Origin of the sequence: Paraburkholderia acidicola (assembly GCF_002362315.1) — a bacterium.
GTDB classification, from domain to species: domain Bacteria; phylum Pseudomonadota; class Gammaproteobacteria; order Burkholderiales; family Burkholderiaceae; genus Paraburkholderia; species Paraburkholderia acidicola.
In genome coordinates, this window is the sequence record NZ_MTZV01000006.1 from 56,896 (window position 1) to 172,238 (window position 115,343).

A 115,343-nucleotide genomic window follows, 5' to 3' on the forward strand; every position below is an offset into this window, starting at 1 on the left:
ACCGAGTTCGCGCGCAATCATCTTGTTGGTCCAGCCGCGGTGAACGAGCCGCATGATGTCCTGCTGCCGCGGCGAGAGGTTCTCCAGCAGATGCTGTTGATGCGGCTGCAAGCCCTGCACCGTCGGCGCGGTTATCGCTTCGGTGAGCGAGGCCACCGGCATGTCGCCGGCCGCGACGGCGGCGGATGCCGTGGCAGAGGCGGTCGTGGTTTCGCGTGTGCCGAGCAGACTCAGCGCTTCCATCGGCACGTAGGCGCCGCCGGACAGCACGAGTTCGATGGCTTTGAGCATGACGCTGGCGGGCTGGCGTTTCGGCACGAAACCGAGCGCACCGGCGGCGAGCACGGCGCGCATTTCGTCGGGCGATTCTTCCGCCGACAGCACGACCACCGGCAGCGCCGGGTTCGCCTTCAGCAGGACCGCTAGCGACGGTGCGCCGCCCATGCCGGGCATGTTGAGATCGACGATGGCAAGGTCATGGTCCGCATCGGGCCGGGCGGCCGCGGCGAGCGTTTCCCAGCTGTCGGCTTCGTCGAACTGGGCATCCGGGTCGAGGCCGCGCAACAGCCCTTTGACACCCTGGCGGATGAGTTCATGGTCGTCGGCCACTAGAAACTTCATGATGTCTCCGCGAGTCGGCCTTGCCGCTTTGTTGTGCCACTGTTGTTGTGCCGTTGCTGCCCGCTGCCCGCTTTGCGACCGGTGGCCTTGCGGCTCGACCGATGCGCATCGATGGCGGCGCGCCCTGGTTGACGCGTCGTCATGGTCCGAGTCGCGTGCGATTGCGCACGGTCCCGGGTGTTGCTACCCCGCGTCCTCGTCATGCTGTGCCCGCGGGGGCATTGCCGGCTACTGCTTTCAGTCTCTGTTTTTTTCATCCGCTGTTTCACTCACTACTTTGCTGTGCACCGAATGACCGTATGACCGGACAACCGGCTCCGGAAGCCGGCCACCCCCCCGGTTGGCCGGCTTCCGGCCTGGCGGCGCGGATGCTCTCAGGTGTCCTGCATGGTGCCTTGCGAGCCCCATGCGGACGGCGGTTCCCCGGTATTGTTGGCGTTCCCCGTTCCAACTGCAACACTTGTTTCTTGTGAAGTGGTCCCCCCGTGCGGCCCGGTCCGATGTCCTTGCCGTTCGAGCTGCGGGACAGTTCACCGCCCTCGCGGCAGGTCCCGGCATCCCGGTAACTGCTTTGCGCCGGGATTCGTTAGGTAGACGGGGCGACTACGCAAATTTTGAAGTGGACTACGAAGTTCGGTGTTTTACGGCGGGTTACATGTGCCAAAAGCAGGCGATTGCCTGCTGGAGGGGGCTAGAAACGCGACCGGCTACGCCACCGCGAACAGCGTGACGTTCATCAGCACCTTGAACGCGAAGCCGAGTAGCATCGCCGCGCCGACTCCGCCGCACCACAGGGCGACGAACCAGACCCAGCCGGGCACGCGTCGCGCGAGAACCGGCGCCGCCAGCCTAGTGATAATGCGTGTCGCCATGGCGCACCTTGCCGCGAAAGACCCAGTAGCCGAGCATCGTGTAGCCGAGAATCACCGGCAGGATCACGGCCGCGCCGATCAGTGTGAACACCTGGCTCGAGCGCGGCGCGGCGGCTTCCCATACGGTCATGCTCGACGGAATCGCGTACGGCCACAGCGAAAAAAGCAGCCCTGCATAACCGAGCAGCACGAGCCCGATCGCGGCGACGAACGGCGTGATGTGATGCCGGCCGCGTACCGCGCGATGCATGACGAATGCGCATCCGGCGACGAGGAATGGCACCGGCAGCAGTCGATGCAGCAGGCCCGAGTCGAACCAGCGCGTGGCGATCAGTGGATCCTGCAACGGCGTCCACAGACTGACGAGCGCGATGAAGCCGAGCAGCACGAGCGTCAGCGGCCACACGATGCGATGCAGCCGGCGCTGCAGATCGCCTTCGGTCTTCGCGACGAGCCAGCAGCAACCGAGCAGCGCATAGGTGGCGACGAGGCCGAGGCCGGTCAGCAGACTGAACGGCGTGAGCCAGCCGAACGCATCGCCGGCAAAACTGCCGTCGGCAACCGGGATGCCTTGCAGGAACGCGCCGAGTGCGATGCCCTGAAAGAACGCGGCACCGGTCGAGCCACCGATAAACGCCAGGTCCCACAGATGCCGCGTGCGCTTCGCCTTCGCGCGGATCTCGAACGACACGCCGCGAAAGATCAGACACGCGAGCATGAACACGAGCGGCAGATACAGCGCGGACAACACCGTCGAATAGACGATCGGGAACACGGCAAAGAGCCCCGCACCGCCGAGCACGAGCCAGGTTTCGTTGCCGTCCCAGACCGGCGCAACGGTGTTCATCATCAGGTCGCGTTCGCGTTCGTCGGGGAAGAACGGAAACACGATGCCGATGCCCAGATCGAAGCCGTCGAGCACGACATACATGAAAAGGCCGAGTGCGATGATCGCGGCCCAGACTACGGTGACATCCATGGCAATCTCCAGAAACGGTCGGTGTCAGGCTGCGTCGATCAGTTAATCGGCAGCTGACAGCGGGCGGTGCGTAATGTGTGTGAGATGCGTGCTATCGGTGGGGGCGTCGTGCGGCGTGGCGCCGGGCAGCGCAGGGCCCGCGCGCATCAGCTTCAGCATGTAGTAGATGCCGGTGCCGAACACGAGGAAGTAGACGACCACGAACGCCATCAGCGAAATGCCGACCTGCTGCGCGGTGAGCGGCGAGACCGCCTGCACGGTGCGCATCACGCCGTACACGACCCACGGCTGACGACCGACCTCGGTAGTGACCCAGCCGGCCAGCAGCGTGATGAAACCGGTCGGCCCCATCGCGACAGTCAGCTTGTGAAACCACCGCGCTTCGAACAGCCGGCCGCGTCGGCGTAGTACCCACGCGATGACGGCAAGCGCGATCATCAGCATCCCGAGGCCGACCATGATGCGAAAACTCCAGAACACGACCGTCGAATTGGGCCGGTCCTGCGGCGGAAATTCCTTCAGGCCACGAATCTCGCCATCCCAGCTATGCGTGAGGATCAGGCTGCCCAGATGCGGAATCGACACCGCGTAGCGCGTCGTCTCCGCCTGCATGTCGGGGATGCCGAACAGGTTCAGCGCGGTGCCGCCTTTCTCGGTGTCCCACAGTCCTTCGATCGCGGCGATCTTCGCTGGCTGATACTTGCGTGTGTTCAGGCCGTGCTGATCGCCGACCACGGCCTGCAGCGGGGCGAGGATCAACAGCATCCACAGTGCCATCGAAAACATCTTCTTTACTGCTGCGTCGCGCCGTCCCTTCAGCAGATGCCACGCGCCGACCGCGGCCACCACCAGCGCCGCGACGATGAACGCGGCGATCGCCATATGCGCGAGCCGGTACGGGAACGATGGGTTGAAGATGATCTTGAACCAGTCGACCGGTACGACGTGGTTGTCGACGATCTCGAAACCTTGCGGCGTTTGCATCCAGCTGTTCGACGCGAGAATCCAGAAGGTCGAGATCAGCGTGCCGATTGCGACCATCAACGTCGCGCCGAAGTGCGCGCGCGGACTCACGCGCTGCCAGCCGAACAGCATGATGCCGAGGAAGCCTGCTTCGAGAAAGAACGCGGTCATGACTTCGTACATCAGCAGCGGACCGGTGACCGGTCCCGCGAATGCGGAGAAGCCCGACCAGTTGGTGCCGAACTCATAGCTCATCACGACGCCGGAGACGACACCCATACCGAAGGCGACTGCGAAGATCTTCGACCAGAACAGACAAAGATCTTTGTAGTACGCCTTGCCGGTGCGCAGCCAGCGCCATTCGAGGACGGCGATGAAACTGGCGAGACCGATACTGAGCGCCGGAAAAACGATGTGGAAGGAGACGGTGAACGCGAACTGGATGCGCGCCAGATCGAAGGCCGAGATTGCGGTGTTCATATGCGTGAGACCGGAAACTGACTACGCGCGTCGACCGCTGTCGATGCGCACTGCGTACTGCAGATGTTGCAAGGGTAGGGGATGGAGGGCGTTTGTGCTGCGGTGCGCTGTGTGGCGAAAAGACGCAGAGGGTGGTTTGGTTGCGTGGGTGTTGTGAGCGTAAATACTTGATCAGTATTGGGATTTTTGCTGCCTATCGTGGCTTCGTGAAAGCCCGTTACGCGCTGTGGCTGCGCACGAAGTGCGGCAATACACCGCGCTGCAGCAGAGGTTTCGGAAGGGGGCGCGACGGCCCGGGAGTTGGCCGTCGTAGAGGACGACGCGAGTGCGTCGTCAGGACGTGTGAAACGGGACGGTGGAGTTGATGCTGGCTAGGCCGGGTCCGACCACAAGCGCCCGCCGGTCGCCCAGTTTTCCCGCTTCACATCGGTGAGGATGATGTCGACGCTGTTCGGCTCGACGCCTAAGGATTCGCAGGTGGCTTTCGTGATCGCTTCTACAAACCGACGTTTTTGCTCGATGCTGCGTCCTTCGAAAAGCTCGATGTGAAACGTGGGCATAACGACTCCTTTTAAAAAATGTGCGCGACTTCAATCGCGAAATGACGGATCGAGCCGGTCGAGTTTGCGCAGTAGCGCGGGCCATTCGAGTGCGCCTTCAATCGCTCCGCCGTCGAACAGTTGTTCCGCGGTGCGCGCCGCAACCGCTTCCGACGGCAACACGAGGTCCGCGCGTTCGGGGTCGCGCGCCTGCGCGAGCAACTGGATTTCGCAGGCCTTCACGAGCGTTGCCATCAGCACGTATGCTTCCGCGACTGTGCGTCCGACAGTCAGCGTGCCGTGATTGCGCAGCAGCATTGCGGGCTTGTCCGCAAGATGCCCGACAAGCCGCTCGCCTTCAGCCGGTGTGAACGCGACGCTTTCGTAATCGTGGTACGCGAGCTGCCCGTGAAAGCGCAGCGCGTGTTGCGACGCAGGCAGCAAGCCGGCGCGCTGGATCGATACGGCAATGCCTGCAGAGTTATGCAGATGCATCACGCAGAAAGCATCGGCACGCGCCGCATGAACGGCGGCATGCAAGGCGAAGCCGGTAACGTTCACCGTATGCTCGCTCGTGCCGACGATATGGCCGGCTATATCGATCTTCACGAGATTCGACGCGCACACTTCATCGAATGAAAAGCCGAACGGGTTGATCAGAAAGTGGCCGGGTTCGCCCGGCACGTTCGCGGAGATGTGCGTGTAGATCAGATCGTCCCAGCCGTTGAGTGCGACCAGACGATACGCGGCGGCGAGATCGGTGCGGGTCCGGTGTTCGGCGTCGGTCATCGGACCGGTCGCGGCGACGCGGCCGGTCGGCGTATGGGTGAACGACATAGCTGTCTCCTCGTGGGGCGTCGGGGTGCGGCGATACGCTGGGTGCGGTGCTTATCCGGTCACGCGTGCCTGCGTGGCCCGCGGTTCGTCGTGGGACTGCGGGTTCGTCGCAGGCGCGCGCTGTGACCCACCGCGCAGCAGCCACTGCATGCTCCACGTCGCGAGAACGAACGGCGCGGTCATGGCGGGCCAGCCCCAACGGATCGCAAACAGCTGCACGAGCACTGCTATCGCAACACCGCCGAGCATCGTTGCCATGCCGCTATCGACAAGCGCAAGCGCAGTCAGCGCGCCGTTACATCCTAGCAGGCCGGCGTCGAACGACGATAGTGGCGCGCCGCACAGCAGTTGCACGACGCTCGCAAGCGTCGCTCCGCCAAGCGCGACGAGTGCGGCGCGCCGCGACGCGGCTGCGATGCCGGCGCATACGAGCAATCCCGGTAGCGCACCCGACGCGAACGCGATCTGTGCGAGACCGCTGAACGCGCCAAACACGCCACGCACGGCATCGGCTGGAGTCAGCATGGCGAAGTTCGTGGCCGTGTGCGTTGCCGTGGGTATCGTTGGTATGGTTGGCATCGTTGGTATAGCCACGATGTGATGGAACGGCAACCAGCTCCACGTGACGATCAGACATGGGCTCGAATAACAACCTAGCCCTCGCGTGCGCAGCCAGCGCGACCATGGTCCGCCGAGCGCCGCCGCTACCGTTGCCGCGAGGATCGCGGTGGCGGTGGCCGTCGCCGGATCGGCGATGAACGAGAACGCGGCCAGTGCAGCGAGGGCGCCATTGAAACCGTGCAGTCCGGCACGCGTCGCTGCGTCATCACGACCAACGAGTATCGCGACGACGTTCGCCGTCACTGCGCCCATCGCCGCAGCGCACGCGAGCCGCGGTTCGCAGATGAGCAATGCCGCAAGCACACCGGCGCCGGTCCGGGCGTTCGGCTGCAGAACGATCTGGCCGATGCTGCGCAACAGCGTGCGCAGCGCAGCGGCTTGCGGGTCGTGGGCGGCGTGCATGAAGCGAATGGCGCGGCAGGGTCTGGGCGAATCGCGAGGATAGGGTACGGGGGCGCATTAAGGCATCCTGGTGCGCTGATAGTGGCTATTTGGGCGAATGACGGAGGGGAGCCGGGTGGACAACCGGGGCGTACCGTCGCGCCTGATCACGGAATCCACGAACAACGACCCGGCACACCTGACGTTCGCGCTCAGGACACGACCGATGTTTCCTGCAAGTGCCGCCACGTCACGCACCCCGACTCGTCGCAGGCCAACACAGCAGTCGATCGCCTCACCGTGCAACTGCCGCTTTCATCGATCTGCGTCTCACGGTAGCCGACGACCGCACCCTCGCGCCACGCAGCAATGTCGTGCAATTCATCGATCTCGATACGCAGTCCGGGCCGTTTGCCATGCCCCTGCGAAAACAACCCATCCACGGCTGTGCGGTCGAGCTGTAAACCTTGCAGCGTGACCATCGAAAAGCATCGCGAGAAACGATTCAGCAGCGTGGCAAGCCGGTCTGGTTCGGCGCGGCCCGATAGCCATTGCTCGATGTCGATATGTGCGTCGACGATTTCCTGGAAGAACGGGTTCGGTGGATTCATGGCGTGAGAGCGCGATTAACGGGAAGCGAGTTGATTGGCGGTGGAACGGTGTCTTGCGAGCCGCAAGACGAGTGGCAAGGGCAATAACGTCAGCAACGCTGCAAACAGAAAGCACTGACGATACGGCGTGAGCGCGGCACCGGTTACCCCGTGCGAGAGCAGGAAGTTCAGCGCGCTACCGAGCACCGCGACGCCGAGGCAGAAGCTCAACTGCCGGTTGATGTTCCACAGTGCGCTCGCATCGCCCATCCGGTCAGCGGGCACGTCGAGAAACGCGGCGCTCTGCGATGTGCTCGTACACAGGCTGGCGCCGAATCCCATCGCGATGAACGCAAGCACCCGGCCGATGTCCTGCGCGACGAACGGTGTAGCGAGCAACGCGATGCCCGCGCAGTTGGCGAGGATTCCGCAGACGAACAGTGGCCTCGCACCCCAGATCGGAAAACAGCGTCGCGTCGTGGTGATCGCAACGAACGACGCAACGGCCCACGGCACCATCAGTGCGCCAGTCTGCGTCGCGCTCTGACCGAGTACGTCCTGCAGGTAGAGCGTGGCAATGAGGTTCACGCCCGCGAAAACGCCCGGCACGCATAGATAGATCACGATGCCGATGCGCAGCAGCGGTCGTGCGAGCAGCGTTAGATCGAGCAGCGGCGCATTCGAGCGATGCGCGTGCCGCACATAGACGAGACCCGCGACGAACGCGACCGCGAGCGGCACGACGGCCCAGCCAGCCATGCCGCGCTGACCGGAGAAAGTCAGGCCGAGTAGAAGCGCGACGAGTGCAGTCACGCTGATGACGAGGCCGCGCAGGTCGAGCGCCGGCGACCGGTCGGATGCGATGTCCACGGGAAGCCACGCAAGCGCGAGTCCGCAGGCGAGGGCGGCGAGCGGCAGCATCGCGAAGAAGATCCAGCGCCACGACGTGTGATCGACAATCACGCCGCCGAGCGCAGGCGACAGCGCGGGCACGAGCAGTGCCACCATCATCACGACCGACGTCAGGTGCGCGCGCGCTTCCGACGGATAGGCGCGATAGGTCATCGCCTGTCCTACGGGGATCAGCAACCCGCCACCCAAGCCCTGGATGAACCGCCAGATCAATAGCGCGCCGATTGATGGCGCGCTTGCCGCGCCCGCGCTGCCCAGCGCGAAGATCAGCAGCGACGCGACCAGTACCCGCCGCTCGCCGAAACGGCGCGCGAGCCAGATACCGAGCGGAATCACGACCGTCAACCCCAGCATGTACATGTTGCCCACCCACGCCAGTTGCGCGACCGACGCGTGCAGTTCGCGCTGGAGCGCCGGATACGCGGTGTTGATCACGAACATGTTGGCGAGATCGATGGCGAAACCGATCAGGTAGACGACGGCAATTTTCGAACGAGGGGACATGAACGCAGGAAACCGGATTGGACGGCGTAGTGTAAAGTCCGCGATTCGTCCTGGTAAGGCGATCAATCTGGCTTGAGTGGTCAAAAAAAAATATTGACAATAGAGGGCGTCATGGTGAGCTTGAACCGGTTCGACGTATTCCGCGTGGTCGCGGAGACGGGCTCATTTACAGTCGCTGCGACCATGCTGAATCAGGCGCGGGCGGCCGTCAGTTTCAACATCAAGCAACTCGAGGCCGAACTCGGCGTCACCCTGCTGACGCGGACGACGCGCCGCGTCGAATTGACCGACGCGGGCGAGCGTTTCTACAAGCGCTGCCTGCGTGTGCTCGCGGAAGCCGAAGGCGCCATCGAGGAAGCCCGCGGCGAGCACGGCGGCATGCAAGGCAGCTTGCGCGTGACATCGACGGTCGAATACGGGCTGATGGTCATCGCGCCGGCGTTGCACGAATTCATGCAGGTGCATCCGGGGCTGCAGGTCCGTCTGGAGACGCATACGGCGCAGGTCGATCTCGCGCGCGAGCGGTTTGATGTGGCGATCCGGCTCGGGCGGCTCGAGCAGTTCGAGGATTCGCCGTATCGGGGCGTGTGTCTCGACACCTATGAAGTCAGGCCGGTGATGTCGCCAGCGCTGCTCGCTGGAACCGGCATGACACGCATCGAGTCACCTGACGCGCTGGCGGGTCTCGCGAGACTCGGCCATAGCCGGCTCGAGCGGATTGGCGCGTGGACACTTGAGGACCGCGACGGCCGGCAGCATGTATTCCGTCCGCTTGCGAAACCGCGCATCGTGGCCGATAACGCGTCGGTGTTGCGGGCACTGGCGCTGCGGGGAAGCGGTGTCGCACTCCTGCCGGAATGGCTGGTGCGCGACGACCTTGCCAGTGGTGCGCTGATCGATGCACTCCCGGACTACCGGTTTCCGAAGCAGGCGGTCTACGCGCTGTATCTTCCGACGCGGCATGTGCCGCAGAAGATCCGGACGTGGGTGGATTTTATGAAGGGTTATGTTCGGGGATTGTCGCAGGCAGAAAAAGGCTAGCGCTGAGGGTGATGCGATTCGGCCGGCGCGGTTGCCTACGACTAATCGGGCCATCAGAACATCCGATGTTCGTCGAGCGGCAGACGGTCGTGCTCGATGCGTGCGTTCATCTCTGCGATGAAACCTGCATGCTCTGCTGCCGACAAACGCGCCTCGGCTTCATGAACCTCCGATCGCAGCCCCCGTTCGCTTGCACGCGAGACGTTGACGTCCAGTTCTTTCGCGCGGTCAAGCAGATCGGACGGCAACGATACCTTCGTGAGCTTGCGTATGACTTTTTGTGCCGGTTGCGACGGGGACAATTTGCCTGCCTGACGCGCTTGTTCAAAAGCCATGTTCAACTCCTATGTGCACAATATTGCGCGTAGGGTCGCACATCCGGGCCGCGACTGGTGGCGAGCTTACGATACCGGGTGAAGTCTAGATGCTTGGGGGCGGTGCCGGTTCGACCAGGCACTCCGTACGTCGCCGGGCGACCGCGCTACCATGACCCTCTCGCAGAAAACGGCGCGCCCTGACGATATCGACTCGGGCGCACGCCGCCCTACCAAACGAGGCACAGCCATGCGTACAGTGTGTTGGGCATCCGAAGAAGACGACGACGGCATCGAGCATCTGACGTTCGATGCGCGCCCTGAGGGATTTTTCATCGAAAGCACGGTGATCGGGCAGCGCGAGGGCAAAGCCTACGGCCTTTACTACACCGTCCAATGCGATCCGCAATGGCGGGTGACGTACGCGTTTCTGAAAGTCGCAGGCGGTGGCGAACTCGAACTGCACGGCGACGGCGCGGGCCACTGGCGCAACGGACACGGTCTCACGCTAACCGCGCTCGATGGCTGCATCGATATCGACATCACTGTCACACCATTCACCAACACGCTGCCGATTCGCCGCCTGCAACTCGCAGCCGGCGAGCGCCGGACTATAGCCGTGGCCTATATCGCCGCGCCGGAGCTACAGGTGACACGCGTGGACCAGGCGTACACGTGTATCGACCGGGATCGCGAGTATCGCTACGAGGGTTTGCTGAGTGGTTTCACGACCCACCTGAAGGTCGACGACGACGGTCTCGTCGTCGACTATCCGATGATGGTCAGGCGCCTGCCGCCTGTGCGTTGATCGCGTTGCTGCTACCAGGTGTTGCGCTGCGAACGGTTTCGACAACGCTAACCGCGCCATCCTGCTGCACATGTTGCGCAACGAAACTGTCGATGTCCGCGGCGATCAGCAGCGGATCGCGCAGCACAACCCAGTGGCTCGCATCGATTTCAGTACGTACGTAGGGCCCAAGCCAGCGCTCGAGTCCGAGCGAAAGCGGCGGTCCGACATAGCGGTCGCGCATCGGCACGATGAACTGCACCGGCGCATGCGCATGCCGTGCGCGCGGATGCAGCAGACGATCGATGAAATTCGCGCGATACAGGTTGATGCCGTTGAGCGCGTTGCGCAATTGCGCGGGGTCGCGCTCGGGGCGCACGCGCTCCGTGACGCGCAGCCACAGCGGCCAGCTACGCGCGCCACCCAGGCGCCACACCAGCTCCGGAATGAGCGGCAGGTGAAAGAAGAAGATGTACCAGGACTTCAGAATCTGCTTGAGCCGGCTGCCTGACCCCGCCTGTGCGGCCTTCTGGTCGCGATCGCCGCGCAGGCCCAACGCCGCGTGGTCGAGGCAGGGTCCCGAGATCGACGTGTAGGACGCAATACGTCCCTGGAACCCCGGGTCCGTGACCGCTTCCCAGCACTGAATCGAGCCCCAGTCGTGACCGACAAGATGGAATGGCCGCGTGCCGCAGGTCGCCGCGGTGACGGCGGCGAGATCGGCGGCAAGGCGCTCGAGCCGGTAGCCCGAGCGTGCGGCAGGCGCCTCCGATGCGCCGGCGCCGCGCACGTCGTAAGAGATCACGCGATAGCGCGTATCGAGTTGCGCGCGCACCGGCTCCCACACCGTGGCCGAATCCGGATAGCCGTGCACGAGCACGATCGGTGTCGCATCGCGCGGGCCGCTGACATAGACGGCGAGCCGCACATCGCCCGCATCGACGACGAGCGTGTCGCGAATCATGCTGCGGCTCGCACGCCGCGGCGCGACGCTTTCAACGCGGGTTTCCCTGCGTTGGAAGCCTCGACTGCAGCGACCAGTCCATCGATACGCGACAACTGCGCGCGATTATCGTGATCCCACGGATGGAAACCCGGCTTGAAAAAGCGCAACCATTCGAGTGCGATACGCGGAAACACGCCATGACGCGGACCGTACAGGAACTTGACGACTTCCCACATGCCGCGCAGATGGCCACCGCGCTTGCGGTCGGCGATCATCAACCGGATGTGGTAATCGAACACGATCAGCCAGAACACCGCGGTGGTGACGAGCATCGTGCCGGTACGCAACAGATAGCGCCACGGGCCTGGTTTGACGACGGTATTCCAGACGTCGTAGGAAACAGACTTGTGCTCGGTTTCTTCGAGCGCGTGCCACGTCCACATCTGCGCATAACCCTCGACCGCCCCAGCGATACGTGAGTCATCTTCGAGCAGCAATCCCGCGAGCATCGCGGTGTAGTGTTCGAGCGCGACGGTCATCGCGAGCTGGAACGACGGCGGCAGTATCTTTCGATTGAAATTGAGGAACGCTGCGAGCTTCCGGTCGAGCTTGTGCGCAGGTAACCCCGCCGCTTGCAGCAGGTCGTTGTATTCGATGTGCTCGCGCGTATGCATCGCTTCCTGACCGATGAAGCCGAGTACCTGCTTTTTCAGCACAGGGTCGGTGATCTGGTCGCGGTAGTAGCGCACGCTGTCCATAAAGTAGCGCTCGCCGGCGGGAAACAGCAGTGACAGCGCGTTGAAGTAGTGCGTCACGTGCGAACCGAGTGCGTGCCAGTCGGAGGCCCGTTCGGGCGGCAGGGCGAACCGCAGGTCGCGGCGAATCGGTATCATCGTTGTGCTCCTTGTGACTCTTTGTCGGTAGCGTTCTCTTGCTTCGATATGCGGCGCTATTACGCGCGCCGGCTCGTCGCCGCTGCGTCGCGTGCGAGGGCGCGTTTGTGCGCAATGCGCGCCATGCGGCGGGTCTGCATCACGACCAGCACCTGGTATGCGGAGGGCAGGATCCGCGCAAGCCAGTCGCCGGCCTTTGCATCGCGACCGATCAACACGCGGCGCTTGTTCTTGCGCACGCCATCGAGGATCACGCGGGCCGCTTCGTCAGCGGTCGTGATGAAAAACTTTTCGAAATCGTCCTTGCCCTGCTGCTCGCTCTCGATCATGAAACCGATCATGTTCTTCGAGATGCGGCCCGACTGGGCGATCCCGGTCTGGATGCCGCCCGGATGCACCGAGGTCGCGGACACACCGCAGTTCATCAGATCGAGTTCCTGACGCAGCGATTCGGTGAAGCCGCGCACCGCAAATTTGGTCGCGTTGTAGCCGCTCATGCCGGGCTGCGCGAAGATGCCGAACAGGCTCGACGTATTGACGATGTGCCCCTCGCCCGACGCTTTCAGATGCGGCAGGAACGCTTTCGTGCCATGCACGACGCCCCAGAAATTGACGCCGACGATCCACTCGAGATCGCTGTATTCCATGCCTTCAATCGTGCTCGACAGCGCAACGCCTGCATTGTTGAACACGAGGTTCACGCGGTGGTGTTGCGCAACCGTTTCGGTGGCCCAGTCGAACATCGCGGTGCGATCGGAGACGTCGAGCGCGCGCGTCGTGATGCGCAGCGGCGAGCCGACTACCTGCGGCGCGGCGGCCTGGGCAAGTTGCGCCGTTTCCGCGAGGCTCGTTGCGTTGCGATCTGCCAGCGAGAGGTGGCAACCTTCGCGGGCGAGTGCGATCGCAAGTGAGCGGCCCATGCCTGAGCCAGCACCGGTAATCGCGGCCACTCTGTCGGTGAAATTCTTCATGCGCTTTTCTCCTGTGTCTCTCGATGCTTTATCGTTTTCGATGCGGTTGCGTTGCGTTTCGATGTCCGGGGTGTTCAGGTCGCTTCCGCGGAGGCGGTCGTACCCGTTACACCGCTGCGCGCCTGAGCCGGGGCAAGCTTGGCATCCTGTGCCGCGATCGGCGCATACGCGTAGTAGTCGCCCATGCTGAAGCTGCTCGTCGCCTGACGGAAGCGCCACGTAAATCCCGGCCACAGCGTCGTATTCTTGCCGCTGCGCGGATCGAGGTACCAGCTCGTGCAGCCACCGGTCGACCAGATCGCACGATCGAGCTGCTTCTGGATCTTCTCGTTGTACGCGTGCTCGACTTGCGGGCGCACTTCGACGGCAGTCGCACGTTCGGTGCGCATCGTCTTCAGCGCGCCAAGGATGTATTCGACCTGCGACTCGATCATGTACACCATCGAGTTGTGACCGAGGCCAGTGTTCGGACCAACGATCATGAAGAAGTTCGGATAGCCGGGCAGGGTGCTGCCGAGATACGCATGCACGCCATCGCGCCACGTATCGACGATGTCGACACCGTCGCGACCGAGCACGACGCCGCGCGGGAACGGATCGGAGATCTGGAAGCCCGTGCCGTAGATCACGCAGTCCACCGGGTGACGTACGCCGTCATCGGTGACAACCGCATCGGACTCGATGCGCGTAATGCCGGTCGTCACCACCGACACGTTGGGACGCGAGAGCGCCGGGAAGTAGTCGTTCGAAATCAACACACGTTTGCAGCCGATCGTGTAGTTCGGCGTGAGCGTCGCGCGCAGTTTCGGATCAGGCACCTGGCGACGCAGATGCCGCTCGGCGACCTTCTGCACGGTCTTCATCAGCGACGGATGAATCGCAAAACCCAGCACACGCGATTCGAGCATCCAGTAGAGGCCCGTGCGCATGATCTTTTGCGTGAACGGCAGATGCTTGAAGAGCCATTGCTCGACCGGTTTGATCGCGCGATCGGCCTTCGGCATGATCCACGGCGGCGTGCGTTGGAACAGTTCGAGTTTCGCCACGCTCGGTGCGATCTGCGGCACGAACTGGATCGCGCTGGCACCGGTGCCGATCACGGCGACGCGCTTGCCTTCCAGCGAATACGTATGGTCCCAGTGCTGCGAGTGGAACGACTTGCCCGTGAAGTTCTCGATACCCGGAATGTTCGGCATCGCGGCACGCGACAGACCGCCCATACCCGACACCAGCACGCGTGCCGACCACTGCTGGCCGTTCGCGAAGCGCAACTGCCAGCGGTGGCTCACCTCGTCGTAGATCGCGCTGACGAGTTCGTGCCCGAAGCGCAGATGGCGCTGTACACCGAAGCGCGTCGTGCATTCTTCCAGGTACGAGCGGATTTCCGGCTGGCGCGCGAACATCCGCGTCCAGCGCGGGTTCGGAGCAAACGAGAACGAGTAGACGTGTGACTGCACGTCACAGGCGCAGCCCGGATAGTGGTTGTCGCGCCAGGTACCGCCGACCGAATCGGCCTTCTCCGCGATCATGAAATCGGTCTGGCCGCTCTGACGCAGCCGGATCGCCATCCCGAGACCGGCGAAGCCGGAACCGATGATCGCAACGTCGGTATCGATGGACGCCGCGGCGTCCGGAGGCATCGTGCGCGCATTCATCCGGTCTGTCTCCTTTTTTATCCGCTCATAACTGTTACATTGATTGATGTAACGATAGAGATGAAGCCCGGATGACGCAAGTCCCTGTTTAGACGGGGGACTCTATGGAGAGCGGAGAAAGCGGCGCCAGCCGGCGCTGCCGCGCCCGCAAGGGCGGTGCGGCAAGGCCGGCATGAAAAAACGGAGGAAAGTACGGGGGTGTCCTACTGGGCAGCAAGCCGGGCGGCGGCGCTGCTGTTTTGCCAGACATTGTCCTTAACGGCGATTTTCTGCGGAATCAGCCGGGCGCCGTAGAACGCGTCGGCGACATGCTGCTGTGCCTGCGCGACGTCGTCGGTGATCGCCGTCGCGCCGTATGGCACCCGGCGGACCCATTTCTCTACCAGCGCCGCATCGAGCCCGACCTTCGGTGCAATCAGCGCGGCCGTTTCCGCGGGATGCTGGTTGACCCACAGGCCGCTTGCACGCAGTTGCACGAGTACCTCGCTGACCACCTCCGGATGCTGTTGCGCGAAGTCGCGGGTGGCTTCGTAGAAGTTGTAGGTGAGGCCCGCGGGCGGGAGCGCCGTGTAGTCGGCGAGCGTGCGTGCCTTCAGTGCCTGCTGCGCGGCTGCGTAGTACGGGTCCCAGATCGCCCACGCATCGACGTCGCCCTTTTCGAAGGCGGCGCGCGCGTCGGCGGGCGGCAGATAGACCGGACGGATATCGTTGTAGCCGAGACCAGCCTTGCGCAATAGCTCGAGCAGCAGGTAGTTGGCGCTCGAGCCTTTCTGCAGGGCGACACGCTTGCCCTTCAGATCGGCCAGCGTGTGCAGCGGCGAATCGGCCTTGACGATCAACGCTTCGCTGAGCTTGCTGCCCGGTTCGGCACCGACGTAGACGAAGCCGACACCGCCCGCCTGCGCGAATACCGGTGGCGGTGCACCGGTGTAGCCAAAGTCGATGCTGTTGGCGTTGAGCGCTTCGAGCAGTTGCGGGCCTGCGGGGAATTCGAACCACTTGACGCTGTAGCCGAGCGGCTTGAGCTTCGTTTCGAGCGTGCCTTGCGCTTTCAGCACGGCAAGCAGGCCGGCTTTCTGATAACCGACGCGCAACACGCGATCGCCGCTTGCGTGGCTCGTGTCCTGTGCGAACGCCGCACCGGTTGCGCCAAACGATAGCGCGACCACCACTGCGGTTGTCGCGGCGACGAGCATGAGTCGGCGCCGGTTTCTCGCCGGGTGAGATTTCATCGGAAGCTCCAGGGGTGAATGCGCAGCAGCCACGCGCTGGAGGGTGGCCGTGCGTGATTGTGCGGTTGCGAGGTGCGGGAGATCGTCGCACGCACGCGCGCCGGCGCAAACCAAGCAATGCAGATTTGGATATGACGCGCGGCATGGCGCCGCGCGTTGGGCGCGCTACTTCTTGCGGCCTTTGGGCGGATCCGCCGGCTTGACCTGCGATGCGGAGTCGCCGTCGTGCACGTGGCCCAGCTTCTCCATGATTCCGGCGACGCGGTCGCCAAGATAGTCGCCGGAGGCTTCTTCGAGCGCGCGATTCATCTCGCTTTCGACGAGCACCATACTGAGCGGACGGATGCGCCAGATAGCGTCGACGAGTGCGGGGACATCGGCGGGAGGAGGCAATGCGCCAGCCTCGTAGTGGTCCAGCCGGCGGACCACCAGATCGACCAGCGCCTTGGCGATCGCGTTGAAGTGGGGGCGCGACACGCGCAGTGCATCGAGCAGGTCGGGAGTCGGTACGCCTTCGCGCGCCATCGTCGCACCGGCGGCGAGCGTCGACGGGCTGCGCGCAACGAACGACAGGCCCTCGCGCTCCAGCAACCCCAGTTCGATCGCTTTGCCGAGCATCGTCGGTGATGCCTTGCCGCCGAATAGCTGCATGAGTTCGAGCAGCGAGTATTTCTTCGGCCGTTCTTGTGACCAGCTACTGCCGATCGCCGTTTCGAGCCCGAGGATCGAGCGTAGATCGTGGCCTTCGTCGATGGCCTTGATCAGGTCCTGGATGTTCGCGAGCGTGTAGCCGCGTGCGAGCAGATGGTTGATCAGCTTCAACCGGGACACGTGCGTATCGTCGTACACGCCGACCCGGCCGCGTTTTTCGGGTGGCGATAGCAGGCCGCGATCCTGATAGGCGCGCACGTTGCGCACGGTGGTATCGGTCACGCGCGCGAGTTCGTCGACGGTGTATTCGTTGCGCGGCGCGGCTGGCATCGCTGCGGCGGGAGAGGGCGTCTTGGGCATGCCGCGATTTTAACGCGCCGGGCCGCGAACTGGGCGCATCCAATAAATAGGCCGGCGGATCGGGCTGCGGCCGCGTAGGGTCAGGTGGCTCACGGACGGTGATCGTCGGGCATGACGTCGCTGCCTTTGCCGAGCGGGCGCTGCATCAGCGTGGTGTCGAGCCAGCGGCCGTGCTTGAAGCCGGCACCCTTGATCGTGCCGATCAGTTCGAAGCCGAGACTCGCGTGCAGCGACAGGGAACCGCCGCGGCCGCCGTCCGCGATGACCGCGATCATCTGTCTCCAGGGGCCGGTCTCGCAGCGCTCGATCAGCGCCTTCAACAGCACGCGGCCGAGGCCGCGACCGCGAAAGGCGTCGTCGATGTAGATCGAGTCTTCGATGGTATGGCGGTAGGCCGCGCGCGGACGGTAGGGCGTTGCGTAGCAGTAGCCCGCGACCGTGCCGTCGATCTCCGCCACCATGTACGGCAAGTCGCGTTCCCGCACGGCGGCGAGGCGCGTACGCAGATCGTCGACGGAAGGGGGCGTTTCCTCGAATGACGCAACGCCTGTCAACACGTGATGGGCGTAGATGGCCTGGATGGCGGGCAGGTCGGATTCGGTGGCGTCGCGCAGGTGGGTTGTGTCGGTTGAGAGTGTCAGCATGGGGTGTCGGGTAGAGCGGTCGGTCGCGCGCATCGAGGCGGTGCAGTGCGCCCGGTGCGATCAGTTTGATAGCGGGGGTTTGGGTTCGGGATTCACTATGCCAGCGTGGGCCACTGAATTGAAGCAGGTCAAAAATGACACGTAGCGAAAACGGTGGCGTTGCGCGTGTTGTCGGGCAACAGCATCACAGACTGTCGCCCGCATCGTGCACCGCCTGCGCGATCGCTTCCGCGACGGCCTGGACGCGCGGCGAGCGCCGCACGTCGGGATGAACGGCGAGCCAGATCTCGCGTTCCACATCGCACGCGGGTTGGGTATCGAGAACGGTCAACGCGTCGTCGCCGTTCGCGATAAAGCCCGGTAGCAAGGCCACGCCGGCACCGGCGCGGCACGCCCGGTAGATCGACGTGAGGTCGTTCGCGATCAGCGCGAACGGGCGGGCTCCCGCGAACTGTACGAGCCACTGCTGCTGGGGCGCATCCGTGAGCGTTTCGTTGTAGCCGATGAATTCCCATTCGCTGGGTGGCCGGCCAAGCCAGTCCGCGGTAGCACGCAGTGAGAACCGCATCGTGCCGAGCCGGCGCGCGGCGAGCCCGGGTTCCGGTGGGCGGCCGAGCCGCACCGCGAGATCTGCTTCGCGGCGAAACAGGTTCGCAGCCCGCGCTTCGCCGACGATATCGAGCTGGATGCCCGGCCATGCACGCCGCCACGCCGCGAGTCGGGGCACCAGAAAGTGGCTACCGAACCCGGGTGGCACCGACAACCGCACCGTGCCCTGCAGCGACACCGCACCGCGCGATGCGCGTTCGAACGCATGCGCTTCTTCCTCGATGCGTACCGCGTGATCGACCAGCAACTGGCCTTCGGTCGTCAATGGCCAGCCGCGCGGCAGCCGGTCGAACAGACGTACGCCGAGCATCTGCTCCATCGCATCGATACGGCGCGCGACCGTCGAATGCTGGACGCCCAGCGTGCGCGCGGCGCCGGAGAGACTACCGCCGCGTGCCGCCGCCAGAAAATAGCGGATGTCGTCCCATTGCAGGCCCGGTACGGGTTTCGAGCTATCTGTCGAATTTTGCACAGTAGTTGACGATTTATCTGGAATTCCAATCGATTATGCACGAAGCCTATGATCGCCCATCATCAATTCATGGAGTGCGGCGATGGGACAGCGTGACGCGTATCAGATTGGTTTCGAAGCCTACGGCGACGCGGGGGTGTTGCGGATGTTTTCGAATCCGGTGCCGGCGCCGGCGGCCGGCGAAGTGCAGATCCGGCAGACGGCCGTGGGCGTGAATTTCGTCGATATCTACTTTCGCTCCGGTCGGTATCGTCTGCCGCAGTTGCCGGCCGCGCCCGGTGTCGAGGCGGCGGGCGTTGTGGAAGCGGTGGGGCCGGGTGTCGACGGCATCCAGATCGGCCAGCGCGTCGTGTATGGCGGCATGCCGCCCGGCAGCTATACGAATCTGCGCAACCTGCCGGCCGATCGTGTGCTGCCGGTGCCCGACGGCATCTCCGATGAAACGGCCGCCGCCGCGCTTTTGCGTGGTGTAACCAGCTGGATGCTGCTGCAGCGCGTACGCGAACTGAAGCCTGGCGACACGCTGCTCGTCCACGCAGCGGCGGGCGGCCTCGGACTCATTCTCGTGCAGTGGGCGAAATCGCTCGGTGCGCGCGTGATCGGGACGGTTGGGTCGCGCGAGAAAGCGGCGCTGGCGCTTGCGCACGGGCTTGATCAGGCGGTGCTGTATCGCGATGAGGATTTCGTCGAAGCAGCCCGTGCGTTTGGGGGCGGGGCGGGCGTCGACTACGCGGTGGATGGCATCGGTGGCGATACGCTGCGGCGTACGCTGGGCGCAGTGAAGCCGTTCGGAATGGTGGCGAGCGTCGGGCAGGTTGCCGGAGAAGCCGCGCCTGTTTCGCTCGACGAACTCGGACCCGCACGTTCAATTGCCCTCGCGCGGCCGAGCGTGCTCGGCCTCATGCGTGACACGGTGCAGTACCAGCGTGCAGCACGCGAAACACTGGATCGCGTGGCACGCGGTCTGCATGTCGAGATCGGCGAGCGCCTACCGCTCGAACGCGCGGCGGATGCGCACCGGCGAATGGAAACCGGTGCGACGACGGGCTCGGTGATCCTGATTCCCTGATTCCGTAGAGCCGTGCTTGTGCCTCAGGGGTGCGAGTAAATCGACTGGGTCGACAGCCGGGGCGTAATACGCCGGCGATGCTTCTTGATCTTGTGCTTCGGCCGCTTCGTCGTGCGCGCGTCAGTCTGCCGGCGCGGCTGCGCCTGGGGCTGCATGGCTGGCGTCGTCGGTTGGGGCGCGGCGGCGGGCTGCAACGTGGCCTGTCCTTCGCCGAAGCGGTAGGTCTGCGAGGTTTGCGCATGTGCCGCGAGCGGCAGCACCGGCAACGCAAGCGCGGCGAGCGCAAGGTAGTGTGAAAACTTCATGAGGGCTCCTGTTCGGCAAGGGCGTCAGGATACCGCAGGGCTGCGAGTTCATCGCTGCGTCCGGCACCTTGGGCGAATCGGGCGGATCGTGCAGATCGGCCTCGCAACCGTAGCTTCAGGTCTGCACAGGTTCCCGCCGCGCAAACCGCCTGGCCCCCGCCACGCAGGCGACGACAGCAACCGTGACCGCGATCATCGCGGGCGGCACAGGTTCGTGCAGCAGCCCCGCGGCCAGCACGAGACCGAAGAACGGTTGCAGCAACTGCAGCTGCCCCACCGCCGCGATACCGCCGAGCGCGAGCCCCCGGTACCAGAACACGAAGCCGATCAGCATGCTGAACAGCGACACATACGCGAGACCCCACAGGGCCGCATGGCTGACGCCGTCGAACGAAGCGGGTCGCAGCCACCACGCGAGCGGCAGCATCGCCGGCAGCGACAGGACGAGCGCCCACGAGATCACCTGCCAGCCGCCCAGATGCCGCGATAACCGCGCGCCTTCCGCGTAGCCGAGCCCACACGCGACGATCGCCGCGAGCATCAACGTGTCGCCAGCCAGCGACGCCGTCACTCCGTTGCGCACCGCAAACCCCACGACCGCCGTGCTGCCGAGCGCCGAGAAAATCCAGAAGGCCGGCTGCGGCCGCTCGCCGCCGCGCAGCACGCCGAAGATCGCGGTGGCGAGCGGTAGCAGTCCGACGAACACGATCGCATGCGCCGACGTGACATGACGCAGCGCGAGCGCGGTCAGCAGCGGAAAACCGACGACGACACCGAGCGCGACGATCACTAGCGGCACGATGTCGCTGCGCGCCGGCCGCTTTTGGCGAAACACGACCAGCAGGGCGAGGGCGAGCACACCGGCGATCGCGGCGCGCGCGAGCGTCAGAAACAGTGGGTCCAACCCCTGTACCGCCACACGCGTGGCCGGCAGCGAGCCACTGAAAATCACCACGCCAATCATGCCGCTGAGCCAACCGTCCGTCGTCTTGTCCATCGAAGCATCCCTGTGAAGCGCAAGCAGCGAGTATCCGCCGGAGCGGCCGAAAGGGTAAGCTACAGGTCAGTACAATTTGTGCAAACTGTACTTATAAAGGAGCAGTACAGATGAGCCGATCAGCCCAAGACACCGGGGCTACCTCGGGCACACGCGTCGACACGGTCATGGACGCATTGCGCGAGCGGATCGCCAACCGTTCGCTGATGCCGGGCGCGCGCGTGCCGTCGCTGCGGGCCATGACAGGTAGCCTCGACGTGTCGAAATCGACGGTGGTCGAAGCGTACGACCGGCTGGTAGCCGAAGGTGTGCTGGTGGCGCGCCGCGGGTCGGGCTTCTTCGTGTCGGGCCATGCGCCGCCGCTCGCGCTCGCCGATCTCGGGCCGCGTCTGGACCGCGACGTCGATCCGTTGTGGCTCACGCGACAGTCGCTCGAGGCCGATCCGCGCGCGCTGAAGCCGGGCTGCGGCTGGCTGCCCGCCTCGTGGCTGCCCGAGGACGGTGTGCGTCGCGCGTTGCGTGCCATCGCGCGCGACCCGACCGCGCAACTCGCCGACTATGCAACGCCCGCCGGCTTGCCGGCGTTGCGTCAGCAGCTCGCATGGCGGCTCGGGCAGCACGGCACGACGGTGCCGCCCGAGCAGATCGTGCTGACGGACTGCGGCACCCAGGCGCTCGATCTCGTGTGTCGTTTCCTGCTCGAACCCGGCGACACGGTGTTGATCGATGACCCGTGCTACTTCAATTTCCAGGCGCTGCTGCGCGCGCATCGTGTGCGGGTGATCGGGGTGCCATACACACCGGTCGGCCCCGACCTCGCCGCGTTCGAGCAGGCGCTCGTCGCGCACCGGCCACGGCTCTACGTGACCAACGCCGCGCTCCACAATCCGACCGGTGCGACGCTGGCGCCGGCGGTGGCGCACCGCCTGCTGAAGCTCGCCTACGAACACGATCTGCTGATCGTCGAGGACGAAATTTTTGCGGATCTCGAGGATGAGCCGGCACCGCGCCTCGCGGCGTTCGACGGGCTGGCGCGTGTGGTATCGATTGGCAGTTTTTCGAAGACGCTGTCCGCCGCCGTGCGCTGCGGTTACATCGCGGCCCGCAGCGAATGGATCGAACCGCTGATCGATCTGAAGCTCGCCACATCGTTTGGCAACGGCCAGCTCGCGACCGGCGTCGTGCATCGGTTGCTGGTGGATGGGACGTACCGGCGGCACCTCGAAAGTCTGCGCGTGCATCTTGCCGATGCGATGGGTGAGACGGTGCGGCGTCTCACATCGGCGGGCCTCACGCTATGGACCCGGCCGCGCGCCGGCATCTTCGTCTGGGCCAGTCTGCCGGATGGGTTCGATGCCGCCGATATCGCGCGTCACGCTCTCGCGGAGAACATCGTGTTCGCGCCGGGCAATGTGTTCAGTGTGTCGCAGGGTGCGGCAAGCTTTCTGCGTTTCAACGTGTCGCAATGCAACCGGCCGAAAGTCTACGAAGCGTTGCAGCGCGCGATGGACCATGCAGCGGCGCGTACCGCAACCGCCTGAACGAACCTTGGGGATCGACCGCGCGATGCGTTGCCCCATCGCACGCCCCACGCTTCACCGCTGGCGCAACGGTTTCTCTTCGATCAACCACGTCAGCACGAACGCAATGATCGCCACACAGGCGGCGGAGAAATACACCGTATGCAGTGCCCCTGCGAACGCCTGCAGATAGTCGTCGCGCAATGCTGTGGGCAACTGCTGGATCGCTGCCGGGGTGAGCGAGTGGGGGATTTCGGCACCTGCGGGCATGAGCTGCCGAAGCCGCACGGCGACGCCGTTCGAGAACACCGCGCCAAACGCGGCGACACCGATCGAGCCGCCGATCGCACGGAACAGCGTCGCGCCCGACGTCGCGATACCGACGTGCTTATGCTCCACGGCGCTTTGCACCGCGAGTATCAGCACCTGCATCACCATGCCGAGACCGCTGCCGAGCAGTGCCGTGTACACAAACATCAGATAGAGCGGTGTTTCGACGGTCAGGGTGGCGAGCAGGACCATCGCGATGCTCATGAGCAGCGTGCCGATAATCGGAAACATGCGGTACTTACCGATCCGGCTGATCAGACGGCCGATGAGTGTTGACGACACCAGCAAACCGCCCATCATCGGCAGCATCTGCATGCCGGCCTGGCTCGGCGTCGAGCCCTTGACGACCTGCAGATAGAGCGGCAGGAACGTCACCGACCCGACCAGCGACACGCCGACGATAAAACTGACGAGGCTCGACAGCAGAAACGTCCGCAGACGGAAAAGCTGCAGGGGCATGATCGGTTCCGCCGCGTTCCGCTCTGCGTAGATGAAACCACCGATCGAAAGTAGCCCGATCGCAAGCGTGCCCCAGAGCTGCGGCGACGACCACGGCAGGATCGCGCCGCCCTGGCTCGTGAAGAGAATGACGCCGGTGAGCGCGACCGTGAGAAACGCGGCGCCCATGTAGTCGATGGTGTGCCGGATCCGTGTCGCCTGTGACTTAAGCACCGCACCGATTACTGCGAGGGCCACGATGCCGAGCGGCAGATTGATATAGAAAATCCAGCGCCAGGACAGATGTTCGACGAGAAAGCCGCCGAGCAGCGGGCCGGTGATCGTCGCAAAGCCGAATACGCCGGCAAAGAGCCCCTGATAACGGCCGCGCGCGGCCGGCGGAACGACATCCGCGATGGCGGCCAGTGTCACGACGAGCAGCCCACCGCCGCCGAGGCCCTGCAGCGCGCGCAGCAAGATCAGCTGCATCATGTTCTGCGCGACGCCGCACAGCGCGGAGCCGACGAGAAACACGCCGATCGCGGCCTGCAACACGATCTTGCGGCCGAACAGATCGCCGAACTTGCCGTAGAGCGGCACCACGATCGTCGACGTGAGGAGATAGGCGGTCACGACCCACGACAGGTTGGCCAGTCCGCCGAGATCGCCGACGATGGTGGGCAGCGCGGTCGAGACGATGGTCTGGTCGAGTGCGCCCAGCAGCGTGACGAGCAGCAGCGCCGAGAGCAGCAGGCGCAGCGGCGGATGGGCGGGCGCGCTGGCAACGGGCGCGGAGACAGGCGTGTCGAGGCTCATGGGGATCGGAATACCGTGCAAGCGGTCTTGAAATTAATTAACGTCGCGATTAATATATTCGACAATTTCTCACTCGTCAAATCGAAACATCGACATGGCCACAGCCCGATCCGCCGCCAGCACGCTGAAACCAAAAGGGCGCACACCGCGCGTTCCCGTCGCGCCGGCGCGACGGCCCGGTCGCCCGACGGGCAGCGCGCGCGGGCCGGAACAGCGGGCCCGGTTAATCGACGTGGCGCTCGAGCTGTTCGCGAGGCGGGGCATCCTCGATACGACGCTCGGGGAGATTGCCCGCGAGGCCGGATTCACGCCGGCGATGGTCCATTACTACTTCAAGACCCGCGAACAGTTGATCGACGTGCTGATCGACGAGCGCTTCGTGCCGTTGCGCGTCGAAATCGGCAGTCCGTTCGAGGCGCATCCGGACGATCCGGTCGCGGGCATCACGCAACTGGCGCGTCGGCTCGTCGATGTATCGAGCCGGTATCCGTGGTTTCCGGCGTTGTGGATTCGCGAAGTGATCACCGAGGGCGGGCTGCTGCGGCAACGCATGTTCGAGCGTTTCGGCGATGCGCATCAGAGGGCGTCGGTGGCGGCGATTGCCAGGTGGCAGAAGGCGGGCCGGCTGAATCCGGAGATCGAGCCGTCGCTGGTGTTTCTCACGGTGCTCGGGCTGACGATCCTGCCGCTGGCGACATCGAAGATGTGGCGCAACGATCCGGTGCGCAAGTCGTTGACCGCGGACGACATCGCGCGGCACGCCGTCGCGTTGCTGACGCACGGCGCCGGACCGCTCGGCGCATAGCGCTAGCTTTTCGTGTCGGCGAACAGCCGCTCGGTCAGAAAATCGACGAATACGCGCAGCTTTGGCGAGAGCTGTTTGCTCGACGGCCACAGCACCGAGAATTGTCCTTCGTGCTGGAAATAATCTTCGAGCACGAACCGCAGCGTGCCGTTGCGGATATCGTCGCGCACCAGAAAGTCGGGCATGTAACCGATGCCGAGTCCCAGCACCGTGGCGCCGCGCAACGCTTCCATGTTGTTGCAGGTGAGCGCGACGTGGCAGTTCGCCATGAAATTCGCGGGCTGGTCGCGGATGCTCCAGTCGTGCAGCTTGCCAGTAGTCGGAAAGCGGAAGCGCAGACACGCGTGTTGCGTGAGATCGGCGGGCACAGCGGGCTCGCCGTTTCGCAAGAGGTAGTCCGGCGTCGCGCACAGCACGAAGCGAAACGGTCCGATCCGGCGCGCGCTCAACTGCGAATCGGCGAGATCGCCGCTGCGGATCGCCGCATCGAAACCGCCTTCAATCACGTCGACGATACGATCGTTGAAGTCCAGTTCGAGATCGATCTCTGGATAGCGCGCGATGAACTCCGGCACGACTGGCAGCAGAAACCGGTAACCGATGGTCGGCAGCGTCACGCGCAGGCGGCCGCGCGGGGCGGCGTTGGCCTGCATCATCATCGCTTCGGCGTCGCCCAGCGCGTCGAGAATGCGCCGGCAGTGCTCATAGAAGCGCTCTCCGTCCTCGGTCAGGCTCACGCGCCGGGTGCTCCGCTGCAGCAGCCGCACACCCAGATGCGCCTCGAGCCGTGCGACGCTCTTGCCGACCGCCGACGCCGACAAACCGAGCTGGCGCGACGCACCGATAAAGCTCAGCGCTTCGGCGGTGTGGACGAACGCGACGATCCCAGTGAGATTTTCCATCGCTGATTCCGGAATTAATGTCCGGAGTGATTGTACATGGGCATTATTTATCCAGATGGTGTCCGTAATTAGACTGGGCGGCATTCAAACCGCCTTCTCTACGGAACCGTCATGTCCCACTCTTCGCTTCAGCCTGCGGCCGCGCGTTCGCTCGTGCTCCTCGGCGTATGTTGTGCGGCCGTCGTGCTGCCGCTCAGCTTTTCGGCGGGCGCGATCGCGACGCCTGCGATCGGCCGCGCGCTCGGCGGCGGCCCCGTCGCGCTCAACTGGATTACCAATGCGTTCATGCTCGCGTTCGGCAGTTGCCTGATGGCGGCCGGCGCGCTTGCCGACCAGTTCGGGCGGCGGCGCGTGTTTCTTGGCGGCATCGCGGGGTTCGCGCTGCTGTCGCTGCTGCTCGCGTGTGCGCCGGGCATCGTCTGGCTCGATGTGCTGCGCGGCGCTCAGGGTATTGCGGCGGCTGCGGCGCTGGCGGGCGGCTCGGCGGCGCTCGCGCAGGAGTTCGAAGGCCACGAGCAGGCACGTGCGTTCAGTCTGCTCGGCACGACCTTCGGGGTCGGCCTGGCATTCGGACCGGTCCTCGCGGGCGGGTTGATCGAGGCGTTCGGCTGGCGTGCGGTGTTTGCCTCGACGGCGGTGCTCGGCACGGCCGCGCTGCTGCTCGCGGCGCCGCGGATGCGCGAGACGCGCAGCCCGTCGGCAGGGCGTATGGACTGGCCTGGCGTCGCAAGCTTTACCGCGATGCTGTGCCTTTTCACGGTGGCGATTCTCGAAGCGCCGTCGATCGGTTGGAGCCATCCGGCGATCTGCGTGCTGTTCGTCGCGGCGGCGTTTGCGCTGACCACGTTCATCGCGATCGAACGGCGTTCCGCGCATCCGATGCTCGACCTGTCGCTGTTCCGCTACCGGCGTTTCATCGGTGTGCAGATGCTGCCGATTGCCACCTGCTACTGCTTCGTCGTGCTGCTGGTGTTGCTGCCGATCCGCTTCGTCGGTATCGACGGCTACACGCCGTTCGCCGCGGGCCTGATGATGCTCGCGCTGTGCGGCCCGATGCTGTTCGTACCGATGCTGGCCGTGCGCTGCACACGGTACGCGTCGCCGGGCGTGGTGTCGGCGATCGGTCTGCTGATCTCGGCGGCGGCGCTGGTGTGGCTCGGTAGCGTGTCCGCTCACGCGGCGCCGTTCGCGATCCTGCTGCCGATGGTCGTCATCGGCATCGGCGCCGGGCTGCCATGGGGGCTGATGGACGGTCTGTCAGTGAGCGTTGTGCCGAAAGAGCGCGCCGGGATGGCAACCGGCATTTTCAGCACGACGCGGGTAGCGGGCGAAGGGCTCGCGCTCGCGATGGTTAGCGCAGCACTCGCCGCGATCGTCGCGTTCCGCTTGAGAGCCGCGCTGCCGGTATCGCTGGAAGCAGCTAACGGCAGCGGCGGCGGTCTTGCAGCAGCAGCGCAACGGCTCGCCACCGGCGATCTCGCCGGCGCGGCCGCTGGTTTGCCGGGTATCCCGCTGATGCTGCTGCGCGAGCACTATGTCGCAGCGTTCCAGTGGCTGACCGACGGTCTCGCGATGATCACCGTCCTCGCCGCACTGGCCACGCTGGTCTACCTGCGCAGTAGCGACCGGCCGGAGCCGCGCATCGCCGCGAACGCGCTATCGGACGAATACTGAAGCGGTGGTGGCCATAACAACCTCGGTACATCGCCTGCCTGTCCGGGCATGCCGGAGCGATTCACTCACCGCGCATTGAATTGATCGGCAATGTCAGCTATTTCCGGGACAGACATCGCGGAATCGGCCATATCTAATGTCCCCGGTGTCGCATGACTCGCCAGGACGCGTGACGTATGGCTCGTGACACGGTCCAGCCTGGCGGTGAGCGAAGCGCACGCAAAACGGCCGTCCTGCCCGCGTGGCGGGGCGAACAAAGCGCGGCGCCTCGTTGCCTTTTATCCGGGTGTCGATACGCCACCTACCCAGACGCCGCGCGCAAACGCGCGCTAGCGGGGTGTTACCAAACCGTGCGCTTTGTGCGCCAGCAAGGAGAAGAAATGCAAATCGGCACGTTCCTGACCATGCCCGCGCCGGAGCCGCGTCCGTCCGCCGAGATCCTCGCGCGCGGCATCGAGGTGGCGGTCACCGCCGAAGAGCTGGGGTTCAGCCATGTATGGCTTGCCGAGCATCACTTCACGAACTACGCGTACTCGTCGCGACCGCTGATGCTGCTCGCGCATATCGCCGCGCGCACGAAGCGCATCCGGCTCGGCACCGCGATCGTGCCGCTGCCGCTGCATCATCCGCTCGTCGTGGCGGAAGAACTGGCGATGCTCGACGTGCTGAGCGGCGGGCGAGCCGAAGCGGGTTTCGGCAAGGGCTACCAGCAATACCAGTATCAACGTTTCGGGCTCGTCAAAGGCGCGCGGCCGAGCCGCGACGACGAAGCGCTCGAGGTCCTGCAGCGCGCGTTACACGATCCGATCGTCGAGTTCGACGGCGCCGAATTCCAGATTCCGCGTACGCGGCTCTATCCGCGCCCGGTGCAGGAGCGCATGCCGTTCTGGGTTGTCGTCAATTCGACCCGGCGCGAACAGATCGAACAGGCGATCGCGCGGGGCATGAATTTCTTCACGGGCGGGCTCGAACCGATCTCGACGCTGATCAATATCCGCGAGCGCTATCCGGATCTCGCACCGCAACTCGATAGCGTGCGTATCGGCACGCAGCGGCCGGTCTATGTTGCCGAGAGCGAAGCCGACGCACGCGATGCGATTGCGCACGTGCGCTGGAACGGTCGCGCGACGCTGCGGTTGCGGCGCCAGCTGGGCGAAGTGATCGATGGCGAGGTGTGCGCCGATCCGTTTCCGGATGAGCCCACAGACGAGGCACTACGCGACGACTTCGTGGTGATCGGTACCCCCGAGCAATGCGTGCGGCAACTGCAGCGCATCCGCGACGGTATCGGTTGCGATTACTTCAGCGCGAGCTTCTGGTTCGGCGCGCTGCCGCAGGAGCGGGTACTCGCGTCGATGCGGCGTTTTGCCGAGCAGGTGTTGCCGGCGTTCGAGCAGACACGCGTGAGCGCGCCAGAAGTCGAAGCGTGATGGCAAGGCGGGGCGACGGCTGTCGGTTCACAACGTCGCCCCCCGTTGCTCCCATCACCCGTAGTAAAGAATCAAATTTCCATTTGAAATTGACCGGGCAGTCGATTTCCCGATAGCATGGCGCATGTCTACAAAAGTGCGTCGTCGTCCCGATTCAGGCCAGCCGTCCGCCGGTGAGCGTGCGAGCGAGAGATTACTGGAAGCTGCCGGCGAAGTTTTCGCCGAGAAAGGTTACGACCGGGCAACGGCCAAGGAAATCTGCGAGCGCGCCGGCATGAATGCGGCATCGGTCAATTACCATTTCGACGGTATCGAGTCGCTTTACACGGCGACGCTGGCGCATGCGCACCGGCAAATCGTCACCATCGAAGTCCTGCAGGAGATCGCCTCGAGCGATGCCAGCGCGCGGCACAAACTGCGCGCCTATATCGCGCCGATTGTGCGGCGCCTCGCCAGTCCTGCCGCCGCGTCGTGGGAAATGCGGCTCCTGAGCCGCGAGGTGCTCGCGCCATCGCCCGCGAAAGCGACCTTCATTCAGACCGAATTGCTGCCGAAGAAGAAGCTTTTCGGCGACATCATTGCGGAGTTGATCGGGGTGAAACCGGACGACCCCGTGGTGGGGCGGGCGATCCTGACAGTTGTGGCGCCGTGCCTGATTCTCGCCATTTCCGACCGCGCGACGCTTTCATTGATGATGCCAGGCATCGCTGATTCGGACGCCGACGTCGAACTCCTTATCGACCATCTCGAACGCTTTATCCACGCGGGTCTCGCGGCCGTCGCGCAACACGTCCAGGCAGAGGCGGGCGCGAGGCCCACGCGTCTCGCGAGCGGGACGGTACCTCGAACCCGGAAAAAACCTTAATCACAGGCCGCAGGATGCGGAGCTGGGCGACGTCGCCGGATAGCCGGTGACGGTTGCCGCGCTCGCACGCCTGTACCGGGGTCACCCGGCGCATAAATAAATTTCAAATTTGAATTTGACAAAAAATTACCGGGAGCGCAGCATCTGGCGATCGTAATCAACGGCTCTCCAGATGGCTACAGATCACACCGAAGCAGGCGGGCAGGCCGCCAACCCAGCCGCGCCGAACGAGTCCGGCGCACCGGGCAACGGCACATCGCCGGGGCGCAAACCGGGCGGCAAACGACTTTTCATCGTTATCGTCATCGCGTGCATTCTGGTCGTTGTCGGCGGCTGGTATTACTTCAGCACCCGCAATACCGAAACGACCGATGACGCCCAGGTCGACGGCAACGCCGTGACTGTAGCGCCCAAGGTGGCGGGCTACGTCGTCACGCTGGCGATTCGCGACAACCAGCGCGTCAAGGCCGGCGATCTGCTGATCAAGATCGACCCGCGCGACTACCTTGCCGCGCGCGACCAGGCGCAAGCCTCGCTCGAAGTGGCCCGCGCGCAACTCGAAAATGCCCAGGCCAACCTGACGGTCACGCGAGTCAGCGCACCGGCCAAACTGGTCCAGGCCAAAGCCCAGGTCGCGCAGGCCTCGGCGAACCAGGTGCTCGCAGCCGCCGACGACCGCCGGCAAACTACCCTCGATGCCCGCGCCACGACCCAGGCGGCACGTGACCAGGCCAGCGCGCAGTTGCGCTCCGCCGCAGCGACGCTGACCAACAATCAGGCGCAGGTCGATATCGCGAAGCTCGTGCCCGAGACGGTTGCGCAGTCGCAGGCCCAGGTCGACCAGGCCAGTGCGCAGGTGCGACAGGCGCAGGCGCAACTCGAAGCGGCTCAACTGAATCTCTCGTACACGGAAATCCGCGCGCCGCAGGACGGCTGGGTGACGCTGCGCAACGTGCAGCTCGGCAGTTATGTACAGGCAGGGCAATCGCTGTTCTCGCTCGTTTCACCCGATGTCTGGATCACCGCGAACTTCAAGGAGAACCAGCTCAGCCGGATGCGCGTCGGCCAGAAGGTGTCGATCCGCGTCGATGCGTACGGGCAACTCCGGCTGAAAGGGCATATCGACAGCATCCAGCAGGGCACTGGTTCGCGTTTTAGCGCCTTTCCGGCCGAGAACGCGACCGGCAATTTCGTGAAGATCGTTCAGCGCATTCCGGTGAAGATCGTCATCGATAGCGGTCTCGATGCGAATCTGCCGTTGCCGCTCGGTGCGTCGGTCGATCCCGAAGTGGATCTGCAATGAGCAGCGCCGGGGCCGTAGCTGTGCCGCAGTCGCGTGATGGAGCCAACCCCTGGCTCATCGCCATCGTCGTGACGCTCGCGGCCTTCATGGAAGTGCTCGATACGACCATCGTCAACGTGGCGCTGCCGCATATCGCGGGGACGATGTCGGCGAGTACCGACGAGAGCACATGGACGCTCACGTCGTATCTGGTGTCCAACGGCATCGTGCTGACAATCTCGGGCTACCTGACGCGGCTGCTCGGCCGCAAGCGCTACTTCCTGATCTGCATCGCGATGTTCACGGTCTGCTCGTTTCTGTGCGGTATCTCGACGAGCCTGCCGCAGATCATCATCTTCCGGCTGTTGCAGGGTTTTTTCGGCGGTGGTCTGCAACCGAACCAGCAGTCGATCATCCTCGATACATTCCCGCCAGCCAAGCGCGCCCAGGCCTTCGGCGTGACCGCACTCGCGACGGTCGTGGCACCGGTCATCGGGCCGGCGCTGGGCGGCTGGATCACCGACAACTACAGCTGGCGCTGGATTTTCCTCATCAACATTCCGGTCGGCATCATCACGTTCTTCTGCGTGATGGCGCTCGTGCGCGATCCGCCGTCGATGCGCGACGAACGCCGCAAAGCCGATCTCGACTACGTCGGCCTTGGCCTGATCATTCTCGGTCTCGGCGCGCTGCAGATTTTCCTCGATCGCGGCGAAACCGATGACTGGTTCAGCTCGCCGCTGATCTGCGTAATGGCCGCGTTTGCCGTCACCGGTATCGTCGGTGCGGTCTTCTGGTTGCTGTACACCAAAAAGCCGATCGTCGATCTGCGCGTGCTGGCCGATCGCAACTTCGCGGTCGGCAGTCTGATGATCTTTGCGATGGCGGTGATTCTCTATTCGAGTGCCGTGCTGTTGCCGCAACTCTCGCAGCAACTGCTCGGCTATACCGCGACGCTGGCCGGCCTGATCCTGGTGCCGGGTGCGGTCGCGCTGATCGGATTGATCATTCTCGTCAGCAAGATTCTGCCGCTGGTGCAGACGCGTTACGTGATTGCATTCGGGTTTGCGTTGCTGGGCTGCGCGTTCTTCTATTCGCACCAGCTCACGCCCGATCTCGACTTCCGGACACTCGTCCTCATGCGCGTGTTCCAGACGAGTGGGCTGGCGTTCCTATTCGTGCCGATTTCGACGATCACGTATCTGACGCTGCCACGCCGGCTGAACGGCGATGCCGCGGCGCTCTTTACGATGTTCCGCAATATCGCGGGCTCGATCGGCATTTCGCTGTCGACGGCGCTGATCACGACGCGCAGTCAGGTGCGGATGGCCTATCTGGGCGAACACCAGACACCGTATTCGCAGCCCTATATCGACACCGTCGCGAGTACAGCGCGCACGCTCCAGGCATCGGGCGTGCCGCGCGACCTTGCCCAGCAGGGCGCCGTTGGCCACCTGTACCAGCAGTTGATCGCCCAGGCCCAGTTGCTTTCGTACACGGATGTGTTCGCGATCTGCGCTGTCCTCGCGTTCCTCGCGATTCCCTTTACCTTCCTGTTCTCGAAATCGAAAGCGGGCGGCAGTCCCGCTGGCGAAGGAGGCCACCTATGACCACCGCGAAATTTCTACTGCCTCTCGCCGCGAGTGCGGTTTTGCTTGGCGCCTGCACAGTGGGCCCGGATTTCAAGGCACCGGAGGCGAACACACCGGCCACCTGGCACGATGCGCTCGCTACGCAGTCGGCTCTGTCGGGCGAGACGCGTGTGACCGCAGAAGCGGACCCCGACCCGCAATGGTGGCGCAGCTTCAACGATGCAACGCTGACGTCGCTGATCGACCGGGCGACACGCGGCAATCTCGATGTGCAGATCGCCGTGGTCCGGATTGCCGAAGCGCGCGCGAGCGAACGCTCGGCGGCAGCAGCGGGCCTGCCGACGCTCAGCGCCAGTGCGTCGTACACCCATGAGGATGTCGGCCAGGGGCTCGCCAGTACGGGCTCCACGGCGCCGCCGGGCGGCAATCCGGGCCTGGCCGGACTGATCGACTCGCTGACCAAACCGGTCAACATCTATCAGGGCTCGCTCGATGCTTCCTGGGAACTCGATCTGTTCGGCCGGGTGCGGCGCTCGGTCGAGGCAGCGAATGCGTCCACGGTGGCTGCGATCGGCAATCGCGACGATGCGCTCGTCACGTTGCAGGCCGAAGTGGCGCAGACCTACGCGCAACTACGTGCTGCCCAGGCGAGCCGCGATACCGCTCAGGCCGATCTCGTCGCCGAACAGCAAATTCTCGAACTGACCCGCGAGCGTGCTGCGAAAGGGCTGGTCACCGATCTCGATGTGGAAAGCGCGACCTCGGCGGTCGGTACGCTCGAAGCGTCGCTGGCGCAATACGACCAGCAGATCGCCGCGAGCCTGAACGGGCTCGCCGTGCTGCTCGGCGAGGCGCCCGGCGCACTCGACGCCGAGCTTGCAACCGCCACGCCGATCCCGCCACCGCCTCCGCAGGTGCCGGTTGGCTTGCCGTCGAGCCTCGCGCGTCGCCGTCCGGATATCCGGGTCGCGGAAGCGCAGTTGCATCGGCAGACTGCCCAGGTGGGTGTGGCGGTGGCGCAGTTCTATCCGGACATTTCGCTGACCGGCCAGGTGGGGCAGGAAAGCACGAAGCCCGGCGATCTGACGAAGTGGGCGAACAATTTCTACTCGTTCGGTCCGTCTATCTCGCTGCCGATCTTCCAGGGCGGCCAGCTTCGGGCCAACCTCAAACTGGCGAAAGCCGACCAGGCGGAAGCGGCGCTGAGCTACCGGAAGACCGTCCTTGAAGCGCTGCAAGACGTCGACAACGCGTTGTCGGCGTATCGCGCGGAATTGCGCCGTCATCAGGCGCTCGAGAAAACCGTGTCCGCCGAGACGAAGGCGCTTGCGCTCGCGACAAACCAGTACAAGAGCGGCGTGTCGACGTTTATCGATGTGCTGACCGCCGAGAACACGCTCGCGCAGCAACGTCAGCAATTCATCCAGAGCACGCTGACGCTGACCACGGATGTCGTCACGCTCTACAAGGCGCTCGGCGGCGGATGGCAGCAGCAGGAAGACGTGAAGTCCTGACGCGCTTCCCGCACACGGCGATGTAGATCGAGGCCCGCTGTGACGATGACGACGACGGTGATGACGATACGCCTGCGAACCAAACGATCCACGCGCGGAGAAGCGACGCGGCGACGGATCGTCGAGGCTGCCATCGATCTGTTCGGCGAATACGGTTACGAGCGGACGTCGACTCGCGATATCGCCGCGCGGGCGGGCGTCAACACGCCGGCGCTCCAGTATTACTTCGAGAACAAGGAAGGGGTCTATCGCGCGTCGGCGGAGCAGATCGCCGCCTGCGCATGGGCGCGGCTCGCGCCCGTCGTGGATCAGGCGACGCGCCTGCTCGACGGCAACGCGCGCGTCGATGCGCTGATCGATGTGTTTATCCGTCTGCACGAAACGCTCGGCGATTGCCTCTTCAGGGTGCCGAACGCGAGCCGCCGGCTGTTCTTTGCGGACGCACCGCTCGGCCATGATCCGGCGGTCGCGCCAGAAATCGTGCGCCTGCACATCTGCGATCCGCTTCATGCGGTGACGGCGAAATTGATCGCCAGGATTACCGGCACGGCCACTGACGATCCTGTGACGACGATCCGCGCCCTCAGCCTGTACGGGCAGGTCGTGATGTTTCATCTCAAGCCGTGTGCGGTGCTGGCCCTGCTCGGATGGCCTGCGTTCGACATGGAAAAACGCCAGCTGATCGTCTCGGCGATACGTGGCCAGACGCGGGCGTTGCTGAAAGCGTGGTCCGCTACGGCGCCGGCAACGGGCTCGCGGCGTGCTCGGCCTCGCAAGTAACACCTCTCGCCTCATGGCGCCCAGCCAGCGGCGCTTCAAACCCTTTCGCCTCGCCCGAACGCGCTGCCGCCAGCTTCGGTGGCCGCAGCGCAATCCGCTTTTGTTATCGCTCCATCCGATACCCGGATTGTTACCGTATCGAACGGCCCGTATATTGGCCGGCATACGAACCATTCCAATGCAGGAGACACCATGAACCAGATCGATCTGGAGCGCCGCGTCGTCGTTATCACCGGTGGCGCGCGCGGTATCGGCTACGCGGTCGCACAGCGCGCCTTGCGCTCGGGAGCGGCGGTTTCGCTATGGGACGTCGACGCCGACCGGCTCGCGAAGAGTGAACGGGAGTTGGCGGAACTCGGCGACGTATCGTCGGTAGCAGTCGAGTTGACCGACGAGCAGTCGGTCGCCGATGCGACGAGCAAAACCGTTGCGCGGCATCACGCGATCGATGTGCTGATCAATTGCGCGGGCATCACCGGCGGCAACGGCAAGACCTGGGAACTCGCACCGGACATCTGGCGCCGCGTGATCGACGTCAACCTGATCGGCCCGTACCTGACCTGCCGCGCGGTGGTTCCGCAGATGCTCAAGCAGGGCTACGGGCGCATCGTCAACATTGCGTCGGTGGCGGGCAAGGAGGGCAATCCGAACGCCTCGCACTACAGTGCGTCGAAGGCCGGCCTGATCGGCCTGACGAAATCGCTTGGCAAGGAACTCGCCACCAGCAACATTCTCGTTAATGCCGTGACACCGGCCGCCGCGAAAACCGAAATCTTCGATTCGATGGCGCAGGAACACATCGACTACATGCTGTCGAAAATCCCCATGAACCGTTTTCTGCTTCCCGACGAGGCCGCGTCGCTGATCCTGTGGTTATCTTCTGAAGACTGCGCGTTCAGTACCGGCGCCGTGTTCGATCTGTCGGGCGGTCGCGCGACGTATTGAGCGCTGGACGTATGCGGCAAGGTACTTCGCACCGGCTCGCGGCCGGTCGGCTTCAGGAGACTCGATGAACGCGCAACCGGTTGCTTCACACGCTTCGCTGGAAGCGGCTGTTAACACCGTCATGCGGCGCCTGCTGCCGTTTCTGCTGCTGATGTATGTACTGGCGTTTCTCGACCGCGCAAACATCGGCTTCGCGCAGAAAGCGCTCCAGCACGATACCGGCTTGTCGGATGCGGCATTCGCGTTCGGTGCGGGCGTGTTCTTCGTCGGTTATGCGCTGTTCGAGGTGCCGAGCAACCTGCTATTGCATCGCGTGGGCGCACGGATCTGGATGTGCCGGATCATGGTCACGTGGGGCATCGTCTCTGCGGCGATGGCGTTTGCGCAGAGCCCCGCGATGTTCTACTGGCTGCGCTTTCTGCTCGGTGTTGCCGAGGCCGGTTTCTTCCCCGGCATCATCTATTACCTGACGCACTGGTTTCCGCAGTCCGCGCGTGGCCGGGCGGTCGGGGTGTTCTATTTCGGCGCGCCGCTCGCGTTTATCTTCGGTAGTCCGTTGTCGGGGTTGTTGCTCGATCTGCATGGCGCGCTCGGTCTTGCCGGCTGGCAATGGCTGTTTCTGATCGAGGGCGGACTGGCGTCGGCGGTTGGCGTGTGGGCGTTCTGGTATCTCGACAATCGTCCCGATGAAGCACGTTGGCTCGACGCTATGCAACGCGACACGCTGCGCGCCGCACTCGCCGACGACGCGAACCAGGCCGCGGCACATGGTCCGCAGAGCGTGCTTGCTGCGTTGTTCGACCGGCGTGTGCTGACGTTGTCGGCAATCTATCTGCTGATACAGATCAGTGTGTATGGCGTGATCTTCTATCTGCCGCAGCAGGTTGCAGCGCTGCTTGGCACGAAAATCGGCCTGCGCGTCGGGCTGGTCGCCGCGTTGCCGTGGCTATGTGCGGTGGCAGTGACCTGGTGGGTGCCGCGGTGTGCGGACCAGGCGGGTAGCCATCGCAGTTGGGCGGTCGTGCTGCTGATCGTGGCCGGGTTGGGCATCGGTGCGTCGGGGCTGGCACACAGTCCGGTGCTCGGGTTGCTTGCGCTGTGCTGCGCGGCCAGCGGATTCATCGCCGCGCAACCGCTGTTCTGGACCTTGCCCACGCGCTACCTGACCGGCGCGGCTGCCGCGGGCGGCATCGCATTGATCAACTCGCTCGGTGGACTCGGTGGGTTTATCGCGCCGACGCTGCGCACCGTCGCCGAACGTGCCTGGCAATCGACTTCGGCGGGGCTGGTCGTGCTTGGTGGTGCGAGCCTGCTGGCTGCGTTGCTGATCGGCGTGTTTGCACACGATCGTCGCGCGGGGCCGCAAGTCGCGCTTTCACACCGGGCACAGCGCGCCCGCTAGCAGACACGTATTGAACAGGGCGCCGCCGTGCAGTGGCGACAGCCTCAAGCAACATAACGAAGTTCAGGAGCTCATCGACATGGCCATGCCTACCATCCGGCACGTGCGTGCCTTCATCGTTCGCGGCGGCGGCGCCGACTATCACGATCAGCCCGGCGGTCACTGGATCGACGACCACATTGCTACGCCGATGGCGCGTTACCCCGAGTACCGGCAGAGCCGTCAGTCGTTCGGTATCAACGTGCTCGGCACGCTCGTCGTCGAGATCGAGGCAAGCGATGGCACGGTCGGCTTCGCCGTGACGACGGGCGGCGAGATCGGCGCGTTCATCGTCGAGAAGCACCTGGCGCGGTTTCTCGAAGGCCAGCTCGTCACCGACATCGAAAAGATGTGGGATCAGATGTACTTCGCGACGCTCTACTACGGACGCAAGGGCGTCGTGCTGAATACGATTTCCGGTGTCGATCTCGCACTATGGGATCTGCTCGCGAAGGTTCGCAAAGAGCCGGTGTTCCAGTTGCTCGGCGGCCCGGTGCGCGACGAGCTGACGTTCTACGCAACCGGCGCACGGCCGGATCTTGCGAAAGAGATGGGTTTTATCGGCGGCAAGCTGCCGTTGCAGCATGGCCCTGCGGAAGGCGAAGAAGGCTTCCGGAAAAACATCGAGAAGCTCGCGGACATGCGCAGTCGTGTCGGCGACGACTTCTGGCTGATGTACGACTGCTGGATGAGCCTCGACGTGCGTTACGCGACGCGTCTCGCACAGTCCACGCACGAGTACGGTCTGAAGTGGATCGAAGAATGCCTGCCGCCCGACGATTACTGGGGCTACGCCGAACTGCGCCGCAACGTGCCGCGCGGCATGCTGGTGTCGACCGGTGAGCATGAGGCAACGCGCTGGGGCTTCCGGATGCTGCTCGAAATGGAATGCTGCGATTTCATCCAGCCCGATGTGGGCTGGTGCGGCGGTATCACCGAGCTGATCCGTATCTCTGCGTTGGCCGATGCGCACAACGTGATGGTGATACCGCATGGCTCGTCGGTGTACAGCTATCACTTCGTCGTGACGCGGCATAACTCGCCGTTCGCCGAGTTTCTGATGATGGCGCCGAAGGCCGACGAAGTCGTGCCGATGTTCACACCGTTGTTGCTCGACGAACCGGTGCCGGTGAACGGGCGGATGAAAGTGCCCGAAACGCCGGGCTTCGGCGTGCGGCTCAACCCGGACTGCGCGTTAGTCAGGCCGTATCAGCACTGACTGCACAGCCAACGGCAATCAACGATCAGGAGAATCCCCGTGCTGCTCAAGGACAAGACGGTCATCGTGACAGGCGGTTCGCGCGGCATCGGTCGCGCGATTGCCGTGGCGTGCGCAGCCGAAGGCGCGGACGTCGCGATCAACTACTGGGGCGACAACGACGCATCGTACGGCCGCCGTTCCGCGATTACCGACGTGATCGGCGAGATCGAGCGGCTCGGCCGCCGTGCCATCGCGGTGGAAGGCAACGTCGCCGCGCCGCAGACCGGCGTGGATCTGGTGCGCCAGACCGTCGAAGCATTCGGCAAGGTCGATGTGCTCGCGAGCAATGCGGGCATCTGCCCGTTCCACGCGTTTCTCGACATGCCGCCGTCGGTACTCGAGCGCACGGTCGGTGTGAATCTGAACGGTGCGTTCTACGTGACCCAAGCGGCCGCGCGGCAGATGAAGGAGCAGGGCCACGGCGGCGCGATTGTCGCGACCAGTTCGATCAGCGCGCTGGTGGGCGGCGGTATGCAGACGCATTACACGCCGACCAAGGCGGGCGTTCATTCGTTGATGCAGTCGTGCGCAATCGCACTGGGGCCGTACGGCATTCGCTGCAACTCGGTGATGCCAGGCACGATTGCCACCGACCTCAACGCCGAAGACCTCGCCGATGAAACCAAGAAAGCGTACTTCGAGAAACGCATTCCACTGGGTCGCCTGGGCGCGCCCGAAGATGTCGCCGATTGCGTCGTGTTCCTCGCCTCGGACAAGGCGCGCTATGTGACGGGTGCGGCGTTGCTCGTCGATGGCGGTTTGTTCGTCAACCTGCAGTGACCACGTTGATGAATCGCTCAATGAGCCGGCGTATGCACAAGCGGTGCGCCGTGCTCGGTATCGAACGGCTGCGAAAAACGCCGCAGCAACCCGACGAAATGTTCGGCCGGTTCCGCGAGCGGTTCGCCCTTGCGCGTGAGGATGCCGAAGCCGGGCAGGCTCTTGCCGATTTCGATCGGCAGCGCGACGAGGAGTTTGCCGCGCACATGGTCGCGCACGACCGATTCCGGCAGCATCGCGATCGCATCGAAATTTTCGAGCAATTGCAGCGTCGCGAAGATCGACGCGCACTCGGTGAGATTGACCGGCGTGGCGAGCCCGGCACGCGCGAGTTCTTCTTCGAACAGCACGCGCGCGGGGCTGGTGATCGGTTGCGCGACCCACGGCCAGTCCATCAGCTCGTGCAGCGCGACGTTGCTGCGAGCAATGAGCGGATGCCGTACGCGTACCACCAGCACAAGCGTTTCGCGTGCCAGCGGCTCGAAGCTGAAATCGTTGTGTTGCAGCGGCGAAGTAAGGCGGCCGAGCGCGAGGTCGACCTCGCGGCGATGCAGCAACTGCACGACCTGGTCGCTGGTTTCGCCGAGTATCCGCACGTTGAGCAGCGGCCGTTCTGTTTTCAGCGAGGCGACGGCCATCGCGAGCAGATCGGGCGCCGCGCCCATGATCGCGCCGACCGTCAGCTGGCCGTGACCGCCGCGGCGCTTGACGTCGAGGTCTTCGGCAAAACGCGTGAGTTCCGCGAGCGCGCGCCGCGCATACGCGAGCGTGACGACGCCGAGCGGCGTGGGCTGCATGCCGCGGGCGTTGCGTTCGAACAGCAGGAAGCCGAATGCTTCTTCGATGTCGCCGAGCATGCGGCTCGCACTCGGTTGCGCGACATTGATGGTGTCGGCGGCTTGATGGACGTTGCGGGTGTCGTCGAGCGCGACCAGCAGCGCAAGGTGCTTGAACTTGAGGCGATTGACGAGAGCGACCGTGGCGGCTTGTCGGTTCATGGGACCTGTGCGATTCGGTTTCTGGATCGCCCAATCCCAACAACGGATTGAGACGCTATCGACCGCGGAATTATAGTCGCTCCAGACGCTTCGTCTATAAGGCGCAGGAGCATGAACGGAGACAGGTTCGCATGGAGACGATCGCTTTCCGGATGGCGCTCAACCCCGGCATGCGCGAAGAGTACGCACGACGGCATCGCGAGATCTGGCCCGAACTGGTCGATGCGCTGCACGAAGCGGGTGTGCACGATTACCGCATCTTCCTCGATGAAGCCAGCGGCGCGTTGTTTGCGGTCCTGACGCGCACCGATCACCACACGATGGACGCGTTGCCCGATCTGCCCGTGATGCGCAAATGGTGGGACATGATGGCCGACATCATGCAGACCGCACACGATCGCACGCCGTTCCAGCAACCGCTCGTGCCGGTATTCGAGCTTCCCGCGCGGCAACCGCTAACCCGCTGAACCGACACCAAAGGAGCGCGCTTCATGCAAGTGGTCGATCCGCATATTCATCTGTGGGACCTGCGTACGCACCGTTACCCGTGGCTCGAGAAGCCCGGCGTGTCGTTCGTCGGCGATGCGCGCGAGTTGCAGCACGACTATCTGCTCGATCATCTGCTGGCGGAGGCGCAGGACATCGAGGTGCTGAAGGTCGTACACGTCGAGGCGAATCACGATCCCGCCGATCCGGTCGAAGAGACGCGCTGGCTGCAGCAGACCGCCGATGCCGACGGTTCGCGCGGCATGCCGAACGCCATCGTCGCGGGGATCGACCTCGCGGCGCCCGACGCACCGGCGGTGCTCGAAGCGCACGCGTCGTTCGCGAATACGCGTGGCGTGCGGCAGATTCTCAACGTGCATCGCGAGAAGCTGTTCGACTACGTGGGCCGGCATTTCATGCGCGAACCGTTGTGGCAGGAGCGTTTTGCACTGCTGCGCCGGTATGACTTGTCGTTTGATCTGCAGGTGTATCCGTCGCAGATGGATGAAGCCGCGGCGCTGGCCCGCGCGCATCCGGACACGCAGTTCGTCCTCAATCATGCGGGCATGTTCGTCGATCGCGACAGCGTGGCGGGGTATCGCGCGTGGCGCGACGGGCTGCGCATGCTGGCCGCGTGCCCGAACGTCGCGGTGAAGATCAGCGGGCTTGCGATGTTCGATCACTACTGGACCGTCGAGAGCCTGCGACCTTACGTGCTCGAAACGCTCGATGCCTTTGGTGTCGAGCGAGCGATGTTTGCATCGAATTTTCCCGTCGACCGGTTGTTTGGCTCGTATCCCGCGCTGTGGCATGCGTATGCCGCGATCGTCGCGGGAGCGAGTGAGACGGAGCGCGCGGCCTTGTTCAGGCATAACGCCGAACGGATTTACCGCATCTGAAGCAGTAGCAAGAAAACTCACAAGAGAAGTGCGATGTATCAGCGTCGCTCTAAGAAGGAGACAAGTCTGTGCAGGAACCGACCACCGCCGTCCCGCGGCTGGAATTAACTCACGCGAGCAAGTCGTTCGGCCGCGTGCGTGCGCTCGCGGACGGCGAACTCGTGCTGCGCAGCGGCGAAGTACATGCGCTGCTCGGCGAGAACGGTGCGGGCAAATCGACGCTCGTGAAAATCCTTGCCGGTGTGCATCGCGCGGACACGGGGGAGTTGCGTATCGACGGGCAGTTGCGCGAATTCGCAAGCCCCGCGCAGGCGCGCGATGCAGGCATCGCCGTGATCTATCAGGAACCGACGTTGTTCTTCGATCTGTCGATTGCCGAAAACATCTATATGGGCCGGCAGCCGGTAGATCGGCTCGGCCGGATTCGCTACGACACGATGCATCGCGAGGTCGATGCGCTGCTCGTGTCGCTCGGCGTCGATCTGCATGCGGACCGGCTGGTGCGCGGTCTGTCGATTGCCGACCAGCAGGTGATCGAGATCGCCAAGGCGCTGTCGCTGAACGCGAACGTGCTGATCATGGACGAGCCGACTGCCGCGCTGTCGCTGCCCGAAGTGGAGCGGTTGTTTGCGATCGTGCGCAAGCTGCGCGAGCGCGATGTCGCGATTCTGTTCATCACGCACCGGCTCGACGAGGTGTTCACGCTCACGCAACACGTGACGATCATGCGCGACGGTGCAAAGGTGTTCGACGCGCCGACCGCCGATCTTGACACGGCCGCGATCGTCGCGAAGATGGTCGGGCGCGATCTCGAGACGTTTTATCCGAAAGCCGACGTCGTACCTGGCGATGTGCGTCTGGCCGTGCGCGGGCTCACGCGAATCGGTGTGTTCAAGGACGTGTCGTTCGACGTGCGCGCGGGCGAAATCGTTGCGCTCGCAGGTCTGGTCGGTGCGGGGCGCAGCGAGGTTGCGCGTGCGATCTTCGGTATCGATCCGCTCGATGCGGGCGATATCCGTATCGCAGGCAAACGGCTCGCGCCGGGACGTCCGGCTGCCGCGGTGCAGGCAGGTCTTGCGCTGGTACCCGAAGACCGCAGGCAGCAGGGTCTCGCGCTCGAACTGAGCATTGCACGCAACGCATCGATGACGGTGCTCGGCAGGCTCGTGCGATTCGGCCTGATCTCCGCGCGAAGCGAAACGGAGCTGGCGACCCGCTGGGGCAAACGCCTGCAACTCAAAGCCGACGATCCTGCCGCCCCGGTCGGCACGCTGTCGGGCGGCAACCAGCAGAAGGTCGTGCTCGGCAAGTGGCTCGCGACGCATCCGCAGGTGCTGATCATCGACGAACCGACGCGCGGCATTGATGTTGGCGCGAAAGCGGAAGTGTATGGCGCGCTCGCCGAACTGGTGCGCGAGGGTATGGCCGTGCTGATGATATCGAGCGAGCTGCCCGAAGTGCTCGGCATGGCCGACCGCATCCTCGTGATGCATGAAGGGCGCATCAGTGCAGAGATCGCACGGGTGGACGCGAGCGAAGAGCGGATCATGAGCGCGGCGCTTGGGCAGTCCGGGGTTCATCTGGGACACGCGGCATGATGCGCGAATCGACCACTCGCCCCGTGGATCTGCGTGCCGATAACCCGGTGCGCGTCCGGCCGCGCGGTGGTTTCGTCGCTGCACTTGCGCAGAGCCGCGAAACGACGCTCTTCGTCGTGCTGATCCTGCTGGTGGCGGGCACCGCGCTCGCACGTCCACAGTTCTTGAATCTGCAGAACCTGCGCGATGTTCTGCTGAACGTGTCGATCATCAGTCTGCTCACCGCCGGCATGACGGTGGTGATCCTGATGCGGCACATCGATCTGTCGGTGGGTTCGACGGTCGGCGTGAGCGCTTATGCAGTGGGTAGCCTGTACGTCGCGTTTCCACATATGCCGGTTGTCGTCGCGCTCGGCGCAGGGCTTGCGATCGGTTTGCTCGCGGGAGCGATCAACGCTGTGCTGGTGGCGATTGGCCGGGTGCCGTCGCTGGTCGCGACGCTGTCGACGCTCTACATCTTTCGCGGCGCCGACTACGCATGGGTACACGGCGGACAGATCAACGCGACGAGTCTGCCCGAAGCATTCTCGCGTCTCGCGACCGGCCGGCTACTCGGCATCCCGACGCTCGCATTGATTGCGGCCGTCGTGCTGGCCGGACTCTCCGTGTACCTGAAGCAGTTTCGCGGCGGCCGCGAACACTACGCGATCGGCTCGAACCCCGAAGCGGCACGGCTGGCAGGTGTCGCCGTCGAGCGTCGCGTGATGACCGGCTTTCTGATCTCCGGTGCGATCGCGGGCTTCGCGGGCGCGCTGTGGCTCGCACGCTTCGGCACCGTCGATGCGAGCACCGCAAAGGGTATCGAACTGCAGGTCGTAGCAGCAGCGGTGGTGGGCAGCGTCGCGATTACCGGCGGCGTCGGCACGATACTCGGCGCGACGCTCGGCGCACTGGTGCTCGGCGTGATCAGCATTGCGCTCGTGGTGCTGCACGTCTCGCCATTCTGGGAGCAGGCGATCGAAGGGGCGTTGATCGTCGTCGCGATCGCCGCCGATACGCTGCTGGCCCGCTCGGTGGCAAAACGCATGATGAGAAAACGCGATCATGGCTAAACCCGATTCCGCATTGAGTACGCGCAAACCGACGGTCCCGTTGCGTTGGGAAACGTTGCTGGTAGTGCTGTTCGTTTTGTCGCTGGTGCTCGGGCGCGTGTTGTCGCCGGAGTTTCTGAGCGGCGCGAATCTCGGCAACGTGCTGGCCGATCTGACTGAAGTCGCACTGATGGCGCTGCCGATGACACTCATCATCGTCGCCGCCGACATCGACCTGTCGGTTGCGTCGGTACTCGGTGCATCGAGCGCGCTGATGGGCGTGCTCTGGCACATGGGCCTGCCGATGCCGCTTGTGATCGCGCTAGTACTGGTGGCGGGCGCGCTTGCAGGTCTGTTGAACGGGCTCGTGATCGTCAAGCTGAACCTGCCGTCGCTTGCGGTGACGATCGGCACGCTCGCGTTGTTTCGCGGGCTTGCCTATGTGCTGCTCGGCGATCAGGCCGTCGCTGACTTTCCGCCGGGCTATACCGCGTTCGGCATGAATGCACTTGGCGCAACGTTTATTCCACTGCCGTTCGTGATCGTGATCGTTTGCGCGGTGGTGTTTACCGTGCTGCTGCAGGCCACCGCGTTTGGTCGCAGTCTCTTCGCGATCGGCGCGAATCCGACGGCCGCGGCGTTCTCCGGTATCGATGTCGCGAAAGCGCGGCTGCGCCTCTTCGTGCTGTCGGGCACGGTCAGCGCGCTGGCTGGCATCGTTTATACGCTGCGTTTTACGAGTGCGCGTGGCGACAACGGCGAGGGCTTCGAACTGTCCGTGATTGCGGCGGTGCTGTTCGGCGGCGTGAGCATCTTCGGCGGACGTGGATCGATGGTCGGTGTGCTGCTGTCGCTGCTGATCGTCGGTGTGTTGCGCAATGCGCTGACGCTCGTCGATGTATCGAGCGAAGTGCTGACGATCGTGACCGGTGCGTTGCTGCTCGCGTCGGTGCTGATTCCGAATCTGGCAGCACGCTGGCGGGCGCGGCGTGACCGACGGTTTATCGCGGGGGCGACTTGATGGGCAACGACGCTGGCAGGGCGCCGAATAGTACGACATAGAGCACGACATGAAGCACGACACGCAGCACGGCAGGTAACGACATCACAACTTCGGACCCACGTCCGATTATCAGGAAGAGGAGACACTCATGTTGAAACCATTGCGTCATATAGGCACGGCGGCGGCCAGCGCGGCGCTCTGTGCGCTGCTGCTCGGCCTGAGCACAACGGCCGTGGCGGCCGGCATCAAGGACGGCCTGAAAATCGCGTTCCTGCCCAAGCAGATCAACAACCCCTACGAGGTGATCGCCGACGACGGCGGCCTCGCCGCGATCAAGGAGTTCAAGGGCGAAGGCAAGGTAGTGGGGCCATCGGATGCAGGCGCGTCGTCGCAGGTGCAGTACATCAACACGCTGATCACGCAGCGGCAGAACGCGATCGTGATCGCCGCAAACGATGAAAACGCGGTCGTGCCGTACCTGAAGAAAGCGATGTCGCAAGGCATCAAGGTCGTCACGTTCGATTCCGATACCGCAGCCGACGGCCGTCAGATCTTCGTCAACCAGGCAAACGCGGAAGGCATTGGCCGCGGCCAGATCCAGCTCGTCTCGAAGCTGATGGGCGGCGAGGGCGAGTTCGCGATCCTGTCGGCGACGCCGAACGCGACGAACCAGAACACGTGGATCAAGTGGATGCAGGAGGAGCTGAAGAAGCCCGAGTACGCGAAGATCAAGCTCGTGAAGATCGCGTACGGCAACGACGACGACCAGAAGTCGTTTGTCGAGACCCAAGGTTTGTTGCAGGCGTATCCGAACCTGAAGGCGATCGTTTCGCCGACGACGGTCGGCATCGCGGCGGCGGCCCGCTATATCTCGACGTCGTCGAGCAAGGGCAAGGTCGCCGTGACCGGGCTCGGCACGCCGAACCAGATGCGCGCGTTCGTCAAGAACGGCACCGTGCAGGCGTTCCAGTTGTGGGACCCGGGTCAACTCGGTTATCTGGCAGCCTACGCCGCGGCGGGTCTCGCGTCGGGCACGATCACGGGCAAGGAAGGGGAATCGTTCGATGCGGGCAAGCTCGGCAAGCGGACCATCGGCCCGAAGGGTGAGGTGATCCTCGGACCGCCCACCACCTTCGACGCAACCAATATCGACAACTTCAACTTCTAGCCGCACGCACAGCTGCCGCGTATGAAAGCGCCCCACGGGGCGCTTTTCTTTTGGCCGCCGCGCCGCGCATTGCAAGCCGCCAGAAAGCTGACACAGGATCGACATCGCGCGCTTTCACACTGAACCGCGCACCGGCAAGTTTTTCCATCCGCTCGACCGTTTTGCGAAGTCTTCCAGGTAATAAGCCGCTCGCTGAACGGCGTGCCCACCCGGTTGCCGCTGCACTGAGCAGGCCGGTGCGCAGTTTACGCACCCGTTCCGGAACATGGCATTACACTTGCTCGGTTACTCCGCTTGTCCTGACGCGATCCAGTCGCGCCGCCCGGTTACAAGACGTCAAAGGAGTTGCAGCATGCCGAACCCACCCACCGATCTCGATCGTCTTTCTATCGACACCATCCGCACCCTCGCGATGGATGCAGTACAGAAGGCCAACTCCGGCCATCCCGGCACCCCGATGGCACTCGCGCCAGTCGGCTATCACCTGTGGCAGGAACATCTGCGCTACGACCCGGCCGAACCGCTGTGGCCAAATCGCGACCGCTTCGTGCTGTCGGTTGGGCACGCATCGATGCTGCTGTATTCGCTGCTGCATCTGACCGGTGTGCAGGCCGTCGACGAAGCCGGTCGGCCGAACGGCTCACCCGCCGTGTCGCTCGATGACATCAAGCAGTTCCGCCAGCTCGACAGCGTGACGCCCGGCCACCCCGAATACCGCATGACCACCGGCGTCGAGACGACCACCGGCCCGCTCGGCCAGGGGCTCGGCAATAGCGTCGGCATGGCGATGGCTGCGCGCTGGTACGAGTCGCACTTCAATCAACCCGATGCGACGCTGTTCGACTACCACGTCTATACGCTGTGCGGCGACGGCGACATGATGGAAGGCATTTCGCATGAAGCGGCATCGATTGCCGGACACCTGAAGCTGTCGAACCTGATCTGGATTTACGACAGCAACCGCGTCACGATCGAAGGCCATACCGATCTCGCGTACAGCGACGACGTCGAAACGCGTTTTCGCGGCTACCACTGGAACACGCTGCATGTCGCCGATGCCAACGATGCCGCCGCACTCGGCGCCGCGCTCACGCAGGCCAAAGCGAATACGGACAAACCGACGTTGATCGTCGTGCACAGCATCATCGGCTGGGGCGCGCCGCACAAGCAGGACACGTCGGCGGCACACGGCGAACCGCTCGGCGTCGAAGAGATCAAGCTGGCCAAGCGCTTTTACGGCTGGCCCGAAGATTCGAGTTTTCTCGTGCCGGACGGCGTCTACGCGCACTTCCAGCAGGGGATCGGCACACGTGGCAAGGCGGCGCGCGAACAATGGCAGGCGTCTTTCGAAGCCTATGCCGCGAAGTACCCCGCGCTAGCCGAAGAATTCCGCGCAATCGAGGCGCACACGCTACCCGAAGGCTGGGACGCCGATATCCCGACGTTCGATGCGGACGAAAAGGGCATCGCCTCGCGCGATTCGTCGGGCAAGGTGCTCAACGCGATTGCGAAGCGCCTGCCGTGGATGATCGGCGGATCCGCCGACCTGTCGCCTTCGACGAAGACCGACATGAAGTTCGAAGGCGCCGGCAGTTTCGAAGCGGACAACTACGCCGGACGCAACCTGCACTTCGGGATTCGCGAGCATGTGATGGGCTCGATTGCCAACGGCCTCGCACTGTCGAACCTGCGGCCCTACGGCTCGACGTTCCTGATTTTCAGCGACTACATGAAGCCGCCGATCCGCCTGTCCGCGATCATGGAAGTCAACGTCGTCTACGTCTTCACACACGACTCGATCGGTGTCGGCGAAGACGGTCCGACGCACCAGCCGATCGAACAGCTCGCGTCGTTGCGTGCAGTGCCCGGTCTCACGACGCTGCGCCCAGGTGATGCGAACGAAGTTGCCGAAGCATGGCGCGTCGCGTTGTCGAACCCGCGCGTGCCGGCCTGCATCGTCGTGTCGCGCCAGGCGCTGCCCACGTTCGACCGCACGAAATACGCGGCTGCCAGTGGCGTCCGGCGCGGCGCGTATGTGCTTGCGGACGCGCCCGATGGCCGCAAACCGGAAGTGATCCTGATGGGCACCGGCAGCGAAATGTCGCTGTGCGTCGGCGCGTATGAGAAGCTGAAGAGCGAAGGCATCGCGGCGCGCGTCGTGTCGATGCCGTCGTGGGACATCTTCGAGAAGCAGGATGACGCGTATAAAGAGTCGGTGCTGCCTGCCGCCGTCGACGCGCGGGTTGCAGTCGAACAGGCAGGCGTACTCGGTTGGGATCGCTACGTGGGCCGCACTGGCTCGCTGATCGCGATGCATACATTCGGCGCGTCGGCGCCGCTGAAGGCGCTGCAAACGAAGTTCGGCTTTACGCCGGAGCGCGTCTACGAAGCGGCGAAGCAGCAGCTCGCGCGGGTTCGGCAATCCAGTTAACGAGGGAGGCGACATTATGCAGATCGGTATCGTGGGATTGGGACGGATGGGCGGGAACATCGGCCGTCGGTTGATGCGCAACGGGCATACGTGCGTGGTCTACGATCACAGCCCGGAAGCCACCGAGGCGCTCGTGAAAGAAGGTGCAACGGGTTCAAGCGACCTGGGTAACCTGGTGAAGGGGCTGGCGACGCCGCGCGTGATCTGGTTGATGCTGCCAGCTGGCAAGATCACCGAAGACACGCTGAACGACCTGTACCCGATCCTGAGCCCTGACGATGTTGTTATCGATGGTGGCAACAGCTTCTACAAGGACGACATCCGTCGTGCGGTGCGGTTTAAGGAGAAGGGCATTCACTACGTCGACGTTGGGACGTCGGGCGGTGTGTGGGGTCTCGAGCGCGGCTACTGCATGATGATCGGCGGCGAAGTGGACGTGGTGCACCGGCTCGATCCGATCCTCTCGACGCTCGCGCCGGGTGCCGGCAATGTGCCGCTCACGCCTGGCCGCGAAGGCCGCGATGCGCGCGTGCAGAACGGCTATATGCACACCGGGCCGACCGGCTCGGGCCACTTCGTGAAGATGGTCCACAACGGCATCGAGTACGGGTTGATGCAGGCTTATGCGGAAGGCTTCGACATCCTGAAGCACAAGGCATCGACGGAATTGCCCGAGAACGAACGCTTCAGCCTCGATCTCGCCGATGTGGCCGAAGTGTGGCGACGCGGCAGTGTCGTGTCGTCGTGGTTGCTCGATCTCACGGCCGGCGCGCTGGCGAAAGACGGTGCGCTCGGCAATTATTCGACCGAAGTGGCGGACAGCGGCGAAGGGCGCTGGACGATCGAAGCCGCGATCGAAGAGGCGGTGCCGGCGCAGGTGTTGTCGGCGGCGTTGTATACGCGGTTTCGTTCGCGTGACGACGAGTCGTTTGCCGAGCGCATGCTCTCGGCGATGCGCTTCGGCTTCGGCGGGCATCACGAGTTTTCGCCGAAGTAACGGCGTCAATTTTTGGGCAGGGTGTTATCGCCGGCGATTTTTGCCGGCGAGCGCCTGCGCGGCCTCTGCGATGCACTCGCCGAGCCGCGCCGCAGGTGCTTCAGTAGCACGGCGCCTGCGCTCCACCAGCACGATCTCGCGCTCGAACGTCTCGCCACCGAGCGCGAGCGCCTTGACCGTACGCGGCAACGTACCGAACGCGGCCGCCAGCGGCACGAGCGCGACGCCCGCGCCGCGCGCCACCAGTTGCACGATCCCCAGCAGTTCGTCGAGTTCGATCGATTCGGACACGTTCACGCGTAGCCGCCGCAGAAATCGATCGACCTGACCACCGCCGAACGAACGTCGGTCATAACGAATGAACGGCTCGGACGCGAGCAATTCCCGCCACGGCCGGCGTGCGAGCCGCGCGGGCACGAGCAGCACGAACGGCTCCGTGACGAGCGTCCGGCATTCTAGGTCGGGCGGCAGCGAGAACGGCGGCTTGATGATGACGGCGAGATCGAGTTCGCCGGCATCGACCTGACCGAGCAGGTTCAGCGATACGCCTGGTACGATGCGCAGCCGCCAGCCCGGCCAGTCGTGACGAAAATTTGCCAGTGCGTCGGCCATGAAGGTGGGCTGGACGGACGCGATTGCGCCGACTGTCAGCGTGCCGCCGCGCTCGGCTGCGGGCGTAGCCTGGCCACCGAGCTGCGCGTACAAAGACAACAGATCGTCAGCAAGGGCGAGCGTTTCGCGGCCGGCGTCGTTGAGCGTCGCCGAGCGGCCGGTACGATCGAACAGCGCAAAACCGAGGTTCTTTTCGAGCCGCTGCATCTGCGCGCTGACCGCCGACTGTGTCAGCCCGATCCGCTCGCCAGCCGCAGCGAAGGTGCCGTGCTGCGCCACGGCGACGAAGGTTTTGAGTTCCCGGAGCATCGTGTATTCATCGATTTTGTTGGTGGTCAGGTTGAAAATATATCGCTTTTCAGCAATTTTGTTCATACATAAACTGGCTGTCATTGACTCCGCCCGGAGTTACAGATCACTCCCCACCGCTACCAGGATCTTCGACATGAGCGATTCCACCGCTACCATTCCGCCGTTCCATCTGGCGTTTCCGGTTCACAGCCTTGCGGCTGCACGCGAGTTCTACGGCGATCTGCTCGGTTGCCCCGAAGGGCGCAGCTCGCCGGAGTGGGTGGACTTCGATTTCTACGGGCACCAGATCGTCGCGCATCTCGCGCCCGAAGAAGCGGGCCATCGCGCGACGAACGCGGTCGACGGCCATGCCGTGCCGGTGCGACATTTCGGCGTCGTGCTGTCGGTGCCGCAGTGGCAGACGCTGGCGGACAAGCTGAAGGCCGCGAACACCGCGTTCGTGATCGAGCCGCATATCCGCTTCAAGGGCGAAGTCGGCGAACAGGCGACGATGTTCTTCCTCGATCCGTCGGGTAACGCGGTCGAGATCAAGGCGTTTGCGAATATGGCGTCGTTGTTTGCGAAGTGAAGAACTAGCACGCGCTGACGCCCACAGCTTTCCTTTCCACCACATTGAGTCTATAGTTAGCCGTATGGCTAACTATCAGGCTGGCGTCAGCGACATCTTCCACGCACTCTCCGATCCCACTCGTTGCGCGATCGTCAGTGCGCTCTGCCGGGGCGAGCAGGCGGTATCCGTGCTGGCGGCGCCGTTCGACATGGCGCTGCCGTCGTTCATGAAGCATGTTTCGTTGCTCGAGCGCAGTGGCCTGATCCGGACACGAAAGGCAGGGCGCACGCGTACCTGCGAGCTGATGCAAGGCAGATTGTCGGAAGCCGAGCAATGGATAGCCGGTCAGCGAGCCATATGGGAAGCGCGATCCGACCGCATGGTCGATTTCGTCGAACGTCTTCATGAAGAGGAGCAACCTCGTGCCAGCAAACCCCGCCGATCACGCTGAAACCAGCGACCTCGTCATCTCCCGCGTGCTGCGCGCGCCGCGCACCGCGTTGTGGCGCGCCTGGACGGAACCCGACCTGCTCAAGGAATGGTGGTGCCCGCGACCGTGGACCACCGAAGTGCTCGCTTTCGATCTGCGATCAGGCGGCGCATTCCACACCTACATGCGCGGCCCCGATGGCGGCACGAGCGACAACCCCGGTTGCTTTCTCGAGATCGTGCCGCAAGCACGCCTCGTGTTCACGTCGATGCTCACCGCGCAGTGGCGGCCCAATACGCCGTGGCTCGGTTTCACCGGGATCATCACGATGGCCGACGAAGGCGAGGGCAGTCGCTACGAGGCGCGCGTCATGCATCCGGACAATGCGACGCGCGAGCGCCACGAGGCACTTGGGTTCTTCGATGGCTGGAACACCTGCATCACGCAACTCGACGATTTCGCGTCGACGTTGCGTTGAGCAGGGAATTGTCGCGATCCATCTAGTTGTGGCTTAACGTATTCGCGTAGGTGACTTCCGAGTTGAGATAGCTCGGCATTTGCGCCCACGGGTTGAGCGAGGTTCCGACCATGTACGCATCGGTTGCATCGACATACCCTGCATAGCGTTGAAGCGCTGTATCGAGCACGGAAGACCAGCGGGCCTGGCTGGTGTTGTAGACCAGATGCCAGAAGCTCGTCGAATCGTACTGCGTGCCCAGCGCATATGCGCCGTTGACGATGACATTGCCGCCGACCCAGCCATACTTCCAGCCGACATCGACGGCATTGGTCATGTAGTGATCGGCGGTATCTTCGAACGTCACGAACACGTCCGCCGCGCGATGTGCAGGATCGAGGTAGCAGTCGTTGACGGCGGTTCCGATGTTGATCACTGCAAGGCTCTGCGCGCTGGCGGGGAATTTCGACCAGACGTATTCGCGCAACGTGCGGTAGTAGTCGCGGTATTGCATCGAACCGGCGGTCGGGCCGCAACTGGCGATACCTTCATCGAAGAAGATGCCGTCGTAATGAACCGCGCCGTTACGCGGCGCAAGATACCGGTCGATACTGGCTTCGACATCCGCGACGGACCGTGCGCCGTGAGTGGTGTGCACATAACCAATCACCTTGACGTGCTCGCCGCTCGCAGTAGTCCTGGCTCGCAGGAGGTCGGCATCGTGGTCGATAATGGATTCGTCGGCGTCGCCATTGGCGATGTTCACGATGACGATAGACGGCGGTACGGGCATCTTCACCGGGTCTTCCATCGTCGTGAGGAAAGGGTCGCCGGGAAAGACATAGGCTGGCACCGCGACTTCGATGCCGCCGGTTTGGGCGGCCATCGTGAGGCCCGGGAAAGTCAATCCCGTGGCACTCAGTGCGCATAGAGCGACTGCTGCAGTTTTATTCATGAGTGGTTTCATCCGGAAGAAGCGCCACAAGGGTGGCTGGAAAATCGGGGCACACATCGAAACCATTCTGGCTGACGAGGCGCCGCGCGATGCGGATGTTTGACAATCTGTTACGTTTGGCCGGTGCTATTCGATGCAATCCGCGATTCAACCCGTGCTACGCAGCATCTTCCATGCGGACAGCATCATTCGCACGACGAGCAACAAGCTTGATTGCCGATCTTGACCGGGCGCGTTATTTCGAACGCTAACGACGCGCTTGTCAGGACCGGTGCGTAGAGCTATTCCGGTAACGCCATGACACGTGCCGGATCGCATTGCGGGTCCAACGGAATGCCTTGAGCAACGGTCGCATACGATTGCCGCGTACTCGTTCGAGCGGACGGGCAGCCTTTACCGCCAGTTGCTCGACGACCGCTTCCGGCGTCGTGAACAGACGCGTGCGCCACTCCCAGTAGAGCGGGTAACGCAGCAGCACGCCCGCGCACAGCATGTCCAGCGTCAGCGTGCGCTCGCGCCACGGCAGCGGCGCGAGCGCGTCGTGCGTCAGGCCCCAGCCGGCGTAGAAAGGCAGCCCGTAGGTGAAGACCGCTTTGCCGCGCAGCAGAGCGTCGAAACCGGCGAGCGACGATAGCGTGTGGACTTCATCGGCGGCATCGACGAGCGACAACAGATCCGCCTCCGTATCGACCACGTCTGCGAGTTGTTGTGCATCGATCAAACCGTTGCGATTGCCTGAGAGCACGTCGGGATGCGGCTTGTAGACCACGAATGCATCGGGGCGCAGCTTGCGTACTTCGCGCAGCAACGCGTCGGCGGTGACGATGGCGCGTGTGCCGAGGCGGATCGACGCGTCGTCCGCGACCTGGCCCGGCACCAGCACGACCTGTTTGCCGGTGGGCGCGGCCCAGGTGGGACGGCGCCGCCCAAGGTTGTATTTGGTCACGCCGAGTGCGACGACCCGATCGCGCAGCGCGGCGGCGCGCGCGAGTTCGGATTCGTCGAAGAGCGTTTCGTTGAGCAGCACGCTCAAATCGCTGGGCTGGCTCGCGTCGAAGTAGAGGCCACGGCGGTCGATCACCTGACTGCGCGGCGCGATCATGTCGGAGCCGAGACCCGTCGAATGAAAGAAGCCGTCTTCGATCCGGACGCGGCGAACCTCGGGTGCGAGACCGTCTGCGCTGCGCGCGCCCCACAGCACGGCACATTCGTTGGCCTGTAGCGATTGCGGCTCATTCGTCCAGCGCAATGCCGCGCCGCCTGCGGTCACGAACGGTGTGGCGAATGGCCGTTTCCACCACTGGAACCGAATGCCCGCAACGTGCCGCAGATCCGCAAAGCGCCGTTGAACTGCGTGCTGCAATTCGATGCTGTCGAGCAGATCATCGAGCGTACCGGGCGTGAGCGTGGCGGGATTCAGGTAGCGCGCGAAGCGCACGAAAACGGCCTCGAACAAGGCCGCGAGCGTGGGCCGCGCGGTGCGGTTGGGCAAGCGCAGATCGTCGTCGGTGAGACCCCAGCCCGCGTAGTACGGCGCGCCGAATACATGTACCGGTATGCCAGCGAGGAGCGCGTGCATGCCCTCGGATGCACCGAGCGTATAGACGTGGTCGATGTGAGGGAGGGCGGCATGCAACGATTCGTGAGCGCCGAGCTGTTTTATATCCGACGCTGTACCGTTGACCGACGACGAGAGCCAGCGTCCCGAGCCCGAATCATCCGATTGTCCGATCCAGAATTCGGCATCCGGATGCGCGGTGCGCGCGATATTCAGCATGCGCGTGAAGGCATGTTGGGAATTGCGACATGCCACTGCTGCACCGAGGCCCGTCGAGTGTGTGCGCTCGTCGATCAGCAGGACGCGTGGGGCGGTACGCGGTTCAAGCAAGGCAGCAGGACAATCGGTCTGCCGACAGCGCAGCGTGCCTGCCTGGCTATCGAGCACACGTTGCATCAGCCGCTGTATTTCCGCCGGGTTGTCGGTGTTTTGCGCGTGTTCGATTGATGAATTCAGCAGCATGGCAAACGCATCAGCGCCTGCATTGGCCACCGGTGCGACGAACCACGACAGCATCGGCGTGCCCGATGGTCCGCGCGACCACAGCGGCCCGGGCCAGGCCACGCTTAACTGCTTTCCGGCGAGACGACACGCGCGCAAGGCGAGACGCCCGGGCCAACGGTCGATCCACGGATGTGCCGAGCGGCCAGCCAGCCAGTTCAGCGAGCGCCAGCCACGCGTGATGCTGCGCAGGTCGGTGGCCGGGCGCGCCATTTAACGCAGCGTCTCGAGAAAACGATCGACGCGTTCGAAATGCTCCGCCCACGTCGGTTCGCGAAATCGCTCGATGCGCTTCAGTTGCGCGCTGCGCTCAGGGCTGTCCGCCTGCGTGTAGGCGTGGATGCGCGCGAGCCAGCCGGGGCCGTCGAGCGGGTCGAGATAGTCGGGAATGTCGTCGGCGATCTCGTGAAACACGTCAAGGTTGCTGGCGAGGACCGGCACATTGAGCGCAAGCGCTTCGGCGAGCGGCATGCCGTAACCCTCGACAAACGATGGAAACAGCAGCGCCTGAGCGTGCTGAAGATAGGCATGAAGCCGGTCGTCGGAACAGTGTGCCTCTTCGATCACGACGTCCTGCAGGATCTCGCACCGCTCGAGCATATCCACGACGTTTTCGCATTCCCAACCGCGCCGACCGATGACCACGAGCCTCGGTGCGGCAGTGCCGAGCTGCTCAACGAGCCGCCGCCAGACGTGCAGCATGAACCAGTGGTTCTTGCGAGGCTCGATGGTGCCGAGCATGACGAAGTAAGGCTCGGGAAGCGGGCGCGAGGCGAGCGGGCGCTGCGTGACACCGGAGGCCAGATGGGCAACGACGCTCGGCGGAAGCGGCAGGTTCACGTGACGTGCTTCGGCGGCGAGCGAGTCGAGCGTGGCCTGCGAATTCACGATCAGACCGCTCGCGTGCTTTAGCGCGGTATGCATGCGCAGCCGGTGCGCCGTGTCGACACCGGGGCGGCAGTACTCGGCGTGAGTCAACGGGATCAGGTCGTGAACCATGAAGACCGGGCGAATCTCGCGCTTTGACATCGCGCGGTAGTAACGCTCGAATTCCATCCCGTTGTGACTGGTATGGAACAGCACGCCATTAAAACGGCTTTCTCGCAGGCGATTGATACATGCGCGCACAACTAAAGCGCGGATGGCATTTCGATTGCGAATCGATGAGAGCAGCCAGGCGAACACCTGCTGGGAATCCCGCTCCGTCAGCACCGTGGAAACGCCGCGCTCGCTAAGGACAGCGCGCGCCCGGGAGCCGTACTTTTGGATATAGGCCAGACCGACACGATCGACGCCAGTGGGTAAAAGGCCGTCGTAAAGGCGTGTGAGGAGGCGTGTGACGTCCAGGAAGATGGTTGACACGGGAGGTGCGGTGCGTTCTGCAATGCGTTCTTTTACAGGCCGCGGTGCAGATGTTTTGGTCTTCCACAAGTGGTTATTTTCTTACAGCGCGCCATTCTACCCGAGTACATGAGAGAATTCGCGCCGGCATTTTGTAATGTTTCGGTAAGACCCTGGTTAGTTCGCTATTCCGTGGACGGGTGTCGATGCGGGAGAAGTTCAGGGTTGGTCGGACAAACGGAAATTGCCGACGCAGCGCTGCTATCGCTTCAACTGAAACCCTCTACGAAGATTATGTCGGGGTTATCCCGAGATTTTGTCGGTATAGGATTGAGCGATGAAAATTTAACAATGCGCGCTGCGGATACTAACTAATACAACTGTCTGCACGTGATGGATACACGCTACACCTGCCCCGCAGACCCCAATGCCGTTCTGGCTGCCGGGGTGCCGCCAGCATTAATGAAGCGCCAGCGTCCGCTGGTCGTCTGGTTGACCGGTATGTCCGGGGCGGGCAAGTCGACTTTGGCACGCCTGCTCGACAAGGATCTTCGTGCCGGCGGGCTTCATACGTTCATCCTGGATGGCGACGATCTGCGCCGTGGGCTGAACAACGATCTGGATTTCTCCGACGCCGGCCGCCACGAAAGCATCCGGCGGGCCGCTGAAGTCGCGCGACTGATGGTCGATGCGGGCGTGACCGTCATTGCTTCCCTCATCTCGCCGTTTCGGGCGGACCGGGACGCGGCACGAGCGTTGTTCGCGAACGGGCAGTTTATCGAGGTGCATGTCGACGCCCCGCTAGAGGTGGTCGAGGCGCGCGATGTCAAAGGGCTCTATAAGAGGGCGCGAGAGGGCGAGCTGAAGAAGTTCACCGGTGTCGATTCGCCTTATGAGCCGCCGGTTGCGCCGGAGTTGCGTTTGAATACCGACAAACTGTCTCCCGAGAATGCGCTGTTGCAGATACTTCTCGCGATTGGAATGCCGGCGGATTGCACCAGGTTGTAGCGCACATACTGTCGCGTTTAACAAGGGGCTTGCCGGTCGCATGTGCCAAATTGCATGTGCCAATTGTTACGCACGTTTGACGTTTGCCTGCGTTGATATGTTTCACCGGTTATAGCGGCGAAGTCGGCGCGGCAGCTTTACAACCCGGCTTGCCAGTGTCGTTTTTTGAATCTTGCGTGTGGTTTTTTTATTTTGCCGTGTCATTTATCCAGGCCGCATGAGACAATTCGCACCAAACTAAATTGACCAACCTGTGCAATAAATGTCTCGTCGTGTAATTTTCACCGTAGCCGTCTTCGGCGCGGTTTTGCTTGGCGCCTGCTCAAGCATTCCTACTTCGGGGCCGAGTAGTTCGCAGATTAACAATGCTGCGGCTCCAGCTAATCCTTCGGGCATCCAGATCGTGGATGTGACCGACGACGTCGCGCGCAAACTCTTTGCGGAGCGCAGCGTCGGTGATTTTTCTGCGACCTTGGGCAGCAATACGTTATTCCAGCAGCAGCTCGGTGTGGGGGACACGATCGAAGTATCGATCTGGGAAGCGCCGCCCGCCACGCTGTTTGGCGCCGCGCAAATGGATACGAAGGGCGGTACGACCAATGCGCGCGTGACGGTGCTGCCGGAACAGACGATCGACGGTAGCGGCAAGATCAACGTGCCGTTTGCCGGTGAATTGCAGGCGGTGGGGCGCACGCCGGCGCAATTGCAGCGCGATATCACGGCGCGCCTGAAGAATATTGCTCACGATCCGCAGGTGCTGGTGAAGCTGTCGCGCAATGCGACTTCATACGTGACCGTTGTGGGTGATGTGGCTAGCAGCAACCGGATGCCGCTTAGCGCGCGTGGCGAGCGTCTGCTCGATGCGCTGGCTTTTGCGGGCGGTGTTAAACAACCGGTCGACAAGATTACGCTTCAGGTGACGCGTGGCGACACGGTGGCTTCCTTGCCGCTGGAAACGGTGATTCGCGATCCGCGCCAGAATGTGCCGCTGCATGCCGGGGATGTCGTGACGGCGCTGTTTCAGCCGTATAGCTTTACGTCGCTTGGGGCGACTGGCAAGAACGAGGAAATCAACTTCGAGGCGCAGGGGATTACGCTGGCTCAGGCGTTGGCTCGCGCTGGAGGGTTGCAGGATTCCCGGTCGGATGCGCAGGGGGTTTTTATTTTCCGGCTTGAGGATGCTAAGGCTTTGGCCTGGCCTACGTCTCCGGTACGCACTACTGCTGACGGTAAGGTGCCGGTCGTTTATCGCGTGAATTTGCGGGACCCGAATTCGTTCTTTGTTGCGCAGAGCTTCATGATGGATAACAAGGATCTGCTGTATGTGTCGAATGCGCCGATCGCCGAGGTTCAGAAGTTCTTGAATGTGGTGTTCTCGGTGGCGTATCCGGTGATTACGGGGGTTCAGACGTTTAGGTAGAGGGTCTATTAATGACTCTCCGTCTCATCGTGGTGAGATGAGTATCTAGTCTCCGGTGTTTTCATCACTCAAACTGATTACGTCGAATGCAAGACCTGGATCTGGTGTCGGGCGCCGCGTTGCGCGACGTGGGTGCATTTCTTAGGGCTCACTATACTGAGTTGATTTTGCCGATCTGGCGCGGACCAGGCTTTAACCCGGAACTGCACCTGCCATTTGAAGCTGTCTCCTCTAGTGATCACAGTCCGTTACCGCCTACCCGCTATAGGGCGATGGCATGCGCAAGGCAGCTTTTTGTGTTTTCGCAGGCCGGCGATCTGAAACATGCAACGCGGTTGTTTGATTCGTTGCGGCGCTATTTCGAAGATCAACAGCACGGTGGCTGGTTTTATAGCGTTGATGCAGACGGCAAACCGAAGGAGTGCAGGAAGGATCTATACACGCACGCATTCGTGATCTTCGCTACGGCAGAATATGCGCGTCAGTCAGGGTCGCATGAGGCCCTGGCAGTACTGGAGCAAACTGCGGAACTTGTTGAAACGCGCTTCGCTGTAGGTGAGCACACACCGGGCCTGCTTAATGCAACGATGTCCGAGGACTTCTCGGTAGTGGTTGATGCGCCGTTGCAGAATCCACTGATGCATCTGACAGAGGCGTGGCTTGCGGCCGGCGCAGCAACCGGGTCCCACGTGTTCGATGAACGCCTTCTGACACTTGCGGGAGCGATTGCACAAACCTTTATCGATCCGACGACCAACTGCATTGCTGAATTGCCGATAGGCAGCCTTGGTAATCGGCTCGAGCCGGGACATCAGTTTGAATGGTATTTCCTGGTGTTCGGCAGCGCGCATCCAGCGTTTGTCACGACCGGGCTTCATGCGTCGCTCACTGAGGCATTCGAGTTTGCGCGCCGATACGGTGTTGACCCTGAGACCGGTGGTGTTTGCGCTGCCGTCGATGCGCAGGGAGAAATGCTTGATGCAACCCAACGCATCTGGGCACAGACCGAGTATTTGCGCGCCCTTGCTACCCACGATTCTGTCGACGATGCGCTGTTGCGACGTGAGATCGTGCGCTTTCGCAACCGTTTCCTGCACCCACAAGGCTGGCATGAGTGTCTGTCGCCGCAAGGCGCCGTTGTGAGGGCGGAACTGCCTTCGACGACTCCTTATCATCTGGCGACGGCTTTCGCGGCACTACCGTGATGTAGCGGCAAGCCGCCCTTGGTTGATAAGTCCTGAACGTATTACGAGCAAGAATATGAGCCTGAATTTCTCGTCTGCCGCTGTCCTCGTTGCCGGCGATGTGATGCTGGATCGCTACTGGTTTGGTGATACCACGCGTATTTCTCCCGAAGCTCCTGTGCCAGTAGTGCATGTATCGAAAGAGCACAGCACTGCAGGCGGTGCGGCGAATGTCGCAGTTAATATTGCGAATCTGGGTGCAACGAGTAGCCTCATTTCCGTGATCGGTACCGATGTGGCGGGACAGGATCTGCTCGATGTCCTGCAGGCGACTCGGGTGCGGTGCGAATTTCTGCGCGACGCGAACTTCCAGACTACGGTGAAACTCCGTGTGCTGGCACGCGGTCAGCAGGTGGTGCGTGCTGATTTCGAACAGAAACCTGATCACGAACTGTTATTGCCAATTGTTGATTTGTTCGCCAAGCAGATTGATGCGCATCAGGCTGTGGTGTTTTCGGATTACGGTAAGGGCGGACTTTCTCATCTGCACGGCATGATGCGCATTGCGCGAGAGCGCGACAAGATTGTACTCATTGATCCCAAGGGCTCGGATTATTCTGCCTATCGAGGGGCGACGTTGCTGACGCCCAATCGAGACGAATTCGCGCAGGTGGCGGGAGCGTGGTTTTCCGAGGCTGAATTTGAGCGGAAGGCGCTTGCGTTGTGTGCGAATCTCGATCTGCATGCATTGCTCGTGACCCGTTCCGAAGAAGGGATGAGTCTCTTCTTCGATGGTCGTCACGTCAGGATCAATGCACAGGCGCGCGAGGTGTACGACGTGTCGGGGGCAGGCGACACGGTGATTGCTACGCTCGCGGTAGCGCTGGCGAATGGTTGTCCGCTCGAGGACGCAGCACACCTTGCCAATCGTGCCGCAGGTGTTGTGGTGGGTAAGGTTGGTACTGCGCCGATCACGCTCGAAGAACTTGTCCGCGCCTAACGGTCATCGAAGTGCCTGGGCTTCGGCGCAGTCGGATGATGTGGAGAGCGGAGCGATGCGCGAGGTCCCATGACCGTCGCGCGAGCTCTGTGACATTAGCTGGATTGTGTTAGTAAACGCCGTCGGGCCTGATTTTTTCGATCACGCATTCAATCTCGTAGGGTCCCTCCGCGTGCTGCTCCAGCGGCAGGCAGAGATCGGCAGGGCGAAATCTTTCGCGTAGGTGGATGATCCGATAAGTACTGCGCGGAATGGAGGATTCGATTTCGTAGAGCAGACGGCTCGCCGTATAGAAGCGTCGATGATCTCCGTTGAACGATGACGGCGGAGTGTCCCGACGCTCGTAGGCGTCCATCAGCGGAACGAACAAGATGAGTGTGCCGTCATATTCCAGAGCCCTCATGCATTCGCGAAGAAAATAGCCATAGTCGGCTATGTGTTCCAGCAGATGCGACGCGTGGATCGTGCCCAGCGAACCGTTTTCGTAGGGAAGATTTCGACCATCGTATCCCGGTGTGTCTATGTCAAGCCCACGCGCTTCCTCGAAAATTGGCGTGGAATCAGCAGCCCCCTTGTAGCCCACGTCGATTACGACGCCAGGGCGGACGAACCGATCCCAGAAACCCTCGGCTGTGCGTTGGTCGAACAGTCGAGTGGGTTCGCCCTGCAATCTACTCGATTTCACCAGCTTGATGCGACGTCTAGAGATGTCCATTTAGTTCGAATGCCATTTTAAGAGGTCGATTCACCCTCTATGCAAAAGAGGGTACTTTTGCGGCCAACTTTTATCTGGGCAGCCTCAACATACGACAGCGGTCTGCGAGAATTCCGTTGAGCGGTTACGCGGGGATTCACTCATGGCCTCGTAGTTTCTCGAGTCTTTGATTCGCCTCGAATATTGTAGCTTGGTCTATGAGGTGACGGTAACGATGGACGTACATGACAACGCACTCATTTGACGATAGACGTCGAGCGTTCGAGCGGCGCAGTCGGCCCAACTGCGTTTCGCGGCAACTGCGAGCCCGCGTGTTCGCGCCTGTTCGCGCCACGCATCGTCATACAGCACCTGCGCAATGCCAGTTTTTAGCAGCTCGTGATCATCCGGTTCGATTAGCCATGCTGCGCCTTCTGCAACTTCCGGTAGCGACGAGCGGTTGGATGTGAGCGACGGGATACCGCTTGCCAGTGCCTCCAGTAGTGGCAGACCGTAACCCTCATAGACCGATGGAAACAGGAACGCGTGTGCGCCGGCGTAGAGCGCTGGCAACAACGTATCGGGCACGAATCCAAGATGGTGCAACCAGCCCTCTTGAACGCCGTGCTCAATCGTAGTCAGCAGATTCTGATTCAACCAGCCATGGCTACCTGCCAGCACGAGTGGATACTGTTTCTTTGTAGCGGCCGGGAGATCGCGGTAGGCAGCTAGCAAGCGATCGATTCGCTTGCGTGGCTCCAGCGTCGATACGCACAGCGCATACCGATCCGGAGTCAGGCCGTATGTGCGTAGCGGCGCGAGCAGATCGGCGTGGGAACGTGGATGGAATTCGGGACTCACGCCGAGGCCCACAACACTGATGCCGGTGCCGGGCCAGTCGAAATAATCGACTACCTCGTCGCGCGTCGCGAATGAATCGGTGATCAAGTGACGCGCGCGGCGCAACGTCGACGCGAAGTGCGTGTCGAAATAACGCAAGCGCTCGTCTGGATGTGTCTCGGGGTACTTGAAGACTGATAGATCGTGGACTGTCACGATACCTTCGTCCACCTCGGGCGGCAGAAAGTAGTTCGGCGAGTGAAACAGGTGTCCGCGTAACCCGCTACGCACGCGCCGTCGCCGTAACCAGCCTGGATCGAACAACCAACGAGGCTTGCGCTGTCGCGGTTGCGGCAGCAGGAGGCTAGCTGGATCGTCGATCCAACGGCTACCGAACAGCAATCGCAGATTGTCCAGTTCTGTGCTGCGATGGAAATGAGTGGCCAATTCCCACGTGTACCTGCCGATGCCAGTGAGCGGAGGTCTAATCGCGTCGACGGCGAGCACCACCTTCATTGCGTGTTCTCTGGCATCGAGGGGAGCGGGCCGCTTCGTCCAGTCATGACGGTAACGACACTGATACGTCGATCGTCGACGCTTCAAAGCCGTTTTCCTCGAACCAGCATACCTGTTCCTGGACTAGAGTCAGAATCAAACGATAGTGTCCTGGTGCTTCCGGCGCAACCACCTGGATGATCGCTGGAACGTCGGACGATGCGGCGAATCCGTCCACGGGGGGCGAGCTTCGCAAGCCTTCGTATAAGTGGACGTCGCCTTGTGCATTCAACCAGTGGTAAGAGAGTTTGACAGGACGGAACACATCACCGAGCCAGCTTTGTCCACTGAGGTTGGTAACCGTCACCGGCAGTGACAAAACCTCCCCGCATGTCAACTGCAACGATACGACCGATGCCTGTAGTGAGCCAGTGTGCTGTGTGATTACGGCACGCTCGAATGCGAGACCGGTGCGTTGAATCGACAACTCCGCCGGCAGATATGCGTAGCCAGCGTGGGCGACGGTCGGGTGGCGGCGTACTTCGAAAGCACACATGCTGTGTTGCCAGAACAACTCGTGCTCGCGGCCGGCGAGGCGTTCTGCAAAGGCAAAACCGGCGGTATACCGTCCACTCGGGAGATCGGCGACCAGATGATGACTGACCCTGTAGGAGCCAGGCGTGACGTGTTTGAATGGCTGCCCGAGCAGCGTGCTGTTAATGCCGAATGCCCAGCGCTGATCAGCGTCGAAAATATGGATACCCATTTCGAGTTCGACGATATCCCGGGTCAGAAGGATCTCAAGATCGAACGTGATCAACGACCCGTGATCGATCTGTTCACCTTCGCGCAGAGCCGCGGAGGCGACGCAAATATCAGGTGTAGTGATGGCTCTCTGTTCGACAGCATCGTAGCGTGCCCATGCGATCGTGGATGCCGGTGCACTTGCGACGCGGGCTCGGTTCGCGATGCGGGCAGAGACGTCCGCATAGAACTGGATATCGAGCCGGTTCAATTGTTCGAGACGGCTGCGCAACACGTCGCTGATCTGGTGGACCTTGGGCCGGCTGCGGGTCACATTGACGTGAGGTAGCCGTTCCGGCGGCGCTATACCGAGCAGCGCACCGAAATCGGCGACGAAGGCGGGCATCTGTTCATACAGTCCAACGACATCGTAGTCGTTGAGCGCGGCATTTGCGGCAGCCAGCTTTTCGCTATCGCTATTCTCGGCGTGCCCGCCGATCCGGCAGAAATGTTCGACATAAGGAGAGCGGATCGAGTCGAGAAATTCAGACGTTGTGTCCTCTCCGTCGGATGCGACGAACCGTTTGGCCCCGTCGATCAGTGTCGTCGTGTTGCGGTCTGGATCGACATTTTTCAGCAGGAAGAAGATCCACGATAACGCGCGATCGATCGGCTCGCGTAGCACTGTGACGTACTGATAGCGTGTATCGAGCGTATCGCCGTTCTGGAAAACGACGTGTGCCGAGATGATCGAGTACGGGCCACCCAGGCGACGGATCAGGTCGCGATGTTCGCCGATCAGGTTTGGAGTGACGCAGCCCGGGCCTAAGGCATTCGCAAGCCATGCGTTGACGGCTTGCCCTGCGGTTTTCTGTAGATGATCGAATATCACCCGGCCAGGGTAGGCTTGAAGTGCCTTCACGATGCGTATCCGTCTAGAAGGAAAAACCGGCTTCGTTTCTGCGGAGATCTGCGTCTACCATCATCTGACAAAGCTGCTCGAGTGTCGTTTTCGGTTCCCAGTCGAGCACGGCACGCGCTTTCTCCGGGTTGCCGATCAGCAGGTCGACCTCGGCGGGGCGATAGAACCTGGCGTTCACGCGGACGAGTGTGCGTCCCGTCTCGCGATCGATACCGACTTCGTGTTCGTTGCGACCTTGCCATTGCAGATCGAATCCGACCGCTTTTCCGGCCAGACTGACGAAATCGCGTACGGTCTCCGCGCGATGGGTGGCCAACACGTAGGTATCCGGCGTTTCTGCTTGCAGCATTTTCCACATGCCCTGCACGTACTCTTTGGCGTAACCCCAGTCCCGCTTTGCATCCAGGTTGCCTAGTTCGAGCACATCTAGTTTGCCGAGTTTGATCTTCGCGATCGCGTCCGTGATCTTGCGTGTGACGAACTCACGGCCGCGCAACGGCGATTCGTGGTTGAACAGGATACCGCTGCAACCAAAGATATCGTAGCTCTCGCGATAGTTGATCGTGATCCAGTGGGCGTAGAGTTTCGCGACCCCATACGGACTGCGGGGATAGAAAGGCGTCGATTCAATTTGCGGAACTGCCTGCACCTTACCGAACATTTCGGATGTGCTCGCCTGATAGAAGCGAACCGCCGGATTGACGATGCGGATTGCTTCCAGCAGGTTGAGCGGGCCGACACCCGTGATTTGCGCGGTGGTGGTCGGTTGCTCGAACGATACACCGACGAAGCTTTGCGCAGCCAGGTTGTAGACCTCAGTGGCTTCGGTCGACTGCAGCAAGCGAATCGAGGCACCGAGATCTGTTAGGTCGTATTCAACGAGATGCAGGTTCGGGTGCGCGGCGATGCCCAATTCCTCAAGTCGCCAGAAATTGACCGAGCTGGTGCGGCGGTAAGTGCCGAAGATCTGGTAGCCCTTAGACAGCAAGAACTCCGCTAGATAGGCCCCATCCTGCCCGGTGATCCCAGTTACGATTGCTTTTTTCATGGCGATTGGTCCGTTTTATTCTCTGTCGAGTAGCGTGCACAGCGTTTTTTCTTGATGCCCGTTCGGGAAGGAGGCGGATGTCGGTGTTACGCCACGGCTGTATCTGCCGTGGCAATGTCGAGACAGAAGCCTCGCACCGCAAGCGCCAGCTCGCGCCGATCGCCATTGCCCGGCGCCTTCGCGTCGGGCAACGAAAACGTCACGGTGTTGGTGCCGACGCGAAGCGTGTCGGCGCGCAACTTCAGTTCGACGTGACTACCTTCCTTGATCTCGTCGAAAGCCGGCAAGCCATTGATGTGGGCAATGACTCGCTGCGGGCCGAGCGTATCGACGATGACGATCACAGTGCCCGCAGGCGCGATGGTTTCGGGACACTCGAACGACATCGAGGCGTTATTGCCATCAGTCCAGCGAAATTGCGGCTCGACGCCGCTGAAGCCGCTCCAGTCGATTAGCATTGACCGATGGTTGAGCAGCTTGCCTGGAGAGATGCAGGTAGCGCTGGGCGCAGGTGTATACCCAGGATGATTGTTAGCGATGGTGACGGAGAGTGCGACCAGGTCGACGTCGCTCGCTTTGGCGATAAGCGGTGCCAGTGCGTCGGTCAATTCCCGCACAATTGAATCCGTGCTTCTGCGTACCGCAAGGGTCGAGCGTTTGTTACGCTGAGTCAGGTCATTCGTCGTCGCACGGCGACCGTCGAGTGCCTCGACGGTCTGTCCGTAGACGTCATCGACCGAGATGCTTGTCAAGCAGAACAGCTCGTGCGGACAATCCTCCCGCCTTGCACCGTGGCATGGTGCGCATTGAGCCTCGCGATGGATCACATAGCTGTCGTTGAACTGAGGTGCCCATTCGGATGTTAGTTCGTGGCCGGAATAAATTCCGATCACCGTCAGTCCAAGGTAGGACGCAAGGTGTGCTCCCCCCGAGTTGTTCGCGATGCAAACAGTATTGCCTGATAGTGATTGGACCAGGGCTGAGAAGTCGAGACCGATCTTGATGTCGAGTTTTTCGTTTTTCTCAAACGCGAATTCGGCGGCCTCGGTACTGTTCGCAAAGTAGAGCTGGATCTGTTTGACATCGGAGTTGTCGGCCAGCCGCTTGACTAGCGCGACGTAGTTCGGCACGGCCCATTCGCGAGACTCACTACCAGCCTTCGGAAACACCGCGACCGTACCCGGAACGGCGTCGCGCTTTGCGCACAGGGCCGGGAGCCGCAGGTAGTCGTTAGGCGACTCAGGAATCGCGTCCACGACCTTCAGCATCTGCCGTGAGATTGACGTCCGGTTGAGTGGCGTTATCCGGAACGGGATGTCCGGATAGGTGCGAATCACGACGTCGAGCCGACTGTCGATCTCCGGATCGAGCGTTTCATAGCCGACCTTGGTGTTGGCTCGAATCCTCGCGAGCACAAATCGCGTGTCAGCCTGCCGGCGGAGATCGACCGCAATGTCGTATTTCGGCAAGCTCTGGAGCAACGTGTCGAATTTCTCCGACGTGATCGACGGCGGTTCCGACGATTTTCGCTTGAAATAGTCGTAGGTATAGATCTGATCGAACAGGCCGAGCTGCTTCGCAATTGGCAGATTCCAGCTTCCGGTGACGATGTCTAGCGTCGCGTGCGGATACCTCGCCTTGAGCTTTGCGAGTGCGGGAATCGCGAGAATGAAGTCACCCATGTGATCGAGCTTCAGCGCCAGAATCCGTTGGGGCCGCGTTTCGAAGAGTGCGGTTCGTTCGACGTTGACGCGTGGTGAGATCGGTGACTTGTTCGCGCGTTCGAAGTCCTGCAATGCGCTGAGTGCGCGTCGAGCGGTTTCATCCCACGAGAATGTCTTGAAATGTGTTCGACCGTGTTCGAGCAAGCGTGCCCGGAATTTCGCGTCGGTAAGCGCCTGCTTGAGTTTCGCGCTGATCTCTGTTACCGAGTAGGGATCGAACAGAGCCTCTTTGAGTCCGATCACTTCCGGCAGGCTCGTAACATTGGCGCCAATGACGGCAGCACCGCATGCCATGGCTTCAAGCGGCGGAAGCCCGAATCCCTCGTGCAGCGACGGGAACACGAACAGCGAGCAAGTGTTGTAGAGCTTCAGCAGGTCATCATCGTGCAGATAGCCGGTGAAGACCATATCGCGGTCGGACAGTCCGTTCTTGCGCGCGGTGCTCTGCAGGTCGCGCACATGGCCCTCCGGCATTTTCCCGGCGAACACTATCTGATGATTCTCTCGTACCTTCCTCGGTAATTGCGCGTAGGCACTCACGAGCCGGTGCAGGTTCTTCGTCGCGTCAGCACCGCCCGTATACATCACGAACGGTTTGTCGATACCTAGCTTCGCCCACGTCTTTCGCCGATCGGTATCCGACAGGTCGAGTTTGCGAAAGAAATCGTCGCATGCGCCGAAGATGTTGACGACATCGCGCTCGCCGACATCGAGCATCTCGAGGGCTTCTCCTCTCGCACTCTCGGAAATAGCGAGCAGCTTCTTGCTGCGCCTGAGCGAGGCGATCTTCCGGTGATACCAGTCCTGATGCAGGGGGCTCGTACGAAAGTGTTCGTCGGGACTGATCAGCGGGATCAGATCGTACAGGACTACCGCGGTCGGAATGGTGTCGTTCAACGCGCCGACGCTGCCCACCGCGTCATCACCGAGACCCTCAAAGAGACTGGTGATCAGGACGACGTCAGGTTGAAGATCAGCGAGAAAAGCTTCGCGGATTTTCTCGGCCATTTCACGGCGCAATGCGTTGGCGGATTGCTCCTCCCGGACCGGTCCGGGAGCGGACCAGACCCGGATATGCCCGGCCGGTAGTAGATCGTCGAATTCACGGCTAATCGCGGCGATGGTGTCAGGGAACAGCCCGTTCAGTACCAGAATGACGTCATGTCTATCGCGATTGCGGACGATAGCTTTGGCGAGCGCGAGCGTATAACGCCCAATACCGCGAAAACGACTACCGGTCTGAGCGCCTTGCATGTCGATAACGATACGCATCAGAGTGCCTCTTTCTTCGTGAGGTTGGTGGTTGCTCGGCTCAGATCCGCATAGATCCGTTTGGCCGAGAGGCTGAGGCCAGATAGGTCGGGAAGCCCCTGCGCCTGGCTTTCTGCATCGGTTTCGCGGTCCTCTTCAACATCGGGTTGTGGCTTGATGTGTGTGGGGTAGCGCGAGAAGCGACCGAGCTCGTTTTCGAGGCGGTTCAGTTGTTGTTCAATGCGCTGTCCGCGTGAGAAAAAGCCCCAGAACCAGTGCTCGACGCGGCGCTGCCGGTCGATCAGGTCGCGTAGCCCCGGCAGCTCTCTTTGGCGCGAGCGCGCTTCGGCCGACGCTGCGATCTGCGCAAGAGCCTTGGCTTTGCCATGCCCGGAACGTAGCCGACGAAGGTAGTAGCGCATGCCTTCCACGTCTGGTTCACGCATCAACAGCACTCGGTAAGTTGCCTCGATGAATGCGACGTCGTGGAGGTCTAGAAGATCGTCAACGTGCTTAATCGTAGTCATTGCGTGTTCCAAACCGATGTGGCCGAAGATAAGAGGGGCAGTGGGGAGCGCATCCGGTGTCGAAGGTGGTGCGACGGTGGAGGGCGTGACGGCTTCAATCGCGACGTCGAGGGCTGCCTCGGTGCGAGCCGGTTGAGTAACGGGGGAGGGTGACGCAATGCGGGCAGCTTTCGGCACTGCGCCGCGTAACCGGCGCAGCGGGGTGGTCAGACGCCATGTTAGCGTTTGGCGCATCCATGCGATTTCCCCCTCAACCGCTGCCGCATAGGCGACCTGCGCGGCGAAGTCGACTCGAAGTGCATCCTGCGCGGCTTGTTCGAGTTCGACCCGACGACGGGTCTCGGCAAGTTGATGTTCGGTCGCCACGTGTGCCGTGCGTTGTTCCTGCAAGGCTATTTGCAATTGATATTCGTGCTCGGCTAGCTGCTGCGCGTGCGCGAGCCCCTCTTGGGTTTGCGCAAGGTGAGCAGCCTCGCGCGCAGCGAGCACCGCATGGGCTTGCGTCAGACGCTCATGTAGCGCTCGTATTTCTTCTTGTAGCGACTGCTCTCGACGTGCCGCGTCGTCGCGCTGTGCGACTAATTGATTGGTGTGCTGAAGCGTCCGCTCGTTGCTCGCTGCTTCGGCTAACTTCAGTGCTTCTGCATGGTCACGTGAAAATTCACGCTCGCGTTGAACGACAGCACGCATCAGCGTGACCGTTTCGTCACCGAGCCGCTGAATATGCTGATTGAGAACACGCTCACGCGCCACGCGATCCTGGCTCAACGTGAGCAACTCCTGCTGCGCTGCGAGCAGTTGCGCAGTGAGTGCGTCGATTGCCAGAGTCCGCTCGGCTATCAGTGCACGCTCGCGTTCCGCATGCTCGTGTCCTTGCTTGACGTGATCTTGTTCGAGGGTGTGCAACGAACGCTTAACGTCATCAAGTTGCTCGCTCAGCGCTTGCTCGCGCTGCAAGATTGATTGCTCGCGCGTCTGAAATGTTTGTGCGGTACGTTCGAATTCCTCCTGGACCGCGAGAAGCGTTTGATCGCGCTCTGCCTTGATTTCATCGATCGTTGCTTGCGCGGACCGGAGCTGTTGGTTCAGTGTGATTTCTTGCTGAACCAGATATGCCTCGCGGCTTGCTGTGCTTTGTTTGGCTCGTTTGTACTCGAGATAGGCGGTCTGTTTCGCCTCCTCGTTGGAGCTACGTATCTGCTGCAATTCGCTGCGGTGGCGTCGCTCGATTAATCTCGTGAACGGGGCATTCGCTGTGCCGTTCAGTTCGAATTCGTCGAACAAATTAGGTGCAACGCGAAACGCTGCGCGCAGTTCGGGATGCTGGACGGAAAGATAGTAGCGGTTGAGGCCGTCGAAGTAGACAGACTCATATCCATAACTGAGCACCAGATCTTCCCAATCCCGATGGGATTCCAGTGTCGTAAGCGGTAACGTGCTTTCGATGACGACAATCCAGGGGCGCGCCGGATGCTGCGCCCATCCTTCGACGACCTGACGCTCAAATCCTTCCACGTCAATCTTGAGCCAGTGGACGTCGTGCTCACCGATCTGCTTGAATACGTCGGCTAGCGTAATGCACGGTACCGTGATCGTGTGCATCGTCAGGCCGTGCTTGCGATGCTGTTCCGCGATGACGTCATCTGCGGTTGACAGTCCCGTCTCCGGCATTACATGGAGGGATAGTGCACCGCTCGTGTTGCTGAGGGCGACCTGCAGAACTATCTCGTCAGGCCGGTCGCGTCTCAGCAAGTCTGCATATGCAGACGTCGGTTCAATGTGCACACCGCGCCAGCCGTGCTCGTAGAACACCTTGCTGACCGAGTCGATGGTTGGATGCTGGGCGCCTACATCAATATAGACACCGTTCTTGATCGCTCCGAGCGCCCGCCAAAGCATGACGTCTTCGAAATTCTGAGCATAGGAGGTAATGCTCATGGTGTACCCACCTGTAAATAGGAATTCAGCATTCGTATTTTCGACAGATTGCAGCACGGATGACGGGGGGCACAACGCTTCGACAATCGGGCGACGAAGGGTGCCGATTCCTGGGTAAGCGCAGCCAGCACGACGGGCACGAGGCTCATGCGATCTCCGCCAGCAGTGTTTTGAGTTGTGTAGAACTGGCCTGCCACGTGAATGCCTGCAGGTCCTGACTTCGGGGCGCGCGACCCGTTTCGAGCAAATCGAGCCACGCATCGATTTGCGGTGCAAGTTCTGTCCCGGTGTTGCCCGAAAAGTACTGGGCATGAGGTCCGGCGACCTCCTTGAACACCGGCAGATCTCGCGCAAAGATCGGCATGCCGTGGTGGCCCGCTTCGACTAGCGGTAGACCGAAGCCCTCGGCTTCGGAAGCCATGATCAACCCCCCGAGCACGCTGTATAGCGTATTGAGGTATTTGTCCTGCACGTTATTTAGCCAAATGAGACGTCGACCGGCTTCCGGGTGGTGGCGCAACCGCTCGACAAGGGCGTCGACGTGCCAGCCTTCTCGCCCGACGATGATCAGTGCGTTGTCGCGCCCTTGCAACCACAGACGCTCGAACGCATCCAGGACTTGTGCATGACCCTTGCGAGGTTCGATGGTGCCAACCATCAAGGCGCAGCGCCGCAGTGAATTTTCGGTCTTGTTCTGCAAGGGGGCGTCGAGGTATGCCGCGTCGACCGGCGAGGGCATCGTGTTTGTGCCCAGATGAAACCAGTTCGCCGGTAACGTCGATTCTTCGATCCCGACGTTCTGGTGCAGCCACGCACGCATATCTGCCGCGACGGCGCGCGAGATGCAAAACAAGGCGTCGGAGTGAACAGATATCGTGCGAAGCCAGCGCTGGAACGACTGACGTGCACGCGGCGTGAACCATTCCGGATGTAGCGCGGGCAACAGGTCGTAAACAATAAATGCAAAGCGTACGCCTTGCGCTTGCCACGTCAGGAAATCCCGTTGCCGGCTCGGCGCGATCCGGCTGTTCAGGTCTAGACCAAGAAAGATGTCGCCGTGTCTTGCCTGGACTGTCGATTTAGAGCTGTGCTCCAAATCGACGCCGAATGACGCGGCGTAGTCGTATGCATACTGGTAGGTCGATTTGCGAGTCGCCCGAATCGGCCGCACGTCAAAGCCAGGAGGGGGCGCGAGAAGCAATTCTTTTAGTAGCGCGCGGACCGTCTGCTGGATTCCGGTGCCCGCATCATGCCCTGCGACAATCGATACATCCACCAGCAATTGACGGCGAGCTGTTGCTTTCTCGAACGGCCGCGTCGGACGCGTGTTTGCTACCGCCTGGCGGGCAGCGCCGATGCAGCGCATGCGACCCGAGATCGCTGCCCATTGCAAAAGCGTAGCCTTGACCTTCCGGTATGCGAGCGTGGCTGGCGTAAGTGTGGCACTCATGGCGTTATCAGGTCTAGCAGGCTTGATAGAACGCGTAGGCGTCGTCGACTTGATCGAACGTGTGCAGTTTGCCCTGCACGAGCACGGCTGCACGATCGCAGTGCTCGCGAATGTAACCAGCATCGTGGCTCACGATGATGAGCGAGCGGTCGCGGCGGCGCTCAAATAACTCATGGTGACACTTCGCGTGGAAGCGACTGTCACCGACGGCGACGATCTCGTCGATCAGGAAGCAGTCAAATTCGATCGCCATCGAAATAGCGAACGCGAGCCGTGCACGCATACCGGCGGAATAGCTTTTCACCGGTTCGCGAAGGTAATAGCCCAACTCGGAGAACTCCTGAACGAACGGTTCAGCGGCTTTCGAGTCGGCGCCATACACCCGGCAGATAAAGCGCAGGTTATCCATGCCCGTCAGGCTGCCTTGGAATGCCCCCCCAAAGGCGAGTGGCCAGGATACGCTCATGCTTCGATGAACTTTTCCAGCGGTCGGCAACTCGGCGCCGCTGATCAGGCGAATCATTGTCGATTTGCCAGCGCCGTTCCGCCCGAGAATGCCAATTTTCTCGCCGGAGTCGATCCGCAAGTTGACTTTATCCAGCACCCGGCGGACACCCTGCCGAGTGTGGTAATCCTTGCAAACATTCTTGAGATCGATCATTCTGGCTCAACCCGTTTGCCTGCATCGCGGACTAGAAAAAGGCCAATGAGCAGCAGCGTCATGTCGAACCAGATCATGTACGTGACGTCGTAATGGGCCTTGACGAGCGATCCGAAGTAGCCGCCGCGCAGCATCTCCGTACCGTGCACCATTGGCAGCAGCAGAACGATTTTCTGAAACTTGGTGGGCAGCCAGTTCACCATAAACACGGCACCCGATAGCGGAAACAACAGATACGCGATCGTGTGCCAAACGCGTTCGATCGTTTCACTGCGCTCACTCAATGCTCCGATCACGAAACCAAGTGCGCTACCGAATACCGCCAGATGAATCCAGCCGCCAATTACGAGTGTGAGGTCCTGCGGTGGCGGCATCAAACCGATGGTGATGAAGAACGCGGTCAGGAACACGAACGACATCGTTGCCCCTGAGATTTCCAGTAGGACCCGTGCCATGAAAAGATCAATCACGCGGACATTACGGTGATATAGCAATGCTTGATTGGGCAGGATCGCCAGCGCACATCGGTTGGCGCAGTTGCGCCATAGAAGGACCGACGAATAGCCAGTGATTGCAAACGACGTGATGGGAAGCGACGAACCGTGCGTCGCTTTCATTGCAGACCATAATCCGAGAACACCGAGCGTGAACATCATCGGCTCGAAGAATACCCAGAGAAAGCCGACGTTGTGCCTACCGTAGCGTGTCAGGATTTCCCGCATCAGCAGCGCGCCAATGACACGCATTTGAATTTGCAGGGATCTCAGGAATGGAGTGTCGTGACGCACGGCTTCGATCCCTAGTCGTGATGCTCACGCACGCCCGCAAGCAGCAGACTCAGTACGCCCCAGACGATCATCCCCAGTGCAAAGACCTCAAAGATCGATTTGATACGCTTTGGCTCAATTGCAACGTCGGGCGTATTGGGTTGTACAAGTCTCTCCAGATAAAGCTGCTTACGTTGTGCTTCGGCCTGGGCACTTTCAAGTGCGGCCATTGCCGACGCCAGTTGCTTGTCGGCGAACTGGGAGTCCAACTGGATGCGCGCGTACGCCGCAGCTTTATTCGATAAAGAATTCCTGCCACCTGTTACACCGCTAGTGGCCGCTTCGATTTGTTTTTCGAGCGTCGCAATGCTGGTCTTCAGCACTGGAATCTGTGGGTTTTGTGGTGCGATGGACTGTAACTGGATCAGTTCCGTCTGCGCCGAGAACATCTGTGTTTGCAGTGCCGTGACCTGCTGCAATTGCAATGCCGATTGTTTTTCTGGATCGAAAACCGTGTACGAGTCGCGATAGATTGCCAGCGCTGCCGCGGCATCTTTTGCTTTGGCTGCGGCCACATCGACCTGGTGTTGCGCAAACTGTACCGTATCGGCGGACGCCCGATCATTCATGCGATTGACCAATCGCTCGCTCATCTCCAGCAGTGTTTCATTGATTTTCGATGCGTCGTTTGCAGTGTAGCTGCGAACCTGGAGCGTAGTGATAGCGGACGCTGAGTCAAAATCCACGGACACGATGTGCTTGCCGTAGTATTTCCACAGCGCTTCAAAGCTACCGTCCAGGCTCCTGGAAAAATGGCTCAGGAAGTCGCCATGATTGCCGTAGGTGTTCGCAATATAGTTATTCTCGTTCAGCTCTTTGAGCGCGTCGCGTGACTGAATGTAGTCGATGACTGGATAGGTGTCGTCTTGAGCGCGCGAAAAGCCTGTCCCTTGCAGTAATGCGCCCACGACACTGGCTTGACTTTGCCGTTGCGCGCTACGTACGACGAAGCGGGACTCCGAGACGTACACATCCGACGCGATCAGCCCGAAGTAAGCAACCGCGATGATGGTCGGGGCGAGAACGCTTAACGCAAAGAGCCGATTGACCCCCTTGACGCGCTCGACCAGCCCTTTCTTCTTCCCCGACGCCGGCAATGCGGCGCTATTACTAGATGCAGTTTCCAACGTCTTATCCAACTTAGAAATATTATTTCGACTCCCTTTCACTTGTCGGTCTGCAAGGAAGGAAGAAGGAGATGCCGCATGAACCGGCAGCCAATGCGGCGCCAGGTTCTGCCTGCGTGTGCCAATACAAATGTTTAAAACGTGCCTTCTGCCAGACACATAGAAACGAACTGGCGCCACAAATTTTGATGTGACAAAAAACAGCGCCACTTCACCCGATAGAGCAAGGGCGGCCGATTATAGCCACCCGAAATAGAGCACACCATCCACCTTCGTCTCCTTCCAACAACTTCCACAATATTTTATGCACTTTGATATTTTTTGCACCGCGATGTTGTATCCTTCGATACCTGCCTAAGACCAGCAGCTGCTATTAAAACGTTTCCGAAGTCTATCAGGGGAGAGGGCGCTCGCGTCCGGGTTCCCATCGTGAAGCTCGGACAGCCTCGAAGCCCTTATGCACCGTTCCTTTCTCGCCCTGCAAGGCACGGCTTCTCCGTTCTTTAGCCGTCTTGCCATCGCGTTGCGCGAGCGTGGTCATTCCGTTCGTCGGGTTAATTTTTGTGGCGGCGATGTGACATACGCAGGTATTGGCGATACCTGGAATTTCTGCGGATCGTTAAATAACTTAACAGACTGGTACGTCAATCACGTGAAAGCGGGCGGTTTCACGGACGTAATAATGTTCGGCGACTGTCGCGAAATCCACCGTCCAATGCACCCGATCGCCCAGACTAATGGTTTGCGCGTGCATGTCTTCGAAGAAGGTTATGTCCGTCCCCATTGGCTAACCCTTGAAAAACACGGCGTAAATGGCCGTTCTCAACTGCCGCGCGACCCCGCCTGGTATCGCGATCAACGTCGTTACACGCCGCCCAGCCCCCTTGGTCAACCCACGGGCTATAACCTCTACGAGCGTGCGTTTCACGACATCCGCTATCGCAGCGCCAATACGCTTTACGCAACCCGCTTCCCGCATTACCGCAGCCACCGCCCGAGAAACGGCTTTTTCGAGTACTCGGGCCTCGCCGTCCGCGCATTGCGCCAGCGCCAGCACCATCGCGACTCCGACCAGGTCACGCGCGATCTGCTCGCAGCCGGTCACCCGTACTACATCTTCCCGCTGCAGCTGAACTCGGACGCGCAGATCGTCGTTCATTCGCCGTTCGACGGCGTGGGCGAGGCGATTGAACGGGTACTGAGGTCTTTCGCGACTCACGCGCCGGCCGGCTCCTGGATCGTCATCAAAAATCACCCCCTCGACACCGGTCTGATCGATCACCGTCGCCATGCCGAGCGGCTCGCGCGTGAACTCGGTATCGCCGACCGTCTGCGTTTCATCGACGCGGGCCACCTGCCTACTTTGCTCGACCACGCGCGCGGCGCCGTGGTTGTGAACAGCACCGTCGGTCTGTCGGCATTGCACCATCGTCGGCCGCTAGTCGCACTGGGCACCGCGATCTACAACATGCAAGGCCTGACCTGGCAAGGCTCGCTCGACGACTTCTGGCTGCACGGCGAGCAACCGGACATGGATCTGTATCAGGCCTTTCTCGACTACGTCGTCCATCACACGCAGATCAACGGCGATTTCTACACCCGTACCGGTATCGCCATGGCCACCGCCGATGCGGTGCGGCGTCTCGAGGCGGCACCGCATGCCTAAAGCCGCTCCGCGCCACATCGTCATCACCGGCGCAAGCGCGGGGCTTGGCCGCGCGCTCGCGCTGGCGTATGCGGCGCCTGGGGTGGTGCTCGGTCTGCTCGGCCGCGATGGCGCGCGGCTCGACGCAGCGGCGCAGGCGTGCCGGGCGAAGGGGGCGATCGTCGAAACCGGTCAGATCGATGTGCGCGACGGCGCCGCCATGCAAACCTGGCTGCACCAGTTTGATTACACCCATCCGATCGATCTCCTCATCGCCAACGCCGGCGCCGCCAGCACGCTCGCGTCGGCGCAGGACTGGGAAGAGCTCGAGCGCACGGCGGCCATCGTCGACACCAACTTTTATGGCGCGATGCACGCGGTGCTGCCGGTGGTCTCGCGCATGCGTTTGCGCCGGCGTGGCCAGATTGCGCTGATCAGTTCGATCGCGGCGCTGCGCGGCATGGCGATTTCGCCAGCCTATTGCGCGAGCAAGGCAGCCATCAAAGCGTATGGCGACTCGGTGCGCCCAATCCTGGTGCGCGATGGCGTGCAGATGTCGATCGTGCTGCCCGGCTTTGTGAAGACAGCCATGAGCGATGTCTTCCCTGGTGATAAACCGTTCCTGTGGTCGGCGGAGAAAGCCGCGTTGTACATCCAGCGCAAGCTGAAGACAAACCGGGCGGAGATTGCTTTCCCCGGTTTGCTCGCGTTCGGCATGCGGCTTCTGCCGTTGTTGCCGGCCGTGCTGGCCGATGCGATTCTCGGCGGGCTGTCCTATTTGCCGCGGGAGGAGCGCTGAATGCAGGCGTCGCTCGCGCTCACGCTTCTGGCCGCTGCGGGCCTGGCGCTTTTGCCCGAAGCGCTCGCGGTGCCGCGCGCCTCGCCGCGTCGTTCGCTAGTCGCGCTCGCGCTGCATACGGCGGCGATCTGTTTCATCTGTCTGTGTGTGTTGCTGATCACCGGGCGCGTGAGGTTTTCCGCATTCGTCGCGATTGCGCTGGTGGCGCTGATGGCCGGTGTGAGCAACGCCAAATACGCGTCGTTGCGCGAGCCGTTCGTTTTCACCGATCTCAGCCTGTTCATGCAGTTGTTTGCCCATCCGCGTCTCTATCTACCGTTTTTGAGCGTGAGCACGGTAACCGCCTTTGCTGTCGGCATCGTAGTGGTGCTCACCGGTTTCATCGTGGACACGCCGCTCGCACATAAACCCGTCGGCGCGCTGGTGCTGGCCCTATGCGCCTGCCTTGCCGCGGGTTACACGCTGGCAGCACGCTTGCCGCTCACCCTGAATCCCGTCGATGACCAGAAACGTCACGGGTTTTTCGCGGTTTTCGTCGCCTATCTGCTCAACGGCATGCAGTTTTCCACCGCACGGCGGTTGCGCAGCGCGCTGGCTGCCGGTCCGTTTGCGAGCGGCGCGCCGCAATCGACTCCCGACGTGATCGTGATCCAGAGCGAGTCGTTCTTCGACGTGCGCCGTCTTGCGGATGCGATCAATCCCACCATCCTCACGCATTTCGACGCGGCGCGACGCGAGTCGATCCAGTATGGCCAGTTCGCCGTGCCCGCATGGGGCGCCAATACGATGCGCACGGAGTTCGCGACGTTGACCGGCGTGGCCGAAACGGAACTCGGCTATGCGCGCTTTTATCCGTATGCGTTCGTGCGGCGCGCCTGTGCGGCGCTTCCTGCGTGGTTCAAGCGCGGCGGCTATCGGACCATGGCGATCCATCCGTACTACGCGGATTTCTTCGGTCGCGAGCGCGCATTCAAATATTTGCAGTTCGATCGTTTCCATGACATTGCGTCGTTCGCCAACGCGGGACGCGTCGGCCCTTACGTCGCGGACATGGCGGTGGCCGAAGCGATCGTCAACGAACTCGATGCACCACGCCACAAACCGGCCTTCATCTTTGCGATGACGATGGAAAACCACGGTCCTCTGCATCTGGAAACGGTTCAGGCCGGCGAGGGCGCGGCTTTCCATACGCTCGGCGACGACGCGCGCTGGCACGATCTGACGGCTTATCTGCGGCATCTCGCCAACGCCGATGCGATGCTCGGCCATCTACTCACCGTCCTGCGCGCGCGGCGCCGCGATACGGTGCTGTGTTTTTACGGTGATCACGTGCCGGCGTTGCCGCGCGTGTTCAGCGGGCTCGGTTGCGATCCGACGCAGAGCGACTACTTTATCTGGCGCAACTACGGCAATGCGTCAGCGATCCAGAAAGATTTGCGCGCCGAACAACTCGGCCCGGATCTGCTTCAAGCCCTTGAAGCAGGCGTGGCGGGCGGGTTGACGGCGCGGCTGTTGCACCAGACAACTGAACGATGAGCAAACCGATAGCAATTGTGGGGATGGCTTGCCGTTTCCCTGGTCATGTCGAGGGACCTGAAGACTTCTGGGCGCTGCTGCGCGACGAAAAAGATGCAGTCACGCAAGTACCGGCTGAACGTTTCGGCACGGAGTTCTATCAGCATCCCACGAAGCGCGAAGCAGGCAAGAGCTATACGTTTTCGGCAGGTGTACTCGACGATGTAGCCGGCTTCGACGCCGCCTTCTTCGGCATCTCGCCGCGCGAGGCGCAGCAGATGGACCCGCAGCAGCGTCTGTTGCTCGAACTCGCGTGGGAGACCTTCGAGGACGCGGGTGTGCGTCCGCGCGACATGGAGGGCAGCCCTTGCGCGGTCTATGTCGGTGTCGCGAGTCAGGACTATGGCAATCGTTTCGTCGATGACCTGAATTCGATCGATCCGTACTCGGCGACCGGCAACACGCTGAGCATTGCGTCGAACCGTCTGTCGTATCTGTTCGATCTGCGCGGTCCGAGCGTGTCGGTGGATACCGCGTGTTCGTCGTCGCTGGTCGCGTTGCATCAGGCCTGTCAGGCGTTGCAATCGGGCGACGCCGAAGTGGCGCTCGCAGGTGGCGTCAATCTGCTGCTGCATCCGTTCGGCTTCGTGACGTTTTCGAAAGCGTCGATGCTGTCGCCGCGTGGCCGTTGCCGTGCGTTTGACGCAACCGGCGACGGCTATGTCCGCTCTGAAGGCGGCGCGCTCGTGATGCTTAAAACGCTCGATCGCGCACTGGCCGATGGCGACACGATACATGCGGTCATCGCGGGCTCCGGCGTCAATTCGGATGGGTACTCGCAAGGCGGTATCAGCGTGCCGGGTGCGGCCACGCAAGCCGCACTGCTGCGCACGGTCTATGAGCGCGCAGGTGTCGATCCGCGCTCGCTTGCCTATGTCGAGGCGCACGGCACGGGGACCGCGGTTGGTGATCCGATCGAAGCGCGTGCGTTGATGGAAGTCGCATCGGCGGGGCGGCCGGTCGACCGGCCGTTGCTGATCGGCTCGGTGAAAACCAACGTCGGCCACCTCGAAACCGCGTCCGGCATGGCCGGTTTGATCAAGGCGATTCTGTGCCTGAAGCACCGCGCGGTGCCGAAGACGCTGCATTTTGAAACGCCAAATCCTGCAATCGATTTCATCGGTGGCCGGCTGCGCGTCGTCGATCGCTTCACACCACTCGAAGGCGGTGCGGAGCCGCTGGTTATCGGTGTGAATTCGTTTGGTTTCGGCGGGACCAATGCGCACATCGTGCTGCGGGAAGCGCCTGCAACGGCAGGCAACAACGAAGCCCAGGCCGAATCACGTAGCGACGCGAAAGCCGCCGCCGCACTGCCGCCGCTGATCCTCTCGACCCGCACCGCCGCCGCGCTGCCCGCGCTGGCCGCACGTTATCTGGCGAGGCTGGATGGCGGCACGCCGTGGGCGACGCTCGCATCGAACGCGGCGCATCGTCGGCAATGGCTGAAGCACCGCGCAATCGTTTCACCGGCGACGCTTGCCGAAGCACGCGCGGCGCTCGCCGCACTGGCCGATCCGTCCGCCGATCAAACGCCGGTCGCGCTGGTACAAGGCGATACGCCTGGCGACGATACGCGTCTCGCACTGGTGTTCTCCGGCAACGGCTCGCAGTGGGCCGGCATGGGCAAGCAGCTGCAGGAACAGGAACCGGTGTTCCGTGCCGCGCTTGAGGAAGTCGACGCGCTGTGGTGTGCAGACGGCAGTCCGTCGCTGGCTGAGGTGCTGCGCGACGGTGTAAGCGCGGAGCAGCTCGAAGCCACCGAACACGCGCAGCCGTTGCTGTTCGCGCTGCAGGTCGGTGTGGTGCGCGTCCTCGAAGCGCGCGGGGTGGGCTATGACGTGTGCGTCGGCCACAGCGTCGGTGAAGTCGCCTCGGCGTGGGCGGCGGGCGCGCTGACGCTGGCGCAGGCCGTGCATGTGATCAAGATTCGCAGCCGCATGCAGGCAGGCACGCGCGGTACGGGCCGGATGGCCGCTGCCGGTCTCGGTGAGGCCGCGATGCGCGCGCTGCTGACGCAACTCGGTGTAGAGACGGCAGTCGAGGTCGCTGGCGTGAACAGCCCGCAAGCCGTCACGCTGGCCGGTTCGTTTGACGCGTTGCAGGTCGTCGAGGCCGCCGTGAAAGAGAGCGGCCGTTTCTTCCAGATGCTGGAACTCGACTACGCGTTCCACAGCAGTCAAATGGATCCGATCGAGGCCGGTGTATTGCGGGGCCTTGCAGAACTCGAACCGTCTGCGGCGACGCGTACGTTCGTCTCGGCGGTAACGGGCGAGGTGCTCGCGGGCACCGAACTCGATGCGCACTACTGGTGGCGCAATATCCGCGAACCGGTGCGTTTCGGCGACGCGATTGCGCACATCGTCGGAACCGGTGTGCGTCTGTTCCTCGAAGTCGGTCCGCATTCGATCCTGCGCACTTACGTGACGCAGACGCTCGACGATGTTCGCGTCAGCGGCCGCTCGCTCGCGACGCTCAAGCGCAATCAGGACAGCGCCCAGATGCTGCATCACGCGATCTACGCGGCGCTCGCGAACGGGGCGCGCGTTGACGTCGCACGCTTCGCGCCGGCCGGCGTACGTGTCGCGTTGCCGTCGTATCCATGGCAGCACGAACACTACTGGCTTGGGCCGACGCCCGAGGGCTACAACCTCGTCAATCGCAGGCGCGCCCATCCGTTGCTCGGTTACCGTCTGCGTGAACACGCGCTGGCCTGGGAAAATCAACTCGATCCGGCCGGCCTGCCGATGCTCGCCGATCACGTGGTCGACTGCGGTGTCGCGTTCCCGGGTGCGGGCTACGTGGAGATGGCGCTGGCCGCTGCACGCGAGCACTTCGGCACTGAGAGCTGCGCAGTCGAGAATCTCGAGATCCGTCTGCCCGTCGTGTTCCAGCCGCAGCATTCGAAACTGTTCCGCTTCACCGTCGACGTGCGCACCGCCGGTTTCACGATCGAAACGCGCGACCGCATGTCGGACGAAGCGTGGTCGCTCAATGTGACCGGCCGTCTGCTGGCGAGCGGTTGCGCACTGGATTCGAACGCTGAAGCAGACGCCCTATCCGCAGCGACGCTCGCGAATCTGCTGGCGCAGCCGGCCATGTCCGGCGACACGCTGTACGAGAACACGGCCGCAATCGGCCTGAGCTACGGTCCCGCATTCCAGTGGGTGCGCGCGGTGCATGTCGATGCGGCCGCCGATATCGCGCTGGCCGAGGTGGCCGCGCCCGCTGAGCTTGCGCAATCCGACACGACGCTGGGTGCTTATGCGCTTCATCCGGCGCTGATGGATAGCGGCTTCCATCCGTTGTTCGCATTGCTTGCATCGACGCAGCAGGCCGATATCGATGCAGCTGCGTATGTGCCGGTGCAGCTTGGACGTATCGATTATTTGCGCGGTGACGGGATTCGCTATGTGATCGCGCGGATCGAGCGTCGCAGTCCGCATTCGGTGGTTGCGTCATTCGAATTCGTCGATGCGCAGGGCGAGATCGTCGCGCGGCTCGGCGCCTGCCGCTTCCGCCGCGTCGACCTGATGGGCCGGCGTCAGCATGCACCGGGACGTTACGCGTACGTCGCGGAAGCGAGGCCGCGTGCCGACACTATCGACGCCCGTGCGTTGCCCGAACCCGCCGCCTTGCTGGACGACGCCTGCGCCGCTTTGTCCGTGCAGGAAGACCCGTTGCGCAGGCAGGCGCATCTGACGGAAATGTTGCCGCTGCTCGATGTGCTGGCCAGTGCCTACGCATTGAAAGCGCTCGATGCGCTGAACGTTTTTGCTCAACCGTCGCTGCCGGACTGCGCGCATCCTGCCTTGCTCGCGCGGCTGGTGCAGATCGCCGTTGAAGATGGCCTCGTGCAGCGCGACGGCGAGCATCTGCTGCGTGACGCCGTGGCCTGCACGAACCTGCCCGGCATCGACGAATTGTGGCGCGATCTGCTCGCGCAGTCGCCCGCCCATGTCGCCGAGCTGACCTTGCTCGCGCATTGCGGCGCCGCACTGCCCGCAGTGTTGCGCGGCGACGTGAGCGGTGCGCAGATCCTGCCGCAGTCGCGCAGCAGTCTGGTCGAACATTTCTTCGAAGCATCGCCGACGTGGGCGCACGTCAATGCGCTGACGAGTGCGTGCCTCAAGCGCGCGATCGAAGCATGGGACGAGCCGCGTCGTTTGCATGTACTCCAGTTGAATTCGCCATCGAACGATGTGCTGCAACCGCTCGCGATCCAGATGCCGTCGTCGCGTTGCGACTACACAATTGCCGGTACGCGCGAACAGGTGAGCGGTTTCGATGCCGGCGAGCATCCGTCGGTCCGCGTCGTAGGCATCGAATTCGGCGATGTGCCGTGTCTGACTGGCGTCGAGAACGGTGCGCGCTATGACATCGTGGTGGCGAGTCACGTGCTGGCGGCGCAGGCCGAGCCGCGTGTACTGTTGAACGCGTTGCGCGGCTGGCTTGCTCCGGGCGCGCTGGTCGTGATGACCGAGCCGCGCAGTAGCCGCTTCGCCGATATCGTGTTCGATCTCGACGCGGACACTGCACACGCCCATGCACGCCGCACGGCATGGCTGTCGCCGGTTGCCTTGACGAAACACCTCGAAGAGGCCGGTTTCGAAGACGTCACGCGGCATACCGAGCAGGGTCTCGATCTCGAAGGCACGCCGACATTGATCGTTGCGCGTGAGCCCTACGTGGTTGCGTCTGCAACAGATGAAACCGCACCGCAGACGGTGCCGGCCCACTGGTCGCTGCTGTACGCAGCAGACGTTGCTGACACCGCTCTGGCAACCGCGTTGCAAGCCGCAGGCCACACCACGTCGAGCAGTACATTGGCCGCATTGCGCCACGACATGAGCAAGCTGGCCTTGCCAGCGGGCCGTGAGCATCACGTGGTGTTCATCGCTCCCGATCGCGCATTGCCCGCCGATGCCGACGGCGCCGCCGTCATGCAGGTCCAGCAGCAGACTACGCTGGCTCTTGCACAACTCGTGCGCGATCTCGCGGCGGTGGCCAGCATCATGCAGCCGATGCTATGGATCGTCACGCGCGGCGGCGCGCCGGTCGTCGCTCCGTTTGCAGAGGCTGCAACCTTGCGTCCCGAACAGGCGGCGATGTGGGGCCTTGGCCGCGTGCTGGCCAACGAGCATCCCGAACTGTCGTGCCGTCTGATCGATGTGTCGCCGGCCTGCCGCGACACGGCTGCCGAACTGGCGCGTGAACTGCTCGCCTCAGCCTCAGATGGCGAAGAAGAAGTCCTGCTGACGCCGCAAGGCCGCTACGTGCCGCGCATGCTGCCCGCTGCGAGCGCGGCATTGCGCAGCGCATCGCCTGTTTCAACGTATGCACAGAGCGAACCGACGGTCCTGGGTTTTGCGTCACCGGGTTCGCTGCGTAACCTCGAATGGTTTGCGCTGCCGCAACGTGAACTCACCGCCGACGAAGTCGAGATCGAACCGGTTGCAACCGGCCTGAATTTCCGCGACGTGATGTACGCGATGGGTCTGCTGTCGGACGAAGCCGTCGAAAACGGTTTTGCCGGTGCGACGATCGGCATGGAGTTGTCGGGGCGCGTGGCGCGCGTTGGGCGCAACGTGCGGCGTTTCGTTCCCGGCGATGCGGTGCTCGGCTTCGCGCCGGCGTCGTTCGCGAGTCGCGTGCGCACCAGTACGAATGCTATCGCTCATAAGCCCGAACGTCTGACGTTCGAAGAAGCGGCCACTGTGCCGACCACGTTCTTTACGGCGTACTACGCGCTGTGCGAACTCGCGCGTCTGCGCCGCGGCGAGCGTGTACTCGTGCATGGCGCGGCCGGTGGCGTGGGGATCGCGGCGATCCAGCTCGCACGCCATCTAGGCGCGGAAGTCTTCGCGACGGCGGGTAGCCGCGAGAAACGCGAATTCGTGCGTCTGCTCGGTGCGGATCATGTGTTCGATTCGCGCAGCCTCGCGTTCGCCGATGAAATCCGCGAACGCACGCAAGGTGCCGGCGTCGATGTCGTGCTCAACTCGCTGGCTGGCGAAGCGATGGTGCGCAGTATCGATACGCTGCGTCCGTTCGGCCGTTTTCTCGAACTCGGCAAGCGAGATTTCTACGAGAACAGTCGCATCGGTTTGCGTCCGTTCCGCAACAACATCAGCTATTTCGGCATCGACGCGGACCAGTTGATGAGCGCGCTGCCGGAGTTGACAGCGCGTCTGTTCGACGAAGTGATGCAACTCTTCGCGAGCGGCGTGCTGCATCCGTTGCCGTATCGCGCGTTCCCCGCCGACCGGGTCGAGGAAGCGTTCCGCCATATGCAGCAGGCGCGTCAGATCGGCAAGATCCTCGTGACCTATCCGGACGGCACGCCGGCTCCGGCTCGCACGACGGCTGTGACCGAAGCGTTGCAGCTCGATCCTGCAGCGGCCTATCTGATCGTCGGTGGGACCAGCGGATTCGGGTTCGCCACCGCACGCTGGATGATGTCGCGCGGCGCGCGTCATCTGACATTGGCCAGCCGTTCGGGCACGCTCACGCCGGAACTTGCCGCAGAGGCACAGACGTGGCGCGAACAGCGCGGCGTACAGGTGCATACAGCCGCCTGCGACGTCACCGATGCCGCCGCGCTCGATGCGCTGCTCGCCTGGATCGCCGCACGCGGCACGCCGCTCAAGGGCGTGGTGCATTCGGCGATGGTCATCGACGATGGCCTCATTCGCAATCTCGACGACACGCGTTTTGCCGCCGTGCTCGCGCCGAAGCTGGCTGGCGCATGGAATCTGCATCGGGCGACATGTGATCTAAAGCTCGACCTCTTCGTCGTGTATTCGTCGGCGACGACGTTCCTCGGGAATCCGGGGCAATCGAGCTATGTAGCGGCCAACAGCTTCCTCGAAGCACTGATTGGCCAGCGCCGTGCTGGGGGTTTAAGCGGGACGTACATGGCGTGGGGCCCGCTGGACGACGTCGGCTTCCTCGCGCGCAACGCCGAGACGCGTGAAGCGTTGCAGGCACGCATCGGCGGTTTGTCGATCACGTCGACTGAAGCGCTGGCGGCATTGGAGCGTGCGTTGCTCGACGAGACCGTTGGCGAGGCGGTGGTGCGTCTTGACTGGCAGGCGCTCGCACTCGGTATGCCGGCCGCGCGTGCGCGCCGCTACACCGAGCTGCATGCGCGCGGCAGTCATGAGCCGGCGCGCCAGGGCGGCGCGCAGATGCGCGACCAGATTCTCGGCTTGCCGTTTGCGGAAGCGCTGCGTCTTGTCGAGGAGACCTTGCAGGCGCAGATCGCGCGCATCCTGCACATGTCGCCGGAAAAAATCGAAACCGGTCGTTCGATCCTCGACATGGGCATGGATTCGCTGATGGGCATGGAACTCGGCATGGCGGTCGAAGAGAGCTTCCAGGTCAAGCTGTCGATCATGACGATGGCCGAAGGCGCGACTGTGCATTCGCTCGCGCAACGCATCGTGGAATCGATCCAGACGCAGGACGAAACAGCAGAACCGAGTGCGGCAGCGGCACAGGTCGCGACATTTGCCGCACAACATGCACTCGATGTCGGCGTGCATGCGCTTGCGGATGTAGCCGACGCGTTGTCGGAACAGCGCGATACGCAGATGCCCGTGCCGAGCGTGACGGAGCTGGTCTGATGCTGGCACCCGCGGGTTGGAGCAGCCAGGAGGGCACGCTCGCGCGACCGTTGCAGCTGAGCGGTCACGGCCTGCATACGGGGCGGCGCGTCAACGTGCGGATCGTTCCGGGCAACGCCGACAGTCCGCGCGGCATCGTCTTCAAGCGTATGGAAGGCGGTCGCGTTCTGGCGGAACTCGCGGTGAGTCCGGCGCTGCGGCGCGGCCAGCCGCTGTGCACGATGCTCGAAACAGCTGGTGGCGTGCGCGTGCGCACGATCGAGCATCTGCTGGCCTCGTTGCTGACCTGCGAGATCGATCGCGCGACAGTCGAACTCGATGCCGAAGAAGTACCGATTCTCGATGGCAGCGCACAGCCGTGGATCGAGGCGATTCACGCGTGCGGACGAATCGAATTGCCAGCTGCCAAGCGATTCATTCGCGTATTGCAGGCGGTGAAGATCGTCGATGGAGAGGGCACGCGCGACGAACGCAGTATCTCGATCGAACCGTCGTCTACGTATGAAATGGCCGTGCGCAACGAGCTAAAAGGTTTTGGGGAATTGCGGTGGGACGGCGCAGTGACGCCTGAGAGTTTTGCCGGACAGATCGCGCCGTCGCGTTCGTATGGACGCGTCAAATGGGCAATCCCCGCGATTCTTGCCGGCTACGTGCGCGGTATGCCGATCCTGCGCGGCGCACGTCTGTCGTGTACCGCGGCGATTGTCGGCAATCGCGTGCTGGGCGGCATGCGCGTACCCGATGAATTCGTGCGGCACCGTGTACTCGATCTGGTGGGCGATATGGCCATGGCCGGAGCACCGCTACTCGGTCGCGTGAACGCAGTGCGACCGAGTCATGAAATGAACTACAAGCTCATAGCCCGCTTGCTCGCCACGCGCGATGCGTGGGAATGGGCCGAATTTACGGCTTGAACTCGACTTCAGGCCAGACCATCACGGGGTTAGTGCAACAACATGGGATTGGGCGATCAGATCCGTCAGCAACTCGCTGCGAAGGCGCTGTTGCGGCAACTCGAGCGGGTGTCCGAAGAGGCGCAGGCGCCAGGCGTGCCGCTGGCCGCCAGTGGTACGCGCGCGGCGCAGGACGCTTCGCGTGCGGCGCTATGCAGCTTCGAGACGATGCCGGGCTATCAGCAGGTCGAAATCATGCGGCAGATGGGCGAGAAGCTGCAGGTGCAGTCGCCGTTCTTTCGCGTGCATGAAGGCATTGCAGGAGCTACGACGCGGATCGGCGGCGCCGAGTACGTGAACTACGCGAACTACAACTACCTGGGCCTCGCCGGCGATCCACGGGTTTCCGCCCGCGCTAAGGAGGCGATCGATCGTTACGGCACCTCCGCGTCGGCGAGCCGGATGGTGGCGGGCGAGCGGCCGGTGCAACGCGAACTCGAAACGGCGCTCGCGTCGTTTTACGAGGTGGACGACTGCGTTGTATTCGTGAGCGGTCATGCGACCAACGTCACGGTGATCGGTTCGCTGTTCGGTCAGGGCGATCTGATCGTGCACGACTCGCTTGCGCACAACAGCATCGTGCAGGGCGCGCAACTGAGCGGCGCGAAACGGTTGAGCTTTCCGCACAACGACTGGCAGGCACTCGATGCATTGCTGACGCGCGTGCGACAGGATTACCGCCGCGTGCTGATTGCCGTGGAGGGTTTATACAGCATGGACGGGGACTTCCCCGACCTGGCGCAATTCGTCGCGATCAAACGCCGTCATGCCGCGTTCCTGATGGTCGACGAGGCGCACTCGCTGGGCGTGCTGGGCGCGCATGGCAGGGGCATTCGCGAGCAGTGCGGTATCGCGAGCGACGAGGTCGATATCTGGATGGGTACGCTGAGCAAGACGCTGGCGGGCTGCGGCGGATTTATCGCCGGGTCGCAGGCGTTGATCGACATCCTGCGACATCTCGCGCCAGGCTTTCTGTATAGCGTCGGACTTTCGCCCGCGCTGGCGGCAGCCTCGCTTGCCGCACTCGAGCGCCTGATTGCCGAACCGGAGCGCGTGGCGCTTTTGCGCGCACGTGGCAAGCAGTTTCTCGATGAAGCACATGCCGCAGGTCTCGATACGGGCAAGAGCGCAGGGTATGCCGTTGTGCCGATCATCACCGGCAGCACGCTGAAAGCGGCGCAGTGGGCCAATACGTTGTTTGCGGAAGGCATCAACGTGCAGCCGATTTTCTATCCGGCAGTCGAAGAGAAAGCGGCGCGCCTGCGGTTTTTTATCTGTTCGACGCACCAGCCCGGGCAGATCAGCCAGACCATCGCGGCGCTCAAGCGCCTGCCTCGATAGAGAGAAGCTCATCGTTATGCACGCCATTCAAACAGCGCACACCCGTGCAACGGGAGGGGGCCAGGAAGCCCCAGCGTTGCGCTTTCGCCCGGCGCAAGCGGACGATGCACAGGCGTGCGCGCCGCTGATGTTTGCTTCTGGCGTGCGCGAATTTGGTTACTTTCTCGGTGAACAACCCGATACGTGCATCGCGTTCCTGCAATTTGCTTTTGCGTCGAAGCATGGGCGTTTTTCCTATCGGCGGCACCGTGTGGCAGTGACGGGCGACGGCACGGTAGTGGCGTTGCTTGCGATGCACGACGGTCGCGCGATCTGGTTTGACGATCCGCATGTCGCGCTGATGTTGCTGTCGTTCTTTGGTGTGCGTCGCACGGTCGGCATGTTGTTGCGCGGATTGGTGCTGGAAAGCGAATTGCCCGCGCCGAAATCGTCGCAAACGCAGATTGCACACTGTGCGACGCACGAACAGATGCGAGGCGAGGGCGTATTCAGTGCGCTATTCACGAACACATTGCGAGCGGAGTTGCTTCATGAGGCGCGTGGCAGGCAGATCGTGCTGGATGTACTGGTCAGCAATACGCGTGCGTATGAACTGTATAAGCGGTTGAATTTCGCGGAGTTGCCGCGCAAGAATCCGGTCTCGCGCCGTTTGCCGCGTGAACTCGAGTCGGTACGGATGGAACTCACCGGTGCAACGGATTGAACCGGGCCACACCGTTCAGCGTGCGAAGCACCGCGAAGGTATGCCCAGTCTTTGATTACAACAAAACGTAGAGAGAAGTAGACCATGCTCATTCATCCCGTGATCCTGTGTGGCGGAAGTGGCACACGCTTGTGGCCGATGTCGCGCGGCGGTTATCCGAAGCAGTATCTGAAGTTGACTGGCGAAAACACGCTGGTTCAGCAGACGGCATTGCGCCTGCGCGGTATCGCCGACGTGGCATCGCCGATTGTCGTCACGAATAACGAACAGCGCTTTCTGGTTGCCGAGCAGCTGCGTCAGATTGGTACGACCACGTCGTCGATCGTGCTCGAACCAGTCAGCCGTAACACGGCGCCGGCGATCGCCATCGCTGCATTGATGGCCTTGCGTGAATCACCCGAATCGTTGCTGCTCGTGTTGCCGTCGGACCACGTGATCGCTGGTGAAGCGGCCTTCGTCAAAGCCGCCGAAGCGGCGGCGCAGATTGCCAAAGACGGCTACCTGGTGACGTTCGGCATCACGCCGACCGAAGCCCACACCGGCTATGGTTACATTCGCGCAGGCGCACAACTGCTTGACGACACGCAGGCTTTTGCCGTCGATACGTTTGTTGAAAAACCGGACACCGCGACGGCGCAGCGTTTCCTCGCGGACGGCGGTTACTACTGGAACAGCGGCATGTTCATGCTGAAGGCGTCGACCTTCATGGATGAGCTGCGCACGTTCGAGCCGGAAATTGCGCAGCAGGCAGAGCTTGCACTCAAGGCCGCAAAACACGACAACGACTTCGTGCGTCTCGACGCAGAAGCGTTTTCGGCGAGCCCGAACGTCTCGGTTGACCATGCGGTGATGGAGAAAACCCGTCGCGCCGCGGTGATCGCCGTGTCGGATCTCGGCTGGAACGACATTGGCTCATGGACGGCGCTCGCGGAGATTGCCGCGCGTGATGGAGAGGGCAACGCGCTGCTGGGCGACGTGCTGACGGAATCGGTGAGCAATTCGTATATTCGCGCCGAGCATCGCCTGGTGGCCGCGATTGGTCTCGACAACGTGGTGATTGTCGAAACCGCCGATGCCGTGCTGGTCGCGCATCGCGATCAGGCTCAGGACGTCAAGAAGATCGTTGCCCAACTGAATGCGATGGGCCGCCATGAGTCGGTCACGCACCGCCGCGTGGTTCGCCCGTGGGGATCGTACGAAGGGATCGACAGCGGCGATCGCTTCCAGGTGAAGCGCATTGAAGTCAGCCCAGGTGCGCAGTTAAGCCTGCAGATGCACCATCACCGTGCGGAGCACTGGATCGTGGTGAAGGGCACGGCGCTCGTCACAAACGGCGAGAACGAGACCATCCTGACCGAGAATCAATCGACTTATATTCCGCTCGGCGTGACGCATCGTTTGATGAACCCCGGCAAGATTCCGCTCGAGCTGATCGAGGTGCAGTCGGGTGCTTATCTTGGGGAGGACGATATCGTCCGGTTCGAGGATACCTACGGGCGGGTGCCGAAGGCATGACGTAGCCAGCAGCTAAAGCACGAGGCTCGGCTATCTGTTGACGAGCCGCGCAGGCACAAGCACAACGATCAACAACGCTGACACAGCAAGCGAAGCCGCCACGACAAAAAGCCCCGACGACAGCGTATGCGTGACGGTCTTCAACCAGCCGATCACAGCCGGGCTGATAAAACCCGCGAGGTTGCCGGTGCAGTTGATCAACGCGATGCCGGCCGCCGCGCCGGTGCCACCGAGAAAGGCGGTTGGTAGCGCCCAGAACATCGGCAGCGCGGTCACGACACCGACGGCGGCGAGCGTGAGCCCGACCATCGATAGCAACGCGTGATCGCCATTCAGCGCGCACACAATAAACCCGCTCGCTGCGAGCAGCGCTGGCCCAGCAACGTGCCAGCGCCGTTCGCGTGTGAGATCCGCATGACGACCCACGGCGATCATGGCGATGAGGGCGGCGGTGTAGGGAATCATCGTCAATAAGCCGATCACGAACGGATCGTCGATGCCGGTGCCGCGGATGATGGTCGGCTGCCAGAAACCAATCGCATACGAACCCATCACGATGCCGAACAGGATCAGACACATCAGCCACACGCGTGCCGATGTGAACACAGCACGCACGCCACTATGCGTGCGTGCGGCGGCCGTCGCATCGATTTCCTGCTGGATCAGCCGTTTTTCATGATCGTCGAGCCAGCGCGCATCGGCGACGCGGTCATCGAGAAAACAGAAGATCACGATACCGAGCACAACCGACGGCAGCGCCTCGATGATGAACAGCCACTGCCAGCCGGCCATTCCCGACACCCCGTGTGTTGCGTGCATGATGTAGCCGGAGAGCGGTCCGCCCACCAGCCCAGACACTGGATTGCCCGCCATCAGCACCGCCACCATCTTGCCGCGCCGATGCGACGGAAACCAGTAAGTCAGATACAGGATCATGCCGGGAAAGAAACCGGCTTCCGCGACGCCGAGCAGAAAGCGCACGGTGTAGAACATCGCGGGTGTCGTGACCCATGCGGTCGCCATCGACAGCGCGGCCCACGTCACCATGATCCGCGCGATCCAGCGTCGAGCGCCGAGCCGGTGTAGCAGCAGATTGCTGGGTACTTCGAACAGGAAGTAACCGACGAAGAAGAGGCCCGCGCCGAGTCCGTAAGCGGCCTCGCTGAAGTGCAGGCTGCCTAGCATCTGCAGTTTCGCGAAGCCGACGTTCACGCGGTCCAGATACGCGACCACGTAGCCGGCGAATAGCAGCGGCATGAAGCGCAGCGCGACGCGGCGAAACAGTCGATCGGCGTCGCTCGTACCGACTGCCGGGGAAAGGGCGGTGCGGATGAACAAGGTTGTCTCCTGACCCGCTGACGCGAAACGTGTAGTCGTTGGATGGGGGCGCGGGCGTTATCGTGTTGTGGTGTGTCTGTACGTTGCGCGGGTTCCAGTGCGGCGCTAGTTGCCTGGATGCGCGGCCTCCTCTGTGTGTTCCGCTAGCGTTGCTGCGTCGTCGAGATGAAAACCGATGTTCGTCAACGCAGACTCCAGATCGCGCCGTTGCGCCTCGTCGAGTTCGATGAGCGGTGGCCGTACAGCGGCCCAGCCATCGTCGCCCGATTGCCACGCAATCGCCGCTTTCATCGCGGCGATCATCGGAAAGCGCTGGAGCGCGGCGCGCGTGGTATCGAGTGCCTGCTGCTGCGCGAGTGCATCGTCGTTGTGCCACTCGCGTGCGAGACGCGCAATCGCCTTCGCGTTGACGTTAGCGGTCGCCGTGATGCAGCCTGCGCCGCCGCGCTGCAATGTGCGCAACAGAAACGTCTCGCTGCCAGCGAAGACATCGAAACCGTCGGGCTGGAACGCATCGAGCAGGACCTCGGTGTTCTGCCAGTCGCCGGAACTGTCCTTGATACCCGCGACGATGCCCGGATAGGCGCGCAACAAACGTTCGATCAGCGTCGGGCTTATGCCGACCTGTGCGACCTGCGGGATGTGGTACAGGTAGATGCGCAAACGCGGATCGGCAACGGTATCGATCACGCTCGCGAAGCTGCGGAACAGGCCTTCTTCGCTTACGCTTTTGTAGTAGAACGGCGGCAACATCAATACGCCGGCGCAGCCGTGTGCCAGTGCATGACGGGTCAATTCCACTGTATCGGGAATCGCACACGCGCCGGTGCCTGGCATCATGCGTGCAGTGGGCAAACCGGCTTCGGCAAGTGCGTCGAGCAACGTGCGCTTTTCACGCACGCTTAGCGAGTTCGCTTCCGAGTTCGTGCCGAATGCCGCGAGGCCGACGCCTTGATTCAGCAGCAGGCGGCAATGCCGGACATAGCGTGCCGCGGATGGCGTGCCGTCGGCGGCGAACGGTGTGAGTACCGGCGCGAGCACGCCGCGCAGGCGGGGAGTGGGGGACGTCATGGGCGGTGCCTCCTTCGCTGGCTGTCTGGATGTCTGGATCAGCCAGCGCAGTATTGCGTGGCGCAGACGCGCGAAGAAGAGCGGCCCGGTTGCTTCAAACGTTAATATTTTTTGTGTCCGGGTCGTTAGGAGACCCGATGCCACTTACTGCATGCCCCCTAACGCCGCGGTGTCGTCCCGTTGTTCTGTGCAGCGCGCAGAAAGTCGAAATCGACACCAAGATCCGCCTGCGTCACCGTTTGCAGGAAAAGCTTGCGATAACCGCGCTCCGCGGTCGGTTCGGTGACCGGTGCCTGCTCGGCGCGCTGTGCAAGCGTCGCATCCGACACGAGCAAGGTAAGTTCGCGCGCTGCGACGCTCAGACGAATCCGGTCGCCGGTCTGCACCCACGCGAGCGGTCCGCCCACGGCCGCTTCCGGTGTGACGTGCAATACGATCGTGCCGAACGCGGTGCCGCTCATGCGGCCATCGGAAATGCGCACCATGTCTTTGACGCCGAGCCGTGCGAGCTTCTTCGGAATCGGGATGTAGCCAGCTTCCGGCATGCCAGGTGCGCCCTTTGGACCGATGCGTTTGAGTACGAGGATGTCGTCGGCGGTGACGTCGAGGTCGTCGCGATCGATGCGGTTCGCGAGATCTTCGGCGTCTTCAAACACGATGGCGCGACCTTCGTGCTCCATCAGCTTCGCATCCGCGGCCGACTGCTTGATGATCGCGCCGCCCGGCGCGAGATTGCCACGCAACACAGCGATGCTGCCCTGCGGATAGATCGGATCGGCGAACGGCCGCACCACGTCCTGCGCGAAGCCAGGACCAGCGTCGTCGATCGTCTCGCCGAGCGTGCGGCCCGTGACGGTCAGCGCATCGAGTCGCAATAGCGGCTTCAGTTCGCGCAGCAGCGTCGCCATGCCGCCTGCCTTGTGGAAGTCCTCCATGTAGTGCTGGCCCGACGGTTTCAGGTCGAGCAGCACGGGCGTCTCGCGGCCCATGCGATCGAGCGCCTGCAGATCGACGTCGAAGCCGAGCCGTCCCGCGATCGCGGTCAGATGCACGATGCCGTTGGTCGAACCGCCGATCGCGAGCAGCACGCGCATCGCGTTCTCGAATGCGTCGGCGGTGAGAATGCGGTCGATGGTCAGGTGCTCGCGTGCGATCTGCACGGCTTGCGCGCCGGTCAACTCCGCGATGCGCATGCGATCGGCCGTGACCGCGGGCGGTGAGGCACCGCCCGGCACCGTGATGCCGAGCGCTTCTGCCAGACACGCCATGGTGCTCGCGGTGCCCATCACCGAACAGGTGCCGACGCTTGCAACAAGCTGGTTATTGACGTCGGCGATCTCTTCGGCGCCGATGTCGTCGGCGCGAAAACGCGCCCAGTAGCGACGGCAATCGGTGCACGCGCCGACGCGCTCCGAGCGATGCGAGCCGGTCAGCATCGAACCGGTGATCAACTGGATCGCCGGAATGCCCGCCGACGCCGCGCCCATCAACTGCGCCGGCACGGTCTTGTCGCAACCGCCGATCAGCACGACCGCATCCATCGGTTGCGCGCGAATCATCTCCTCGGTATCCATCGACATCAGATTGCGCAGATACATGCTGGTCGGCTGCGAAAACGATTCGTGGATCGAGATGGTCGGGAAATCCATCGGCAGGCCGCCTGCGAGCATCACACCGCGTTTCACCGCTTCGAGCAGTTGCGGCATATTGCCGTGACACGGGTTGTACGCGCTGCCGCTGTTGACGATACCGATCACCGGTCGATCGAGCGCGCTGTCGGTGTAGCCCGCGCCCTTGATAAACGCCTTGCGCAGGAACAGCGAGAAGCCGTTGTCGCCGTAGTTCGTGAGACCTTTGCGCAGGCCGGTGTGGGCGTTGTCGGGGGTGTCGTCGGCGTCGCTGGGAGCGGGAGGGAGCGGGGCGGTCATCGAGAGTCCGGAGCCAGGAAGTTGACGGGAACATGCAAGGGGCGCGACGCGTGCGAGTAGCGGGCAGTGGGCATTGGCCTCAAGCAGACATTATTGCGGCATCGGGCGCGGCGATGCGTTACGTCGATGTTGCTTCAGACATCAGTAAAACTTTGCTTCGGGGCATGCCGAGCCACTTATCGATTCGGCAGCGCCAGCGCAGTGTTCAGAAACGCCTGAACCAGCCGCATGCGCGCCGACGAACGTCCCCACAACAACCCGACCACCCGTTTCGGAAACGGATGCGGCAGCGGCCACTTCGCAAGCGACAGGCCCGCGAAGCGCGTCATCAGCCAGTCCGGCACGAGCGATACACCGATACCACGATCCACGAGCACCGCAATCGCATCGAGCCCGTCGAGTTCGCACCGTTGATGCGGCCGGATGCCATGCTGACGCAAGTACGCATCGGCAAGCTGACCACCGACCACATTGCGGTCATAACGCAAAAACGGCTCGCTTGCGAGCACCGCGTGTGGATCGCTCACCTTCATTGATGCCGGCGTGAGGAGGATCAACGGCTCTTCGCGAAAGGTTCGCCAGTCGCAGCTTTTCGGCAGCTCGAATAGCGGCTGCACGATCATTGCTGCATCGAGATCGCCGCTCACTACCTTGCGATAAAGATCGAGCGAGGTGCCCGGTTCGAGGTAGATGTCGATCTGCGGATGACGCGCGAGCAGTCCCGCCAGCACATCGGGGATCAGGCTCGTCATCATCGTCGGCGTGCCACCGAGCCTCAGTTGCCCGGCCAGCTCCGACGCATCGTTGAGATCGGACCGGAGGTCGCGGATGTCGTGCAGCACCGCACGCGCGCGCTCGAGAATGCGTTCGCCGGCTTCGGTCGTGCCGACCGTGCGCCCCGATCGGCGCACCAGTTTCGCGCCGAGTTCCTGTTCGAGCATCTTGACGCGCTGCGCCACCGCGGCGGGCGTCAGATCCAGCCGGCGCGCGGCTTCCGCGATCGAACCGAGCTCGACCACATAGACAAAGCTTTGCAGGTAGCGCGAATCCATCAATAAAAGTTTTATCTTTTAAAGAAGCCAAAGGATACTGTTTTTGACTCGTGGCCGCTATCACACTGCGTTGCTGACGGTCGCACCCTTGCCGCGACTGTGTTCAACGGAGGAGTACTGCAATGCCCAGAATCGAATCGGTCTCGGTGTGCGCGGCGAGCGTGCCGCTCGATCGCGTGACCTCGTTTGCCACCCGCACCGTGTCGACGCGCCACTACGGTCTCGTGAAAGTGCGCTCGACCGATGGCGTCGAAGGGCTTGGCTTTTGCTATGTCGGTAGCGCGGGCGGTGAACTGCTGAAGGTCGCAGTCGAGCAACTGCTTGCACCGGTGTTGATCGGCAAGGATTCTTACGCGGTGGAAGGTTTGTGGCAGACGATGTATCAGGAGGCGCTGTTGCAGGGGCGCGCGGGGACGGTGATGCGTGCGCTCAGCATTCTCGATACGGCGCTGTGGGATCTGAATGCGCGTACGCATCGTTTGCCGTTGCACAAATTACTCGGCGCGGTGCATCTCGAATCCGTACCTGCCTATGCGAGCGGTGGCTACTATCTCGACGGCAAGACACCGCAGATGCTCGGCGAAGAAATGGCGAGCTATGTCGAGATGGGTTTCAAGGCGGTGAAGATGAAAGCAGGGCGTTTGTCACCGCGCGAAGAAGAAGCGCGCGTGCGTGCGGCGCGCGAAGCGGTTGGTCCCGATGTCGAATTGATGCTCGACATCAACAACGGCTGGACCGATACGACGCAGGCGCTGCAATACCTGCGGCGTTTCGAACCCTACGATCCGTACTTCGTCGAAGAGCCGTTCTCTCCCGACGATATCGACAATCACGCACGCCTCGCGAAGCTCACGCGTATTCCGCTTGCGACCGGCGAAATTGGTTATGGCCGGTGGTATCACAAGGAACTGCTCGACAAGGGCGCTGCCGCGATCCTGCAGAGCGACGCGTTGGTGTGCGGCGGCATCTCCGAGTGGCGGCGCATCGCCGCGACCGCGGCGAGCTACGGCGTAGTGATGTGTCCGCACTGGTTTCACGATGTGCATGCCCCGCTCGTGGCTGCGACGCAGAATGCGCGCTACGTCGAGTTCTTCTGGGACGATCAGGTGCTGAACTTTCGTCGGTTGATCGATCGGCAGCTTGCGCATCGCAACGGGCGGGTGGTGCTGCACGATGCGCCGGGGCTTGGGTTTAATTTCGATGAAAGTGCGGTGGCGCGTTACGGTAGCTGGACGACGGTGCGGTGAATGTTGTGCGGTGACTTGAAGCGGATGTGGAGCGCTGTACGCTCCACATCCGTGCTCAATGCCGGTTCAGACAATACGCAATGCTCTCATCGAGTATCCCAAGCGCCTGATCGATTTCACTGTCGCTGATCGTCAGCGGCGGTGCGAGCCGGAACACATCGCTCATGCCCTTCAACTGCACGATGTTCATGTGCAATCCTAGTTGCAGGCAACGTTCGGTAATCGCCGCGGACAGATCCGGCGCCGGTGCCTTGCTGTCCCGATCTGCGACGATCTCGATGCCGAGCAACAGTCCTTCGCCGCGCACGTCGCCGATGCAGCGATGACGCCGTTGCATCTCGATCAACCCTGCACGCAGCCGTTCGCCGGCCTGCGCTGCACGTTGTGCGAGCCCATCGCGCAGTACGATCTCGATCACCTTCACACCGACCGCTGCGGGCAACGGGTCCGATACATGGGTCGTATAGAACAGGTAGCCCTTCTCGAAGGCACGCTCCTCGATTGCCGATGTGGTCAACACCGCCGACAGCGGAATCCCGGCGCCAAGTGTCTTCGACAGCGTAAGGATGTCGGGCACGACACCGTCGCGCTCGCACTCAAACATCAGACCCGTACGACCGATGCCGGTCTGCGCCTCGTCGACGATCAGCAGCATGCCGCGCTCCGCGCATTTGCGCTGCAGCGCGCGCAGATAGCCCGATGGCAACGGAATCAAACCGCCCGAGCTGATGATCGGCTCGGCGATAAAGGCAGCAAGGCTGCCCGCCGACTGGCGGTCGAGTAAATCGAATGCGTAATCGAGTTCGGCGCTCCAGTCGTAGCGTCCATTGCGTTCGAATGCCGGGCGATAGGGATAGGGCGTAGGAATTGCAAACGAGCCGACAGCCGCGGGGCCGTAGCCGCTGCGGCCCGCGCTGTAGGTCGACGACGCGGCCGCGCCGGTCATGCCGTGCCACGAGCGCGCGAAGCTGGCCACTTCGTATTTGCCGGTGACGAGCTTTGCCATGCGGATCGCCGCTTCGTTCGCCTCGGCGCCGGTACTCAGCAGCAGCGAGCGTTCGAGACCGCGCGGCGCGATTTCTGCAAGACGTGTCGCGAGTTCGACCACCGGGCGCGACAGCATGCCGCTGAACAGGTGCGTCAGCTCGCGTGCGCTGTGCGCGATCACGTCGGCGACTTCGGGATGCGCGTGACCGAGCACGGCACTCATCTGTCCGGACGTAAAGTCGAGAATCGCGCGGCCGGTCGAATCGTAGACATACGAACCGCTGGCGCGTTCGATGATGACCGGCGAGAATGAACCGCCATAGCGGATCAGATGGCGCTGCGCGGCCGACCAGAATGCCGTTTCGGAGAGTGGCGTCATGAGGTTCGTTTCCTGTACGAAGAGGCCGGCGCGAAGGGTGTAACGCATGTGACGGCCGGCTTCTCCGGATGCTACGACTGAACGCCTCGCCGCAGGAAACGAATACCGTTGATGGATGCCATTCGTCGCATTGATACCCGCCTCGATAAACCATGACCAACCTCGACATCGATCTGCTCAGAACCTTCGTCACGATCGCCGACACGCGTTCGCTGACGCGCACCGCGACCGAAGTCGGTCGTACGCAATCTGCGATCAGCATGCAGGTGCGGCGCATCGAAGAAGTGGCGGGCGGCGCCGTGCTGCTACGCACGGTGCGCGGCGTCGAATTGACCGCGCGCGGCGAAACGCTGCTGCGCCACGCACGTGAACTGCTGCGCATTCACGACGAGGCGCTTGCCGAGTTGACCGGACGCAGCCTGAGCGGCGCGATCCGCTTCGGTTGTCCCGACGACTACTGCATCACGTTCTTGCCGACGCTGCTGCGCGAGATCGCGGGCCGTCATCCGCGCGTCGGCGTGCATCTGGTGTGTGCATCGACGACGCATCTGCGGCGCATGCTGCGTGACAAGCGGATCGACCTCGCGCTGGTTTCACTGGCGCCGGGCGATGACGGCGAGACGGCCGTGCGCTACGAAAAACTCGTGTGGGTCGGCGCGCATGCGCGGGCTGCGGAACGCGGCGAAGCGTCGCTGGCACTCGCGCTCTCCGAGCCCGACACGCTCGATCACCAGGCAGCGCGACGCGCGCTGGACGGCGCGGGCATCGCGTATCACGTCGCGTGCGAGAGCGCGAGCAAGGATGGCTTGCTCGCGATGGTCCGCGCCGGCATCGCGATCACGGCACTCACTGAAGGCGCGGTACCCGCCGATCTGACGGTGCTCGATACGCACACCGGGCTGCCGCCGTTGCCGTCGTTCGGCATGGCGATCGCGTCGGCGCACGGCAGTGGCGATTCGCTACTGGTGGGAAGCCTGAAGGCGCTGCTGGTGGATGCGCTCAGCGCAGCCTAGACCTCAAGTTGCCGCCCATTCGCTGAGCGTGGCGATGGTGTTCATGTTGCGGGCGGTGCCGGTTTTCGCTGCGGGAATTTTCAGCTTCGTGTGCGCCATGCCGTCGCCGTAGTGCACGTAGATCTCATGCCTGCCGAGCGCAACTTCTTCGGTTTGCTGGCCGCTTATCTGTGCAAGCGTATCGGCGGGCGGCGGGCTGTCCAGAAAGATCGCGACTGTGCGGTTCGGTGGAGTCGACTTGTACGGATTGGCGGCGAGCACCGCCGCCATTTCCGGGCCGGTGCGGATCGCCACGCCGACCGGCTTACCCGCATAGCCAGCGAGGCAGGCTTCCAGCTTCGCCTTCACCGACGCTTTCGACAGCGTGCTGGCAAAAACAACATTACCGCTTGCGATATAGGTGCGCACGTTCGTGCAACCGATGGATTCGCACATCGCGCGCAGTTCGGACATCGGTAGCTTGCCGGTCCCGCCGACATTGACGGCCCGCAACAGGGCGATATAGGTAGTCATGCGCGAATTCTAGCGCTGCATCGCGAAGCGGGGCTGCATTGGCGCGCGTTGGGCGACCGTCACACAACAGCGTTTTGCATCGATGCCGATCGAATGCACGCGCGGTATTGATCATACGATTCACGCGCCGTTGACGTGATTAGACAGGTCTGTATCGATGGAATGAAAAGAAAGATGTTGTGCTTAACTAAACAATGACGCACGGCTATACTTTCCCGCCATGTACGAACCGTTGTACGTGTATCGAACGTTGTGTCGCAGCGTGCGGCAACGAGCATGCACACGGAGCACAACGCAGTACCGTCTCTCAGGTTCTGGTACGCCCTCGGAATAACCAGAACCCTTACGCCGGCCTTGGCCGGCGTTTTTTTTCTGAATGACTGACCTGGGCTGTCGTCTACCCCGGGAAGGAACCGATGCTTTGACCCTTCCCGAAGCCGCGTTGAACGAGTGAAAACGCGCGTGCCCTATGCAATTGTCCGAACCACACCGCCGTCGACACGCAAGGAACTACCGGTTGTCGCCGACGCCTGCTCCGAGCAGACATAGACGACCAGGTTGGCGACTTCTTCGGTTGTCGCGAAGCGATTGAGGAGCGTGGTCGGGCGATTCGTTTTCAGGAACTGCTGCTCGGCTTCCTCACGCGTAATGCCTTGCGCATCTGCGCTCGCCTGCGCCCAGCCACCCATGATTTCCGAATTCGTCGGACCAGGGAGAACCGAGTTAACGGTGACGCCCGTTCCGCCGACCACCTCGGCGAGACCCCTTGCAATGGCGAGCTGGGCGGTCTTGGTCGTGGCGTAGTCGATCATGTCCTTGGGGATGGCAAGCGCGGACTCGCTGCTGATGAAAACGACGCGCCCCCAGCCGCGCTTCGTCATGTTCGGCACATAGTGGCGGGAGGCGCGAATGCCGCTCATGACGTTCAGTTCGAAGAGATCGATCCACTCGCGGTCCTCAATGTCGAAGAAGGACTTCGGACGCCCCGTACCCACGTTGTTGACGAGAATGTCCGCATCCGGCGCCCGCGCGAACAACTCCGCCGCGCCTTCCGGGGTCGCAAGATCGGCGATGACGCCGGTGAACTCCGTCTTTGGCAAGCGTTCGCGAAGCTCCCGAAGCGCCGCGGAGACGCGCTGCTCTGTGCGGCCGTTGATCACGACCGCGGCGCCTGCGCGCCCCAACCCTTCTGCAATGGCCCGGCCGATACCCGCCGTTGACCCGGTAACGACGGCCTTGCGGCCAGTGAGATCGATATTCATGACACCCGTCCTTCAACCTGTGGAGAAGGCTGGATTGTGGGTGATGCCGGAACCGATTATAATAGGTTGAATTATCATAATATTAATTCCATGGAGGAATTAGTATGGATCGATTCAACGAATTGAACGCCTTCATCGCCGTGGTTGAAGCAGGCGGTTTTACCGCCGCCGCGCGTCGAACCGGGGACTCGCAGTCGGCCATCAGCAAGGCGATCGGCGCGCTCGAGAGACGCCTCGGGGTGGCGTTATTTAACCGAAGCACGCGCAGTGTGACCCTGACGGATCAAGGGCAGAGATACTACGACCGGGCAAAACCGCTGCTTGACGAGATGGATGACGCCGACAGCGAACTGACCAGCAGCACGGGCAATGTCTCGGGTCTGATCAGGATCGCTGCATCAGGTACGTTCGGCCGCCTGCATATTTTGCCGCTTATCCCCGACCTGTTATCGCTCAATCCTGGCCTTCAGGTCGATCTCGTTCTCTCGGACTTCGTGCGAGACATGGTGGAAGACGGGATCGATCTGGCGATCCGGGTGGGGCCCGTCAACGATCCCGATGCGATTGCGAGGCGCGTGGCCAGCACGCCGCTCGTCTGCGTTGGATCCCGTCGCTACTTCGAGCAACACGGAACGCCAAAGACCCCCGCCGACCTCGTCGATCACAATTGCCTGGTATATCGCGGTCTGGCGGAGTCAACGCATTGGTCCTTTGTCGGACCAGAAGGTCAATTTAGCGTGTCCGTGCGCGGAAATCTCACGTCCAACAGTGTCGAAACGATACGGGCGGGTGTTCTAGCCGGAGTGGGAATCGGCCTGTTTGCCAAGGTCTCTCTTGCCGATGATCTCCGGCATCCGGACGTCATCACTGTTCTCGACGAATTTATAGGCGACGCCAGAGATATCAGCCTCATCTGGCCAAGACGCCGGTTTGTACCGGCGCGCGTGCGACGAGTCACCGATTTTTTCGCAGAGGCCATACCGCGGCGCATCTAGCCGCCGGACTCAGGAATCAAGAATTTTTAGCGCTTCCGTGCCTGCCGCCATGCGTCGTACGCGGCGCGGGTCGCTTCGTTCGGCGGATAGGTCCCCGGCAATGCCGCGCCGTCGCGAATGCGCTCAGTCAGAAATTCTTCGAGATGCTCCTGCTCGACGGCGGCCTGGGCGACATCGGTGGCCATTTCGTGCGGAATCACGACCACGCCATCCGTGTCGCCAACAATCACATCGCCAGGAAACACCGCGACACCGCCGCAGCCGATCGGCACATCGATATCGATCGCGTGATGGCGCAGCAGGTTCGGCGGTGCGCTGGCACCTGCGCAGAACACCGGCAGGCCGAGCGCGGCGATCGTTACGCTGTCGCGCACCGGACCGTCCGACACCATGCCCGCCACGCCGCGCACCTGTAGCCGTTGCGTGAGAATCGAACCAAACGATGCACTGCCGCGTTCGCCGCGGCAATCCTGTACCAGCACATAACCGGCCGGAATCGTCTCGACACATTTGCGCTGCGCGTATTCGGGGTTCGCGAACAGTTCGAGCACATCGATGTCTTCGCGCGAAGGGATGTTGCGCAGCGTGAACGCGGGACCGACGAGATTCGGTCCGCTGTGCGCCGCGAGCGGTGCGACACCTTGCATAAAAGTATTGCGCAGGCCGCGTTTGAACAGTTGCGTGGTGAGCGTCGCGGTGCTGACGTGACGGAGGGCTTCGAGCGTGGCGGAATCGGGGGCGGGCATCGTCGTATGGGCGCAGGAGGGTGGGGGCGCGTTGCGTGTTACGTGCTCGGGTCCGGCAGACGGAAGAACGCAGCGCACCGTCGCGGAATCCGCCCGCGGCAGCGGGCGGAGCGAGCGCTCATGATAGCGCCGCAACAGGGCGCCGGCATCGGTTGCCGGTGCAGCGCGATCAGTGCGCGTTCGAACGCGCTTCGAGCGGACCGTCCAGTCCTGTATCGAGCGCAGCGCCGCCGCCGGACAATGCCGCCGCCGCGCGATGCTTCGGCGACAGCGTGCCCCAGCGGCGCGACCACAGCGAGGTGAGGATCGGCGTAAGCAGCGCGGTGATCACCACCGAGGTCGCCACGAGCGCCGTCGCCGCAGGCGCAACCGCGGCATAGCGCGGCTCGATCCCCGCGATGATCTGCGGCACCGCCACCGCAGCACCGGCCGTCGACGACGCGCCAATCCCGGCGGTGCCGTTGCCCTTCGCGAGAAAGATATCGGCGAGCACGAGCGTGGTCCCGGTGACGAGGATCACGCTGATGCCGATCAACACGCCGAGCAGACCCGTGTTCAGGATCACGGCAAAGTCGAGATTGTTGCCGAGCGCGAACGCGAAGAACGGCACCATCACCGGCACGGCCTGGCTGAAGAACTGCCGCAACTCGCGATCGAGATTACCGAGCGCGAAGCCGATCAGGAACGGCAGCAACGCACCGAACAGCGTTGCATACGGAAAACTCGCGAGCCCCGCAATGCCGAGCGTGACCATCGTCATGAACGGCCCCGATTCGAGCGACATCAGACAGAACGCGCCCGCTTCTTCTTTCGTGCCGTATTGCTGCATCAGCGCCATGTAGAGGCCGCCGTTGGTCTCGTTCATTACGCAGATCACGGTGAGCGCCGACAGGCCCGTGAGGAAGCCCGACGTGATGCCGCCGGGCGGTAGGAAGTGCGATGCAATCACACCGCCGAGCGCCGCCGTCGCGACTTTCGTTAGCACCAGCACGCCACTCTTGCGCAGCACGACCGGTGTCGCCTTCAGGCTGATGCTGGCACCCATGCAGAAGAACCAGACCGCGAGGATCGGCAGGGTGCCGGTGATCAGCGCATTCGTGAACGAGCCGAGGGTTTTGCCAGCATGCGGCGCAAATGTGTGCACGCATGCGCCGAGCAGCAGCGGAACCAGCATCAGGCCGCCCGGAATGCGGTCGATGGACCTCTTGATGTTCATGCGGATTGCTCCTCCACGGGCCTGCGCCCGATCGGTTTGTCTCTTGGTGGTGTGGTTGCAGGGCGTCTGGCACGCGCTTCTGCGAGCGCGCGGCGGTCAACGCCTGGATCGCAATTTAGCACCGACATGGAACGGCGTTTCGAGTTTTAAGATCATCGTTTACACCTACGTAAACCGAATGAAGTTACCGTGTAATGAGGTGTGGAACAGCTTCAATCACAAAATCCGGACCGTCGTTCCGAAATTGAACAATTTATGTTTTAATGCGCCGCATGGATGGCCGCACGCCCCCGGCGGCCGCGATCCTTCATCACGGAGACAACCATGGACGTCCGGCAAAGCATCCACAGCGAGCATGCCCGCACGCTCGATACCGCGGGACTGCGCAAACAGTTTCTCGTCGAAAGCGTATTCGAAGAAAACGCGCTGAAACTGACGTATAGCCATATCGACCGGATCATCGTCGGCGGAGCGCTGCCGGTCACGCGGCCCGTCGAGATCTCGGCGTCGCTCGGCAAGGCGATCGGCGTCAACTATCTGCTCGAGCGGCGCGAACTGGGCGCGATCAACATTGGCGGGGCGGGCTGGATCGAAGTGGACGGCAAGCGCCACGAAGTCGGCAACGAAGAGGCGCTGTATATCGGCCAGGGCACGCAATCGGTGACGTTCGGCAGCGTCGATGCTGCGCGGCCCGCGCGGTTTTATCTGAACTGCGCACCGGCGCACACCGCTTATCCGACGCGCCGCATCACGCTGGCCGAAGCATCGCCAGAAACGCTCGGCGATCCGAAAACCAGCAACCGCCGCACCATCTACAAGTTCATCGTGCCCGAGGTGCTGCAGACCTGTCAGCTCTCGATGGGCATGACGAAGCTCGAAGAAGGCAACCTGTGGAACACGATGCCGTGCCACACGCACGAGCGCCGCATGGAGGTCTACTTTTACTTCAACCTCGCCGACGATGCGGCGGTCTTCCACATGATGGGCGAGCCGCACGAAACGCGGCACATCCTCGTGCATAACGAGCAGGCGGTGATTTCGCCGAGCTGGTCGATTCATTCGGGTGTCGGTACGCGGGCCTATACGTTTATCTGGGGCATGGTCGGCGAAAACCTCGTGTTCAAGGACATGGATCATGTCGCCGTCGCCGATCTGCGCTGAGCGCTCCGTGGCCACCGCGCCCGCGTCCGCTCGTCTGTTCGATCTGACCGGCAAGGTGGCGCTCGTCACCGGCAGCAATACTGGGCTCGGCGCGGGTATGGCGCAGGCGCTCGCGGCGGCCGGTTGCGATATCGTCGGTGTGCATCACAGCGGGCCGGGCGAGACGCCAGGCATCGTGCGCGATCTCGGTCGCCGCTGTATCGATGTGCAGGCGAATCTCGCGACGCTCGAACCGGTCGAGCGCATCGTGCAGGAAGCCGTCGCGGCCTTCGGCAAGATCGACATACTCGTGAACAACGCCGGGACGATCCGCCGTAACGATGCGCTCGATTTCACCGAAGCGGACTGGGACGCAGTGATCGACGTGAATCTGAAAGCGGTGTTCTTTCTTTCGCAGGCAGTCGCGCGTCAGTTCGTCGCGCAGCAAAGCGGCGGCAAGATCATCAACATCGCGTCGATGCTGTCGTTTCAGGGCGGCATTCGTGTGCCGTCGTATACGGCTGCGAAAAGCGGCGTACTCGGGCTCACGCGGTTGCTCGCCAACGAATGGGCCGCGCGCGGCATCAACGTCAACGCGATCGCGCCGGGCTACATGGCGACGCGCAACACCGAACCGTTGCGCGACGACGTGCGACGCAACGACGAGATCGTGTCGCGCATTCCAGCAGAACGCTGGGGCACACCGGACGACCTCGCGGGACCGGTCGTGTTTCTCGCTTCTGCAGCGTCGGATTATGTGCACGGGCACACGCTCGCGGTGGACGGCGGATGGCTCGCGCGCTGAACGACACCCGGCGTTATGCCGGGCCGAAATTAATCGCGTTATGCTGACGGCCTGAAGTCGGGCACGAACGGATAGTGACTATGCGAGATGCAGCAAGAGTGGCAGCAAGGAAGACGAAAGCGGACGACATTGCGCTCGCCGATTCCGCCGATCTGATCGCGGACGGCGGCGGGGCGGAGCGTGTCGAATCGGTGGCGGCGGTCAACAAGGTTTTCGCGATTCTGCAGGCCCTCGGCGAAAACAATCAGATCGGCATCAGCGAGCTGTCGCAGCGGCTCGTGATGTCGAAGAGCACCGTGCACCGTTTCCTGCAGACGCTGAAAGCACTCGGCTATGTCGCCCAGGAAGAAGATACCGACCGCTATCGTCTAACGATCAAATTGTTTGAACTTGGCGCGAAATCATTACAAAGCGTCGATCTCGTGCGCGAAGCCGATGTGCAGATGCGGCATATTTCGCGGCTCACGCGCGAGGCCGTGCATCTAGGCGCTTTCGATGAAAACAGCATCGTCTATATCCACAAGATCGATGCCGATTACGACCTGCGCATGCAGTCGCGCATCGGCCGCCGCAATCCGCTCTACAGCACCGCGATCGGCAAGGTGCTGCTGGCATGGATGACGCCGGAGGAGGCACGCCACGTGCTATCTACCATCGAGTTCCGCAAATCGACGCAGAAAACGCTCGGTTCCGCGGATGCCGTGCTGAGCATTCTGCCGCGCGTACGCGAGCAGGGGTACGGCGAAGACAACGAAGAGCAGGAAGAAGGGCTGCAATGCATTGCCGTGCCGGTATTTGACCGTTTTGGCCATGTCATTGCAGGTTTGTCGGTGTCGTTTCCGAGCATGCGCTGTGGCGCCGATACAAAAGCGCACTACGTCGCGTTACTGAAAGAGGCCGGTCGTGCGATTTCGGTGCAACTTGGCTATGCGGAAGCGGTGGCGGACAACGGATAGGCCTTTGTGGGCGCTGACCGCAGAAGACGGCGCCGACGTGGCGCCGTTTTTCATTTGAGTGCCTTGTTGGCCGTCTAGTCTGCGCGGCGTGCCACAATTGCAACTTGGCGCGCGCAAGCAGGTCCGATTGACAGACGCGACAGATGCACCGCCAGCAGTGGAGATGCGATGCGCATGCCTTACCGGTTCTTAACGGCTTTACAGCAACAACGCAATAAACACGCAAAATGAACGCAGTCTTGAGACTCGATCAGGCAACCATCGTCCTGGTAGAAGACGACCCGCATAGCCGGGCGTCGTTGACCCTGTTGCTCGAATCGGAAGGTGCACGCGTCGTGGCGGTAGCGGACGCGGAAGAGGGTGTCGAAGCGGCTGTACGCGAATTGCCCGATGCGGTGATCTGCGACCTCGACCTGCCCACCATGGACGGTTTCTATCTGATCCAGCGGCTACGCGATCACGAGATTCGCGGCGATCATGCGCCGTCGGTCGCTGTGGCGCTCACCGGTCACACCGACGACAGCTACCGGTTGCGAAGTATCGGTGAAGGCTTCCAGCATTTCATGATGAAGCCGGCGCAGCCTGACGAACTCGTTACGCTGCTGCACGATGCGATCGATGCGCGTGCGGCGGGGATGCACTGAGCCAGCGCTTATCTGCCCGGCTATCTACCTGCAGCGCCCGCAACCTTCTCGGAATGCTGCGCGGCTTCGCACGCAGCGCATAGACCCTTCAATTCGATTTCTTCGCTGGCAAGCCGATAACCGGCGTCTTCGATCTGTGCGACGAGTGCCTGGCGCAGCTTCGGCTGATGCAGTTCGGTGACATCGCCGCATTGCTGGCAAACCACCAGAATGCCGTGCTGGCATTGCGTCAGATCGTGGCAGACGGTGAATGCATTGATCGATTCGATGCGGTGGACGAGCCCCGCGGAAAGCAGGAAATCGAGCGCCCGATAAACGGTGGGTGGCGCGGAGCCTGGATGGATCTGGCGCATGTCGTCGAGTAACGAATACGCCTTGGTGGCGCGGCCCGATTCCAGCAACAACTCGAGCACCTTGCGACGAAGCGGCGTCAGTTTTTCGCCGCGTTCGCGGCAATATTCGTCCGCGAGTGCGAGCGCGCTTTCCTGCGAGCCGCCATGTGTATGGGCGCGATCGTCGCGATGGTCGTGGAGTGGGGCAACCGGCTTTCTGGCTGCCGCGGTGGGCTTGGCGTTCTTCATCGCGTGATTATAAGCGGCATCGCGTGCGGCCGCCGTCACTCGAACTGGACTGCGAAACCGCGCTGTACACCGGGCCGCGCGAATAGCGTCTCGTACCAGCGCTGCACATGCGGGAAATCGGCGAGATCGACCAGATGGCGTTCGTGGCGCCAGGCCCAGCCGAGAATCGCGAAGTCGGCCACCGATAATTCCCCCGCAACGAATTCCACCTGCGCAAGGCGCCGGTCGAGCACGCCATAGAGCCGCCGCGTTTCCTCCGAATAGCGTTGTAACCCATAGCGCCGGTCGGTTTCCGATTCGAGCGCGGCGAAATGATGAACCTGTCCCGGGATCGGACCGAAGCCACCCATCTGCCACATCAGCCATTCGAGCACCGGCACGCGTTCGCGCAGCGGTTTTGGCAGGAACTGGCCGGTTTTCTCGCCGAGATAGAGCAGCACCGCACCCGATTCGAATACGCTGATCGGTTGCCCGTCGGGGCCGTCCGTGTCGACGATCGCGGGGATCTTGTTGTTCGGGCTGATACGCAGGAACTCCGGCTCGAACTGATCGCCGCGACCGATGTTCACGGACTTGATCGTGTAAGGCAGCCCCATTTCTTCGAGCGCAACCGTGACCTTGCGGCCATTCGGCGTGCCCCATGCGTGTAGCGTGATCGTCATATGGTTGCGTCGGCGTGGGTCAGGTCAAGGGAAGGTCGACGTACTTCTTGAAGCCAGTGCGCGTGCCGAGGCGCGAGTACCAGCGCTCGAGATTCGGCAGCAGCGGGCGCTCGACACCGTCGAGGCCGAACCAGCGCTTCGCATACGAACCCAGCACGATGTCGGCGAGCGTGCAGTGTTCGCCTTCGATAAAGAAGCGCCCCTGCAGATGCGTATCGAGCAGCTTCCACAGCGCGCCGACGCCCAGCAGATCGGCGGCGAGTTTTGTTGTATCGCGCTCAGCAGCCGGTGTGCGCACGAGCGCCCAGAACACCGGGCGTTCGGCCGGTTGCAGCGTGGACAGCGACCAGTCGAGCCAGCGGTCCACACTCGCGCGTGCCCGCGGTTCGGCCGGATACAGAAAGCTCGATGGCGCGTACTGCATCACCAGGTAGCGCAGGATCGAGTTGGATTCCCACAGCACGAAGTCGCCGTCGACGAGCGTCGGCACGCGGCCCGTGGGGTTCATCGAGAGGTAATCGGGTTCGTTGTTGCGGCCGTATTGCAGGCCGGCGTCGATGCGTTCGTACGGCAGTGCGAGTTCGTCGCAGCACCACAAGAGCTTCTGGACATTCACCGAGTTGGCGCGTCCCCAGAGTGTGATCATCCGGTCTATCTCCGTTCCAGTATTTGGCAAGCCGCGCATCGGGCGCGGCGTTCAGTCGCTAACGATACACGATGACGGGGCGTCGCATTGGGCGATGAAAAAATCGCCGCTGTGTGAAGGGTTCACACGCGGGTTCACCCGTACTGCAAGCGTGCCATCAGCACAGCCGCGCCACGTAACGCACGTTGCGTACAATGTGCGCACCCGAACGTGATGAGGCACAGCATGGCCCGTATTGTTCCCGACGACTGGATGCATCTCGCCGCCACCGGCGCCGCCGCACGCGAGCGCGAAACGCTCGCGTTGTTTGCGGATGCATTACCCGCCGATTACACCGTCTATCACGGCGTGCACTGGACGCGGCTCAACGAAGGCTTCTCGGTGTTCGGCGAAGCGGACTTCGTGATCGTCAGTCCGGCGGGGCGCACGATGATCGTCGAGCAGCGCACGGGTTTTCTGCGCGAAACGCCGAAGGGGCTCGTCAAGGTGCATCTGCAGACCGAGCGCAATGTCGCGATCGGGCTGGCGCGGACGATCGAAGGGTTGCATCGGCGGTTTACTGCGGCGTTCGGTGCGGGCACCTATTTCATCGAAGAGCTGCTGTATTGCCCCGATCATGTCGTGAAAGATGCGGCGATCGCCGGCGTGAATCCGGCGCGTATCGTCGATGCGACGCGCAAGGACCGGCTCGTGTCGGTCATTCTCGACGCGCTGCCCGCCGATGAACCTCGCTTGCCATGCGCCGCGAAACTCCATCATTTTCTTGCCGACGAACTCGCACTCACCCCCGACGCGAGCGCACTGGTCGGCCAGGCCGGCACGCTGGTCACGCGCCTGGCGGGTGGACTTGCCACGTGGGCGCGCCGCCTCGAATTCGCGCCGTTCCGCTTGCGCGTGATCGGCACGGCTGGCTCGGGCAAGACGCAGCTCGCGGTGCAGGTGATGAAGGATGCCGTCGCGCGCGGGCAGCGACCGCTGTATGTGTGTTTCAACCGGCCGCTGGCCGATCACATCGCGCGCGTGGCGCCGCCGGAAGCGAAGGTCGCAAACTACCACCAGCTATGCGACTGGATTGCACGCGATGCGGGTCGCACGCCCGATTTCCAGGCCACGGACATCTTCCGGCAACTCGAAGCGACGTTCGCGCAGACACCGATCGATGCGCGCTGGCAATACGACGTGCTGATCGTCGACGAAGGCCAGGATTTCCAGCAACCGTGGGTGAGCGCGCTCGAACGGCTGCTCGCGCCGGGCGCCGCATGGTGGTGGCTCGAAGACCCGCTGCAGAACCTCTACATGCGACCGCCCGTCGAGTTACCGGGCTGGACCGTGCTGAAGGAGACGACGAACTACCGCAGCCCGCGCGACATTCTCGACTACGTGCGCGACATCGTCGGTGCGTCGGTGCCGTTCGCCGCGACACTGGCGTCGGGCAGTCCGTTCGATGGCTCGAACGTGTCGGTGTCGACTTACGATGACGCGAACGCCACCGAAGGCTGCATCGAGGCGACCAAGCGTGCGATCACCCAGGCGCTGGCACTCGGGTTTCGTCGCCAGGACATCGCTGTGTTGTCGTTTCGTGGTCGAGAAGGCTCGGCATTGACGGAACTCGACCAGCTCGGGCCGCACCGGCTGCGTAGCTTTACCGGCAAGTACGATCTGTTCGGTAGCCCCGAGTATCGCGAAGGCGACGTGCTGCTCGAATCGATCTACCGCTTCAAGGGGCAGTCCGCGCCATGCGTGATTCTCACCGAGGTCGATTTCGACGTGTTCGACGAGCGCATTGCGCGCAAGCTGTTTGTCGGCGCAACGCGCGCGACGATGAAGCTGATCGTGGTCGCGTCGCAGCGGGCGGCGGCGCATCTGCGCGCCGAGGCGTGACGCTTTTTCAGCCTGCTTGTCGGCCCGCTTTTCAACCCCACTGCGACGCGCTGGCGAGCGTCCCAGTGCGCGTGGTCGCATCCCACCACACCACGCGCAACAACGGCGCCTGGCGCGCGATCAGCAGCGCCTGCGCAGGATCGCTTTCGATGAAATGCGTCACGCCGCAGCGCAGTGCCGCTGCGGCTTTGTGCGCGGCGGTGCCGGCCGGGCTGCCATCGTGTGTGTCGGGCGCGCGCATCACTAGTTCGAGGTGGCCGAAACCGTGCCGATCGAGCCACGCAACCGTGCGCTCGCGGTCGAAGACCGGCCGTCCTGTGACGATCGCGTGAATCCGCGTCCGGTCGATGCCCGGCAGTGCTTCGTAAGGCGACAGCGCGTCGCGCTCGTTCAGTGCGGCCGCGAGGTCCGCTTCGTAATGGGCCGGCGGTACGTCGGGCAGCAGGATGCCATCCAGATCGATGGCGTAGGTTGCGTGCTGCTGATTGTCGCTGGCGGGATCGCTGGGATCGATGTCGGGCTCGTCGTCGGTACCGAGCCAGTCGTCGCGATGACGTTCCGACGACACGAGGCGTTCCCACGGAAACAGTGAGAAGTAGCCCACCGCATCGAGCCCGTAGTCGGGGCGGATGCGGCTTTCTTCATCGAAGGTACCGGTCAGCGTCTTCACGACGAGGCCGTGCTGTTCGAGAAATGCAATGCAGTCGATCAACGTGAAGCCGCGGCCCGCGATGTCTTCGCACAGCAGCACCTTCGAGCCGTGCGGCGGCACCGGCAGCGTCGAATCCCATGTTACGTGGCGCGAGCGCCGGTCGCAGCGCAGAAACGCGACGGGTATCCCGGCGACATGCGACGCCATCAGGGCAAGCGGCGCGCCGCCGCGCAGGATGCCGATCGCGGCCGTGAATTTTTCCGCTGCCAGTTCGGGCTGCAGCGATTCGATCCAGTGATCGAGCTGTTCGTACGTCAGAGGAAGGACGGGTCGGTTCATGAGTCACAGGGCGTGAGGCTGAAGCGCGCCGCCGACGGCGGGGCCGCGTTTTTGAGAGGATTCGGATTGACGATATTATGCCTACGGTTCGGCGGATCTGCGCCGGCCTGCCGGAATCGGGCCGCGAACCCAGGCGCGGGGGTGCCGCATCAGGCCGGACGGCCGCTCGCCACATTCGGGCGCAACGATGCGATACCGGCGTATACAGCCATATCGATGTGACAAAAGGGGTGGTTTTGATGCGCAACAGAAAAAGCGGCTGGCGGGCACTCTGGATCGTCTTCGCGTTCGCGGTGTGGACGTCCGCGCAGGCTGCGCCGCTGTCACTCGACGTGAGCGGCAAGATCAGCAACACCAACGACCCGACGCACAAGGTGTTCCATTTCACCGAAGCCGCGCTGCTGGCGCTGCCTGTGCATTCGATTGCGACCACGACCACGTGGACGCCGAAGTCGACCTTCACGGGCCCGCTGCTCAGCGACATCCTGAAGGCCGTTGGCGCAACCGGGACGCAGATCGAGGTTCATTCGTACGATGACTATGCGTACACGATCCCGGTGTCCGATGCCGCGCACTATGGCGTCGTCGTCGCGTATGCGATGAACGGCACGCGCCTGAAGATCAGCGACTACGGCCCGCTGTTTCTGGTTTATCCGCGTGACGCGTTCCCCTCGGAACTGATGAACGTTTCCGCAGACTCGAAGTTCATATGGCAGATCAAGTCGTTCATCATCAAATAATCCGGCGTCCGCTGCGACGTCCGCTCTACATCATCGTCTGGCTCGCGGCGCTCGCAGCGCCGGTCGCGGCGGTCGGCTATCTGCTGTACGCGAACCTGCTCAACCCGCGTGTCACGCAGCAGCTCACCGCCACCTACGACAGCTTCTACTGGGACGCGGCGCAGTTGCAGATCGCCTATGGGCGGCTCGAGAACCAGTTGTTGCTCTACAAGGCCGGGGTCGACAGCGACTACACGAAGATACAGTTGCGCCTGCAGGTCGTGCAGTCGAAGGTCGGCGTGGTGACCGTTTCGACGCGCATGCTGGGCAGCCAGAAAGCGCTTGCACAGAGACAGCAGGGCGAACTCGACAGCCTCAATGCCTTGCTCACCTCCATCGAGCCCGATGTCGACGCACTGCAACGTGATCCGGCTCGCGTGGCGCAGATCATCGCCGTGCTGCGCGCGCACTGGACGGAGGTGAACGACCTCGCGCTGAGCCGGCGCTTCGCCGACATCGCGGATCGCGAGGCGCTCAATCGCGACTTCATCGAGAAGCGTCGTTTGCTGTTTGTGGCGGGCCTCGTGCTGATGTTGCTGTCGACGGCC

General features: G+C 62.6%; 99 protein-coding genes (2 of these 99 only partly in view). 49 read left to right on the forward strand and 50 right to left on the reverse strand.

The window, feature by feature from the left end:
• From BWP39_RS19320 to BWP39_RS19355, 9 genes are all read right to left on the reverse strand, one after another.
• A protein-coding gene (locus BWP39_RS19320; RefSeq protein WP_096723102.1) for a response regulator transcription factor crosses the window boundary here: on the reverse strand, positions 1-621 show its 5' portion. Its footprint begins 120 nt before the window's first position; only the first 621 of its 741 coding nucleotides appear in the window; its start codon is at positions 619-621; its stop codon lies beyond the left edge, outside the window.
• Between the two features lie 707 nt (positions 622-1,328).
• Positions 1,329-1,493, reverse strand: a complete 165-nt coding sequence (locus tag BWP39_RS32000; protein ID WP_170043880.1) for a hypothetical protein — start codon at positions 1,491-1,493, stop codon at positions 1,329-1,331.
• Positions 1,471-2,472: a cytochrome d ubiquinol oxidase subunit II gene (cydB, locus tag BWP39_RS19325; RefSeq protein WP_096723104.1), complete on the reverse strand. Its 1,002-nt coding sequence runs from the start codon at positions 2,470-2,472 to the stop codon at positions 1,471-1,473. The genes BWP39_RS32000 and cydB overlap by 23 nt, the downstream gene beginning before the upstream one ends.
• A gap of 42 nt (positions 2,473-2,514) precedes the next feature.
• The gene (locus BWP39_RS19330) at positions 2,515-3,915 is read right to left on the reverse strand and encodes a cytochrome ubiquinol oxidase subunit I (RefSeq protein WP_096723106.1); all 1,401 of its coding nucleotides are present in this window, start codon (positions 3,913-3,915) and stop codon (positions 2,515-2,517) included.
• A gap of 371 nt (positions 3,916-4,286) precedes the next feature.
• Positions 4,287-4,475, reverse strand: coding sequence for a 4-oxalocrotonate tautomerase (locus tag BWP39_RS19335; protein ID WP_096723107.1), 189 nt, complete (start codon positions 4,473-4,475; stop codon positions 4,287-4,289).
• A 30-nt stretch (positions 4,476-4,505) separates the two neighbouring features.
• Positions 4,506-5,291 carry a class II aldolase/adducin family protein gene (locus tag BWP39_RS19340; RefSeq protein WP_096723109.1) on the reverse strand — a complete coding sequence of 262 codons (786 nt, stop codon included), beginning with the start codon at positions 5,289-5,291 and terminating at the stop codon, positions 4,506-4,508.
• 51 nt (positions 5,292-5,342) lie between these two features.
• A complete protein-coding gene (locus BWP39_RS19345) occupies positions 5,343-6,314 on the reverse strand; it encodes an urea transporter (RefSeq protein WP_096723111.1) in 972 nt (323 codons plus the stop codon).
• Positions 6,315-6,505: 191 nt separating this feature from the next.
• Positions 6,506-6,904: a DUF4440 domain-containing protein gene (locus BWP39_RS19350; protein WP_096723113.1), complete on the reverse strand. Its 399-nt coding sequence runs from the start codon at positions 6,902-6,904 to the stop codon at positions 6,506-6,508.
• Between the two features lie 15 nt (positions 6,905-6,919).
• Positions 6,920-8,299, reverse strand: a complete 1,380-nt coding sequence (locus BWP39_RS19355; RefSeq protein WP_096723115.1) for an MFS transporter — start codon at positions 8,297-8,299, stop codon at positions 6,920-6,922.
• Between the two features lie 111 nt (positions 8,300-8,410).
• On the opposite strand from BWP39_RS19355, the gene BWP39_RS19360 reads away from it, so the two are divergent.
• Entirely contained in the window at positions 8,411-9,340 is a 930-nt protein-coding gene (locus BWP39_RS19360) for a LysR family transcriptional regulator (RefSeq protein ID WP_096723117.1), read from the forward strand.
• A gap of 53 nt (positions 9,341-9,393) precedes the next feature.
• On the opposite strand, the gene BWP39_RS19365 is transcribed toward BWP39_RS19360, so the two are convergent.
• Positions 9,394-9,675, reverse strand: a complete 282-nt coding sequence (locus BWP39_RS19365; protein ID WP_096723119.1) for a type II toxin-antitoxin system CcdA family antitoxin — start codon at positions 9,673-9,675, stop codon at positions 9,394-9,396.
• A gap of 229 nt (positions 9,676-9,904) precedes the next feature.
• Here BWP39_RS19365 and BWP39_RS19370 point away from each other — a divergent pair, with 229 nt between their 5' ends.
• Complete coding sequence (locus tag BWP39_RS19370) at positions 9,905-10,462, forward strand: putative glycolipid-binding domain-containing protein (RefSeq protein ID WP_096723121.1); 558 nt, start codon at positions 9,905-9,907, stop codon at positions 10,460-10,462.
• Here BWP39_RS19370 and BWP39_RS19375 read toward each other — a convergent pair.
• From BWP39_RS19375 to BWP39_RS19410, 8 genes are all read right to left on the reverse strand, one after another.
• Positions 10,437-11,405 carry an alpha/beta fold hydrolase gene (locus tag BWP39_RS19375; RefSeq protein ID WP_096723123.1) on the reverse strand — a complete coding sequence of 323 codons (969 nt, stop codon included), beginning with the start codon at positions 11,403-11,405 and terminating at the stop codon, positions 10,437-10,439. The genes BWP39_RS19370 and BWP39_RS19375 overlap by 26 nt on opposite strands.
• Entirely contained in the window at positions 11,402-12,280 is an 879-nt protein-coding gene (locus tag BWP39_RS19380) for a metal-dependent hydrolase (RefSeq protein ID WP_096723125.1), read from the reverse strand. Before BWP39_RS19380 ends, BWP39_RS19375 begins: the two co-directional genes overlap by 4 nt.
• A gap of 59 nt (positions 12,281-12,339) precedes the next feature.
• Complete coding sequence (locus BWP39_RS19385; protein WP_096723127.1) at positions 12,340-13,251, reverse strand: SDR family NAD(P)-dependent oxidoreductase; 912 nt, start codon at positions 13,249-13,251, stop codon at positions 12,340-12,342.
• A 74-nt stretch (positions 13,252-13,325) separates the two neighbouring features.
• A complete protein-coding gene (locus tag BWP39_RS19390; RefSeq protein ID WP_096723129.1) occupies positions 13,326-14,906 on the reverse strand; it encodes a flavin-containing monooxygenase in 1,581 nt (526 codons plus the stop codon).
• A gap of 203 nt (positions 14,907-15,109) precedes the next feature.
• The gene (locus BWP39_RS19395) at positions 15,110-16,102 is read right to left on the reverse strand and encodes a sulfonate ABC transporter substrate-binding protein (protein ID WP_096723131.1); all 993 of its coding nucleotides are present in this window, start codon (positions 16,100-16,102) and stop codon (positions 15,110-15,112) included.
• A 201-nt stretch (positions 16,103-16,303) separates the two neighbouring features.
• Positions 16,304-17,149, reverse strand: a complete 846-nt coding sequence (locus tag BWP39_RS19400; RefSeq protein WP_133116897.1) for a MerR family transcriptional regulator — start codon at positions 17,147-17,149, stop codon at positions 16,304-16,306.
• 89 nt (positions 17,150-17,238) lie between these two features.
• Entirely contained in the window at positions 17,239-17,793 is a 555-nt protein-coding gene (locus BWP39_RS19405) for a GNAT family N-acetyltransferase (protein WP_096723133.1), read from the reverse strand.
• 184 nt (positions 17,794-17,977) lie between these two features.
• Positions 17,978-18,835: a LysR family transcriptional regulator gene (locus tag BWP39_RS19410; protein ID WP_235851487.1), complete on the reverse strand. Its 858-nt coding sequence runs from the start codon at positions 18,833-18,835 to the stop codon at positions 17,978-17,980.
• 121 nt (positions 18,836-18,956) lie between these two features.
• Here BWP39_RS19410 and BWP39_RS19415 point away from each other — a divergent pair, with 121 nt between their 5' ends.
• Entirely contained in the window at positions 18,957-19,943 is a 987-nt protein-coding gene (locus tag BWP39_RS19415; RefSeq protein WP_096723137.1) for a quinone oxidoreductase family protein, read from the forward strand.
• A 23-nt stretch (positions 19,944-19,966) separates the two neighbouring features.
• Here BWP39_RS19415 and BWP39_RS19420 read toward each other — a convergent pair whose 3' ends face one another.
• Complete coding sequence (locus BWP39_RS19420; RefSeq protein ID WP_096723139.1) at positions 19,967-20,248, reverse strand: hypothetical protein; 282 nt, start codon at positions 20,246-20,248, stop codon at positions 19,967-19,969.
• A 115-nt stretch (positions 20,249-20,363) separates the two neighbouring features.
• A complete protein-coding gene (locus BWP39_RS19425; RefSeq protein WP_096723141.1) occupies positions 20,364-21,245 on the reverse strand; it encodes a DMT family transporter in 882 nt (293 codons plus the stop codon).
• 110 nt (positions 21,246-21,355) lie between these two features.
• Between BWP39_RS19425 and BWP39_RS19430 the strand changes: the two genes are divergently transcribed.
• Positions 21,356-22,786 (forward strand): aminotransferase-like domain-containing protein, encoded by a 1,431-nt coding sequence (locus BWP39_RS19430; RefSeq protein ID WP_096723143.1) that lies wholly within the window; start codon positions 21,356-21,358, stop codon positions 22,784-22,786.
• 54 nt (positions 22,787-22,840) lie between these two features.
• Here the strand turns inward: BWP39_RS19430 and BWP39_RS19435 are convergent, their stop codons facing one another.
• Complete coding sequence (locus BWP39_RS19435; protein ID WP_096723145.1) at positions 22,841-24,349, reverse strand: MDR family MFS transporter; 1,509 nt, start codon at positions 24,347-24,349, stop codon at positions 22,841-22,843.
• A gap of 94 nt (positions 24,350-24,443) precedes the next feature.
• On the opposite strand from BWP39_RS19435, the gene BWP39_RS19440 reads away from it, so the two are divergent.
• Positions 24,444-25,154: a TetR/AcrR family transcriptional regulator gene (locus BWP39_RS19440; RefSeq protein ID WP_096723147.1), complete on the forward strand. Its 711-nt coding sequence runs from the start codon at positions 24,444-24,446 to the stop codon at positions 25,152-25,154.
• 2 nt (positions 25,155-25,156) lie between these two features.
• Here BWP39_RS19440 and BWP39_RS19445 read toward each other — a convergent pair whose 3' ends face one another.
• Complete coding sequence (locus tag BWP39_RS19445; protein ID WP_096723149.1) at positions 25,157-26,056, reverse strand: LysR family transcriptional regulator; 900 nt, start codon at positions 26,054-26,056, stop codon at positions 25,157-25,159.
• A 111-nt stretch (positions 26,057-26,167) separates the two neighbouring features.
• Between BWP39_RS19445 and BWP39_RS19450 the strand changes: the two genes are divergently transcribed.
• The 11 genes from BWP39_RS19450 (at position 26,168) to BWP39_RS19500 (ending at position 39,620) form a co-directional block, all read left to right on the forward strand.
• Positions 26,168-27,730 (forward strand): MFS transporter, encoded by a 1,563-nt coding sequence (locus BWP39_RS19450; protein WP_096723151.1) that lies wholly within the window; start codon positions 26,168-26,170, stop codon positions 27,728-27,730.
• A gap of 380 nt (positions 27,731-28,110) precedes the next feature.
• On the forward strand, positions 28,111-29,160 hold the full coding sequence (locus BWP39_RS19455; RefSeq protein ID WP_157915158.1) for an LLM class flavin-dependent oxidoreductase: 1,050 nt from the start codon (positions 28,111-28,113) through the stop codon (positions 29,158-29,160).
• Between the two features lie 124 nt (positions 29,161-29,284).
• The gene (locus BWP39_RS19460) at positions 29,285-30,025 is read left to right on the forward strand and encodes a TetR/AcrR family transcriptional regulator (RefSeq protein ID WP_096723155.1); all 741 of its coding nucleotides are present in this window, start codon (positions 29,285-29,287) and stop codon (positions 30,023-30,025) included.
• Between the two features lie 172 nt (positions 30,026-30,197).
• A complete protein-coding gene (locus tag BWP39_RS19465; protein ID WP_096723157.1) occupies positions 30,198-31,328 on the forward strand; it encodes an HlyD family secretion protein in 1,131 nt (376 codons plus the stop codon).
• The gene (locus BWP39_RS19470) at positions 31,325-32,917 is read left to right on the forward strand and encodes a DHA2 family efflux MFS transporter permease subunit (RefSeq protein WP_096723159.1); all 1,593 of its coding nucleotides are present in this window, start codon (positions 31,325-31,327) and stop codon (positions 32,915-32,917) included. The genes BWP39_RS19465 and BWP39_RS19470 overlap by 4 nt, the downstream gene beginning before the upstream one ends.
• Positions 32,914-34,413: an efflux transporter outer membrane subunit gene (locus BWP39_RS19475; RefSeq protein ID WP_096723161.1), complete on the forward strand. Its 1,500-nt coding sequence runs from the start codon at positions 32,914-32,916 to the stop codon at positions 34,411-34,413. Before BWP39_RS19470 ends, BWP39_RS19475 begins: the two co-directional genes overlap by 4 nt.
• A 45-nt stretch (positions 34,414-34,458) precedes the next feature.
• On the forward strand, positions 34,459-35,193 hold the full coding sequence (locus tag BWP39_RS19480) for a CerR family C-terminal domain-containing protein (RefSeq protein ID WP_096723163.1): 735 nt from the start codon (positions 34,459-34,461) through the stop codon (positions 35,191-35,193).
• 192 nt (positions 35,194-35,385) lie between these two features.
• Positions 35,386-36,138: an SDR family NAD(P)-dependent oxidoreductase gene (locus BWP39_RS19485; protein ID WP_096723165.1), complete on the forward strand. Its 753-nt coding sequence runs from the start codon at positions 35,386-35,388 to the stop codon at positions 36,136-36,138.
• A gap of 64 nt (positions 36,139-36,202) precedes the next feature.
• The gene (locus tag BWP39_RS19490; RefSeq protein ID WP_096723167.1) at positions 36,203-37,540 is read left to right on the forward strand and encodes an MFS transporter; all 1,338 of its coding nucleotides are present in this window, start codon (positions 36,203-36,205) and stop codon (positions 37,538-37,540) included.
• Positions 37,541-37,619: 79 nt separating this feature from the next.
• A complete protein-coding gene (rhmD, locus tag BWP39_RS19495; protein ID WP_096726041.1) occupies positions 37,620-38,798 on the forward strand; it encodes an L-rhamnonate dehydratase in 1,179 nt (392 codons plus the stop codon).
• A gap of 39 nt (positions 38,799-38,837) precedes the next feature.
• Positions 38,838-39,620 carry an SDR family NAD(P)-dependent oxidoreductase gene (locus BWP39_RS19500; RefSeq protein ID WP_096723169.1) on the forward strand — a complete coding sequence of 261 codons (783 nt, stop codon included), beginning with the start codon at positions 38,838-38,840 and terminating at the stop codon, positions 39,618-39,620.
• 17 nt (positions 39,621-39,637) lie between these two features.
• Here BWP39_RS19500 and BWP39_RS19505 read toward each other — a convergent pair whose 3' ends face one another.
• The gene (locus BWP39_RS19505) at positions 39,638-40,618 is read right to left on the reverse strand and encodes a LysR family transcriptional regulator (protein WP_096723171.1); all 981 of its coding nucleotides are present in this window, start codon (positions 40,616-40,618) and stop codon (positions 39,638-39,640) included.
• Between the two features lie 131 nt (positions 40,619-40,749).
• On the opposite strand from BWP39_RS19505, the gene BWP39_RS19510 reads away from it, so the two are divergent.
• The 8 genes from BWP39_RS19510 (at position 40,750) to gnd (ending at position 50,231) form a co-directional block, all read left to right on the forward strand.
• Positions 40,750-41,085, forward strand: a complete 336-nt coding sequence (locus BWP39_RS19510) for an L-rhamnose mutarotase (RefSeq protein WP_096723173.1) — start codon at positions 40,750-40,752, stop codon at positions 41,083-41,085.
• A 24-nt stretch (positions 41,086-41,109) separates the two neighbouring features.
• Positions 41,110-42,003 (forward strand): amidohydrolase family protein, encoded by an 894-nt coding sequence (locus BWP39_RS19515; RefSeq protein WP_096723175.1) that lies wholly within the window; start codon positions 41,110-41,112, stop codon positions 42,001-42,003.
• Positions 42,004-42,071: 68 nt separating this feature from the next.
• Positions 42,072-43,601 (forward strand): sugar ABC transporter ATP-binding protein, encoded by a 1,530-nt coding sequence (locus tag BWP39_RS19520; protein WP_096723177.1) that lies wholly within the window; start codon positions 42,072-42,074, stop codon positions 43,599-43,601.
• Positions 43,598-44,653, forward strand: a complete 1,056-nt coding sequence (locus BWP39_RS19525) for an ABC transporter permease (protein WP_096723179.1) — start codon at positions 43,598-43,600, stop codon at positions 44,651-44,653. The genes BWP39_RS19520 and BWP39_RS19525 overlap by 4 nt, the downstream gene beginning before the upstream one ends.
• A complete protein-coding gene (locus BWP39_RS19530) occupies positions 44,646-45,653 on the forward strand; it encodes an ABC transporter permease (protein ID WP_096723181.1) in 1,008 nt (335 codons plus the stop codon). Before BWP39_RS19525 ends, BWP39_RS19530 begins: the two co-directional genes overlap by 8 nt.
• A 130-nt stretch (positions 45,654-45,783) precedes the next feature.
• Positions 45,784-46,803, forward strand: a complete 1,020-nt coding sequence (gene rhaS / locus BWP39_RS19535) for a rhamnose ABC transporter substrate-binding protein (RefSeq protein WP_096723183.1) — start codon at positions 45,784-45,786, stop codon at positions 46,801-46,803.
• 352 nt (positions 46,804-47,155) lie between these two features.
• The gene (gene tkt / locus BWP39_RS19540) at positions 47,156-49,234 is read left to right on the forward strand and encodes a transketolase (protein ID WP_096723185.1); all 2,079 of its coding nucleotides are present in this window, start codon (positions 47,156-47,158) and stop codon (positions 49,232-49,234) included.
• A 16-nt stretch (positions 49,235-49,250) separates the two neighbouring features.
• Positions 49,251-50,231, forward strand: coding sequence for a phosphogluconate dehydrogenase (NAD(+)-dependent, decarboxylating) (gene gnd / locus BWP39_RS19545; protein WP_096723187.1), 981 nt, complete (start codon positions 49,251-49,253; stop codon positions 50,229-50,231).
• 24 nt (positions 50,232-50,255) lie between these two features.
• On the opposite strand, the gene BWP39_RS19550 is transcribed toward gnd, so the two are convergent.
• Complete coding sequence (locus BWP39_RS19550; RefSeq protein ID WP_096726042.1) at positions 50,256-51,152, reverse strand: LysR family transcriptional regulator; 897 nt, start codon at positions 51,150-51,152, stop codon at positions 50,256-50,258.
• Positions 51,153-51,288: 136 nt separating this feature from the next.
• On the opposite strand from BWP39_RS19550, the gene BWP39_RS19555 reads away from it, so the two are divergent.
• The 3 genes from BWP39_RS19555 (at position 51,289) to BWP39_RS19565 (ending at position 52,613) form a co-directional block, all read left to right on the forward strand.
• Positions 51,289-51,723, forward strand: a complete 435-nt coding sequence (locus BWP39_RS19555; protein WP_096723189.1) for a VOC family protein — start codon at positions 51,289-51,291, stop codon at positions 51,721-51,723.
• 64 nt (positions 51,724-51,787) lie between these two features.
• Positions 51,788-52,156 carry an ArsR/SmtB family transcription factor gene (locus BWP39_RS19560; protein ID WP_096723191.1) on the forward strand — a complete coding sequence of 123 codons (369 nt, stop codon included), beginning with the start codon at positions 51,788-51,790 and terminating at the stop codon, positions 52,154-52,156.
• Positions 52,110-52,613 carry an SRPBCC family protein gene (locus tag BWP39_RS19565; protein ID WP_207556971.1) on the forward strand — a complete coding sequence of 168 codons (504 nt, stop codon included), beginning with the start codon at positions 52,110-52,112 and terminating at the stop codon, positions 52,611-52,613. The genes BWP39_RS19560 and BWP39_RS19565 overlap by 47 nt, the downstream gene beginning before the upstream one ends.
• A 22-nt stretch (positions 52,614-52,635) precedes the next feature.
• Here the strand turns inward: BWP39_RS19565 and BWP39_RS19570 are convergent, their stop codons facing one another.
• The 3 genes from BWP39_RS19570 to BWP39_RS19580 form a co-directional block, all read right to left on the reverse strand.
• Complete coding sequence (locus tag BWP39_RS19570) at positions 52,636-53,547, reverse strand: spherulation-specific family 4 protein (protein WP_157915159.1); 912 nt, start codon at positions 53,545-53,547, stop codon at positions 52,636-52,638.
• 262 nt (positions 53,548-53,809) lie between these two features.
• Complete coding sequence (locus tag BWP39_RS19575; RefSeq protein WP_096723198.1) at positions 53,810-55,819, reverse strand: capsular polysaccharide biosynthesis protein; 2,010 nt, start codon at positions 55,817-55,819, stop codon at positions 53,810-53,812.
• Complete coding sequence (locus BWP39_RS19580; RefSeq protein ID WP_096723200.1) at positions 55,820-56,968, reverse strand: glycosyltransferase family 4 protein; 1,149 nt, start codon at positions 56,966-56,968, stop codon at positions 55,820-55,822.
• A 372-nt stretch (positions 56,969-57,340) separates the two neighbouring features.
• On the opposite strand from BWP39_RS19580, the gene cysC reads away from it, so the two are divergent.
• The 4 genes from cysC (at position 57,341) to rfaE1 (ending at position 61,559) form a co-directional block, all read left to right on the forward strand.
• The gene (cysC, locus tag BWP39_RS19585) at positions 57,341-57,955 is read left to right on the forward strand and encodes an adenylyl-sulfate kinase (protein ID WP_096723202.1); all 615 of its coding nucleotides are present in this window, start codon (positions 57,341-57,343) and stop codon (positions 57,953-57,955) included.
• 262 nt (positions 57,956-58,217) lie between these two features.
• Positions 58,218-59,375, forward strand: a complete 1,158-nt coding sequence (locus tag BWP39_RS19590; RefSeq protein WP_096723204.1) for a polysaccharide biosynthesis/export family protein — start codon at positions 58,218-58,220, stop codon at positions 59,373-59,375.
• Positions 59,376-59,476: 101 nt separating this feature from the next.
• A complete protein-coding gene (locus BWP39_RS19595; RefSeq protein WP_170043923.1) occupies positions 59,477-60,580 on the forward strand; it encodes an AGE family epimerase/isomerase in 1,104 nt (367 codons plus the stop codon).
• Between the two features lie 55 nt (positions 60,581-60,635).
• Positions 60,636-61,559, forward strand: a complete 924-nt coding sequence (gene rfaE1 / locus BWP39_RS19600) for a D-glycero-beta-D-manno-heptose-7-phosphate kinase (protein WP_096723208.1) — start codon at positions 60,636-60,638, stop codon at positions 61,557-61,559.
• Between the two features lie 109 nt (positions 61,560-61,668).
• Here the strand turns inward: rfaE1 and BWP39_RS19605 are convergent, their stop codons facing one another.
• From BWP39_RS19605 to BWP39_RS19650, 10 genes are all read right to left on the reverse strand, one after another.
• Positions 61,669-62,274 (reverse strand): methyltransferase domain-containing protein, encoded by a 606-nt coding sequence (locus BWP39_RS19605; RefSeq protein WP_096723210.1) that lies wholly within the window; start codon positions 62,272-62,274, stop codon positions 61,669-61,671.
• Positions 62,275-62,469: 195 nt separating this feature from the next.
• Positions 62,470-63,609, reverse strand: coding sequence for a glycosyltransferase family 4 protein (locus BWP39_RS19610; protein WP_096723212.1), 1,140 nt, complete (start codon positions 63,607-63,609; stop codon positions 62,470-62,472).
• Positions 63,610-63,652: 43 nt separating this feature from the next.
• Positions 63,653-65,017: a Wzt carbohydrate-binding domain-containing protein gene (locus BWP39_RS19615; protein WP_133116899.1), complete on the reverse strand. Its 1,365-nt coding sequence runs from the start codon at positions 65,015-65,017 to the stop codon at positions 63,653-63,655.
• Between the two features lie 250 nt (positions 65,018-65,267).
• Positions 65,268-66,302: a GDP-mannose 4,6-dehydratase gene (gene gmd / locus BWP39_RS19620; protein ID WP_096723216.1), complete on the reverse strand. Its 1,035-nt coding sequence runs from the start codon at positions 66,300-66,302 to the stop codon at positions 65,268-65,270.
• An 86-nt stretch (positions 66,303-66,388) separates the two neighbouring features.
• Entirely contained in the window at positions 66,389-69,298 is a 2,910-nt protein-coding gene (locus BWP39_RS19625) for a glycosyltransferase (RefSeq protein WP_096723218.1), read from the reverse strand.
• Complete coding sequence (locus BWP39_RS19630; protein WP_096723220.1) at positions 69,298-71,742, reverse strand: FkbM family methyltransferase; 2,445 nt, start codon at positions 71,740-71,742, stop codon at positions 69,298-69,300. The genes BWP39_RS19625 and BWP39_RS19630 overlap by 1 nt, the downstream gene beginning before the upstream one ends.
• A gap of 145 nt (positions 71,743-71,887) precedes the next feature.
• Positions 71,888-73,135 (reverse strand): glycosyltransferase family 4 protein, encoded by a 1,248-nt coding sequence (locus BWP39_RS19635; RefSeq protein WP_207556973.1) that lies wholly within the window; start codon positions 73,133-73,135, stop codon positions 71,888-71,890.
• Between the two features lie 70 nt (positions 73,136-73,205).
• Positions 73,206-73,853 (reverse strand): ABC transporter ATP-binding protein, encoded by a 648-nt coding sequence (locus BWP39_RS19640; protein WP_096723224.1) that lies wholly within the window; start codon positions 73,851-73,853, stop codon positions 73,206-73,208.
• Positions 73,850-74,599, reverse strand: coding sequence for an ABC transporter permease (locus BWP39_RS19645; protein ID WP_207557216.1), 750 nt, complete (start codon positions 74,597-74,599; stop codon positions 73,850-73,852). The genes BWP39_RS19640 and BWP39_RS19645 overlap by 4 nt, the downstream gene beginning before the upstream one ends.
• Positions 74,600-74,652: 53 nt before the next feature.
• Entirely contained in the window at positions 74,653-75,807 is a 1,155-nt protein-coding gene (locus tag BWP39_RS19650; RefSeq protein ID WP_170043881.1) for a hypothetical protein, read from the reverse strand.
• A 457-nt stretch (positions 75,808-76,264) separates the two neighbouring features.
• Here BWP39_RS19650 and BWP39_RS19655 point away from each other — a divergent pair, with 457 nt between their 5' ends.
• The 8 genes from BWP39_RS19655 (at position 76,265) to BWP39_RS19690 (ending at position 91,963) form a co-directional block, all read left to right on the forward strand.
• Positions 76,265-77,473 carry a capsule biosynthesis protein gene (locus BWP39_RS19655; RefSeq protein WP_096723230.1) on the forward strand — a complete coding sequence of 403 codons (1,209 nt, stop codon included), beginning with the start codon at positions 76,265-76,267 and terminating at the stop codon, positions 77,471-77,473.
• Positions 77,466-78,251 carry an SDR family NAD(P)-dependent oxidoreductase gene (locus BWP39_RS19660; RefSeq protein WP_096723232.1) on the forward strand — a complete coding sequence of 262 codons (786 nt, stop codon included), beginning with the start codon at positions 77,466-77,468 and terminating at the stop codon, positions 78,249-78,251. The genes BWP39_RS19655 and BWP39_RS19660 overlap by 8 nt, the downstream gene beginning before the upstream one ends.
• The gene (locus BWP39_RS19665) at positions 78,252-79,787 is read left to right on the forward strand and encodes an LTA synthase family protein (RefSeq protein WP_096723234.1); all 1,536 of its coding nucleotides are present in this window, start codon (positions 78,252-78,254) and stop codon (positions 79,785-79,787) included.
• Positions 79,784-87,451 (forward strand): type I polyketide synthase, encoded by a 7,668-nt coding sequence (locus BWP39_RS19670; RefSeq protein ID WP_096723236.1) that lies wholly within the window; start codon positions 79,784-79,786, stop codon positions 87,449-87,451. Before BWP39_RS19665 ends, BWP39_RS19670 begins: the two co-directional genes overlap by 4 nt.
• Positions 87,451-88,365 (forward strand): UDP-3-O-acyl N-acetylglycosamine deacetylase, encoded by a 915-nt coding sequence (locus BWP39_RS19675; RefSeq protein ID WP_096723238.1) that lies wholly within the window; start codon positions 87,451-87,453, stop codon positions 88,363-88,365. The genes BWP39_RS19670 and BWP39_RS19675 overlap by 1 nt, the downstream gene beginning before the upstream one ends.
• A 42-nt stretch (positions 88,366-88,407) precedes the next feature.
• The gene (locus BWP39_RS19680) at positions 88,408-89,745 is read left to right on the forward strand and encodes an aminotransferase class I/II-fold pyridoxal phosphate-dependent enzyme (protein ID WP_096723240.1); all 1,338 of its coding nucleotides are present in this window, start codon (positions 88,408-88,410) and stop codon (positions 89,743-89,745) included.
• Between the two features lie 16 nt (positions 89,746-89,761).
• Entirely contained in the window at positions 89,762-90,448 is a 687-nt protein-coding gene (locus BWP39_RS19685; protein WP_096723242.1) for a GNAT family N-acetyltransferase, read from the forward strand.
• 84 nt (positions 90,449-90,532) lie between these two features.
• On the forward strand, positions 90,533-91,963 hold the full coding sequence (locus BWP39_RS19690) for a mannose-1-phosphate guanylyltransferase/mannose-6-phosphate isomerase (RefSeq protein WP_096723244.1): 1,431 nt from the start codon (positions 90,533-90,535) through the stop codon (positions 91,961-91,963).
• A 30-nt stretch (positions 91,964-91,993) separates the two neighbouring features.
• Here the strand turns inward: BWP39_RS19690 and BWP39_RS19695 are convergent, their stop codons facing one another.
• The 4 genes from BWP39_RS19695 to BWP39_RS19710 all read right to left on the reverse strand — a co-directional run bounded on the left by BWP39_RS19695 (position 91,994) and on the right by BWP39_RS19710 (position 97,352).
• Positions 91,994-93,301: an MFS transporter gene (locus BWP39_RS19695; RefSeq protein WP_235851461.1), complete on the reverse strand. Its 1,308-nt coding sequence runs from the start codon at positions 93,299-93,301 to the stop codon at positions 91,994-91,996.
• A gap of 105 nt (positions 93,302-93,406) precedes the next feature.
• On the reverse strand, positions 93,407-94,372 hold the full coding sequence (locus BWP39_RS19700) for a dihydrodipicolinate synthase family protein (RefSeq protein ID WP_096723246.1): 966 nt from the start codon (positions 94,370-94,372) through the stop codon (positions 93,407-93,409).
• A 158-nt stretch (positions 94,373-94,530) separates the two neighbouring features.
• Positions 94,531-96,300 (reverse strand): IlvD/Edd family dehydratase, encoded by a 1,770-nt coding sequence (locus tag BWP39_RS19705; protein ID WP_096723248.1) that lies wholly within the window; start codon positions 96,298-96,300, stop codon positions 94,531-94,533.
• 176 nt (positions 96,301-96,476) lie between these two features.
• Positions 96,477-97,352 (reverse strand): LysR family transcriptional regulator, encoded by an 876-nt coding sequence (locus BWP39_RS19710; RefSeq protein ID WP_096723250.1) that lies wholly within the window; start codon positions 97,350-97,352, stop codon positions 96,477-96,479.
• A gap of 122 nt (positions 97,353-97,474) precedes the next feature.
• Between BWP39_RS19710 and BWP39_RS19715 the strand changes: the two genes are divergently transcribed.
• Positions 97,475-98,599 carry a mandelate racemase/muconate lactonizing enzyme family protein gene (locus tag BWP39_RS19715; RefSeq protein WP_096723252.1) on the forward strand — a complete coding sequence of 375 codons (1,125 nt, stop codon included), beginning with the start codon at positions 97,475-97,477 and terminating at the stop codon, positions 98,597-98,599.
• Between the two features lie 55 nt (positions 98,600-98,654).
• On the opposite strand, the gene BWP39_RS19720 is transcribed toward BWP39_RS19715, so the two are convergent.
• Positions 98,655-99,965, reverse strand: a complete 1,311-nt coding sequence (locus BWP39_RS19720) for an aspartate aminotransferase family protein (protein ID WP_096726044.1) — start codon at positions 99,963-99,965, stop codon at positions 98,655-98,657.
• 152 nt (positions 99,966-100,117) lie between these two features.
• Between BWP39_RS19720 and BWP39_RS19725 the strand changes: the two genes are divergently transcribed.
• Positions 100,118-100,978 carry a LysR family transcriptional regulator gene (locus tag BWP39_RS19725; protein ID WP_096723254.1) on the forward strand — a complete coding sequence of 287 codons (861 nt, stop codon included), beginning with the start codon at positions 100,118-100,120 and terminating at the stop codon, positions 100,976-100,978.
• A 3-nt stretch (positions 100,979-100,981) separates the two neighbouring features.
• On the opposite strand, the gene BWP39_RS19730 is transcribed toward BWP39_RS19725, so the two are convergent.
• Both BWP39_RS19730 and BWP39_RS19735 read right to left on the reverse strand, forming a co-directional pair.
• A complete protein-coding gene (locus BWP39_RS19730) occupies positions 100,982-101,491 on the reverse strand; it encodes a DUF1697 domain-containing protein (protein WP_096723256.1) in 510 nt (169 codons plus the stop codon).
• A 467-nt stretch (positions 101,492-101,958) separates the two neighbouring features.
• Positions 101,959-102,753 carry an SDR family NAD(P)-dependent oxidoreductase gene (locus BWP39_RS19735; protein ID WP_096723258.1) on the reverse strand — a complete coding sequence of 265 codons (795 nt, stop codon included), beginning with the start codon at positions 102,751-102,753 and terminating at the stop codon, positions 101,959-101,961.
• 104 nt (positions 102,754-102,857) lie between these two features.
• On the opposite strand from BWP39_RS19735, the gene BWP39_RS19740 reads away from it, so the two are divergent.
• Entirely contained in the window at positions 102,858-103,748 is an 891-nt protein-coding gene (locus BWP39_RS19740) for a LysR family transcriptional regulator (RefSeq protein ID WP_096723260.1), read from the forward strand.
• Positions 103,749-103,774: 26 nt separating this feature from the next.
• Here the strand turns inward: BWP39_RS19740 and BWP39_RS19745 are convergent, their stop codons facing one another.
• Both BWP39_RS19745 and kdgT read right to left on the reverse strand, forming a co-directional pair.
• Positions 103,775-104,494, reverse strand: a complete 720-nt coding sequence (locus BWP39_RS19745; protein ID WP_096723262.1) for a ribonuclease activity regulator RraA — start codon at positions 104,492-104,494, stop codon at positions 103,775-103,777.
• 169 nt (positions 104,495-104,663) lie between these two features.
• Positions 104,664-105,710: a 2-keto-3-deoxygluconate transporter gene (kdgT, locus tag BWP39_RS19750; RefSeq protein WP_096723264.1), complete on the reverse strand. Its 1,047-nt coding sequence runs from the start codon at positions 105,708-105,710 to the stop codon at positions 104,664-104,666.
• A 324-nt stretch (positions 105,711-106,034) separates the two neighbouring features.
• On the opposite strand from kdgT, the gene kduI reads away from it, so the two are divergent.
• The 4 genes from kduI to BWP39_RS19770 all read left to right on the forward strand — a co-directional run bounded on the left by kduI (position 106,035) and on the right by BWP39_RS19770 (position 109,255).
• Positions 106,035-106,871, forward strand: a complete 837-nt coding sequence (gene kduI, locus BWP39_RS19755; RefSeq protein WP_096723266.1) for a 5-dehydro-4-deoxy-D-glucuronate isomerase — start codon at positions 106,035-106,037, stop codon at positions 106,869-106,871.
• On the forward strand, positions 106,846-107,655 hold the full coding sequence (kduD, locus tag BWP39_RS19760; RefSeq protein ID WP_096723268.1) for a 2-dehydro-3-deoxy-D-gluconate 5-dehydrogenase KduD: 810 nt from the start codon (positions 106,846-106,848) through the stop codon (positions 107,653-107,655). The genes kduI and kduD overlap by 26 nt, the downstream gene beginning before the upstream one ends.
• 80 nt (positions 107,656-107,735) lie before the next feature.
• Positions 107,736-108,611: a DNA-binding transcriptional regulator KdgR gene (kdgR, locus tag BWP39_RS19765; RefSeq protein ID WP_096723270.1), complete on the forward strand. Its 876-nt coding sequence runs from the start codon at positions 107,736-107,738 to the stop codon at positions 108,609-108,611.
• Positions 108,612-108,838: 227 nt separating this feature from the next.
• Complete coding sequence (locus tag BWP39_RS19770; RefSeq protein ID WP_096723272.1) at positions 108,839-109,255, forward strand: response regulator; 417 nt, start codon at positions 108,839-108,841, stop codon at positions 109,253-109,255.
• Between the two features lie 20 nt (positions 109,256-109,275).
• On the opposite strand, the gene BWP39_RS19775 is transcribed toward BWP39_RS19770, so the two are convergent.
• The 3 genes from BWP39_RS19775 to BWP39_RS19785 are packed head-to-tail and all read right to left on the reverse strand — an operon-like array spanning position 109,276 to position 111,144.
• Positions 109,276-109,836: a Fur family transcriptional regulator gene (locus BWP39_RS19775; protein ID WP_096726045.1), complete on the reverse strand. Its 561-nt coding sequence runs from the start codon at positions 109,834-109,836 to the stop codon at positions 109,276-109,278.
• Positions 109,837-109,871: 35 nt separating this feature from the next.
• On the reverse strand, positions 109,872-110,498 hold the full coding sequence (locus tag BWP39_RS19780; protein WP_096723274.1) for a glutathione S-transferase N-terminal domain-containing protein: 627 nt from the start codon (positions 110,496-110,498) through the stop codon (positions 109,872-109,874).
• A gap of 19 nt (positions 110,499-110,517) precedes the next feature.
• Positions 110,518-111,144 carry a glutathione S-transferase family protein gene (locus BWP39_RS19785; RefSeq protein ID WP_096723277.1) on the reverse strand — a complete coding sequence of 209 codons (627 nt, stop codon included), beginning with the start codon at positions 111,142-111,144 and terminating at the stop codon, positions 110,518-110,520.
• 225 nt (positions 111,145-111,369) lie between these two features.
• Here BWP39_RS19785 and BWP39_RS19790 point away from each other — a divergent pair, with 225 nt between their 5' ends.
• A complete protein-coding gene (locus BWP39_RS19790; RefSeq protein WP_096723279.1) occupies positions 111,370-113,025 on the forward strand; it encodes an ATP-binding domain-containing protein in 1,656 nt (551 codons plus the stop codon).
• Positions 113,026-113,056: 31 nt separating this feature from the next.
• Here BWP39_RS19790 and BWP39_RS19795 read toward each other — a convergent pair whose 3' ends face one another.
• Positions 113,057-114,016 (reverse strand): phosphoribosyltransferase, encoded by a 960-nt coding sequence (locus BWP39_RS19795; protein WP_096723281.1) that lies wholly within the window; start codon positions 114,014-114,016, stop codon positions 113,057-113,059.
• Between the two features lie 239 nt (positions 114,017-114,255).
• Between BWP39_RS19795 and BWP39_RS19800 the strand changes: the two genes are divergently transcribed.
• Complete coding sequence (locus BWP39_RS19800) at positions 114,256-114,756, forward strand: molybdopterin-dependent oxidoreductase (RefSeq protein ID WP_096723283.1); 501 nt, start codon at positions 114,256-114,258, stop codon at positions 114,754-114,756.
• On the forward strand, positions 114,726-115,343 hold the 5' portion of the coding sequence (locus BWP39_RS19805; protein ID WP_096723285.1) for an ATP-binding response regulator. 1,239 nt of this gene lie beyond the right edge of the window; the window shows 618 of its 1,857 coding nt (coding positions 1-618); it begins with the start codon at positions 114,726-114,728; its stop codon lies off the right edge, out of view. The genes BWP39_RS19800 and BWP39_RS19805 overlap by 31 nt, the downstream gene beginning before the upstream one ends.

Excerpts from the sequence above, each read along its gene's own strand:
- BWP39_RS19525 (WP_096723179.1), top strand. The coding sequence starts at position 43,598 with ATGATGCGCGAATCGACCACTCGCCCCGTGGATCTGCGTGCCGATAAC.
- BWP39_RS19710 (WP_096723250.1), bottom strand. The coding sequence starts at position 97,352 with ATGGATTCGCGCTACCTGCAAAGCTTTGTCTATGTGGTCGAGCTCGGT.
- BWP39_RS19735 (WP_096723258.1), bottom strand. The coding sequence starts at position 102,753 with ATGAATATCGATCTCACTGGCCGCAAGGCCGTCGTTACCGGGTCAACG.
- BWP39_RS19685 (WP_096723242.1), top strand. The coding sequence starts at position 89,762 with ATGCACGCCATTCAAACAGCGCACACCCGTGCAACGGGAGGGGGCCAG.
- BWP39_RS19445 (WP_096723149.1), bottom strand. The coding sequence starts at position 26,056 with ATGGAAAATCTCACTGGGATCGTCGCGTTCGTCCACACCGCCGAAGCG.
- BWP39_RS19775 (WP_096726045.1), bottom strand. The coding sequence starts at position 109,836 with ATGAAGAACGCCAAGCCCACCGCGGCAGCCAGAAAGCCGGTTGCCCCA.
- kdgR (WP_096723270.1), top strand. The coding sequence starts at position 107,736 with ATGCGAGATGCAGCAAGAGTGGCAGCAAGGAAGACGAAAGCGGACGAC.
- BWP39_RS19340 (WP_096723109.1), bottom strand. The coding sequence starts at position 5,291 with ATGTCGTTCACCCATACGCCGACCGGCCGCGTCGCCGCGACCGGTCCG.
- BWP39_RS19460 (WP_096723155.1), top strand. The coding sequence starts at position 29,285 with ATGTCTACAAAAGTGCGTCGTCGTCCCGATTCAGGCCAGCCGTCCGCC.
- BWP39_RS19745 (WP_096723262.1), bottom strand. The coding sequence starts at position 104,494 with ATGCCCGCCCCCGATTCCGCCACGCTCGAAGCCCTCCGTCACGTCAGC.
- BWP39_RS19465 (WP_096723157.1), top strand. The coding sequence starts at position 30,198 with ATGGCTACAGATCACACCGAAGCAGGCGGGCAGGCCGCCAACCCAGCC.
- BWP39_RS19555 (WP_096723189.1), top strand. The coding sequence starts at position 51,289 with ATGAGCGATTCCACCGCTACCATTCCGCCGTTCCATCTGGCGTTTCCG.
- BWP39_RS19490 (WP_096723167.1), top strand. The coding sequence starts at position 36,203 with ATGAACGCGCAACCGGTTGCTTCACACGCTTCGCTGGAAGCGGCTGTT.
- BWP39_RS19365 (WP_096723119.1), bottom strand. The coding sequence starts at position 9,675 with ATGGCTTTTGAACAAGCGCGTCAGGCAGGCAAATTGTCCCCGTCGCAA.
- rhaS (WP_096723183.1), top strand. The coding sequence starts at position 45,784 with ATGTTGAAACCATTGCGTCATATAGGCACGGCGGCGGCCAGCGCGGCG.
- BWP39_RS19625 (WP_096723218.1), bottom strand. The coding sequence starts at position 69,298 with ATGCGTATCGTTATCGACATGCAAGGCGCTCAGACCGGTAGTCGTTTT.
- BWP39_RS32000 (WP_170043880.1), bottom strand. The coding sequence starts at position 1,493 with ATGGCGACACGCATTATCACTAGGCTGGCGGCGCCGGTTCTCGCGCGA.
- gnd (WP_096723187.1), top strand. The coding sequence starts at position 49,251 with ATGCAGATCGGTATCGTGGGATTGGGACGGATGGGCGGGAACATCGGC.
- BWP39_RS19510 (WP_096723173.1), top strand. The coding sequence starts at position 40,750 with ATGGAGACGATCGCTTTCCGGATGGCGCTCAACCCCGGCATGCGCGAA.
- cydB (WP_096723104.1), bottom strand. The coding sequence starts at position 2,472 with ATGGATGTCACCGTAGTCTGGGCCGCGATCATCGCACTCGGCCTTTTC.
- BWP39_RS19395 (WP_096723131.1), bottom strand. The coding sequence starts at position 16,102 with ATGCTCGTCGCCGCGACAACCGCAGTGGTGGTCGCGCTATCGTTTGGC.
- BWP39_RS19680 (WP_096723240.1), top strand. The coding sequence starts at position 88,408 with ATGGGATTGGGCGATCAGATCCGTCAGCAACTCGCTGCGAAGGCGCTG.
- BWP39_RS19560 (WP_096723191.1), top strand. The coding sequence starts at position 51,788 with ATGGCTAACTATCAGGCTGGCGTCAGCGACATCTTCCACGCACTCTCC.
- cysC (WP_096723202.1), top strand. The coding sequence starts at position 57,341 with ATGGATACACGCTACACCTGCCCCGCAGACCCCAATGCCGTTCTGGCT.
- BWP39_RS19655 (WP_096723230.1), top strand. The coding sequence starts at position 76,265 with ATGCACCGTTCCTTTCTCGCCCTGCAAGGCACGGCTTCTCCGTTCTTT.
- BWP39_RS19720 (WP_096726044.1), bottom strand. The coding sequence starts at position 99,965 with ATGACGCCACTCTCCGAAACGGCATTCTGGTCGGCCGCGCAGCGCCAT.
- BWP39_RS19400 (WP_133116897.1), bottom strand. The coding sequence starts at position 17,149 with ATGCCCAAGACGCCCTCTCCCGCCGCAGCGATGCCAGCCGCGCCGCGC.
- BWP39_RS19385 (WP_096723127.1), bottom strand. The coding sequence starts at position 13,251 with ATGAAGAATTTCACCGACAGAGTGGCCGCGATTACCGGTGCTGGCTCA.
- rhmD (WP_096726041.1), top strand. The coding sequence starts at position 37,620 with ATGGCCATGCCTACCATCCGGCACGTGCGTGCCTTCATCGTTCGCGGC.
- BWP39_RS19675 (WP_096723238.1), top strand. The coding sequence starts at position 87,451 with ATGCTGGCACCCGCGGGTTGGAGCAGCCAGGAGGGCACGCTCGCGCGA.
- BWP39_RS19780 (WP_096723274.1), bottom strand. The coding sequence starts at position 110,498 with ATGACGATCACGCTACACGCATGGGGCACGCCGAATGGCCGCAAGGTC.
- BWP39_RS19730 (WP_096723256.1), bottom strand. The coding sequence starts at position 101,491 with ATGACTACCTATATCGCCCTGTTGCGGGCCGTCAATGTCGGCGGGACC.
- BWP39_RS19415 (WP_096723137.1), top strand. The coding sequence starts at position 18,957 with ATGGGACAGCGTGACGCGTATCAGATTGGTTTCGAAGCCTACGGCGAC.
- BWP39_RS19565 (WP_207556971.1), top strand. The coding sequence starts at position 52,110 with ATGAAGAGGAGCAACCTCGTGCCAGCAAACCCCGCCGATCACGCTGAA.
- BWP39_RS19700 (WP_096723246.1), bottom strand. The coding sequence starts at position 94,372 with ATGACGTCCCCCACTCCCCGCCTGCGCGGCGTGCTCGCGCCGGTACTC.
- BWP39_RS19795 (WP_096723281.1), bottom strand. The coding sequence starts at position 114,016 with ATGAACCGACCCGTCCTTCCTCTGACGTACGAACAGCTCGATCACTGG.
- kdgT (WP_096723264.1), bottom strand. The coding sequence starts at position 105,710 with ATGAACATCAAGAGGTCCATCGACCGCATTCCGGGCGGCCTGATGCTG.
- tkt (WP_096723185.1), top strand. The coding sequence starts at position 47,156 with ATGCCGAACCCACCCACCGATCTCGATCGTCTTTCTATCGACACCATC.
- BWP39_RS19575 (WP_096723198.1), bottom strand. The coding sequence starts at position 55,819 with ATGGCGCGCCCGGCCACCGACCTGCGCAGCATCACGCGTGGCTGGCGC.
- BWP39_RS19715 (WP_096723252.1), top strand. The coding sequence starts at position 97,475 with ATGCCCAGAATCGAATCGGTCTCGGTGTGCGCGGCGAGCGTGCCGCTC.
- BWP39_RS19390 (WP_096723129.1), bottom strand. The coding sequence starts at position 14,906 with ATGAATGCGCGCACGATGCCTCCGGACGCCGCGGCGTCCATCGATACC.
- BWP39_RS19505 (WP_096723171.1), bottom strand. The coding sequence starts at position 40,618 with ATGAACCGACAAGCCGCCACGGTCGCTCTCGTCAATCGCCTCAAGTTC.
- BWP39_RS19375 (WP_096723123.1), bottom strand. The coding sequence starts at position 11,405 with ATGATTCGCGACACGCTCGTCGTCGATGCGGGCGATGTGCGGCTCGCC.
- BWP39_RS19530 (WP_096723181.1), top strand. The coding sequence starts at position 44,646 with ATGGCTAAACCCGATTCCGCATTGAGTACGCGCAAACCGACGGTCCCG.
- BWP39_RS19605 (WP_096723210.1), bottom strand. The coding sequence starts at position 62,274 with ATGGACATCTCTAGACGTCGCATCAAGCTGGTGAAATCGAGTAGATTG.
- BWP39_RS19485 (WP_096723165.1), top strand. The coding sequence starts at position 35,386 with ATGAACCAGATCGATCTGGAGCGCCGCGTCGTCGTTATCACCGGTGGC.
- rfaE1 (WP_096723208.1), top strand. The coding sequence starts at position 60,636 with ATGAGCCTGAATTTCTCGTCTGCCGCTGTCCTCGTTGCCGGCGATGTG.
- BWP39_RS19420 (WP_096723139.1), bottom strand. The coding sequence starts at position 20,248 with ATGAAGTTTTCACACTACCTTGCGCTCGCCGCGCTTGCGTTGCCGGTG.
- BWP39_RS19360 (WP_096723117.1), top strand. The coding sequence starts at position 8,411 with ATGGTGAGCTTGAACCGGTTCGACGTATTCCGCGTGGTCGCGGAGACG.
- BWP39_RS19430 (WP_096723143.1), top strand. The coding sequence starts at position 21,356 with ATGAGCCGATCAGCCCAAGACACCGGGGCTACCTCGGGCACACGCGTC.
- BWP39_RS19770 (WP_096723272.1), top strand. The coding sequence starts at position 108,839 with ATGAACGCAGTCTTGAGACTCGATCAGGCAACCATCGTCCTGGTAGAA.
- BWP39_RS19800 (WP_096723283.1), top strand. The coding sequence starts at position 114,256 with ATGCGCAACAGAAAAAGCGGCTGGCGGGCACTCTGGATCGTCTTCGCG.
- BWP39_RS19345 (WP_096723111.1), bottom strand. The coding sequence starts at position 6,314 with ATGCACGCCGCCCACGACCCGCAAGCCGCTGCGCTGCGCACGCTGTTG.
- BWP39_RS19450 (WP_096723151.1), top strand. The coding sequence starts at position 26,168 with ATGTCCCACTCTTCGCTTCAGCCTGCGGCCGCGCGTTCGCTCGTGCTC.
- BWP39_RS19740 (WP_096723260.1), top strand. The coding sequence starts at position 102,858 with ATGGATCGATTCAACGAATTGAACGCCTTCATCGCCGTGGTTGAAGCA.
- BWP39_RS19630 (WP_096723220.1), bottom strand. The coding sequence starts at position 71,742 with ATGAGCATTACCTCCTATGCTCAGAATTTCGAAGACGTCATGCTTTGG.
- BWP39_RS19665 (WP_096723234.1), top strand. The coding sequence starts at position 78,252 with ATGCAGGCGTCGCTCGCGCTCACGCTTCTGGCCGCTGCGGGCCTGGCG.
- BWP39_RS19370 (WP_096723121.1), top strand. The coding sequence starts at position 9,905 with ATGCGTACAGTGTGTTGGGCATCCGAAGAAGACGACGACGGCATCGAG.
- gmd (WP_096723216.1), bottom strand. The coding sequence starts at position 66,302 with ATGAAAAAAGCAATCGTAACTGGGATCACCGGGCAGGATGGGGCCTAT.
- kduI (WP_096723266.1), top strand. The coding sequence starts at position 106,035 with ATGGACGTCCGGCAAAGCATCCACAGCGAGCATGCCCGCACGCTCGAT.
- BWP39_RS19435 (WP_096723145.1), bottom strand. The coding sequence starts at position 24,349 with ATGAGCCTCGACACGCCTGTCTCCGCGCCCGTTGCCAGCGCGCCCGCC.
- BWP39_RS19475 (WP_096723161.1), top strand. The coding sequence starts at position 32,914 with ATGACCACCGCGAAATTTCTACTGCCTCTCGCCGCGAGTGCGGTTTTG.
- BWP39_RS19660 (WP_096723232.1), top strand. The coding sequence starts at position 77,466 with ATGCCTAAAGCCGCTCCGCGCCACATCGTCATCACCGGCGCAAGCGCG.
- BWP39_RS19590 (WP_096723204.1), top strand. The coding sequence starts at position 58,218 with ATGTCTCGTCGTGTAATTTTCACCGTAGCCGTCTTCGGCGCGGTTTTG.
- BWP39_RS19380 (WP_096723125.1), bottom strand. The coding sequence starts at position 12,280 with ATGATACCGATTCGCCGCGACCTGCGGTTCGCCCTGCCGCCCGAACGG.
- BWP39_RS19515 (WP_096723175.1), top strand. The coding sequence starts at position 41,110 with ATGCAAGTGGTCGATCCGCATATTCATCTGTGGGACCTGCGTACGCAC.
- BWP39_RS19790 (WP_096723279.1), top strand. The coding sequence starts at position 111,370 with ATGGCCCGTATTGTTCCCGACGACTGGATGCATCTCGCCGCCACCGGC.
- BWP39_RS19330 (WP_096723106.1), bottom strand. The coding sequence starts at position 3,915 with ATGAACACCGCAATCTCGGCCTTCGATCTGGCGCGCATCCAGTTCGCG.
- BWP39_RS19425 (WP_096723141.1), bottom strand. The coding sequence starts at position 21,245 with ATGGACAAGACGACGGACGGTTGGCTCAGCGGCATGATTGGCGTGGTG.
- BWP39_RS19335 (WP_096723107.1), bottom strand. The coding sequence starts at position 4,475 with ATGCCCACGTTTCACATCGAGCTTTTCGAAGGACGCAGCATCGAGCAA.
- BWP39_RS19455 (WP_157915158.1), top strand. The coding sequence starts at position 28,111 with ATGCAAATCGGCACGTTCCTGACCATGCCCGCGCCGGAGCCGCGTCCG.
- BWP39_RS19350 (WP_096723113.1), bottom strand. The coding sequence starts at position 6,904 with ATGAATCCACCGAACCCGTTCTTCCAGGAAATCGTCGACGCACATATC.
- BWP39_RS19670 (WP_096723236.1), top strand. The coding sequence starts at position 79,784 with ATGAGCAAACCGATAGCAATTGTGGGGATGGCTTGCCGTTTCCCTGGT.
- BWP39_RS19690 (WP_096723244.1), top strand. The coding sequence starts at position 90,533 with ATGCTCATTCATCCCGTGATCCTGTGTGGCGGAAGTGGCACACGCTTG.
- BWP39_RS19705 (WP_096723248.1), bottom strand. The coding sequence starts at position 96,300 with ATGACCGCCCCGCTCCCTCCCGCTCCCAGCGACGCCGACGACACCCCC.
- BWP39_RS19550 (WP_096726042.1), bottom strand. The coding sequence starts at position 51,152 with ATGCTCCGGGAACTCAAAACCTTCGTCGCCGTGGCGCAGCACGGCACC.
- BWP39_RS19355 (WP_096723115.1), bottom strand. The coding sequence starts at position 8,299 with ATGTCCCCTCGTTCGAAAATTGCCGTCGTCTACCTGATCGGTTTCGCC.
- BWP39_RS19440 (WP_096723147.1), top strand. The coding sequence starts at position 24,444 with ATGGCCACAGCCCGATCCGCCGCCAGCACGCTGAAACCAAAAGGGCGC.
- BWP39_RS19405 (WP_096723133.1), bottom strand. The coding sequence starts at position 17,793 with ATGCTGACACTCTCAACCGACACAACCCACCTGCGCGACGCCACCGAA.
- BWP39_RS19645 (WP_207557216.1), bottom strand. The coding sequence starts at position 74,599 with ATGCGTGTCATTGGCGCGCTGCTGATGCGGGAAATCCTGACACGCTAC.
- BWP39_RS19570 (WP_157915159.1), bottom strand. The coding sequence starts at position 53,547 with ATGAATAAAACTGCAGCAGTCGCTCTATGCGCACTGAGTGCCACGGGA.
- BWP39_RS19725 (WP_096723254.1), top strand. The coding sequence starts at position 100,118 with ATGACCAACCTCGACATCGATCTGCTCAGAACCTTCGTCACGATCGCC.
- BWP39_RS19785 (WP_096723277.1), bottom strand. The coding sequence starts at position 111,144 with ATGATCACACTCTGGGGACGCGCCAACTCGGTGAATGTCCAGAAGCTC.
- BWP39_RS19610 (WP_096723212.1), bottom strand. The coding sequence starts at position 63,609 with ATGAAGGTGGTGCTCGCCGTCGACGCGATTAGACCTCCGCTCACTGGC.
- BWP39_RS19470 (WP_096723159.1), top strand. The coding sequence starts at position 31,325 with ATGAGCAGCGCCGGGGCCGTAGCTGTGCCGCAGTCGCGTGATGGAGCC.
- BWP39_RS19640 (WP_096723224.1), bottom strand. The coding sequence starts at position 73,853 with ATGATCGATCTCAAGAATGTTTGCAAGGATTACCACACTCGGCAGGGT.
- kduD (WP_096723268.1), top strand. The coding sequence starts at position 106,846 with ATGTCGCCGTCGCCGATCTGCGCTGAGCGCTCCGTGGCCACCGCGCCC.
- BWP39_RS19480 (WP_096723163.1), top strand. The coding sequence starts at position 34,459 with ATGACGACGACGGTGATGACGATACGCCTGCGAACCAAACGATCCACG.